General features: G+C 71.0%; 109 protein-coding genes and 4 pseudogenes (2 of these 113 cut by a window edge). 51 read left to right on the forward strand and 62 right to left on the reverse strand.

Going from position 1 to position 110,939, the window contains the following annotated elements; all coding sequences use genetic code 11:
* The 4 genes from ACQCO7_RS02320 to ACQCO7_RS02335 form a co-directional block, all read right to left on the reverse strand.
* Positions 1-395 carry the 5' portion of an HAD family hydrolase gene (locus ACQCO7_RS02320; RefSeq protein WP_464070188.1) on the reverse strand. The gene continues 262 nt to the left of window position 1, outside the view, so 395 of the gene's 657 nt are visible here — the first part of the coding sequence; its start codon is at positions 393-395; the stop codon falls past the left edge of the window.
* Between the two features lies 1 nt (position 396).
* Positions 397-1,317, reverse strand: coding sequence for a pseudouridine-5'-phosphate glycosidase (locus ACQCO7_RS02325; RefSeq protein WP_010356084.1), 921 nt, complete (start codon positions 1,315-1,317; stop codon positions 397-399).
* 115 nt (positions 1,318-1,432) lie between these two features.
* Positions 1,433-1,672, reverse strand: a complete 240-nt coding sequence (locus tag ACQCO7_RS02330; RefSeq protein WP_010356085.1) for a response regulator transcription factor — start codon at positions 1,670-1,672, stop codon at positions 1,433-1,435.
* A 33-nt stretch (positions 1,673-1,705) separates the two neighbouring features.
* Entirely contained in the window at positions 1,706-2,950 is a 1,245-nt protein-coding gene (locus ACQCO7_RS02335; RefSeq protein WP_464070189.1) for a multidrug effflux MFS transporter, read from the reverse strand.
* Positions 2,951-3,044: 94 nt separating this feature from the next.
* Between ACQCO7_RS02335 and ACQCO7_RS02340 the strand changes: the two genes are divergently transcribed.
* Positions 3,045-3,524 (forward strand): MarR family winged helix-turn-helix transcriptional regulator, encoded by a 480-nt coding sequence (locus tag ACQCO7_RS02340; protein ID WP_464070190.1) that lies wholly within the window; start codon positions 3,045-3,047, stop codon positions 3,522-3,524.
* Between the two features lie 168 nt (positions 3,525-3,692).
* Here ACQCO7_RS02340 and asnB (ACQCO7_RS02345) read toward each other — a convergent pair whose 3' ends face one another.
* From asnB (ACQCO7_RS02345) to ACQCO7_RS02355, 3 genes are all read right to left on the reverse strand, one after another.
* Positions 3,693-5,522 carry an asparagine synthase (glutamine-hydrolyzing) gene (gene asnB, locus ACQCO7_RS02345; protein ID WP_464070191.1) on the reverse strand — a complete coding sequence of 610 codons (1,830 nt, stop codon included), beginning with the start codon at positions 5,520-5,522 and terminating at the stop codon, positions 3,693-3,695.
* A 98-nt stretch (positions 5,523-5,620) separates the two neighbouring features.
* Positions 5,621-6,814, reverse strand: coding sequence for a cytochrome P450 (locus ACQCO7_RS02350; protein WP_464070192.1), 1,194 nt, complete (start codon positions 6,812-6,814; stop codon positions 5,621-5,623).
* Between the two features lie 214 nt (positions 6,815-7,028).
* On the reverse strand, positions 7,029-7,910 hold the full coding sequence (locus tag ACQCO7_RS02355) for an NAD(P)-dependent oxidoreductase (RefSeq protein WP_464070193.1): 882 nt from the start codon (positions 7,908-7,910) through the stop codon (positions 7,029-7,031).
* Between the two features lie 96 nt (positions 7,911-8,006).
* Here ACQCO7_RS02355 and ACQCO7_RS02360 point away from each other — a divergent pair, with 96 nt between their 5' ends.
* Complete coding sequence (locus tag ACQCO7_RS02360; protein WP_464077127.1) at positions 8,007-8,351, forward strand: winged helix-turn-helix transcriptional regulator; 345 nt, start codon at positions 8,007-8,009, stop codon at positions 8,349-8,351.
* Positions 8,352-8,387: 36 nt separating this feature from the next.
* Here the strand turns inward: ACQCO7_RS02360 and ACQCO7_RS02365 are convergent.
* Positions 8,388-8,552: pseudogene (locus tag ACQCO7_RS02365) on the reverse strand (MFS transporter); the annotation flags it as partial.
* A 98-nt stretch (positions 8,553-8,650) separates the two neighbouring features.
* Positions 8,651-9,046: a MerR family transcriptional regulator gene (locus tag ACQCO7_RS02370; protein WP_464070194.1), complete on the reverse strand. Its 396-nt coding sequence runs from the start codon at positions 9,044-9,046 to the stop codon at positions 8,651-8,653.
* Between the two features lie 325 nt (positions 9,047-9,371).
* Between ACQCO7_RS02370 and ACQCO7_RS02375 the strand changes: the two genes are divergently transcribed.
* The 9 genes from ACQCO7_RS02375 (at position 9,372) to ACQCO7_RS02415 (ending at position 16,196) form a co-directional block, all read left to right on the forward strand.
* Positions 9,372-10,259, forward strand: coding sequence for a transporter substrate-binding domain-containing protein (locus ACQCO7_RS02375; protein WP_464070195.1), 888 nt, complete (start codon positions 9,372-9,374; stop codon positions 10,257-10,259).
* A gap of 15 nt (positions 10,260-10,274) precedes the next feature.
* Complete coding sequence (gene ehuC, locus ACQCO7_RS02380) at positions 10,275-10,970, forward strand: ectoine/hydroxyectoine ABC transporter permease subunit EhuC (protein WP_464070196.1); 696 nt, start codon at positions 10,275-10,277, stop codon at positions 10,968-10,970.
* Positions 10,967-11,611 (forward strand): ectoine/hydroxyectoine ABC transporter permease subunit EhuD, encoded by a 645-nt coding sequence (gene ehuD, locus ACQCO7_RS02385; protein WP_464070197.1) that lies wholly within the window; start codon positions 10,967-10,969, stop codon positions 11,609-11,611. The genes ehuC and ehuD overlap by 4 nt, the downstream gene beginning before the upstream one ends.
* A gap of 43 nt (positions 11,612-11,654) precedes the next feature.
* Positions 11,655-12,413 carry an ectoine/hydroxyectoine ABC transporter ATP-binding protein EhuA gene (ehuA, locus tag ACQCO7_RS02390; protein ID WP_464070198.1) on the forward strand — a complete coding sequence of 253 codons (759 nt, stop codon included), beginning with the start codon at positions 11,655-11,657 and terminating at the stop codon, positions 12,411-12,413.
* Between the two features lie 73 nt (positions 12,414-12,486).
* Positions 12,487-12,972 carry a diaminobutyrate acetyltransferase gene (ectA, locus tag ACQCO7_RS02395; protein ID WP_464070199.1) on the forward strand — a complete coding sequence of 162 codons (486 nt, stop codon included), beginning with the start codon at positions 12,487-12,489 and terminating at the stop codon, positions 12,970-12,972.
* A 32-nt stretch (positions 12,973-13,004) separates the two neighbouring features.
* A complete protein-coding gene (gene ectB, locus ACQCO7_RS02400; protein WP_464070200.1) occupies positions 13,005-14,267 on the forward strand; it encodes a diaminobutyrate--2-oxoglutarate transaminase in 1,263 nt (420 codons plus the stop codon).
* 92 nt (positions 14,268-14,359) lie between these two features.
* Positions 14,360-14,755, forward strand: a complete 396-nt coding sequence (locus ACQCO7_RS02405) for an ectoine synthase (RefSeq protein ID WP_464070201.1) — start codon at positions 14,360-14,362, stop codon at positions 14,753-14,755.
* Positions 14,756-14,759: 4 nt separating this feature from the next.
* Positions 14,760-15,647: an ectoine hydroxylase gene (gene thpD, locus ACQCO7_RS02410; RefSeq protein ID WP_464070202.1), complete on the forward strand. Its 888-nt coding sequence runs from the start codon at positions 14,760-14,762 to the stop codon at positions 15,645-15,647.
* 285 nt (positions 15,648-15,932) lie between these two features.
* The gene (locus ACQCO7_RS02415) at positions 15,933-16,196 is read left to right on the forward strand and encodes a response regulator transcription factor (protein WP_464070203.1); all 264 of its coding nucleotides are present in this window, start codon (positions 15,933-15,935) and stop codon (positions 16,194-16,196) included.
* A 24-nt stretch (positions 16,197-16,220) separates the two neighbouring features.
* Here ACQCO7_RS02415 and ACQCO7_RS02420 read toward each other — a convergent pair whose 3' ends face one another.
* A complete protein-coding gene (locus ACQCO7_RS02420; protein WP_464070204.1) occupies positions 16,221-17,519 on the reverse strand; it encodes a cytochrome P450 in 1,299 nt (432 codons plus the stop codon).
* A 20-nt stretch (positions 17,520-17,539) separates the two neighbouring features.
* Positions 17,540-18,895, reverse strand: coding sequence for a glutamine synthetase family protein (locus tag ACQCO7_RS02425; protein WP_464070205.1), 1,356 nt, complete (start codon positions 18,893-18,895; stop codon positions 17,540-17,542).
* Positions 18,896-19,128: 233 nt separating this feature from the next.
* On the opposite strand from ACQCO7_RS02425, the gene ACQCO7_RS02430 reads away from it, so the two are divergent.
* The 10 genes from ACQCO7_RS02430 to ACQCO7_RS02475 all read left to right on the forward strand — a co-directional run bounded on the left by ACQCO7_RS02430 (position 19,129) and on the right by ACQCO7_RS02475 (position 29,393).
* A complete protein-coding gene (locus ACQCO7_RS02430; RefSeq protein ID WP_464070206.1) occupies positions 19,129-19,317 on the forward strand; it encodes a ferredoxin in 189 nt (62 codons plus the stop codon).
* Between the two features lie 4 nt (positions 19,318-19,321).
* The gene (locus tag ACQCO7_RS02435) at positions 19,322-20,530 is read left to right on the forward strand and encodes an NAD(P)/FAD-dependent oxidoreductase (protein ID WP_464070207.1); all 1,209 of its coding nucleotides are present in this window, start codon (positions 19,322-19,324) and stop codon (positions 20,528-20,530) included.
* A gap of 12 nt (positions 20,531-20,542) precedes the next feature.
* A complete protein-coding gene (locus ACQCO7_RS02440) occupies positions 20,543-21,349 on the forward strand; it encodes an acetoacetate decarboxylase family protein (protein ID WP_464070208.1) in 807 nt (268 codons plus the stop codon).
* Positions 21,350-21,384: 35 nt separating this feature from the next.
* Positions 21,385-22,848 (forward strand): aldehyde dehydrogenase, encoded by a 1,464-nt coding sequence (locus tag ACQCO7_RS02445; protein WP_464070209.1) that lies wholly within the window; start codon positions 21,385-21,387, stop codon positions 22,846-22,848.
* Positions 22,841-23,743, forward strand: a complete 903-nt coding sequence (locus ACQCO7_RS02450; RefSeq protein WP_464070210.1) for a 3,4-dihydroxyphenylacetate 2,3-dioxygenase — start codon at positions 22,841-22,843, stop codon at positions 23,741-23,743. Before ACQCO7_RS02445 ends, ACQCO7_RS02450 begins: the two co-directional genes overlap by 8 nt.
* Before the next feature lie 15 nt (positions 23,744-23,758).
* Entirely contained in the window at positions 23,759-24,604 is an 846-nt protein-coding gene (locus ACQCO7_RS02455; RefSeq protein ID WP_464070211.1) for a fumarylacetoacetate hydrolase family protein, read from the forward strand.
* Between the two features lie 61 nt (positions 24,605-24,665).
* Complete coding sequence (locus tag ACQCO7_RS02460; RefSeq protein ID WP_464070212.1) at positions 24,666-25,280, forward strand: TetR/AcrR family transcriptional regulator; 615 nt, start codon at positions 24,666-24,668, stop codon at positions 25,278-25,280.
* A gap of 332 nt (positions 25,281-25,612) precedes the next feature.
* Positions 25,613-27,070, forward strand: coding sequence for an APC family permease (locus ACQCO7_RS02465; RefSeq protein ID WP_464070213.1), 1,458 nt, complete (start codon positions 25,613-25,615; stop codon positions 27,068-27,070).
* 101 nt (positions 27,071-27,171) lie between these two features.
* A complete protein-coding gene (locus ACQCO7_RS02470) occupies positions 27,172-28,662 on the forward strand; it encodes an aldehyde dehydrogenase (protein WP_464070214.1) in 1,491 nt (496 codons plus the stop codon).
* The gene (locus ACQCO7_RS02475; RefSeq protein WP_464070215.1) at positions 28,659-29,393 is read left to right on the forward strand and encodes a gamma-glutamyl-gamma-aminobutyrate hydrolase family protein; all 735 of its coding nucleotides are present in this window, start codon (positions 28,659-28,661) and stop codon (positions 29,391-29,393) included. The genes ACQCO7_RS02470 and ACQCO7_RS02475 overlap by 4 nt, the downstream gene beginning before the upstream one ends.
* Positions 29,394-29,522: 129 nt before the next feature.
* On the opposite strand, the gene ACQCO7_RS02480 is transcribed toward ACQCO7_RS02475, so the two are convergent.
* From ACQCO7_RS02480 to ACQCO7_RS02490, 3 genes are all read right to left on the reverse strand, one after another.
* Positions 29,523-30,095 (reverse strand): MarR family winged helix-turn-helix transcriptional regulator, encoded by a 573-nt coding sequence (locus ACQCO7_RS02480; protein WP_464070216.1) that lies wholly within the window; start codon positions 30,093-30,095, stop codon positions 29,523-29,525.
* A gap of 127 nt (positions 30,096-30,222) precedes the next feature.
* A complete protein-coding gene (locus ACQCO7_RS02485) occupies positions 30,223-31,479 on the reverse strand; it encodes a cation:proton antiporter domain-containing protein (RefSeq protein WP_464070217.1) in 1,257 nt (418 codons plus the stop codon).
* 148 nt (positions 31,480-31,627) lie between these two features.
* A complete protein-coding gene (locus ACQCO7_RS02490) occupies positions 31,628-31,795 on the reverse strand; it encodes a hypothetical protein (protein WP_464070218.1) in 168 nt (55 codons plus the stop codon).
* Between the two features lie 169 nt (positions 31,796-31,964).
* On the opposite strand from ACQCO7_RS02490, the gene ACQCO7_RS02495 reads away from it, so the two are divergent.
* The 4 genes from ACQCO7_RS02495 to ACQCO7_RS02510 all read left to right on the forward strand — a co-directional run bounded on the left by ACQCO7_RS02495 (position 31,965) and on the right by ACQCO7_RS02510 (position 36,236).
* Positions 31,965-33,260 carry an aminotransferase class I/II-fold pyridoxal phosphate-dependent enzyme gene (locus ACQCO7_RS02495; RefSeq protein WP_464070219.1) on the forward strand — a complete coding sequence of 432 codons (1,296 nt, stop codon included), beginning with the start codon at positions 31,965-31,967 and terminating at the stop codon, positions 33,258-33,260.
* Between the two features lie 19 nt (positions 33,261-33,279).
* Positions 33,280-34,137 carry a dihydrodipicolinate synthase family protein gene (locus ACQCO7_RS02500; protein WP_464070220.1) on the forward strand — a complete coding sequence of 286 codons (858 nt, stop codon included), beginning with the start codon at positions 33,280-33,282 and terminating at the stop codon, positions 34,135-34,137.
* A 20-nt stretch (positions 34,138-34,157) separates the two neighbouring features.
* Positions 34,158-35,105, forward strand: a complete 948-nt coding sequence (locus ACQCO7_RS02505) for a hypothetical protein (protein WP_464070221.1) — start codon at positions 34,158-34,160, stop codon at positions 35,103-35,105.
* A gap of 441 nt (positions 35,106-35,546) precedes the next feature.
* Positions 35,547-36,236, forward strand: coding sequence for a B3/B4 domain-containing protein (locus ACQCO7_RS02510; protein ID WP_464070222.1), 690 nt, complete (start codon positions 35,547-35,549; stop codon positions 36,234-36,236).
* Here ACQCO7_RS02510 and ACQCO7_RS02515 read toward each other — a convergent pair.
* Both ACQCO7_RS02515 and ACQCO7_RS02520 read right to left on the reverse strand, forming a co-directional pair.
* Positions 36,223-36,816 carry a helix-turn-helix domain-containing protein gene (locus ACQCO7_RS02515; protein ID WP_464077128.1) on the reverse strand — a complete coding sequence of 198 codons (594 nt, stop codon included), beginning with the start codon at positions 36,814-36,816 and terminating at the stop codon, positions 36,223-36,225. The two genes, ACQCO7_RS02510 and ACQCO7_RS02515, sit on opposite strands and share 14 nt — an antisense overlap.
* A 92-nt stretch (positions 36,817-36,908) precedes the next feature.
* Complete coding sequence (locus ACQCO7_RS02520) at positions 36,909-38,687, reverse strand: WD40 repeat domain-containing protein (RefSeq protein WP_464070223.1); 1,779 nt, start codon at positions 38,685-38,687, stop codon at positions 36,909-36,911.
* Positions 38,688-38,881: 194 nt separating this feature from the next.
* On the opposite strand from ACQCO7_RS02520, the gene ACQCO7_RS02525 reads away from it, so the two are divergent.
* Entirely contained in the window at positions 38,882-39,754 is an 873-nt protein-coding gene (locus ACQCO7_RS02525) for a hypothetical protein (protein WP_464070224.1), read from the forward strand.
* 30 nt (positions 39,755-39,784) lie between these two features.
* On the opposite strand, the gene eno is transcribed toward ACQCO7_RS02525, so the two are convergent.
* Positions 39,785-41,068 carry a phosphopyruvate hydratase gene (gene eno, locus ACQCO7_RS02530; RefSeq protein ID WP_464070225.1) on the reverse strand — a complete coding sequence of 428 codons (1,284 nt, stop codon included), beginning with the start codon at positions 41,066-41,068 and terminating at the stop codon, positions 39,785-39,787.
* A 127-nt stretch (positions 41,069-41,195) separates the two neighbouring features.
* Between eno and ACQCO7_RS02535 the strand changes: the two genes are divergently transcribed.
* Positions 41,196-42,008, forward strand: coding sequence for a winged helix-turn-helix transcriptional regulator (locus tag ACQCO7_RS02535; protein WP_464070226.1), 813 nt, complete (start codon positions 41,196-41,198; stop codon positions 42,006-42,008).
* Between the two features lie 131 nt (positions 42,009-42,139).
* On the opposite strand, the pseudogene ACQCO7_RS02540 reads toward ACQCO7_RS02535, so the two are convergent.
* The 4 genes and pseudogenes from ACQCO7_RS02540 to ACQCO7_RS02555 form a co-directional block, all read right to left on the reverse strand.
* Positions 42,140-42,331 (reverse strand): annotated as a pseudogene (locus tag ACQCO7_RS02540) (hydrolase); the annotation flags it as partial.
* A 164-nt stretch (positions 42,332-42,495) separates the two neighbouring features.
* Positions 42,496-42,705, reverse strand: a complete 210-nt coding sequence (locus ACQCO7_RS02545) for a hypothetical protein (RefSeq protein ID WP_464070227.1) — start codon at positions 42,703-42,705, stop codon at positions 42,496-42,498.
* A gap of 433 nt (positions 42,706-43,138) precedes the next feature.
* A complete protein-coding gene (locus ACQCO7_RS02550) occupies positions 43,139-43,825 on the reverse strand; it encodes a haloacid dehalogenase type II (protein ID WP_464070228.1) in 687 nt (228 codons plus the stop codon).
* 101 nt (positions 43,826-43,926) lie between these two features.
* On the reverse strand, positions 43,927-45,414 hold the full coding sequence (locus ACQCO7_RS02555) for an NB-ARC domain-containing protein (RefSeq protein WP_464070229.1): 1,488 nt from the start codon (positions 45,412-45,414) through the stop codon (positions 43,927-43,929).
* A gap of 569 nt (positions 45,415-45,983) precedes the next feature.
* Here ACQCO7_RS02555 and ACQCO7_RS02560 point away from each other — a divergent pair.
* The 4 genes from ACQCO7_RS02560 (at position 45,984) to mctP (ending at position 52,804) form a co-directional block, all read left to right on the forward strand.
* Positions 45,984-48,056, forward strand: a complete 2,073-nt coding sequence (locus tag ACQCO7_RS02560) for an FAD/NAD(P)-binding protein (RefSeq protein ID WP_464070230.1) — start codon at positions 45,984-45,986, stop codon at positions 48,054-48,056.
* Entirely contained in the window at positions 48,056-49,708 is a 1,653-nt protein-coding gene (locus tag ACQCO7_RS02565) for a histidine phosphatase family protein (protein WP_464070231.1), read from the forward strand. Before ACQCO7_RS02560 ends, ACQCO7_RS02565 begins: the two co-directional genes overlap by 1 nt.
* 17 nt (positions 49,709-49,725) lie before the next feature.
* Positions 49,726-51,075 carry a cation:proton antiporter gene (locus ACQCO7_RS02570; protein WP_464070232.1) on the forward strand — a complete coding sequence of 450 codons (1,350 nt, stop codon included), beginning with the start codon at positions 49,726-49,728 and terminating at the stop codon, positions 51,073-51,075.
* 88 nt (positions 51,076-51,163) lie between these two features.
* On the forward strand, positions 51,164-52,804 hold the full coding sequence (mctP, locus tag ACQCO7_RS02575) for a monocarboxylate uptake permease MctP (protein ID WP_464070233.1): 1,641 nt from the start codon (positions 51,164-51,166) through the stop codon (positions 52,802-52,804).
* A gap of 69 nt (positions 52,805-52,873) precedes the next feature.
* On the opposite strand, the gene ACQCO7_RS02580 is transcribed toward mctP, so the two are convergent.
* Complete coding sequence (locus ACQCO7_RS02580; protein WP_464070234.1) at positions 52,874-53,479, reverse strand: TetR/AcrR family transcriptional regulator; 606 nt, start codon at positions 53,477-53,479, stop codon at positions 52,874-52,876.
* 165 nt (positions 53,480-53,644) lie between these two features.
* On the opposite strand from ACQCO7_RS02580, the gene ACQCO7_RS02585 reads away from it, so the two are divergent.
* A complete protein-coding gene (locus tag ACQCO7_RS02585; protein ID WP_464070235.1) occupies positions 53,645-53,791 on the forward strand; it encodes a hypothetical protein in 147 nt (48 codons plus the stop codon).
* A gap of 144 nt (positions 53,792-53,935) precedes the next feature.
* Positions 53,936-54,586, forward strand: coding sequence for a peroxiredoxin-like family protein (locus ACQCO7_RS02590; protein ID WP_464070236.1), 651 nt, complete (start codon positions 53,936-53,938; stop codon positions 54,584-54,586).
* 4 nt (positions 54,587-54,590) lie between these two features.
* On the opposite strand, the pseudogene ACQCO7_RS02595 reads toward ACQCO7_RS02590, so the two are convergent.
* Together ACQCO7_RS02595 and ACQCO7_RS02600 are read right to left on the reverse strand one after the other, a co-directional pair.
* Positions 54,591-54,740, reverse strand: a pseudogene (locus ACQCO7_RS02595) (DM13 domain-containing protein); the annotation flags it as partial.
* 57 nt (positions 54,741-54,797) lie between these two features.
* Complete coding sequence (locus tag ACQCO7_RS02600) at positions 54,798-55,427, reverse strand: TetR/AcrR family transcriptional regulator (RefSeq protein WP_464070237.1); 630 nt, start codon at positions 55,425-55,427, stop codon at positions 54,798-54,800.
* Between the two features lie 106 nt (positions 55,428-55,533).
* Here ACQCO7_RS02600 and ACQCO7_RS02605 point away from each other — a divergent pair, with 106 nt between their 5' ends.
* Positions 55,534-56,712 (forward strand): family 1 glycosylhydrolase, encoded by a 1,179-nt coding sequence (locus tag ACQCO7_RS02605; protein ID WP_464070238.1) that lies wholly within the window; start codon positions 55,534-55,536, stop codon positions 56,710-56,712.
* 64 nt (positions 56,713-56,776) lie between these two features.
* On the opposite strand, the gene ACQCO7_RS02610 is transcribed toward ACQCO7_RS02605, so the two are convergent.
* From ACQCO7_RS02610 to glyA, 8 genes are all read right to left on the reverse strand, one after another.
* Positions 56,777-57,181, reverse strand: coding sequence for a hypothetical protein (locus tag ACQCO7_RS02610; RefSeq protein WP_464070239.1), 405 nt, complete (start codon positions 57,179-57,181; stop codon positions 56,777-56,779).
* A 63-nt stretch (positions 57,182-57,244) separates the two neighbouring features.
* Complete coding sequence (locus ACQCO7_RS02615) at positions 57,245-57,979, reverse strand: hypothetical protein (protein ID WP_464070240.1); 735 nt, start codon at positions 57,977-57,979, stop codon at positions 57,245-57,247.
* Between the two features lie 204 nt (positions 57,980-58,183).
* The gene (locus tag ACQCO7_RS02620; protein ID WP_464070241.1) at positions 58,184-58,486 is read right to left on the reverse strand and encodes a pyridoxal-phosphate dependent enzyme; all 303 of its coding nucleotides are present in this window, start codon (positions 58,484-58,486) and stop codon (positions 58,184-58,186) included.
* 304 nt (positions 58,487-58,790) lie between these two features.
* On the reverse strand, positions 58,791-59,390 hold the full coding sequence (locus ACQCO7_RS02625; RefSeq protein ID WP_464070242.1) for a sarcosine oxidase subunit gamma: 600 nt from the start codon (positions 59,388-59,390) through the stop codon (positions 58,791-58,793).
* Complete coding sequence (locus ACQCO7_RS02630) at positions 59,383-62,181, reverse strand: sarcosine oxidase subunit alpha family protein (protein WP_464070243.1); 2,799 nt, start codon at positions 62,179-62,181, stop codon at positions 59,383-59,385. Before ACQCO7_RS02630 ends, ACQCO7_RS02625 begins: the two co-directional genes overlap by 8 nt.
* Positions 62,178-62,459, reverse strand: a complete 282-nt coding sequence (locus ACQCO7_RS02635) for a sarcosine oxidase subunit delta (RefSeq protein ID WP_464070244.1) — start codon at positions 62,457-62,459, stop codon at positions 62,178-62,180. The genes ACQCO7_RS02630 and ACQCO7_RS02635 overlap by 4 nt, the downstream gene beginning before the upstream one ends.
* Before the next feature lie 9 nt (positions 62,460-62,468).
* Complete coding sequence (locus tag ACQCO7_RS02640; protein ID WP_464070245.1) at positions 62,469-63,689, reverse strand: sarcosine oxidase subunit beta family protein; 1,221 nt, start codon at positions 63,687-63,689, stop codon at positions 62,469-62,471.
* On the reverse strand, positions 63,686-64,945 hold the full coding sequence (gene glyA, locus ACQCO7_RS02645) for a serine hydroxymethyltransferase (RefSeq protein WP_464070246.1): 1,260 nt from the start codon (positions 64,943-64,945) through the stop codon (positions 63,686-63,688). Before glyA ends, ACQCO7_RS02640 begins: the two co-directional genes overlap by 4 nt.
* Positions 64,946-65,040: 95 nt before the next feature.
* On the opposite strand from glyA, the gene ACQCO7_RS02650 reads away from it, so the two are divergent.
* Entirely contained in the window at positions 65,041-65,694 is a 654-nt protein-coding gene (locus ACQCO7_RS02650) for a GntR family transcriptional regulator (RefSeq protein ID WP_464070247.1), read from the forward strand.
* A 429-nt stretch (positions 65,695-66,123) separates the two neighbouring features.
* On the opposite strand, the gene ACQCO7_RS02655 is transcribed toward ACQCO7_RS02650, so the two are convergent.
* Complete coding sequence (locus ACQCO7_RS02655) at positions 66,124-67,431, reverse strand: OFA family MFS transporter (protein ID WP_464070248.1); 1,308 nt, start codon at positions 67,429-67,431, stop codon at positions 66,124-66,126.
* A 260-nt stretch (positions 67,432-67,691) separates the two neighbouring features.
* Here ACQCO7_RS02655 and ACQCO7_RS02660 point away from each other — a divergent pair, with 260 nt between their 5' ends.
* Complete coding sequence (locus tag ACQCO7_RS02660) at positions 67,692-68,846, forward strand: MalY/PatB family protein (RefSeq protein WP_464070249.1); 1,155 nt, start codon at positions 67,692-67,694, stop codon at positions 68,844-68,846.
* A gap of 150 nt (positions 68,847-68,996) precedes the next feature.
* Positions 68,997-69,548: an AMIN-like domain-containing (lipo)protein gene (locus ACQCO7_RS02665; RefSeq protein WP_464070250.1), complete on the forward strand. Its 552-nt coding sequence runs from the start codon at positions 68,997-68,999 to the stop codon at positions 69,546-69,548.
* Between the two features lie 119 nt (positions 69,549-69,667).
* Here the strand turns inward: ACQCO7_RS02665 and ACQCO7_RS02670 are convergent, their stop codons facing one another.
* Together ACQCO7_RS02670 and ACQCO7_RS02675 are read right to left on the reverse strand one after the other, a co-directional pair.
* Positions 69,668-70,615 carry an NmrA/HSCARG family protein gene (locus tag ACQCO7_RS02670; protein ID WP_464070251.1) on the reverse strand — a complete coding sequence of 316 codons (948 nt, stop codon included), beginning with the start codon at positions 70,613-70,615 and terminating at the stop codon, positions 69,668-69,670.
* 116 nt (positions 70,616-70,731) lie between these two features.
* Positions 70,732-71,082, reverse strand: a complete 351-nt coding sequence (locus tag ACQCO7_RS02675; protein WP_409112024.1) for an ArsR/SmtB family transcription factor — start codon at positions 71,080-71,082, stop codon at positions 70,732-70,734.
* Between the two features lie 104 nt (positions 71,083-71,186).
* On the opposite strand from ACQCO7_RS02675, the gene ACQCO7_RS02680 reads away from it, so the two are divergent.
* The 3 genes from ACQCO7_RS02680 to ACQCO7_RS02690 all read left to right on the forward strand — a co-directional run bounded on the left by ACQCO7_RS02680 (position 71,187) and on the right by ACQCO7_RS02690 (position 73,273).
* The gene (locus tag ACQCO7_RS02680; protein ID WP_464070252.1) at positions 71,187-71,618 is read left to right on the forward strand and encodes an ASCH domain-containing protein; all 432 of its coding nucleotides are present in this window, start codon (positions 71,187-71,189) and stop codon (positions 71,616-71,618) included.
* 88 nt (positions 71,619-71,706) lie between these two features.
* The gene (locus ACQCO7_RS02685; protein WP_010356153.1) at positions 71,707-72,129 is read left to right on the forward strand and encodes a YciI family protein; all 423 of its coding nucleotides are present in this window, start codon (positions 71,707-71,709) and stop codon (positions 72,127-72,129) included.
* Positions 72,122-73,273 carry an RNA polymerase sigma factor gene (locus tag ACQCO7_RS02690; RefSeq protein WP_464070253.1) on the forward strand — a complete coding sequence of 384 codons (1,152 nt, stop codon included), beginning with the start codon at positions 72,122-72,124 and terminating at the stop codon, positions 73,271-73,273. Before ACQCO7_RS02685 ends, ACQCO7_RS02690 begins: the two co-directional genes overlap by 8 nt.
* An 18-nt stretch (positions 73,274-73,291) precedes the next feature.
* Here ACQCO7_RS02690 and ACQCO7_RS02695 read toward each other — a convergent pair whose 3' ends face one another.
* Positions 73,292-73,624 (reverse strand): ArsR/SmtB family transcription factor, encoded by a 333-nt coding sequence (locus ACQCO7_RS02695; protein ID WP_059045261.1) that lies wholly within the window; start codon positions 73,622-73,624, stop codon positions 73,292-73,294.
* 132 nt (positions 73,625-73,756) lie between these two features.
* On the opposite strand from ACQCO7_RS02695, the gene ACQCO7_RS02700 reads away from it, so the two are divergent.
* Both ACQCO7_RS02700 and ACQCO7_RS02705 read left to right on the forward strand, forming a co-directional pair.
* Complete coding sequence (locus tag ACQCO7_RS02700) at positions 73,757-74,734, forward strand: quinone oxidoreductase family protein (protein ID WP_464070254.1); 978 nt, start codon at positions 73,757-73,759, stop codon at positions 74,732-74,734.
* Between the two features lie 132 nt (positions 74,735-74,866).
* A complete protein-coding gene (locus tag ACQCO7_RS02705; RefSeq protein ID WP_464070255.1) occupies positions 74,867-75,217 on the forward strand; it encodes an SH3 domain-containing protein in 351 nt (116 codons plus the stop codon).
* Between the two features lie 15 nt (positions 75,218-75,232).
* Here the strand turns inward: ACQCO7_RS02705 and ACQCO7_RS02710 are convergent, their stop codons facing one another.
* The 3 genes from ACQCO7_RS02710 to ACQCO7_RS02720 are packed head-to-tail and all read right to left on the reverse strand — an operon-like array spanning position 75,233 to position 77,563.
* Entirely contained in the window at positions 75,233-76,261 is a 1,029-nt protein-coding gene (locus ACQCO7_RS02710; RefSeq protein ID WP_464070256.1) for a threonine aldolase family protein, read from the reverse strand.
* Positions 76,258-76,896 (reverse strand): TetR/AcrR family transcriptional regulator, encoded by a 639-nt coding sequence (locus ACQCO7_RS02715; protein WP_464070257.1) that lies wholly within the window; start codon positions 76,894-76,896, stop codon positions 76,258-76,260. Before ACQCO7_RS02715 ends, ACQCO7_RS02710 begins: the two co-directional genes overlap by 4 nt.
* A 58-nt stretch (positions 76,897-76,954) precedes the next feature.
* Positions 76,955-77,563, reverse strand: coding sequence for a TetR/AcrR family transcriptional regulator (locus ACQCO7_RS02720; RefSeq protein ID WP_464070258.1), 609 nt, complete (start codon positions 77,561-77,563; stop codon positions 76,955-76,957).
* A gap of 128 nt (positions 77,564-77,691) precedes the next feature.
* Here ACQCO7_RS02720 and ACQCO7_RS02725 point away from each other — a divergent pair, with 128 nt between their 5' ends.
* Positions 77,692-78,297 carry a TetR/AcrR family transcriptional regulator gene (locus ACQCO7_RS02725; protein ID WP_464070259.1) on the forward strand — a complete coding sequence of 202 codons (606 nt, stop codon included), beginning with the start codon at positions 77,692-77,694 and terminating at the stop codon, positions 78,295-78,297.
* A gap of 16 nt (positions 78,298-78,313) precedes the next feature.
* Here the strand turns inward: ACQCO7_RS02725 and ACQCO7_RS02730 are convergent, their stop codons facing one another.
* From ACQCO7_RS02730 to asnB (ACQCO7_RS02740), 3 genes are all read right to left on the reverse strand, one after another.
* On the reverse strand, positions 78,314-78,982 hold the full coding sequence (locus tag ACQCO7_RS02730; protein WP_464070260.1) for a type 1 glutamine amidotransferase domain-containing protein: 669 nt from the start codon (positions 78,980-78,982) through the stop codon (positions 78,314-78,316).
* An 83-nt stretch (positions 78,983-79,065) separates the two neighbouring features.
* Complete coding sequence (locus tag ACQCO7_RS02735; protein ID WP_464070261.1) at positions 79,066-79,692, reverse strand: hypothetical protein; 627 nt, start codon at positions 79,690-79,692, stop codon at positions 79,066-79,068.
* Positions 79,693-80,018: 326 nt separating this feature from the next.
* Positions 80,019-81,860 carry an asparagine synthase (glutamine-hydrolyzing) gene (asnB, locus tag ACQCO7_RS02740; protein ID WP_464070262.1) on the reverse strand — a complete coding sequence of 614 codons (1,842 nt, stop codon included), beginning with the start codon at positions 81,858-81,860 and terminating at the stop codon, positions 80,019-80,021.
* 355 nt (positions 81,861-82,215) lie between these two features.
* Here asnB (ACQCO7_RS02740) and ACQCO7_RS02745 point away from each other — a divergent pair, with 355 nt between their 5' ends.
* Both ACQCO7_RS02745 and ACQCO7_RS02750 read left to right on the forward strand, forming a co-directional pair.
* Positions 82,216-82,902, forward strand: coding sequence for a hypothetical protein (locus tag ACQCO7_RS02745; protein ID WP_464070263.1), 687 nt, complete (start codon positions 82,216-82,218; stop codon positions 82,900-82,902).
* A 123-nt stretch (positions 82,903-83,025) separates the two neighbouring features.
* Positions 83,026-83,433: a nuclear transport factor 2 family protein gene (locus tag ACQCO7_RS02750; RefSeq protein WP_464070264.1), complete on the forward strand. Its 408-nt coding sequence runs from the start codon at positions 83,026-83,028 to the stop codon at positions 83,431-83,433.
* A gap of 55 nt (positions 83,434-83,488) precedes the next feature.
* Here ACQCO7_RS02750 and ACQCO7_RS02755 read toward each other — a convergent pair.
* The 6 genes and pseudogenes from ACQCO7_RS02755 to ACQCO7_RS02780 form a co-directional block, all read right to left on the reverse strand.
* Positions 83,489-83,941 (reverse strand): annotated as a pseudogene (locus ACQCO7_RS02755) (tetrahydrofolate dehydrogenase/cyclohydrolase catalytic domain-containing protein); the annotation flags it as partial.
* 11 nt (positions 83,942-83,952) lie between these two features.
* Complete coding sequence (locus ACQCO7_RS02760; protein ID WP_464070265.1) at positions 83,953-86,391, reverse strand: GcvT family protein; 2,439 nt, start codon at positions 86,389-86,391, stop codon at positions 83,953-83,955.
* A gap of 192 nt (positions 86,392-86,583) precedes the next feature.
* Positions 86,584-87,543, reverse strand: coding sequence for an ABC transporter substrate-binding protein (locus tag ACQCO7_RS02765; protein WP_464070266.1), 960 nt, complete (start codon positions 87,541-87,543; stop codon positions 86,584-86,586).
* Positions 87,540-89,516, reverse strand: a complete 1,977-nt coding sequence (locus tag ACQCO7_RS02770; RefSeq protein WP_464070267.1) for an ABC transporter permease — start codon at positions 89,514-89,516, stop codon at positions 87,540-87,542. The genes ACQCO7_RS02765 and ACQCO7_RS02770 overlap by 4 nt, the downstream gene beginning before the upstream one ends.
* Positions 89,513-90,589, reverse strand: a complete 1,077-nt coding sequence (locus tag ACQCO7_RS02775; RefSeq protein WP_010356173.1) for a quaternary amine ABC transporter ATP-binding protein — start codon at positions 90,587-90,589, stop codon at positions 89,513-89,515. Before ACQCO7_RS02775 ends, ACQCO7_RS02770 begins: the two co-directional genes overlap by 4 nt.
* Positions 90,590-90,618: 29 nt before the next feature.
* Positions 90,619-92,088: an aldehyde dehydrogenase family protein gene (locus tag ACQCO7_RS02780; protein WP_464070268.1), complete on the reverse strand. Its 1,470-nt coding sequence runs from the start codon at positions 92,086-92,088 to the stop codon at positions 90,619-90,621.
* Positions 92,089-92,321: 233 nt separating this feature from the next.
* On the opposite strand from ACQCO7_RS02780, the gene purU reads away from it, so the two are divergent.
* Entirely contained in the window at positions 92,322-93,194 is an 873-nt protein-coding gene (gene purU, locus ACQCO7_RS02785) for a formyltetrahydrofolate deformylase (protein WP_464070269.1), read from the forward strand.
* A 324-nt stretch (positions 93,195-93,518) separates the two neighbouring features.
* Here purU and betA read toward each other — a convergent pair whose 3' ends face one another.
* Positions 93,519-95,189, reverse strand: a complete 1,671-nt coding sequence (gene betA, locus ACQCO7_RS02790) for a choline dehydrogenase (RefSeq protein WP_464070270.1) — start codon at positions 95,187-95,189, stop codon at positions 93,519-93,521.
* Between the two features lie 151 nt (positions 95,190-95,340).
* On the opposite strand from betA, the gene ACQCO7_RS02795 reads away from it, so the two are divergent.
* The gene (locus ACQCO7_RS02795; RefSeq protein ID WP_464070271.1) at positions 95,341-96,138 is read left to right on the forward strand and encodes an IclR family transcriptional regulator; all 798 of its coding nucleotides are present in this window, start codon (positions 95,341-95,343) and stop codon (positions 96,136-96,138) included.
* A gap of 19 nt (positions 96,139-96,157) precedes the next feature.
* Here the strand turns inward: ACQCO7_RS02795 and ACQCO7_RS02800 are convergent, their stop codons facing one another.
* The 5 genes from ACQCO7_RS02800 to ACQCO7_RS02820 all read right to left on the reverse strand — a co-directional run bounded on the left by ACQCO7_RS02800 (position 96,158) and on the right by ACQCO7_RS02820 (position 101,118).
* Positions 96,158-97,285, reverse strand: a complete 1,128-nt coding sequence (locus ACQCO7_RS02800) for an aromatic ring-hydroxylating oxygenase subunit alpha (RefSeq protein ID WP_464070272.1) — start codon at positions 97,283-97,285, stop codon at positions 96,158-96,160.
* Between the two features lie 34 nt (positions 97,286-97,319).
* Positions 97,320-98,480, reverse strand: a complete 1,161-nt coding sequence (locus ACQCO7_RS02805; protein ID WP_464070273.1) for an NAD(P)/FAD-dependent oxidoreductase — start codon at positions 98,478-98,480, stop codon at positions 97,320-97,322.
* A complete protein-coding gene (locus tag ACQCO7_RS02810; RefSeq protein ID WP_055718138.1) occupies positions 98,477-98,839 on the reverse strand; it encodes a bifunctional 3-phenylpropionate/cinnamic acid dioxygenase ferredoxin subunit in 363 nt (120 codons plus the stop codon). Before ACQCO7_RS02810 ends, ACQCO7_RS02805 begins: the two co-directional genes overlap by 4 nt.
* Positions 98,840-99,013: 174 nt before the next feature.
* Positions 99,014-100,099 carry an S-(hydroxymethyl)mycothiol dehydrogenase gene (locus ACQCO7_RS02815; protein WP_464070274.1) on the reverse strand — a complete coding sequence of 362 codons (1,086 nt, stop codon included), beginning with the start codon at positions 100,097-100,099 and terminating at the stop codon, positions 99,014-99,016.
* A gap of 110 nt (positions 100,100-100,209) precedes the next feature.
* A complete protein-coding gene (locus tag ACQCO7_RS02820) occupies positions 100,210-101,118 on the reverse strand; it encodes a LysR family transcriptional regulator (protein ID WP_464070275.1) in 909 nt (302 codons plus the stop codon).
* A gap of 161 nt (positions 101,119-101,279) precedes the next feature.
* On the opposite strand from ACQCO7_RS02820, the gene ACQCO7_RS02825 reads away from it, so the two are divergent.
* Together ACQCO7_RS02825 and ACQCO7_RS02830 are read left to right on the forward strand one after the other, a co-directional pair.
* Positions 101,280-101,738 carry a hypothetical protein gene (locus tag ACQCO7_RS02825; RefSeq protein ID WP_464070276.1) on the forward strand — a complete coding sequence of 153 codons (459 nt, stop codon included), beginning with the start codon at positions 101,280-101,282 and terminating at the stop codon, positions 101,736-101,738.
* Positions 101,723-101,929: an antitoxin gene (locus ACQCO7_RS02830; protein ID WP_464070277.1), complete on the forward strand. Its 207-nt coding sequence runs from the start codon at positions 101,723-101,725 to the stop codon at positions 101,927-101,929. Before ACQCO7_RS02825 ends, ACQCO7_RS02830 begins: the two co-directional genes overlap by 16 nt.
* A gap of 86 nt (positions 101,930-102,015) precedes the next feature.
* Here ACQCO7_RS02830 and ACQCO7_RS02835 read toward each other — a convergent pair whose 3' ends face one another.
* The 4 genes from ACQCO7_RS02835 to ACQCO7_RS02850 are packed head-to-tail and all read right to left on the reverse strand — an operon-like array spanning position 102,016 to position 103,814.
* Positions 102,016-102,405, reverse strand: a complete 390-nt coding sequence (locus ACQCO7_RS02835; RefSeq protein ID WP_464070278.1) for a roadblock/LC7 domain-containing protein — start codon at positions 102,403-102,405, stop codon at positions 102,016-102,018.
* A gap of 46 nt (positions 102,406-102,451) precedes the next feature.
* Complete coding sequence (locus tag ACQCO7_RS02840; RefSeq protein ID WP_464070279.1) at positions 102,452-102,664, reverse strand: hypothetical protein; 213 nt, start codon at positions 102,662-102,664, stop codon at positions 102,452-102,454.
* On the reverse strand, positions 102,661-103,464 hold the full coding sequence (locus ACQCO7_RS02845) for a hypothetical protein (protein WP_464070280.1): 804 nt from the start codon (positions 103,462-103,464) through the stop codon (positions 102,661-102,663). The genes ACQCO7_RS02840 and ACQCO7_RS02845 overlap by 4 nt, the downstream gene beginning before the upstream one ends.
* Positions 103,461-103,814, reverse strand: a complete 354-nt coding sequence (locus ACQCO7_RS02850) for a hypothetical protein (protein ID WP_464070281.1) — start codon at positions 103,812-103,814, stop codon at positions 103,461-103,463. Before ACQCO7_RS02850 ends, ACQCO7_RS02845 begins: the two co-directional genes overlap by 4 nt.
* A gap of 148 nt (positions 103,815-103,962) precedes the next feature.
* Between ACQCO7_RS02850 and ACQCO7_RS02855 the strand changes: the two genes are divergently transcribed.
* Entirely contained in the window at positions 103,963-104,328 is a 366-nt protein-coding gene (locus ACQCO7_RS02855; protein WP_464070282.1) for a hypothetical protein, read from the forward strand.
* A 118-nt stretch (positions 104,329-104,446) separates the two neighbouring features.
* Here ACQCO7_RS02855 and ACQCO7_RS02860 read toward each other — a convergent pair whose 3' ends face one another.
* The 4 genes from ACQCO7_RS02860 to ACQCO7_RS02875 all read right to left on the reverse strand — a co-directional run bounded on the left by ACQCO7_RS02860 (position 104,447) and on the right by ACQCO7_RS02875 (position 109,837).
* Entirely contained in the window at positions 104,447-105,493 is a 1,047-nt protein-coding gene (locus tag ACQCO7_RS02860; RefSeq protein ID WP_464070283.1) for a glycoside hydrolase family 5 protein, read from the reverse strand.
* Between the two features lie 564 nt (positions 105,494-106,057).
* On the reverse strand, positions 106,058-106,249 hold the full coding sequence (locus tag ACQCO7_RS02865) for a hypothetical protein (protein ID WP_010356198.1): 192 nt from the start codon (positions 106,247-106,249) through the stop codon (positions 106,058-106,060).
* A gap of 79 nt (positions 106,250-106,328) precedes the next feature.
* Positions 106,329-108,233: a zinc ribbon domain-containing protein gene (locus ACQCO7_RS02870; protein WP_464070284.1), complete on the reverse strand. Its 1,905-nt coding sequence runs from the start codon at positions 108,231-108,233 to the stop codon at positions 106,329-106,331.
* Between the two features lie 302 nt (positions 108,234-108,535).
* Positions 108,536-109,837: an ROK family transcriptional regulator gene (locus ACQCO7_RS02875; protein WP_464070285.1), complete on the reverse strand. Its 1,302-nt coding sequence runs from the start codon at positions 109,835-109,837 to the stop codon at positions 108,536-108,538.
* Between the two features lie 252 nt (positions 109,838-110,089).
* Here ACQCO7_RS02875 and ACQCO7_RS02880 point away from each other — a divergent pair, with 252 nt between their 5' ends.
* Positions 110,090-110,939, forward strand: partial view of an extracellular solute-binding protein gene (locus tag ACQCO7_RS02880; RefSeq protein WP_464070286.1) — the 5' portion only. The gene runs 530 nt beyond the window's last position; the window shows 850 of its 1,380 coding nt (coding positions 1-850); it begins with the start codon at positions 110,090-110,092; its stop codon lies off the right edge, out of view.

Here is a 110,939-nt window from a genome sequence, read left to right on the forward strand (position 1 = left end):
AACCGATCGAGAATCCCCGTAGCCCGCAGCGTCCGCACAGCCGCCTCATGCGTCTTGGACGTGGCAATGGCCAACGTATGCCCGAGATCCAGCAACTTGCTGAGCCCCTCGGCAACCCCGGGATACAGCATCCGCTCCCGCTGCTCCTCAAGATGCTCCCCGAACCCGGCCCGATAAGCGGCCATGGCCTCGGCCACCTGGGGATGATCCACCGGCAGTTCGAGCAACCCGGCGAAGTTCTGGTCGAGCGGCTTCCCCACGGTGGCCCGCACGGCGGCCTCGTCCACCGAGCGACCCAACTCCCGCAGCACCTTCACGGTGATGGAAACGATCGCCCCGGGAGTATCCGCGAGCGTCCCGTCGAGGTCGAAGACGATCCCCTGGTATCGCACCACGTCAGCGCTCCTCTCGCGTAGCCGCCAGCGCGACGGCGAACTCGCCCGCGACCCGGGCCGTGGACAACAACACCGCACGGGTGGCGGCGGCGCTGCGCCCGGCCGTGACGGACGTGAGCGCCCGCATCAGGAACGGGCTGATCGCGTTTCCCCGCACGCCGGCCGCATCGGCCTCGGCCAGCGCGGCGGCGATCGCGGCCTCGATCTCGTCCCCGTCAAGAGCGTCCTGCTCGTCGATGGGAGCCGTCAACAACACGGACCGGTCCCCGTTGACCTCCCAGTGCAGCCAGGTGGCCCGAGCCGCGACCGCGAGATCGTCGACCCGGCTCACCGGAACGTCGGACTCGCGGACGTAGAACGCGGGCAGGGTCCCGGTCCGGTACCCGAGAACAGGTACCCCCGCGGTCTCCAAGTACTCGGCGGTGAGCCCGAGATCGAGGATGGACTTGGCCCCGGCGCACACCACGGCGACCCGGCTCCGGGTGAACTGCTGAAGGTCCGCGGACACGTCGAACGTCTCCTGGGCCCGCCGGTGCACCCCGCCGATCCCGGCGGTGGAGAACACCCCGATCCCGGCGCGGGCGGCGGGAACGACCGTACCGGCAACGGTGGTTGCGCCGAGCCCGCCACCGGCGAGGACGGCCCCGAGGTCCCGGGCGCTGACCTTCGGCACCCCCTTGCTGGAGGCGAACCGCTCGATGAGGTCGGCGTCCATGCCGACGACGAACTTCCCGTCGACGATCCCGATGGTCGCGGGAACGGCCCCCCGGTCCCGCACCGCCTTCTCGATCTCCAGCCCGAGTTCCGTATTGGCGGGATAGGCAGGCCCGTTGACGATGAGCGAGGACTCCAGCGCGACGACGGGACGGTGCTCGTCGAGGGCGGCACGCACCTCTTCACTGACGGCGAGAAGCGAATCCATGGGGCCGGCTGCCTTTCCGTGGGCGTCGATACGCCGCACACCCTGCCGGTCGGCGCGAGGAGTCCGCATCACGTGAAGACGTGATGTCCGCAGGGCGCGCGGCGGGGAGGATGGGTCAGGAGTCGGACTCGTGCTGGAGGGCGTGCCGCACGAGCTGGACCCGGCTGCGGATGGCCAGCTTCGCGTAGACGTGCCGCAGATGCGTGTCCACGGTGTGCGGCGAGACGACGAGCCGCTCGGCGACGGCGCGATTGCTGAGGCCGGTGGCGACGAGCCGGGCCACCCGCAGCTCCGCACAGGTGAGGCTGTGCCAGCCGGTGACCGGACGCGTCCGGGAGGTTTCGGTCGGTGACATGCGAGCGAGCCTCACGCAGTCCGGCTGGACGGGTCAACGCCGGTCGCCAGAGATCGTCAGGTGCCCGGGAAGTGTGTCAGGTCGAGGCTCGCCGGGATCACGCGTGAGCAGCAGCGCGAGCAGCGCGACGAGGCAGCACCCGGTCATGCCGGTGAAGAGCGGTACGGCGGTGTCGTCGCCGCCCAGCCCGATGAGCGGCGCGGCGACCGCCCCGAGGACGCCCTGGAGGGTGCCGAGGACGGCGGAGCCGGTACCGGCGGCGTACGGAACGCGTTCGATCGCCAGCGCCGTCGCCGTACCGAAGACCTGCCCGAGGCCGAGGAACGTGACGGCGATCAGCCCGAGGGCGAGGACGCGGTCGAGGTGGCCGCTGAGGGTGACCAGGAGCGCGGCGGCGCTGGCGGCGAACATGGTGAACAGGCCGATTTTCAGGAGCAGTCGGGGTGGGTAGTGGCCGACGAGTCTCGTGTTGGCGGTGCTGGAGAGGGTCGCGGTGAGGGCGCCGAGAGAGAAGGCGACGGACGCCTGTCCGACGGTGAGGCCGAGGACGTTCTGGAGAAGGAACGCCGAGCCGGAGATGTACGAGAAGAGGGCGCCGCAGGCGAAGACGAAGGCCAGCGTGTAGCCGACGTACACGCGGTCGGCGAGGACGGAGCGCGCGGTCTGGAGGGTGGCCGCGACCCCGCCCGCGCGGCGGCGCTCCGCCGGGAGGCTCTCGGGGATGAAGAACAGCGCGGCGATCAGCATCAGCAGGGTGATCGCGGCGAGGGCCCAGAAGACGCCGCGCCAGCCTCCGGCGTGGGTGACGACGGCGCCGCCGGCGAGGGGGGCGACGATCGGGGCGATGCCGCCGAGGGCGATCAGGACGCCGAACAGCTTCGCCGCGACGGCGCCGGTCGCGACGTCGGAGACGACCGCGCGGCCCACGACGAGCCCGGCGGCGCCGCTGAAGCCGGTGACGAAGCGCAGGGCGATGAGGGTGGCGAGGTTCGGGGAGAGTGCGCACAGGGCGGTGGCGAGCGCGCACACCGCCGCGCCGACGAGGATGGGTCGGCGGCGGCCGTGCCGGTCGGAGAGGGGGCCGAAGACGAGTTGGCCCGCCGCCTGGCCCAGCAGGAAGGCGGTGAGGGTGAGTTGGACGCCGGAGGCGTCGGTGCCGAGGTCGTCGGCCATCTTCGGGAAGGCCGGGAGGTACATGTCCGTGGCGAGCGGCATACCGAAGGAGAGGAGGGCGAGGGTCGCGGTGAGGAGGGCGGCGGGCCGGGGTGGCGAGGACATCTCGGGCTCCAGGCAGGTTCGTGAGGAGTGGCGTACGTCGTGAACAGCTCGTCGTGGATAGCTATAGATATATAAGCATTGTTAGAGTGGGCGCATGGACGCGAAGGCCGACGCCGAACTCCTGCGCGAGGCGCGGGACTTGGCCCCTGTGCTGCACACCCTGGGGCGCGTCCTGCGCCTGCGCGGCACCGCCGAGGCCGGGCTCCCCGCACTGCCCCCGGCCGAACTGGACGTGCTCCGCCAGCTCCTGGACTCCCCCGGCAGCGGAGTCGGCGTGCTCGCGCAGGAGTTGGGGATGCACGCGAGCAACGTCAGTACGACCGTGCGCGGACTGGTCGCGCGGGGGCTGGTGCGCCGGGAGCCGGACCCGGCGGACCGGCGTGCCGTACGGCTCTTCCCGACCATGGCGGCTGTCCAGGGCATGGCGATGATCGAGCAGGAGTGGGCGCGGCTGTTCGCGGAGTCCCTGGGGGCGCTGACGCCCGGCGAGCGGGCGGCGCTGTCGGGGGCGGCCCCCGCGCTGCGCTCGCTCGCCGGGTCGTTGAGGGCCTGTGTCACATCCCCGGCCGGATAGCGCGCGTCGTCTGGTGCGTGCGATCGCAAGGCGCCGGAGCGCCCGCGTGGCGGAGTCACGTGGGCGGTTCGGCAACGCGGCGAGCGTGCGTGCCAGGCGGCGGGCGCCCGGCCGGGGATGTGACACAGGCCCTCAGGGCCCGCCGTACGGACGACGGGCCCCGGCCGGTCACAGCTCGACGCGTACCCCGTACGACCTGACCCAGCGGTCGAACTCGACGAGCCGTTCCAGGACCGCCCGTGCGCTCCAGGGGCCGCCCATCGCGTAGCTGCCGTCGGGGGCGTCCAGCAGGCGGCGGATCTCCTCGCGGGAGGCGAGGAGCAGGACGGGTGCGCCGTCGTCGGCGATGACCGTCTCCAGGCGCTCGCGCAGCGCCTGTTCGTAGCCCTTGTCCTGGGTGGACGGGTAGGGGGTCTTCTTGCGGTCGAGGACCGACTCCGGGAGGACTCCGCGCATCGCGGCGCGCAGGAGGCTCTTCTCGCGGCCGTCGAAACTCTTCATCGCCCAGGGGACGTTGTAGACGTACTCGACGAGCCGGTGGTCGGTGAAGGGGACGCGTACTTCGAGGGCGGTGGCCATCGAGATGCGGTCCTTGCGGTCGAGGAGGAAGTTCTCCCAGCGGGTGAGGTTGAGGTACGTCAACTCCCGCATACGCGCCTCGTGTCCGCTCTCCCCGGCGAGCCGGGGCACCTCCTCCAGGGCCTCGGTGTAGCGCTGTTTGACGTACTCGGTCAGCCCGAGCCTGCTCCACAGGCCCAGCGTGCGCAGCGCCCCCATGCCGCCCGCCTTCTCGAAGGGGTGGTGCCAGGGGAAGGTGTCGGCCTCGACGGCGGCCGGGTCGTGGAACCAGGTGTAGCCGCCGAAGAGTTCGTCCGCCGCCTCACCGGACAGGGCGACGGTCATGCGCTCCTTCAGCGCCCGGCACAGCAGCAGGAGGGAGTACTCCATGTCGCCGGTGGAGACGGGCAGGTCCTGGGCGCGCAGGACCTGTTCGCGTACGTCGTCGTCGAGGACGTCGGCGTTGTCGAGTTCGACGATGACGTGCTCGGCGCCGACGTGCCGGGCGACCTCGACGGCGAACGGGGTGTCGGGGTCGGTCCATTGGACGTTCGCCTCGAACTGTTCGCCGAGTCCCTTGTAGTCGACGGAGAACGCGAGGACGGGCTTGTCACTGGAGCGGGTCGCGAGCGCGGTGACGGCGCTGGAGTCGAGGCCGCCGGACAGGAGCGTGCCCACGGGGACGTCGGCGACGAGCTGGCTCGCGACGATCTCCTCAAGGAGCGCACGGACGTGGGCGATGGTCGTGTCGAGGTCGTCGGTGTGCTCGTGCGCGGCGAGGCGCCAGTAGCGGACCTCCTCGCTCCCGGAGCGCGTGAACCGCAGCACCGTACCCGGCAGGACCTCCCGCATCCCCTTGAACACGGCGTGGCCCGGCGTCTTCACGATGCCGAAGACCTCCCGCAGGCCCTCGGCGTCCACGACGGCCTCGGTGTCGGGGTGCGCGAGGATCGCCTTGGGTTCGGAGCCGAAGATCACACCGTCCGCAGTGGGCCAGTAGTAGAGGGGTTTGACGCCCATCCGGTCGCGGACCAGGAGGAGTTCCTCGGTGCGCGGGTCCCACAGGGCGAGGGCGTAGATGCCGGTCAGGCGCTCGGCGAAGCCGACTCCCCACTCCTCGTAGGCCCGTAGGACCACCTCGGTGTCGGAGTCGGTCCGGAAGGCGTGCCCGAGCGCCCTCAACTCCTCGCGCAGTTCTTGGTAGTTGTACGTCTCGCCGGTGTACGTGAGGACCGGTCCGGCCTCCGCCTCCATCGGCTGCCGGCCGCCTTCGAGGTCGATGACGGCCAGCCTCCGGTGGGCCAGCAGCGCACGGGGTGAGGTCCACACCCCGTGCGAGTCCGGCCCCCGGCACTCCAGTGTGCCGTTCATGGCCTCGGCGACAGCTGTGTCCCCGCTCAGATCACGCTCGTACCCGATCCAACCGGCAAGTCCGCACACGGCGAACCCCTCTCCTCGTCAGGACATCCGCCCGAGCCTGCCGAGGCGGGAGGGGAAGGGGCAATGCGGTGATCACGACTCCGTCAGGTGGACAGGGTTCACCAGGTCACGGGCAGCTGCTCCACGCCGTGCACCGCGCGTCCGGCGAACGCGAACTCCTCCGGTTCCTTAGCCAGTTTCAGACCCGGCAGGCGCTCGAACAGCATCGGCAGCGCGATCTGGAGTTCCGCGCGGGCCAGGGACTGGCCGAGGCAGTGGTGCAGGCCGTGACCGAAGGCGAGGTGTCGGTCCAGTTCGCGGGTGAGGTCGAAGGTGTCGGGGTTCTCGAAGACCGCGGGGTCGCGGTTGGCCGCCTGGAGGGCCACGACGACGCCCTCACCGGCGCGGATGGTGACCCCGGCGATCTCGACGTCCTCGGTGGCGATCCGCCGCATGCCGATGTGGACGATCGTCAGGTAGCGCAGGAGTTCCTCGATCGCGCCGGGTACGAGGCTGTCGTCGGCCCGCAGCGCGGCGAGCTGGTCGGGGTGGCGCAGGAGGGCGATCGTCCCCAGCGAGAGCATGCTGGCCGTCGTCTCGTGCCCGGCGATGAGGACCTGTACGAGGAGCCCGGCGGCTTCGGCCGCGGTGGCCTCGCCGGTGGCGACGCGCTCGGTGGCGAGGCGGCTCATCAGGTCGTCGGCGGGGTCGCCGGCCTTCACCGCGAGGAGTTCCTGGAGGTAGCCGAAGAGGGCGCCCCAGCCGGCGCGCATCGCCTCGGGGCCGGCCGAGACCGTGGCGAACGCGGCGGCCTGGCGGTGGATGAACTCCCGGTCGGAGTACGGGACTCCGAGGAGTTCGCAGATCACCAGGAGCGGCAGCGGGAGGGTGAAGTGTTCGACGAGGTCCGCCGAACGCCCTTGTGCCTCAAGGCCGTCGACGAGTTCGGCGGTGATCCGCCCGATCGCCGGGCGGAGTTGCTCCACCCGGCGGAACGTGAACTCGGGTATCAGCATGCGGCGCAGCCGGGTGTGGTCCGGCGGGTCCATCGCGAACAGCTGGCCCGGGGTGCGCGGGGGCGTCGTCGGCTGGAGCCCCGGGAAACCGGGCCGGAAGTTCTCGGAGCTGAACCGGGCGTCGCTGAGGACGGCTCGCGCGTCGTCGTACCGGGTGACCAGCCACGGGTTCAGGTCGCCCCAGAGGGTGATGCGGTCCAGGGGGCGTTCGGTGATCCAGCTCCGGTACTCGGCGGCGGGGTCGAGGAGGGGGCGTTCGGCGGGGAGCGAGGGCGGAGTGGGGGGGCATGTGAGCACTCTTTCCGTCGTTCGTTCAGGACGTCTCCGGCGCGCCCGGCTCTGCCGCGAAGCGGACGAGTTTCACCAGGTCAGACAGGGAAACCGTGATCGAGCCGGGCCTGCTGGGATCGTAGGCGAGTTACTTCACCTTTCACACACTTCTCGACCACCACGCACGTGAAGAAATCATGTGGGTCGGTCACTTCACGGTTTGTCGCTGTTTGTACGTGCTTCAGTGCACCAGGAGGTCGATCACCCCCGTCAGGCTTTCCTCCCCGCCGCCCTCCGCGAGCCGGCGGCGCATCAACGCGAAGTACGGGGCGAGCAGTTCGGTGCTGACGCCTTGCTGTTCGGCGGTGTTCAGGAAGGTCGGCGTACCGGCCGTCTGCATGGCGAGGGACGAGACGACGCCCTCGGTGTAGTCGCCGGTCCGCAGCTGGTCGGCGGTCTGGTGCACCGACGGGGCCATCGCCGTGAGCCAGTCGGCGAGCAGCGGGGCGAGCGACGTGGGGTCGATGCCCTCCTTGCGGATCAGGGCGAAGGCGTGCGCGGCCCCGGCGAACATGCCGTACATCGCGCTGAGCAGCGCCACGTCGTACAGGGCCGCGAAACCCGCGTCGTCGCCGACGTACGTGGTGGCGACCGGGGCGGCCAGGGTCTCCCGGTGCTGCTCGAACAGCTCCCGCGAGCCGCTGTAGAAGACGTATCCGCCGGCTTCGGGTACGCCGATCATCGGGGGGACGGCCATGATCCCGCCGTCCAGGTAGCGGGCGCCGCGCTCGCGGGCCCACTGCGCGCGGGCGCGGGCCTGGGCGGGGGTGCCGGTGGTCAGGTTCACCAGGTCGCGGCCCGTCAAGTCGGTGTCGGACAGCGCCTTTTCGACCGTGGCGTCGTCCAACAGGCAGACGACGACCAGGGAGTTCGCGGCGACCGCCTCGGCGGCGGTGTCGGCGACCCGTGCGCCGTCGGCCGCGAGGGCGGTGGTGCGGGACGGGGTGCGGTTCCAGACGGTGAGCGGGTGACCAGCGGCGAGCCAGGCGCGGGCCAGTTCGGTACCCATCGCGCCGAGGCCGAGCAGGGTCACGGGCGTCTTCTCAACTGCGTTGCTTGTCATGCCGATTAGGCTCGTCGCGGGCCCGGTGGTGATCAAGTACGCACTTCGGAGTGGGTGGTTACCCCGGGGTGAGTGAGCACGTCGGAAGGGTACGGAATGACGACGGTGAACCGGCCGGGCGGACCGGACGGACACGCCTGCGGCATCGACACGGCCATGGAGGTGATCGGCGGCAAGTGGAAGGTGCTGATCCTGTGGGCCCTCCACGAACACCCCTGCCGCCGCTTCGGTGAGCTGCGGCGTCTGCTGCCGGGGGTCACCGAGAAGGTCCTCGCCTCCCATCTGCGGGAGATGGAGACGGACGGGGTGGTGCTGCGCGTCTCGTACGACGAGGTGCCGCCTCGGGTCGAGTACTCGTTGACCGAGGACGGGGTACGGCTGAACGAGGCGCTGGCACCGCTGGCCGCGTGGGGGCGGGGGCGGGCCGAGGTGGGGGGCTGATCGCCCGGCCGCCGTTCAGCCTCGCGCTTCCCGGCGTCACTTCCTCAGCGCCGACAGCGGCCTGGCGATGTCCTCCAACGACCGGCGTTCGGCCGCGATCGCCAGCGCCACGGCCACCAGGCCCGCCGCGCACATCAGGCCCGCGCCGATCGAGAAGGCCGGCACCGTGTCGGCCACGCGGACCGTTTCCGTGAGGTCCGCGAGCCCTCAAGCCCGTCGAGCACCCACACGGTCCCGAGCCCGATCACGACGGTCCGGTGCCACCGCGACCAGGGCAGCCGGCTCCTCCGGGCCGGAACTCATCTGCGGGCGAGCCGGCCCGCGAGGGTGTCGGCGAACTCCTGTGCCCGGTCCAGCTGCGTGCGCAGGTCCGCGACCCGGTGCTGCGCGGCCCGTTCGACGCCCCGGATGCGGTCGAGGAGGCGGGCGCGTTCGCGGGGCAGGAGGTGGACGCCGGAGTCCAGGCGGTCCATGGCCTCCAGGAGGGCCCGCGTCTCGTCCAGGGTGAAGCCGAGGGGTGCCATGCGGCGGATGACCATGAGGCGGGCCACGTCGGACTCGGTGTAGAGGCAAAAGCCGCCCTGGGAGCGGGCGGAGGGGGTGACGAGACCGGCGTCCTCGTAGGTGCGGATCGTGCGCAGCGACAGTTCGGTGCGTGCGGCGACCTCGCCGATCTGCATGTGCTCGCTGCTCACGCGGGGTGTGCCCCTCTCTCTGTCCGTGCCGTACGGCGCTCTTTCATAGCGCGTCGCCGAATCCGCCCGCACATTTCCCGCCACCACGGGCACCCGGCGCCGTACGCGTTCCCGGCCGGCCGAAAGGTTCACCCCATCTCCCCGCTTCGACCTGCCGATTCACACATGGACCGAGCTGCGACACCCTAAACCCGATCTTCGCTAAGGATCTCGAAACAGTTCGGACACGAGCCCATAACACTGGCAGGTCGGCGGACATACAACTCCGAGTCCGGGCAGGCGCCCCGGCACGACGAAAACGTTTGCTCGATCAGAGGACCACTTGATGCTCAGCCAGACCGTCCTGACCCGCCGCCGGCTCCTCGGCCTTGCCTCGGCCGGTGCCCTCGCGGGGGTCGCCGCGTGCAGCAAGACCGAGAGCGGGGGCGCGAGCGACGCGGATCTGCTCGCGAGCCTCAGGAAGCGGGGGTACGTCAAAGTCGCATACGCGAACGAGGCGCCGTACGGATTCGAGGAGGGCGGCGACCTCAAGGGGGAGGCGCCCGCGCTGCACGCCGAGGTGTTCAAGGCGCTCGGCGTACCGGAGCTGCGGCCGGTGTTCTCGGAGTGGGACGGGCTGATCCCGGGTCTGCTGGCGGGGAAGTACGAGGTGATCAGCGCCGGCATGGCGATCCTCCCCGACCGCTGCGAGAAGGCCGCCTTCTCGGAGCCGGAGTTCATCTCGCCGACCGCGATGATGGTCCCGGCGGGGAACCCGAAGAAGCTCACCGACCTGGAGTCGGCGAAGCGGGCCGGGGTCACCCTCGGGGTGATGTCGGGAGCCGCCGAGAAGGGGTACGTGGAGGCGGCCGGGATCTCGTCCGGCAAGGTCAAGACGCTCACGAAGCCGCAGGACGGCGCGGACGCCGTGAAGAACGGGCGGATCGACGCCTTCGTCCTCACCGGCATCTCGCTGCGCTGGCTGGCGAGGACGAACAAGGGCCTGTCGGTCACCGAGCCGTTCGTGCCGATGGTCGGCGGGGTCAAGCAGTACAGCCCGGGCGGCGCCGTCTTCCGCAAGAGCGCGACCTCCCTGCGGAACGCCTTCGACACCGAGCTGAAGAAGGTCACTTCGGACCGCGCCCGGTACGTGAAGCTGCTCTCCCCGTACGGATTCACCGCCGCCGAACTCCCGCCCGCGAACCTGACGACCGCGCAGTTGTGCGCCGCGTGACGCGGAGGCACGGCCATGGGTGACTTCCTGTCCGTCTTCTTCTCCGAACTCCCCTCTGTCGGCTCGGGGTTGTGGGTGACCGTCGAGGCGACCGCGCTGGGCGCGCTGCTCGCCGTCGCCGTCGCGTTCGCGTGCGGCCTGGCCGCCGAGGCCCGCCCGCGCGCCCTGCGCTGGACGTCGCGGATCGTCGTCGAGTTCTTCCGGGGCACGTCCCTGTACATCCAGCTCTTCTGGCTGTACTACGCGTTCCCGCTGCTGACGGGGTACGAGTTCGGCCCGCTGGTCTGCGGGGTCCTCGCGTTCGGCCTGAACTACGGGGCGTACGGCTCCGAGGTCGTCCGGGGCGCGCTCGCCGCCGTGCCCGGCCCGCAGCGTGAGGCCGCCGTGGCGCTCAACTTCACTCCCTTGCAACGGCTTTACCGCATCGTGCTGCCGCAGGCGTGGCCGCAGATGATCCCGCCGTTCACGAACCTCCTCATCCAGATGCTGAAGGCGACGCCGCTGCTGTGGCTGATCTCGGTGGCGGATCTGACGACGGTGGTCCAGACGCTGCGTGACCGTACCGGCGAGACGGTGCCCGCGTATCTGACGCTGCTGGTCCTGTACTTCGCGCTGGCGTGGCTGCTGACGGCCGGGATGCGGGTGCTGGAGCGGCACGCCGCCGCGCGCCTCGGACGGACCTCGATGGTCATGACCGGAGGCCGCCCGTGAACTACCCATGGAACTGGGAAGCCGCCCGCGAGGCGCTCCCCCTGCTGCTCGAAGGCTTCAGGACCACTGTCCTGGCAACGGTGTTGGGCACTCTCGTCGCCGCCGTCCTCGGCCTCGCGCCGGCGATCGGCGGGCGTGCGCCGAGCCGCCTGGTGACCTTTCCCTTGAAGGCGGTGCTGGAGTTCGTGCGCTCCACCCCGCTGCTGGTCCAACTCGTGGGCGCGTACGCGGTGTTCACCTCCGTCCCGCCGCTGACGATCGGTGTCGCGGTGCTCGGCGTCCACTACTCCGCGTACCTCGCCGAGGTGTACCGCGCCGGCATCGACGCCGTACCGAAGGGCCAGTGGGAGGCCGCGCGGGCCCTGTCGCTGTCGCCGTCGCGGACCTGGCGGGACGTCGTCCTGCCGCAGGCGGTCCGTACGGTGCTGCCCGCGCTCGGCAACTACGCGATCGCCATGTTCAAGGAGACCCCGTTCCTCGCCGTGATCACGGTGTCGGAGATGGTCGCGCGGGCCCGCGAGTACGGCGCCGACCACTTCGCCTACCCCGAAGCCTTCACCCTCGCCGGACTGGTCTTCCTGCTGGCGAGCTACCCCACCTCGCTCGCCCTGCGGAAACTGGAGCAACGCCTTGGCCACTGACATCGCACCCCATCCCCAGAACAGTCCTGTGACCGTGCCGCCGATGATCCGCTTCGAACGGGTCGTCAAGCGCTACGGCGAGCACACCGTCCTCGACGAGCTGGACTTCCGTGTCGAACGCGGCCGGCACATCACGCTGATCGGCCCGTCCGGCTCCGGCAAGACCACCATCCTGCGGCTGCTGATGACGCTGGAGCGGGTGTCGGACGGCGTGATCTGGGTGGACGGCGAACCGCTGTCGCACCGGCGCGCGGACGACGGCTCCCTGAAGCCCGCCGACGAGAAGCACCTGCGGCAGGTCCGGCGCCGGATCGGCATGGTGTTCCAGCACTTCAACCTGTTCCCGCACATGAACGTCCTGCGCAACATCACCGAGGCCCCCGTACGCGCTCTCGGCCGGCCCAAGGAGGAGGCCGAGGCGCGGGCGCGGGAACTCCTCGACATGGTCGGCCTCGCGGACAAGGCGCTGGAGCATCCGACGCGGCTGTCCGGCGGGCAGCAGCAGCGCGTCGCCATCGCGCGGGCGCTCGCGATGGAGCCGGAGATCCTCCTGCTCGACGAGGTGACCTCGGCGCTGGACCCCGAACTCGTCTCCGGCGTCCTCGACCTGCTGCGGGAGATCGCGGCCACGACCGACATCACGCTGCTGTGCGTCACCCACGAGATGGGGTTCGCGCGGGACGTCTCCGACGAGGTCCTGATGTTCGACGCGGGGCAGGTCGTGGAGGCGGGAAGCCCCGAGCAGCTCTTCAACGCGCCGAGTCACCGCCGCACGCGGGAATTCCTGAGCGCCGTGCTGTGAACTCCCGTACTTCGGCGCGCGGTCCGCCGGACCGCTCCCCCGCACGTGCCCCCGTTCCCGACCCTAGGGACTCATGCCCTTCCAGCCTGCCCTGACCATCGACCGACCGACCGTGGACGACGGTGCCGCGCTGTGGCGCATCGCCCGTGACTCCCGGGTTCTCGACCTCAACTCCCCCTACAGTTACCTCCTTTGGTGCCGTGACTTCGCGGACACCTCGGCCGTCGCGCGGCACGAGGGCGAACCGGTCGCGTTCGTCACCGGCTATCTGCGGCCCGACCGGCCCGGCACCCTCTTCGTCTGGCAGATCGCCGTGGACGACACCCATCAGGGCCGGGGCCTCGCCGGTGCCCTGCTCGACGCGCTGACCGTACGGGTCGCCGCGTCCCGCGTGGAGACCACCATCACGCCGGACAACTCTGCCTCGCGCGCGCTCTTCGCGTCGTACGCGGCGCGCCACGGGGCCGGTGTCGAGGAGACCGTCCTCTTCGACGACGAGCTGTTTCCCGGCGACGGGCACGAGCCCGAGGTGCTGCACCGCATCGGCCCCCTTCGCTGAACCACCCCCCCACCTTTGTCTGGAGTACCCGCATGACCACCATCGAGACGCCCATGAGCACGTTCGAACTGCTGGAGTCCGAGGTCCGCAGCTACTGCCGGGGCTGGCCCGTCGTCTTCGACCAGGCCCGGGGCAGCCGGCTGTGGTCCGAGGACGGCCGCCGCTACCTGGACTTCTTCGCCGGTGCCGGTTCCCTCAACTACGGCCACAACAACCCCGTACTCAAACGCGCGCTGCTCGACTACCTGGAGAACGACGGCATCACGCACGGCCTGGACATGGCGACCACCGCCAAACGGGCCTTTCTCGAAAGCTTCCACGACCTCGTCCTCAAGCCGCGCGGCCTGCCGTACAAGGTGATGTTCCCGGGGCCGACGGGGACCAACGCGGTCGAGTCCGCGCTGAAGCTGGCGCGCAAGGCGAAGGGGCGGGAGTCCGTCGTCTCGTTCACCAACGCCTTCCACGGGATGACGCTGGGGTCGCTCGCGGTCACCGGGAACGCGTTCAAGCGGGCCGGGGCCGGGATTCCGCTGGTCCACGGCACACCGATGCCGTTCGACGACTACCTCGACGGGCAGGTCCCGGACTTCCTGTGGTTCGAGCGGCTCCTCGCGGACACCGGGTCCGGGCTGAACCATCCGGCGGCCGTCATCGTCGAGACCGTGCAGGGGGAGGGCGGGATCAACGTCGCCCGGCCCGAGTGGCTGCGCGGGCTCGCGACGCTGTGCGAGCGGCACGACATGCTGCTCATCGTCGACGACATCCAGATGGGGTGCGGTCGTACGGGGTCCTTCTTCTCCTTCGAGGAGGCGGGGATCACGCCGGACATCGTCACCGTGTCGAAGTCCATCAGCGGGTACGGGCTGCCGATGGCGCTCACCCTGTTCAAGCCCGAACTCGACCTGTGGGAGCCGGGTGAGCACAACGGGACGTTCCGGGGGAACAACCCGGCGTTCGTGACGGCGACCGCCGCGCTGCACGCGTACTGGGCCGACAAGGAGACGGAGTTGCGTACGGCGCTCCTCGGTGAACAGGTCGAGCAGCGGCTGCTCGCGCTGTGCGCGGAGAACGCCGGGGCGTCCTGCCGGGGGCGGGGGCTGGTGTGGGGGGTCGAGTTCGAGGACCCGGAGCGGGCGTCCGAGGTGTGTGCGCGGGCCTTCGAGCGGGGGCTGCTGCTGGAGACGTCGGGGCCGCAGGGGGAGGTCGTGAAGCTGCTGCCGGCGTTGACGGTGAGTGAGGCGGAGCTGGACGAGGGGCTGGACATTCTCGAACGGGCTGTGCGGGCGTCGGGCTGAGCGGAGGCGCGGGCGCGGGGCAGGCGCCCCGGCGCCCCAGCACACCGGCACACCGGCACACCGGCACGGCATACAAAAAGATTGGCGTAAAAATGATCATCAGATCTCTCGCGGAGATCGAGAACACCGACCGTCACGTCCGGTCCGCGTCGGGCACCTGGGAGAGCAAACGCATCGTCCTCGCCCGCGAGAAGGTCGGGTTCTCGCTGCACGAGACGGTGCTGTACGCCGGGACCGAGACCAGCATGTGGTACGCGAACCACGTCGAGGCGGTCCTGTGCGTCGAGGGCGAGGCGGAACTCACCGACGACGAGACCGGCCTCACCCACCTCATCTCCCCCGGCACGATGTACCTCCTCGACGGCCACGAGCGGCACACCCTGCGGCCCAAGACCGACTTCCGGTGCGTGTGCGTGTTCAACCCGCCCGTCACCGGCCGTGAGGACCACGACGAGAACGGCGTCTATCCCCTGCTCCTGGAGGACTGATCCCATGACCACGCTCACCGACCTCTACCCGAGCCGTGGCCCCCGCGAAGTCACGACCCCCCGTCAGGACCCGGTCGTCTGGTCGGCCCCCGGCACCCCCGGGCCCATCGCCCCGGCCGGCCTCGCCTCCTACGACACGGACGGCTTCCTCGCGGTCGACCGGCTCATCGAACCGGCCGAAGTGACCCGCTACCGCGCCGAGTTGGACCGCCTCCTGACCGATCCCTCGGTCCGCGCCGACGAGCGCGCCATCGTCGAACCCCGCTCCGGCGAGGTCCGTTCCGTCTTCGAGGTGCACCGGATCAGCGAGGTCTTCGCCGGCCTCGTCCGTGACGAACGCGTCGCGGGCCGGGCCCGGCAGATCCTCGGCTCCGACGTGTACGTCCACCAGTCCCGCATCAACGTCAAGCCCGGTTTCGGCGCGTCCGGCTTCTACTGGCACTCCGACTTCGAGACGTGGCACGCGGAGGACGGCCTGCCTCGTATGCGCACGGTCTCGGTCTCCATCGCGCTCACCCCCAACCTGGACACCAACGGCGGCCTCATGATCATGCCGGGCTCGCACCGGACGTTCCTGGGGTGTGCCGGGGAGACTCCGCGCGACAACTACAAACGCTCTCTCCAGATGCAGGACGCGGGCACCCCGTCCCACCAGGCCCTGACCGAACTGGCCGACGCCCACGGCATCCGCCTCTTCACCGGTCCCGCCGGATCGGCGGTCTGGTTCGACTGCAACGCGATGCACGGCTCCGGCGACAACATCACCCCCTACCCCCGCTCCAACCTGTTCGTCGTCTTCAACAGCGTCGACAACGAGGCGGTGGAACCCTTCGCCGCACCGGTCCGACGCCCCGAGTTCATCGGGGCGCGGGACTTCACACCCGTACGGTAGGCGGGACAGCGGCGGATTCCTGGCGATCGGGGATATCCGAGATACCGGGGATGGTCGTGGCGCCGCTGCCGAAGCCGCGGACGCGGTGGCTGGCGCCGGCGGCGGGGGTGGCCGACGGGTTCCATCTGTTCATGCGGGTCCGGGGTTCCGGCCCGCCCCGACGCGCCGGCCGTCCTCGCGCTGACGACCTTCGACCTGGACGAGTACCTCTTCGGCGTCCTGCGCGCGGCCGGTTTCGTCCTCACGCACGACCCGGCGACGACGCTCCTGGAGGGCATCCGCGCGGTGGCCCGGGGCGAGGGCTTCGTCTCCCCCGGCCCCACGCTCCGCCTGATCACCCGCGTCGCCCACGAGGACCCCGCCGGCCTGACGCCCCGCGAGCGCGACGTCCTCGCGCTCCTCGGCCGCGCGATGACCAACACGCAGATCGCCCGGCACCTGCACATCGAGGAGAGCACGGTCAAGACACATGTCCAGAGGGTGCTGTCCAAACTGGGCGTGCACACCCGGGTGGAGGCCGCGCTCGTGGCGAGCCGCGCGGGGCTGTGACACCGGCGGTTCGTTCGGCCGGTCTCAGGCGAGGGTGACCTCGACCGGCAGCCGTTTGATGCCGTTGACGAAGTTGGAGCGGACGCGGGGCACGTCGCCCGCGAGGCGGATGCCGGCGATCCTCGGGATCAGCTCCTCGAACATGATGCGGATCTCGGTGCGGGCCAGCAGGTTGCCGAGGCAGAGGTGGGGGCTGCCCTTGCCGAAGGTGACATGGTCGTTGTCGGCGCGGGCGACGTCGAAGTCGTAGGGGTTGCCGAAGACGTCCTCGTCGCGGTTGCCGGAGGCGTACCACATGACGACCTTGTCGCCCTCCTTGATCCGCTTGCCGCCGAGTTCGACGTCCCGGGTCGCGGTGCGGCGGAAGTGGTAGACGGGGGAGGCCCAGCGCAGGAACTCCTCGACCGCGGTGGGGATCAGCGACGGATCGTCCTGGAGGCGGGTGAGCTGCTCGGGGTGCTGGAGGAGGGCCAGCATGGAGTGGGTGATGGTGTGGCGGGTGGTCTCGTTGCCGGCCACGACCAGGAGCAGGAAGTAGTTGTCGAAGTCCTGGTCGGAGAGCGGGATCCCGTCGCGGGGCGCGGAGTTGACGAGCCGGGAGACCAGGTCGGTGCCGTCGCCGCCGCGTCGCTGCCGGGCCAGCTCGCGGCCGTACGCGAAGACTTCGAGGGAGGCGGGGGAACGGAACGGCAGATCGCGGTACTTCTCGCTCTCCGCGCTGTTCAGCAGGACGTCCGCGTAGTCGGGGTCGGTGTTGCCGATGATGCGGTTGCCCCAGTCGATGAGCTGCTGGTTGTCCTCGGGGGGCACGTCGAGGAGGCGGGCCAGGACGTTGATGGGGAAGTCGGCGGAGACCTCCTTGACGAAGTCGAACGTGCCCTTGGCGAGGGCCGCGTCGAGTGTCTTCGCGGTCAGGCCGCGCAGGAAGTCGCCGTAGCTGTTGATGACGCTCGCACCGAACTGGCGTTGCATCAGGCTGCGCAGCGCCCGGTGGCGCACGCCGTCCAGCTCCAGGATCGAGGCACGCTTCTTGATCTGGTCCTCGTCGACCTCCTCCAGGTTGACGAACCTCGTGGAGGTGAAGGTCTCCGCGTCACGGTCGACGCGGGCGATGTCGGCGTGCCGGGTGACCGCCCAGAAGCCGGAGTTGGGGGCGTCCTCGGGCTGCCAGTGGACGGGGTCCTCGTGGCGCAGGGTGTGGAACATCCGCCACGGGGTCACTCCGTCGGTGAAGTTGTCGAGGTCGGCGAGGTCGACCCGGTCCAGGGGCAGGGGCTCGCGCATGGCGTCGGTCGCGGTGGGGGCGGGCGGCACAGTGGTCATGGGGTGTGGGCTCCTCGGTGTCACAGGTGGTAGGCGTACTCGGTGAACTCCCAGTCGGTGACGTGCCGTTGGAAGCGTTCGACCTCGTTGCGCTTGTAGGCGAGGAACGAGGTGGTGAAGTCCTTGCCGAGCACTTCGGTCAGCGCGGTGTCCGCCTCCAGGGCGTCGAGGGCGGCGGACAGGCTCGTGGGCAGGATCGCGGCTTTGGCGGTGTCGTAGCCGTAGCCCTCCAGCGGGGCCGGGGGCTCCTCGCCGGCCTGGATGCCCAGCAGGGCGGCGGCGAGGGTGGCGGCGATCAGCAGGTAGGGGTTGGCGGTGGCGTCGCCGAGGCGCAGTTCCAGGCGTGAGCCGGGGCCGCGCTCAGGGGGGATGCGGACCATCGCGCTGCGGTTGTCCAGCCCCCAGTCGATCAGCCAGGGGGCGAGGGTGTCCGGCCCGAAGCGTTTGTACGAGTTCACGGTCGGGTTGGCCAGCGCGGCGAGCGCGGGGGCGTGGGCGAGGACGCCGGCGAGGGCGTGCCGGGCGGCGGCGGACAGGCCGTACGCGCCCGCGGGGTCGTCGAAGGCGTTCTGGCCCTCCGCGTCCTCGCAGGACAGGTGGAGGTGGAAGCCGGAGCCGCCGGCGTCGTTGAACGGCTTGGCCATGAAGGTGGCCAGTCGGCCCTCCTGACGGGCCAGTTCCTTGACGGCGGCCTTGAAGCGGAAGGCCCGGTCGGCGGCGTCGAGGGCGGCGGAGTGCGTCAGGTTGATCTCGTACTGGCCGCCGTCGAACTCGTGGTTGCCCGCGAGGACGCCGATTCCCAGCTCGCGCAACTGCCGCAGGGTGCGCAGGAGGTGGTTGTGGGGGTCGGCGCGCAGGCCGGCGGTGTAGATGGCGCCGGTGGTCTCCGGCACGCGCCGCCAGCCCGGGGCGGCGCCGGGGGCGGACTCCAGCAGGAAGTACTCCAGCTCGGGACCCACGACGGGGCGCAGCCCGTGCTCCGCGCACCGGTCCAGGACGGAGCGCAGCAGGTCACGGGGCGATTCGGGGGCGCTCATGCCGGTCGCCGGGTCGGTGACCTCGCCCAGGCAGGTCGCCACGCCGGGTTCCCAGGGCAGCGCGGTCAGGGTGGACAGGTCCGGCCGTACGCAGATGTCCGGCAGTCCCGCGTCCAGGATGCCGCCGGCCGCGACGACGTCGCCCTGCGGGCTGGTGTGGTACACGGCCCGGCAGAAGGCGAGCCCGTGGGCGCAGGCGGCCGGCAGGCTGTCGAGCAGGACGTCGCGGGCACGGTCGGTCCCGATGAGGTCGGGATAGACGACCCGGACCACGTCGATGCCCTGGGCGGTGAGCCGTTCCATGTGCTGACGGACGTCTGGGGTGTCGGATGCGCTCACCGATGTCTCCTCGGGCGGATGGGGATGGGTGGCGGCGGAGCGGCGGGCAGGACCCGGCCTGTTGTTTGAGGCCAAACGGTATGGGCGGCTCCTTGGAGCCGCAAGAGGCGGACCCGAAAAAATTATCCACCTGGACAGGTATTGACCAGGGGTGGACGGCTTCCTATGTTGTTTGAAGCCAAACGAGATGACACTCCGACGCTCCGACGCTCTCACTCCCAGGAGGACCGGCCATGCAGGTCGTCGTCGACATGAACAAGTGCCAGGACCACGGCCAGTGCGTCTTCGCGGCACCCGACGTCTTCCGGCTCGACGACAACGGGCGTCTGGCCTACGTCAGCGACCCCGGCGACGCGCTGCGCGACGAGGTCGAGGAAGCCGCCGACGTGTGTCCCCTCCAGGCCATCCGGATCGAGGACTGAGCCCATGACCGGACACATCGTCGTCGCCGGCGCCTCCATGGCCGGCCTGCGCGCCGCCGAGCAGCTGCGCGCGGCGGGCTGGACCGGGGCCGTCACGCTCGTCGGCGACGAACCCCACATGCCCTACAACCGGCCGCCGCTGTCCAAGGAGGTCCTCGCGGGCAGGGCCCCGTTCGAGTCGCTGGCCTTCCGCCCCCGCGCGAGCGTCTCCGACGTGCGGTGGCGCCTGGGCACGAAGGTCGTCGCGGCCGACTTCGGCCGGCGGCTCGTCGAAGTCGACGACGGCGAAGCACTGCCGTACGACGGACTGGTCGTCGCCACCGGCATGCGGCCCCGGCGCCTGTCCTGCCCCGGCCCGCTCGCGGGACGGCACACCGTACGCACCCTCGCCGACGCCCGGGGTCTCCGGGACGGGCTGACCCGGCCGGGCGTGCGGGTCGTCGTGGTGGGCGCCGGTTTCATCGGCTGCGAGGTGGCCGCGACCGCCGTCGGACTCGGCGTCGCCGAGGTGACCGTCGTCGACCCGCTGCCGCTGCCCATGGTGGGCCCGCTCGGCGATCTCCTCGCCAGGGCGCTGCTCAAGCGGCACGAGGACCGGGGGGTGCGTTTCGCGCTCGGCACCGGTGTCGCCGGGTTCGAGGGCGAGGACCGCGTCACCGGCGTCGTGCTGAGCGACGGCACCGTGCTGCCCGCCGACATCGTGGTCGAGTCGGTGGGCTCGGTCGCCAACACCGAATGGCTGGAGGGCAACGGGCTCGACCTGACCGACGGGGTCCTCACCGACGAGGGGTTGCGGGTCGGCGGACACCCCGAGGTGGTCGCGGTCGGCGACGTGGCGCGCTTCCCCAACGCCCGCTACGACGGCGTCCCCCGCCGGGTCGAGCACTGGTGCATTCCCACCGACACCGCCAAACACGCCGCGAGGACACTGGTCGCCCATCTCACCGGCCAGGAAGCCGGGTTGACGCCCTTCGCACCGCTGCCCACCTTCTGGAGCGACCAGCACGACTTCCGGTTGCAGTCCTTCGGAGCGCCGGTCCTCGGCAAGGACGACGTACGTGTGCTGGAGGGCGACCCCGATGGTGACGTCGTCGTCGGCCACCACGCCGGCGACCGGCTGATCGGTGTCGTCGCCCTCGGCGGCCGGGCCGTCGTGGCCGCCGCGACCCGCTACCGCGCCGAACTGCTCCAGCAACCTGCCTTCACCGCCTAAGGAACCCTGCCCATGACCACCGTCCGTGGATACCTCCACCCCAAGACGGCGACCGGCGCCTCGTCGCTGATTCCCGCCCCGCCCTGGCGCTACTCCGGCGACCTGCTCACCGTCGAGTACCGCACCGACCCCGCCCGGGTGCGCGAGCTGCTGCCCGAGCCCCTGGAACTCGCCGACGAGGACCCCGGCGCCGTCGCGCTGATCTGGGCCGACTGGCAGTCCTGCTCGGCGTCGGGCCAGGAACTGCTCGACCCCGTGCTCTCCCAGTACAAGGAGGCATTCGCGGTCGTCCGCTGCAAGTACCACGGGCAGACCTACTCGCGCTGCGTGTACATCTGGGTCGACAAGGACTTCGCCATCGCCCGCGGGCTGCACCAGGGCTACCCGAAGAAGCTCGGCTCCATCCACCAGACCCGCCCCCACCCCTACGGTCCGGCGCCGCGCATCGAGGCCGGCGCCCGCTTCGGTGCCACGCTCGCCGCCGCCGACCGGCGGCTCGCCCAGACCGTGGTCACCCTGCGGGAACCGGCCGAGAGCAACGGCTTCGTCAACAGCCACCCCATGGCCCACCACCGCTGGCTGCCCTCGGTCGAGAAGGGCAAGGGCCTCGCCCTCGACGAACTGATCGAGACCGGCGCCGCATCCTTCGAGGCCGGGCAGGCCTGGCGCGGCGACGCGGAGCTGGAGCTGTTCGAGGCGCCCACCGAGGAACTGGCCCGGCTGGAGATCCGGGAGCCGATCGCCGCGTACTACCGGCAGGTCGGCGTGGTGTGGGACGGCGGACGGCTGCTGGAGTCCGGCACGTCCGGCGCCGAGTGACGCCCCCTCATGCGGATACGACTGGGAGACCGGACATGACCGACCACATCACCACCGTCGCCGGGGTCGCCGTCGACACACGGCACTGGATCGGCGGCGAACGCGTCGCCTCCACCGAGACGTTCACCGACGTCTCGCCGATCGACGGCAGCACCCTCGGCGAGATCGCCCGAGGTGGCCCCGCCGAGGCCGAGGCCGCCGTCACCGCGGCGAAGGCCGCCTTCCCCGGCTGGGCCGCCACCCCCCGCGCCGAACGCGCCCGCATCCTGCACGCCATCGCCGACGGCGTGGAGAAGCGGATCGAAGAGCTCGCGATCGTCGAGACGCACGACAACGGCGCCCTGCTGCGCTCGCACCGACGGGGCGTGATGCCCCGGGTGGCGCACAACTTCCGTTTCTTCGCGGACTGGCTGCTGCGGCTGGAGCACGAGGACTTCGAGACGCGCGGGCACACCAACCACGTCAGCTGGGACCCGGCCGGCCCCTGCGTGCTGATCACCCCGTGGAACGCGCCGCTCATGCTGGCCACCTGGAAGGTCGCCCCCGCGCTCGCCGCCGGGAACACGGTCGTCCTCAAGCCCGCCGAGTGGACCCCGCTGACCGCCTCGCTGCTCGCCGACATCGCCGCCGAGGCCGGGTTGCCCGCCGGCGTCCTCAACGTCGTCCAGGGCTACGGCTCCGAGATCGGCGACGCCCTCACCTCGCACCCGGACGTACGGCGGATCAGCTTCACCGGGTCCGTGCCGACGGCGCAGCGCATCGCCGCGTCGGCCGCCGCGAACCTGACGCCGCTCAGCCTCGAACTCGGCGGCAAGTCACCGCTGCTGGTGTTCGCGGACGCCGACCTGGACCTGGCCGTCGACCTCGCGGTGGAGCAGTACGACAACGCCGGGCAGGTGTGTCTGGCGGCCACCCGGTTCCTGGTCGAGGAGTCGGTCGCGGAGGAGTTCACGCGGCGCTTCACCGACAAGGCGAGCCTCCTGAAGCAGGGCGACCCGCGCGACGAGGCCACCGACGTCGGGCCCACCATCCACCCCCGCCAGTTGGAGAAGATCGACGGGTTCGTGCAGCGGGCCGTGGCGGCCGGGGCGCGGGCGGTCGTCGGCGGCCACCGCGAGGACGGCCAGTACTACGCGCCCACCCTGCTCACCGGCGTCGCCCAGAACTCGGAGATCGTGCAGGAGGAGGTCTTCGGCCCGGTCCTGACCCTCCAGACCTTCACCACGGAGGACGAGGCCGTCCGCCTCGCCAACGACACCCGCTTCGGCCTGGCCGCCACCCTCGCCACCGGCGACCGCGAGCGCGCCGAGCGCGTCACCGCCCGGCTCGTCGCGGGCACTGTCTGGGTCAACTGCTTCTTCGTCCGCGACCTCCAGGCGCCCTTCGGCGGCTCCCGCCACTCCGGCGTCGGCCGCGAGGGCGGCACGTGGAGCTTCGACTTCTACTGCGACGTCAAGAACACCGTCACCGCACCGAACGGATGGAACAGCCATGGGTGAGATCGTCGGCGCGGGCCTGCTCGCCCACGTCCCCACCATCGTCCTGCCCGAGGCCACCCGGCTGGAACTCAACGAGGGCAAGGAGATCACCCTCGTCACCGGCCTCCAGCAGCTCCGCGAGGACGTCTTCGAGTCCGACGACTACGACACCGTCGTCGTCCTGGACTCCCACTGGGCGACCACCGTCGAGTTCGTCGTCACCGCCCAGCGGCGCCGGGCCGGCCTGTTCACCTCCGAGGAGCTGCCGCGCGGCATGTGCCGGATGCCGTACGACTTCCCGGGCGACCAGGAACTTGCCCAGAACATCGAGAAGTTCGCCGACAAGCACGGCACCTGGATCACCGCGATCGAGGACGAGTACCTGCCGATCTACTACGCCACCATCAACCTGTGGAAGTTCCTGGGCGAGGGGCTGCCGGACAAGCGGTGGGTGACCATCGGCGTCTGCCAGACCGGCGACATGGAGGACCACCTGCGGCTGGGCCGGGCGCTGGCCGACGGCATCGCCGCCACCCCGGGCCGCCGGGTCCTGCTCATCGCGTCCGGTGCGCTGTCGCACACCTTCTGGCCGCTGCGCGAGCTGCGCGAGCACGAGTCGAGCGACCCGGTGCACATCTTCACGCCCGAGGCCCGCGAGGCGGACCACGAACGCATCGCCTGGTTCAAGGAGGGCCGCCACGACAAGGTCCTCGACACCATGGACGAGTTCTGGAAGGTCAAGCCCGAGGCGAAGTTCTTCCACTACCTGATGATGGCCGGCGCACTGGGCGAGCGAGCCTGTGCCGCCAAGGCCCGCCAGTACGGCGAGTACGAGAACTCCATCGGCACCGGACAGGTCCACCTCTGGTTCGACCGCCCCGCCGACGGCTGGACCGCCGCCCCCGCACAACCGTAGTCAGGAGACCCCGCCATGCCCGAGTACCGCCGCATCATCCTGGACGGTTCCGCCGTCCAGGTCACCGTCGACGGGGACGAACTCGTCGCCGGTGACGGCCGCCGCGTCAAGACCGACGAGGCCCAGCACCTGCCCCCGGTCGTCCCGTCCAAGGTGATCGCCGTCCACCTCAACCACCGCAGCCGCGTCGACGAGTTCCGGATCGACCTGCCCGATACGCCCACCTACTTCCACAAGCCGACTTCCGCCCTCAACTCCCACCGGGGCGCGATCGTCCGCCCCGAGGGCTGTAAGTGGCTCAACTACGAGGGCGAGGTCGCCATCGTCATCGGCAGGACCGCACGGAACATCTCCCCGGCCGAGGCGGGCGAGTACATCGCCGGATACACCGTCGCCAACGACTACGGCCTGCACGACTTCCGCGACACCGACGCCGGGTCCATGCTCCGCGTCAAGGGCTCCGACACCCTCTGCCCGCTCGGCCCCGGCCTGGTCACCGACTGGGACTTCCACGGCAAGTACCTGCGGACGTACGTCAACGGCCAGGTGGTGCAGGACGGTTCGACCGACGAGATGCAGTGGGACATGCACTACCTCGTCGCCGACATCGCCCGCACCATCACCCTCCACCCCGGCGACGTGCTGCTGTCCGGCACCCCGGCCAACTCCCGCCCCGTACGGCCCGGCGACGTGGTCGAGGTCGAGGTCGAGGGCCTCGGCAAGCTCACCAACCACATCGTCACCGGCCCCACCGCCATCCGCACCGACGTCGGCGCCCAGCCCACCGAGTCCGAGGAGGTGCTGTCGACCGCGCTCGGCGGCGACTGGGAGTTCCGCGGCATCCGCCCGCCCCGGCGCTGACCGCCGGCTCCCTCCCGGCCTGCGACGCTGCCGCGCCGGAGCGCTGGGTAGGGTCACAGCCATGACCGATTCCGCGGACGCCCCCCAGAGCCGGGGGACGCGCAGACGCCTGAACTACGGGGAGGGGCGCGAGGCCCTGCTCAACGCCGCCGTGCGCGTGGTGGCGCGCGGCGGGCTGCGCAAGCTGACCTACCGGGCCGTAGCGCAGGAGGCGGGCGTCACCCACGGACTCGTCGTCCACCACTTCGGCTCGCGCGACGCGCTGATCGAGGAGGCACTCGCCCACACGATCCGCACCTCGCTGAGCACCAGCGCCCTCGAACCGGGCACCGGCGAGGTCGCGGACTTCTCCACCGGGCTGTCCGGCATGGTCACGGCGGCTCCGGGCACCCAGTTGTTCCAGTACGAGCTGCTGCTGGAGTCGACGCGCAGGCCGGAGCTGCTGCCGCAGATCCGCGCCCTGTACGACCAGTACTTCGACGCCAGCGAGCGCGAGTTGTCCCGCATGGTGCCCGGCGGTGCGAACCGGGCGCTGGCGCGGCTGGTCTTCGCCGCGCTGGACGGCCTCGTCCTGCACCAGCTCGTCCTCGGCGAACCGGACGTCACGGACGCGGCGCTGGACGAGCTGCGCTCCCTGCTGAGGCTCCTCGGCAACGAGGGCTCCGACCGGGCCTGACCGTCCGAAAGCCCCCTGCACTGAATAGTTCTCGCCGCACGGCATCGGCGGACCCGGCCCGGACGAGGACGACTGGCGGGTCAGCGGCGCGGCCTTCGAGTGGCACATCCGTGGCCCGATCACCCACAAGCCCGCCCACCCCGGCGACGGCCTGACCGACGCCTTCCGCACCGCTCAGGATGAGCGAGGACGAGCAGATGACCGCCCGGTCGGCGGCGGCCGAAAATCCTCCCCAAACCCCTTGCCAAACGGATAGCTCCGGCCCACCATGAGGCAAATCATTTGGACCGAAACGAAAATCACCCTCCCCCGTCCCCAGCAGGTGATCTCCAGTGGACAGTCAGACAGCGGTCGCATCGCAGACCGCGCAGGATTCCTCCATGGCAAGCAGGCTCAAGCCCAACTCACTCGGCGTTCTGGGCATCCTCTTCTTCGTCCTGTCGGCGCAGGCCCCGCTGACCGGCATCGCCGGCGCCGGGCCCATCGCCGTCGCCATCGGCAACGGAGCCGGTGTTCCCGCCGCGTACCTGGCGGCCGGTGTCGTCATCCTGCTGTTCTCCGTCGGCTTCGTCGCCATGGGCCGCCACGTCGTGGACGCCGGCGCCTTCTACACCTACATCGGCAAGGGGCTCGGCCGCCCGACCGGCTCCGGCAGCGCGGGCGTCGCCCTCTTCGCCTACTGCGCCGTCCAGGCCTCCATGTACGGGCTGTACGGCGCCACCGTGACCAGCCTGGTCGAGCACTACACCGGCGCCCACGTGGCGTGGTGGCTGTGGGCCCTGGTCACGATGGTGATCGTCCAGGTCCTGGGCGCCTCCGGCATCGAGATGGGCGCCAGGATCCTCGCCGTGTTCGTGCTGGCGGAGTTCAGCATCCTGATCGTCTTCGCCCTCGTCACCTTCGTCCGGGGCGGCGGGCCCGAGGGGCTCGGCTTTGGTGACAGCTTCTCGCCGTCGGCCATGCTCCAGGGTGCTCCGGGCGTGGCGCTCATGTTCGCCGTCGCGTCGATGTTCGGCTTCGAGGCCACCGCCATCTACGGCGAGGAGGCCCGCGAACCGCGCAGGACCGTCCCCCGGGCCACCTATCTGTCGGTCGCCGTGATCACCGGCTTCTTCGCCTTCACCTCATGGATGCTGATCTCCGCGCACGGCGCGTCCCGGGCCACCGCCGAGGCGGGCGAGGCGGTGGCGAGCGGCGACGCCGCGGCCTTCGTCTTCGCGCCGATCGCCGACCGGTTCGGCAGTTGGACGGGCGACGTGCTGCCGGTCCTGCTGGCCACCTCCCTCTTCGCCGGGATCCTGGCCTTCCACAACTCCGCCAACCGCTACCTGTTCTCCCTCGGCCGCGAAGGGCTCCTGCCGCACAAGCTGACCGCCCTCAACCGCCGCCACTCGCCCTGGGCGGCCGGCATCGTCCAGACCGCGATCTCGATCGCGCTCGTCATGCCGTTCGCCGCCCTGGGCAAGGACCCGGTGCTGACGCTCTTCTCCTGGTTCAGCGGCGTCGCGGTGCTGGGCATCATGCTGCTGTACTTCCTGACCTCCGTCTCCGTGGTGGTCTACTTCCGCCGGTCGCGCGCCGACACCCGCCTCTGGAACACCCTGATCGCCCCCGCGCTGGGCGCGCTCGGCATCGCGGGCGCCATCTGGCTCATCATCGAGAACTTCACCACGCTCATCGGCGGCGACGGGGCCACCGCGGTCTGGCTCCAGCTCAGCGTCCCCGCGGTGCTGGTCCTCGGGGTGGTCGCCGCCCGGCTGACCCGCGGCAGGGCGGCGGCGCGGAGCTGACGCGGCCCGCCCGGTGCGGCCCGGTTCCGGCCGGGCCGCACCGCGGTTCAAACCGCCGACCATATCGTTCGATATCAAACACCCTTGCTGGAGGCTCTCCCATGACGGACGTCACGCACGAGGAGTGGACGCGCCGTGCCAAGTGCCTGGACCTGTCCGGCGCCCATCACATCGACGGGGCCGACGACCCCGGCGGGGGCTCGGGTTACTCGGTCGTCTCGCCCCGTGACGGCCAGGTGCTGGCGCAGGTCGCCGACGGGGGCGCCGCGGAGGTGGACGCGGCCGTGGCCGCCGCCCGGCGGGCCTTCGACCGGGGCCCCTGGCCCCGTCTGGCGCCCGCCGAGCGGGGCCGGGTCCTGCTGCGGATCGCCGAACTCCTCGAAGAGCGGCGCGAGTCGCTCGCCCTGACCGTCACCCTGGAGATGGGCAAGCCCATCACGGACGCGTACGGCATCGAACTGCGCGCCGCCATCAACACCTTCCGCTGGTACGGGCAGCTGGCCGACAAGCTCACCGACGAGTCGCCGCACACCGCTCCGGACGCCCTCGCCCTGGTCACCCGGGAACCGGCCGGTGTCGTCGGCGCCGTCGTGCCGTGGAACTTCCCCCTCACGCTGGCCTCCTGGAAGGTGGCCCCGGCGCTGGCGGCCGGCTGCGCGGTCGTGCTCAAGCCGTCCGAGAACTCGCCGCTGTCCGCGCTGCTGCTCGGCCGGATCGCCACCGAGGCCGGGCTGCCGCCGGGCGTGCTGAACGTGGTCAACGGCAACGGGCCGGTGGCCGGGCGCGCCCTCGGCATGCACCCCGACGTCGACGTGCTGGCCTTCACCGGCTCCACCGCCGTCGGCCGCCACTTCCTGCGCTACGCCGCCGACTCCAACCTCAAACGGGTCTGGCTCGAACTCGGCGGCAAGTCCCCCAACATCGTCCTTCCCGACGCCCCCGACCTGGAGAAGGCCGCCGCCACCGCGGCCTGGGGCATCTTCTTCAACCAGGGCGAGATGTGCACCGCCCCGTCCCGGCTGCTGGTGCACTCCTCCGTCGCCGAACGCGTCACCGAGGCGATCGTGGCCCGGGCCCGGGACCTGCGCGTCGGCGACCCCCTCGACCCCGCGACCGAGATGGGCGCCCTGGTCGGCGAGAGCCACCTGGAGCGCGTGCGGGACCACATCGCCACCGGCCTCGACGAAGGCGCCCGGCTGCGTACCGGCGGCTCCCGCATCCTCACCGACACCGGCGGCAGCTTCCTGGAGCCGACCGTCTTCGACCAGGTGGACCCCGGTATGCGGCTGGCCCGCGAGGAGATCTTCGGGCCCGTCCTGTCGGTGCTCGCCTTCGACGACCTGGACGAGGCCGTACGCCTGGCCAACGCGACCGAGTACGGCCTCGCCGCCGGTCTGTGGACCTCCGACCTGTCCACCGCCCACCAGGTCTCCCGCGCGCTCAAGGCCGGCACCGTCTGGGTCAACTGCTACGAGGAGGGCGACCTGACCGTCCCCTTCGGCGGCATGAAGCAGTCCGGCAACGGCCGCGACAAGTCCGCCCACGCCCTGGAGAAGTACACCGAGCTCAAGACCACCTGGATCCAGCTGTGACCCGCCCCCTGATCGCCCTTCCCGCCCGCTTCTCGGCCACCGCCTCGGCACTGAGACACGCCGCCGAGGTCAACGCCCGCGCCCTGATCGAGGCGGTCTGGCGGGCCGGCGGCGAACCGGCGACCGTCCACCCGGCCGACCCGGCCGGCCATGACGTGGCCGCACGGCTGGCCCGCTTCGACGGGGTCCTGCTCCCCGGCGGCGGTGACCTGGCCCCCCAGCGCTACGGCGCGGCCGACACCCACGAGAGCGTCTACGACGTCGACGCCGTCCAGGACGCCTTCGACCTCGAAGTCGCCCGCCACGCACTGGAGTCGGGCCTGCCGCTGCTCGCGGTCTGCCGCGGTCTCCAGGTCGTGAACGTCGCCCTCGGCGGCACCCTGGAGCAGGACATGGGCGGACCGGAGCGCGAGCACCGCCACGTCGTGCACGCGGTGACGATCCGCCGTGGCACCCTGCTCGAACAGGCGGCCGGCACCGAGAAGGCGGACGCCTCCTGCTACCACCACCAGCGGGTGGACCGCATCGGCGCCGGACTGGCCGTCACCGCGAGGGCCGACGACGGCACGGTGGAAGGACTCGAACTCCCCGGCTCGCGGGCATGGTTCACCGCCGTCCAGTGGCACCCCGAGGACACGGCCCGCCAGGACCCCGCCCAGCAGGGACTCTTCGACGCCCTCGTCCGCGCCGCGGTGGGTGGAGTCCGTCGGCGTCCTCGGCGGGGTCGATGAGCTTCAGCACGGCGTGGGTGCCGATGAGGGCCGGCGGGGGCGGTTGCGGCGGATCGGACGAGCGTGCTCCCTCCCGGCGGTTCGACGTCGATGCTCCCGAACGGCACCGCCCGGAACCTCGGCGCCGGTTCAGGCCCTCGGGCGGCGTCCGCTGCGGCGCGGTGCCGGTGCCGCGCCGTCGAGGAGGGCGAGGCGGCGTTCCTCGCCGTGCTCCTCGACCTGGCGCACCACCTGCCGCAGCCCCTCGGCGACGCCGCGGCACTCCGTGACGCTGAGCCGCCCGGCCACGAATGCCTCCTCCTCGTTGAACGCCGGGAACACCCGCCGCATCAGCGCCTCGCCCTCCTCGGTGAGGCTGAGCAGCACCAGCCTTCCGTCGGAGGGGTGGCCTGCGCGCCGGACGAGCCCACGCTTCTCCAGCGTCCGCGAGACCCCGGTCAGCGTCCCCTTGGAGATGCCCGCCTCCTCCGCCACGTGCCGGGTCTCCGACTCGCCCCAGATCCAGACGACCCACAGGACGACGAATGCCGTCCACGTCAGGTCGGCACCGCGCAGCACGGAGTTCTCCAGGTGCTGCCGAACGGCCGAGGCGGCGCGGTAGATGTTGGCGACGACGGCCATCTGCTCGCGGTGGACGTGTGTGCCGCCGAGCTTGGCGTCGGCCAGCTTCTCGGTTTCGGTGACGGATCGATGACCGGGCACGGGCACACTCCTTCGGGACCACGCGGGCGCGGTCGGACAGCGGACATTGTTCGGGCTCAAATTGTAGAAGCGCTCAAGTCGGCCGAGGTCGACGCGGCGCGGACCCGTCCGCCGCTCGCCACCGCGCTCAGGGGCCGGAGCTGACGGACGCGGGTGTCCGGTCGGCCGTCGACCGTCTGATCAGCGCCTCCGAGCCCATGCCGTGCAGCAGCACGCTGCCCAGGACGGACAGGACGGTCGCCTGGAGGACGGTGTCGGCGGGGGTGCCGTCGGGGAGGCTGTTGTAGGCGATCAGGCCGAAGACGATCGTGGTGGTGCCCCGGGGGCCGAGGAGGCCGAGGAGCACGCGGTCCTTGCGGCCGAGGGGTGACCCGGCGAGGGCGACCAGGACGGGGACAACGCGTACGACGGTGAGGGCGGCCAGGCAGAACAGGACCGCCCGCCAGGTCACGCCGAGTTCGAAGGTCACGACCGCCGCGAGGCCGACGACGAACCACATGGTCATCGTCATGAGGGCGGTGACGTCCTCCAGGAGGACGACCTCGTGGCTGCCGAGGGAGGAGCGGTGGGCCTGGCGGCGGGCGACGAGGACGCGGTGGACGTACCGGAAGGCGATCCCGCAGACGAACGAGGTGACGAAGCCGTTGCCGCCGATCTCGACGCCGACCGTGTAGGCGATCAGCGGCGTGACCAGGATGGCGATCCGGCGTGACTGGGCGGTCGTCCAGCCGGCGTGGCCGGCCCGGTGCAGGAGCCAGGCGACGAGGCCGCCGATGAGGAGCCCGGCGATGACGGCCTTCACGGCCTGCCCGGCGGCGCTGGTCAGCGCCTCGGTGGGCGTGTGCAGGGTGCTGCTCCCGCCGGCCAGCAGCAGCGCGAACAGGAAGAGCGGCGAGACGATGCCGTCGTTGTAGCCGCCCTCGACGTTCAGCACGCTCCGTACGCGGGACGACAGCCGCCCGTCCCGTACGACGCCTTCGCTGGGCGCGAAGTCGATGGGGACGACGACGCAGGCGATGACCAGCATCAGCGCCCAGGACAGGCCGGGGAAGGCGAGTTTGCCGAGCAGCATCGCGGCGCCGAGGCTCAGCGGGAGCGCGATGAGCAGGACGCGGGCGACGAGGCGGGGCGAGTTGCCCCAGAGGCGTCCGCCGCGGATCTCGGTGGCGTCGACGAACAGCAGGAACGCGAGGATGATCTCGGCGGCGTGCTGGGCGACCTCGGTGTTGAGCGCGGCGGCGACGGAGTCCTCGACGCTGAGCCCGATCAGGACACCGGCCAGGACCATGGTCGCGGGTGCGCCGAGGTGCCAGCGCTGGAGGCGGAGCGCGGCGAGGGAGCGGATCAGGGCCATCAGCGCGGCGGCGAGGACGGTGGGGATCACTGGGGGCGGGCTTCCAGGGGGTGGGTGGGGGCGGGGCGTTCGGGGACAGAAGGGGACGTGTCGACAGTGAGCGTAACTGTCGGGCGGGAATCGGGCAGACGGGAGGCGTCACACCGGCCCGGCGGACTGCGGATCGGCCCGGACGGGCTCAGTGCGCCAGCCCCGTCACCGCCGTCGCGGCCCCCTCCACCAGCCCTCCGTACAGATCCGGCCGGATCACCGCCAGCACCGCGAACGTCGCCGCGAGGCTCAGCACGATGCCCTCCCACCGGCCCGCGAGCGAGCGGCGCTTCTTCTGCTGTCCGTGTCGTTCCATGTCTCCAGCTTCGGCGCCGGGCGGGCGGTGGGACATCCGGCAGATGTCCGGGGCACCCCCGCCGGTCGGCGGGGTGGCATCCGCCGGGAGGAGGACGGCACATGCGGCGAAAGAGGGCAGCTTTTTGGCATAGGACAAAGCTGTTAGGGTCGGCGGCGGAGGTGATCGTGTGCCCATCACGGGGACGACGGCGGCGGAGATCGCCAGAAGCGTGCGCGACCAGGTCGCGTCGGGAGCACTCCAGCCGGGGACGCTGCTGCCGCCGGTGCGGGCGCTCGGCGCGGAGCTGGGGGTCAACCGGAACACGGTGGCGCTCGCGTACCGGCGGCTCGTCGAAGCGGGGGTCGCGGAGACCCGGGGGCGGGGCGGGACCGTAGTCGCCGCCGTACCGCAGCTCGCGCGCGAGGGCGTCGGGGTCGGCGGGGAGGCCGTCGACCTGGCGAGCGGGAACCCGGACCCGGAGCTGCTGCCGGACATCCTGACGGCGGCGCGCAGGGGGCAGTACCTGTACGGGGTACCCGCCGTCGACCCGGCGCTCGCGGCCTGGGCGGACGCCGACTTCGGCGAGGACGTCGACCAGCCGTTCCGGACGCTGGTGACACACGGCGCGGTCGACGCGACCGAGCGCCTCCTGGGCGCGCACCTCACGCGCGGCGACCTGGTCGCGATCGAGGACCCCTGCTTCCTCGCGAGCATCGGCACGCTCCAGCTGAACGGCTACCGCAGCGCGCCGGTCCCGGTCGACGCGGCCGGGATGCTCCCCGAGGCTCTGCGGGCCGCCCTCGACGGCGGGGCCCGCGCGGTGGTGAACACGCCCCGCGCGCACAACCCGACCGGCGCGAGCCTGACTCCGGAGCGGGCGGCCGAGTTGCGTGCGGTTCTCGCCGACCACCCCCAGGTGCTGGTCATCGAGGACGACCACTTCTCGGCGGTGTCGGCGCGGCCGTACCTGCGCATCACCCCGCCGGGTACGGCGCGTTGGGCGCTCGTGCGGTCCGTGTCCAAGTTCCTCGGCCCGGATCTGCGGGTCGCGCTGGTCGCGGCCGACACCGAGAGCGCGGCGCGGCTGGAGGCGCGGCTCAGCGCGGGGATGACGTGGGTGAGCCGGCTGCTCCAGTACACGGTCCACGAGTTGCTGCTCGACCCGGCCGTCCACGACCTCAACGAGCGGGCCCGCGAGAGCTACGCCCGACGCGCCGACCTCCTCGTACGGCACCTGCGCGGGCACGGCACCGACGTCCCGTCCGGGGCCGACGGGCTGAATGTGTGGATCGAACTCGGCGTGGACGACCGGTCGGTGGCCGACGCCCTCGCGCGGCGGGGCTGGGCGGTGCGCCCCGGTCACCTCTTCCGCCACGACACCTCCCGGCGCGGCGCGATCCGCGTCACCACCTCCACGCTCACCGCACCGCAGGCCGAGGCGTTCGCCGCCGAACTGGCCGCTGTCGTCACCGAGTTGAGCTGACCTTCCGAGGAGTCCCGTCATGTTCCATGGCCTCAGCGCCTTCCCTCTCACCCCGACCGACGAGCACGGCGTCGACACCACCGCGTACGCCGCGCTGGTCGCCCGGCTCGCCGACGCCCGGGTCGACTCCATCGGCGCGCTCGGCTCGACCGGCGGGTACGCCTACCTCACGCGCGAACAGCGCGCCCACGCCGCGAGGACCGCCGTCGAGTCGGCGGACGGCGTCCCCGTCATGGTCGGCATCGGCGCCCTGCGCACCGCGCACGTCCTCGCGCTGGCCGAGGACGCGCAGAACGCCGGCGCCTCGGCGGTACTGCTCGCGCCGATGACGTACCACCCCCTCACCGACGACGAGGTGTTCGGGCTGTACGAGGACGTCACGCGCGAACTGTCCGTGCCGCTGTGCGTGTACGACAACCTGGCGACCACGCACGTCCGGTTCAGCGACGAACTCCTCGGGCGGATCGGGCAGTTGCCCAACGTCGGGTCGGTGAAGATCCCCGGCGAGGGGGCCGGGGCGCGGATCGGGACGCTGCGGGCGCTGCTGCCCTCGTCGGTCACGGTCGGGGTGAGTGGGGACTGGACGGCCGCCGAGGGGCTGAACTCCGGTGCGGACGTGTGGTATTCGGTGCTCGGGGGGCTGTTCCCGCGTACGGCGCTGGCGATCGCGCGGGATCCGGCGGGTGGGCTGTCCGATCGGCTGGAGCCGTTGTGGGCGTTGTTCCGGCGGCACGGGAGTCTGCGGGTGGTGTCGGCCGCCGCGTCCCGTCTGGGGCTCGTGCGGGAGCCCAACCTTCCTCGTCCGCTGCGGGAGTTGGGCGCGGTGGACCGGCGTGAGGTCGTCGCCGTGCTGGACTCGCTCGGGCTCGACGGCTGATGGGTCGGCAGCGGGATGCCGTGCGGCCGGGAGGTGCCGGGCGGTCGGGGGACATAGCCAACTCCCCTTCCGTCAAAGGTTCTTCCGGAGGCGGCCTCGCGCGGTACGTCCTCGCCGCCGCGCTCGCCCGGACCGCCGACGGGGGTGCCGTCGTCGCCGTCGTACTGCTCGTCGACGCGTCGGGGGGTTCGGGGGCGCTCGCGGGGGTGCTCGCCGCGTGTCTGACGGCGCCGCATCTCCTCGGGCCGTTCGTGGCCCGGCCGTTGGACGTCGTGCGGGACGGGCGGCGGGGGCTCGCGGTGGCGTGTCTGGTGTACGCCGCCGCGCTGGGCGTGGGGGTGGTGACGTACGGGCGGGTGCCCGCCGTCGCGACCGGGGTGCTGCTCGTCGTCGCCGGGACCTGCGGTCCGCTGCTCACCGGGGGGATCAGCAGCCGGCTCGCCGCGATCGTGGGGCCCGAGCTGCGGTCCCAACGCCGGGCGCAGGGCTGGGACGTGGCGACGTACGGCATCGGCAACACCGTCGGGCCCTCGCTGGTGGCGGCGCTGTCGGGCGAGACGTCGCCGTCGGTGGCCGCGTTGGCGCCGGCGGGTGGGGCGGGGGTCGCGGCGGGGTGCGTACTGCTGCTGCCTCACGCGCCGACCGGCCTGCGGGGGACGGCCGTTCTCCGGCCCGGGCCGACGCTGCTGCTCATCGCGCGGGACCCGCGACTGCGGCCCACCCTCTGTCTGACGATGGTCGTGGCGGTCAGCGTGTCGGCGTTGCCGGTCGTCGCCGTGGAGATGACGGGGGTTCTCGGGGTCGGGGCGTCCACGGCGGCGGCCCTGACGGCGGCGTACGGACTCGGCAAACCTCCTCGGCTCCGTCACGGTCATGATCGCCCCGCCGACCGGCGACCCGGGACGCCTCATGCGGCGGCTCGCGCTGGGCGTCGTCGCCGGGCTGTGCGTGGTCGCGGCGAGCCGTGACATCGGCCTCTCGGTCACCGCGTTCGCCCTGACCAGAGTCCTCAACGCCCTCTTCTTCACCGCGACACTGGCCGCCCGCACGGAGTACGCGCCCGCCGGTGCCCGAGGGCAGGTGTTCATCTGGGTGGCGGCACTGAAAATCACGGCGGGCTCGGCGGGGACGGCTCTCGCGGGGGGGTCTGTCGGGGGTGGACGTACGGCTGCCGCTGGTGCTGGGCGTTGCCGGGATCGCGGGGGCGGTGGGGGTGGCGACGCTGGAGCAGAGAAATCGACCGCCTCACGCCCACAAGCGGTGCTGAGCGGGTCTGGCGAAGTCGGCCGCGCCCCGGCGGCAGCCGGTCGGTGAGACGGATTCGCTCGCGCCGGTCGGTTCACTGTACAGTTCAGTCGTTCCATTGGACCATCGAGGCTGGCTCCAGCCCACCGGATCGGACCCCGCGCATGACTGCCCTCCACATCAGCCCCGCCGTCGCCGAGGCGTTCCCCGGCGCGCTCATCGCCGTCGTCACCGCCTCCGGTCTGCGCGGTCACGAGGGCTGGCCCGACACGGTCGCCGCCCTCGCGGAGTTGGAGCGGCAGCTCGCGGACGGGGCCTGGGCGCCGGCCGACGAGGCCGACCCCCGTATCGAGGCGTGGCACACGGCGTACCGCTCCTTCGGCACGAACCCGCGCCGCATCCGCCCCAGCGTGGACGCGCTCGGGCGACGCATGGCGAAGAAGGGTTCGCTGCCCCGGATCAACCCGGCGGTGGACTCGTACAACGCGGTGTCCGTACGGCACGGGCTGCCGGCCGGCGCCTTCGACCTCGACCACGTCACCGGCGACATCGAGATCCGGTACGCGGAGGGCACCGAGACGTTCACGCCCCTCGGCGAGCCGGACGTCGTCGAGACCCCCAAGGCGGGCGAGGTGATCTACGTCGACACCACGGACGTCCTGACGCGGCACTGGAACCACCGGGACGCCCACCGCACGCGGGTCACGGAGGACTCGGCGCGGGTGGCGTTCGTGCTGGAGACCCTGCACGCCGACCGGGACGGCCACCTGGTGAAACTCGCGGCGGAGGAACTCCAGGGCCTGCTGGCGCCGCACGCCGGGCAGACGGCCGTGGAGTACCTCAGCGCCGGCTGAGAGCGCCGGGGGCTTCGGGCGGCAGCTGCACGGTCATGAGCAGCCGGCACGTCTGCGCCCCCGCCCCCCGATACGCGTGCGGCACATCCCCGTCGAACGTCGCCGTCCGCCCCGCCTCGACCGCATGCTCCGTACCGTCCACCACCAGTACCATCCGCCCCGCCAGCACACTGACCGTCTCCACCACCCCCGTCTGATGCGGGTTGCTGGCGTACTCCTCCCCCGGCTCCAGCCGCCACCGCCACACCTCGACCGGCGCGGCCCCGGCCGTGGTCAGCATCAGCCGCGCCTCACCGCCCCGCTCCCCCTCCCACAGCGGGCTGACGTCCTCGGCGGCGACGATGCGGACGCGCCCCTCGGCCGGCCCCTGCATCAGCGCGGACACGGAGATGCCGAGCGTGTCGGCGAGCCGGACGAGGGTCGCCAGGTTCGGGTTCCCCTGCGCCTTCTCCAGCGCCACGAGCGCACCCTTGCTGACCTGCGCGCGCCGGCTCAACTCGTCCAGGGAGAGCCCGGCACGCGTCCGGGCGGCCCGCACATTGCCCGCGACCGCCCGCAACGCCGTGACCGCCTCGGCCATCAGGTCCACATCCCCACGGTCGTTCCATTACGCGATCCGGTCGTTCGACCCCATCCTAGGCGACGCGCCCCGGCACGTGCCGTCCGGCCGCCTCACCGGCGGGAACACGCCGGGCCCGCGCCGTACTTCGCCCGCTCCTCCGTGCTGAAGTCACGCCCCACGGCCCGGCAGACCTGCGCCACGGCCGCGTCCGGCGCGGGCATGCCGATGCCCCACAGCCGCACGGTCCCGTCGGCGCCCGCCGTAGCGGCCGTCCGCCCGTCTCGGCTCGCGGCGATCGCGGTGAGCGGCCCGTCGTGTCCGGCGAGCACGGCACGCAGCCGCCCGGTCGCGACGTCCCAGACCCGCGCGGCCCGGTCGTCGCTCGCGGTGAGCAGCGTGTGCCCGTCGGGCGTGAAGGCGAGCGCGGTGATGTTCCCCTCCTGCCCGGCGATGGTCCCCAGCCCGTCGTTGCGGCTGAGCTGCTTCTCGCCGGTGTCCGTGTCCCACATCCACACGACCCCGCCGTCGTTCACGGCGACCGTGCGGCTGTCGGGGCTGAACACCGGGTGCGCGTCGTCGGGGAGCGCCATCACCGCGACCAGCTCGTACGTCCGCCCGCCGCTCGCCAGCCGCACCACCCCGTCCCGCACCACGGCCCGGGCCCGCCCGTCCGGACTGACCACGGTCCCCGTCCGCCTCGCGACCCGCGTCCCGCCCAGCCGCTCCCCCGTCACGACATCCCAGTTCCGTACGACACCGTCGTCACCCGTCACCGCGAGCTCCCGCCCGCCGGAGCCGAACTCCAGCGCGGTCACCGGCACTTGGGCGCCACCGAGACTCCGCCCGACCGGCACCTCCCACAGCCGTACGGTCCCGTCGTCGCCGCCGGTCGCGAGGGTCCGGCCGTCCGGACCGAACGCCGGCGCGGAGACGGGGCCCGCGTGGCCGGGGTACGCGGCGCGCACGGTGCGGCTCGCGACGTCCCAGAGCCGTACGACATGGTCGTGGCCGCCGGTCGCGAGCGTGCGGCCGTCCGGACCGAACGCCACGGCGTCGGCCTGATCGCCGGCCAGGGTGGCGCGCAGGCGTCCGGTGGCGGTGTCCCACAGGCCGACGCTCCTGAGCCCGCCGCCGACGGCGAGGGTGCGGCCGTCGGGGCTGAACGCCGTTGTCGTGGCGGCGTTCTCGGCCGCGGTGAGGGTCGTCCGGAGGCGGCCGTCGCTCCACAGGCGGACGGTGCGGAAGTCGTTGCTCGTGGTGGCGAGGGTGCGGCCGTCGGGGCTGAAGCGGAGTTCCTGGACGAGGTCGTCGGTGGGGTGGGTGAGGGTCGTCCGGAGGCGGCCGGTCATGGTGTCCCAGAGGCGGATGGTCCGGTCCTCGCCCGCGGCGGCGTAGGTGCGCGCGTCGGGGGTGAAGGCCGCTGCGGTGGGGTGGGCGACGTGGAAAGCCCAGGTCGCGCCCGGACGGCCGGTCGCCGTGTCCCACCGGCGCAGGGTGCCGTCGGCATAGCCGGTCACCAGGGTGCGGCCGTCGGGGGCGAACCGCAGGGCGCGTACGAGGTTCTCGGGCTGGTGCGGCAGACTCCTGCGCAGGCGTCCGGTCCGGGTGTCCCAGACCTTCACCGCGCGCGTGTCGTCGGCGGAACCCCCGGCGGTGGCGAGGGTGGTGCCGTCGGGGCTGAACGCCAGGGTCAGCACGGCGTCGTGGTGTCCGGCGAGGCGGCGCCTGAGCGGGAGGGCCGCCGCGTTGCGCAGGACGGTGTCCGCCTCGTCGGTGGCGGCGGTCCGGTACGCCCGTACGGCGAGGAGGGCGGCCAGATCGGGGTCCGTGTCCATCAGGTCACGGGACTCGACGGACAGCAGCCGGGACACATTCTGTTTCTGGGACATCAATGCGTTCCGGGTCTCCCGCAATTCCCTCTCGCGCTGCCAGAAGATCGATCCGCCCGCGATCAACACGGTGATGAGAACACCGATCAGGAATACGATTCTCCGCCCACCAGGCTTCATCAGGTGAATGTACTGCGAGTATTTTGGGCGGGGAACGGCCTGTGCGACGCCACGTCGACCGACAGGAGTCCCTCGTGTCAGAGAACCCCTCTCCGCCCACAGGCTGGCGGCGTTATCTGCGGGACAGTCATTTCGTCGCCACGGCGATCGTCGCGCCGGTCGTCGTCTCGCTGATCGTGCTCGGGCTGACCGGTGGTTTCTCGTGGATCGGGGACCGGTTCGAGGAGAAGAAACCTCCCTTGTACGTTTCCGGCTCCCGTCCCCCGAGAGTCGCCGAGTCCCCCAGGCCGGCCGGCCAGCCGGAGGCGGAGACACAGGGCATCCGATCCCTGTCGAGCGCATATCTGTGCCCGTGGGAGGCGTGGGTGGTGACGAGGCCACCCGGCGACTTCGGTACCGTACCCGTGCTCGGGGACGGCAGTCCCGACCCGGCGTTCATCAGCGCCGACACCGCCGGGGACCCCTCCTCCACCCACGTCGTCATCGACCTCCAGCCCGTCGACGACCGGCCGCTCCAGATCAAGGAGCTGAGGATCAGGGTGCTCGAACGGCGACCGGCTCCGACCGCCGGGCAGGCGACCTTGGTGGGGCTCAAGACCTGGGGGTGCGGAGCCGGTCCGACCCCCCTGGTCGCCCGCGCCGACCTCGACGGCGGCGCCGATTTCGCGACCGTCTCGCTCGCGGGAGCCACGAAACTCCCTCAAGAACTCGTCGACGGAAAGTCCTTGCTGATCGACCTCGTAGTAAAGACCCGGACCTGTGACTGCGTCTGGATTCCCGAGATCGTGTGGAACAAGGACGGAAAGACGAGGACGACGGAATTCCGTTTGAACGGAAAGAACTTCCGCACCATTCCGGCCGAGGGGCTGGAGCGCCGCGCATGGGAAAGGGACCAGAACACTCAGGAATGGTCGAAGACGGTCTTCGACGAGTCGATCCTGGACTGACACCGGCTTCTTTCCGTCAACTTCTTTCCGTCAGCGGCGCAGCCCCAGCACCGATGCCCCCGCGTACCGCGCCTGCGCCCCCAACTCCTCCTCGATCCGGACGAGTTGGTTGTACTTCGCGGTCCGGTCCGCCCGGGAGAGGGAGCCGGTCTTGATCTGGCCGCAGCCCGTCGCGACGGCGAGGTCGGCGATCGTGGTGTCCTCGGTCTCGCCGGAGCGGTGGGACATGACGACGGTGTAGCCGGCGCGGTGAGCCGTGGACACCGTGGCGAGGGTCTCCGTGAGGGTGCCGATCTGGTTGACCTTCACGAGGATCGAGTTGGCGATGCCGTCGCGGATACCGGCGCTCAGGAGGGTCTCGTTCGTACAGAAGACGTCGTCGCCGGTGAGCTGGCAGCGGTCGCCGAGGCTCGCGGTCAGTTCGCGCCAGCCCTCGTGGTCGTCCTCGCCCATCGGGTCCTCGATGGAGGCGACGGGGTAGCGCTCGACGAGCCCGGCGAGGTACGCGGCGTGCTCACCGGGCGTCCGTCGCACGCCTTCACCGGCGTAGTCGTACACCCCGTCCCGGAAGAACTCCGAGGCGGCCGGGTCCATGACGAGGGTGATGTCGGTGCCCGGCTTGTAGCCGCTGCGCTCGATCGCCTGGACGACGAAGTCGAGCGCCTCGTCGGCCGTACGCAGATCCGGCGCGAACCCGCCCTCGTCCCCGACGTTGACGCTGTGTCCGGCGGCGAGGAGGCTCCCGCGCAGGGTGTGGAAGACCTCGGAGCCCATGCGTACGGCCTCGGCGAAGGTCGCCGCGCCGATGGGGGCGATCATGAACTCCTGGAAGTCGAGCGGGTTGTCGGCGTGGGCGCCGCCGTTGACGATGTTCATCATCGGCACGGGCAGGAGCCGCGCGTCGACGCCGCCGACGTAGCGGTAGAGCGGCAGCCGGTGGGCGGCGGCAGCGGCCTTCGCGGTGGCGAGCGAGACGCCGAGCAGGGCGTTGGCGCCGAGGCGTGACTTGGTGGGCGTGCCGTCCAGCTCGATCATCGTGCGGTCGACGGTCGCCTGGTCCTCGGCGTCGAGGCCGACGACCGCGTCCGCGACGGACTCGTTCACGGCGTCGACCGCGCGGCGCACTCCCTTGCCGTGGAAGCGGTCCGGGTCGCCGTCCCGCAGCTCGACCGCCTCCCGGGCGCCGATCGAGGCACCCGACGGGACGGCGGCGCGGCCGAGGGAGCCGTCCTTCAGTTCCACGTCCACCTCGACGGTGGGGTTGCCCCGGCTGTCGATGATCTCCCGGGCGACGACCCTGCTGATCGCGGTCACGACACGTCTCCTCACGCTGGGCCCGCGTGGCACCGGAAGGGTACGGAAGGGTGCCGACGGATGCGGGTGGACTTTAAGTTCCGACTGGAAACAAAGTGAGTCCCGAAAGGGAACTTACTATGGGTCCATGAGGATGCACAACGCCGACGAGACCTGCGGCATCGCGCGGGCCGCCCTCGTCCTGGGCGACTGGTGGAACGTACTCGTGCTGCGCGAAGTCGCCGGTGGCCATGTCCGCTTCGACGCGCTCGCCGCGGAGATCGGCATGTCCCGCAAGGTCCTCACGGAGCGGCTCGGGCGGCTGGTCGCGCAGGGGGTGCTGCGGCGGAGCCTGTACCAACGGCGGCCCGTGCGGTACGAGTACGTGTTCACCGACGCCGGTGCGGCGCTGTTGCCGGTGCTGGTCGCGATGCAGGACTGGGGGGACCGGTGGGTGCTGGGGGACGGGGAGTTGACCGCGTCCACCTCGCAGGACGGCGCCGAGCGGGCTCGCGTACGGGGGTTGGTGGGGGCGCGGCTTCCCTCGGCGCTGGTGTCGCCGGGGGCCGTCGCGACCGTGGTGTTCGCGTATCCCGGTACGGGTGTCGAGTGGGGGGAGATTCCGGGTGCGGCGGGGTGCACGCTGGAGCACCGGCTCTTCCGGGAGGCTTGGCCGTCGTTCCGGCGTGCGGGGGTGGCGGTGTGCGGCCTCAGCACACAACTCCCCGAGGAACAGGCCGAGTTCGCGCGGGCCGAGGGGATTCCGTATCCGCTGGTGTCGGACGCGGACCACGAGGTGACCGCCGCCCTGCGCCTCCCGACGTTCCGGGGAGCCGGACGGCTGCGGCACAAGCGGCTGATCCTCGTCGCGGATACGGAGGGGACGGTGCGGCACACACTGTTTCCGGTGGCGGACATTCCACACGCGGTGAAGGAGAGCTTGCGGCTGGCCGGGGGGTGACGGGGCGGGGCGCGGGCGCGGCTTCGGGGATCCAGATGCCACGAACTGTCCCGAATGCCAGACACCGCCCCGAGCACCGGGCACCGCCCCGGATGCCGGGCACCGTACGCCGCTTCAGGTGCCGCGCCCCCTCAGCCCCGCATCGCCACCCTGCACAACTCCCCCAACGCCCCGTCGATGGCGTGCGGTTGCGGTCTGCCGGAGACGTCGAGCCGGTTCCACCTCTGGAGGTTGACCGCGACCGCCAGTTGCCGTTCGCCGTCCGCGCGGGCCATGGCCAGCGTTCCGCCACCCCAGACCGTGCCGCCGTGTCCCCAGTAGGTGGCGTCCCATCATCACCGCCCATAGCCTGATCCGCCGAGCCTGGACCACCCATCGCGGGGAGGGACGCCCCCGCCGCCGACCGTGAACGACCATGCGCCGTCCCCCCGAAGTCCGGATCGCGCTGCTGAGTGGTCTCAGCGCAGTCCGCTCCGCTTGATCTCCTTCACACTGCGCCCGGGGCGGCTTGCCGCTCCTGGTTGTCTGCCAGGAAGTCGGTGACCCGGTGGTTCGTCCGGGCGGGCACGGCGGTGGGCATGGCGAAGTGGGTGAGTTCGGCGAGGATCTCGATCCGGGCGTCCGGCACGGCCTTGCGGGTCCGGGCGGCGGCCGACGACCGGTTTCCGGTGCGTGAAGCCCGAGGCCGCCAAGGCATAGAGCCGCTTCCGGCCCAGGCCGGTGTCGGTCCCCGCGGTCTCGCGGTCCAGGTAGGCGCGCGCACGGGCTTCCGTCGGGCGCAGCAGGAAACCGGGGCGGAAGCCGGCGAAGCACTGGGCCGGGTCGAGCAGTACCAGCCGATCGACCCGCCGTACAGCGTGCAGCGCGTCCAACCAGGCCACCAGGTCGGTGGTTGTGCGCAGCGGGCGCCCGCCGAGGATGTCGACGGCCGGCACCCGGTGGTGCGTGCCGAGTACCGGGGCATTGGCGAACCAGACCGCGCCGGTGGAGCCGCCGTGCGAGCGGGATGGCGGCGAGGTCGTCCCAGGTGATGGTGCCGGCCTCGCACGCCGACGAGGTGCGCGCTGTCGACGTGAAGATACGCAGACGGGTTCACGGAATCCCGGTGTGGTCGGCCGAGCGGCACCTCCTCAGCCAGACACGGACATCATGTCGGCGAGCTCCCGCAGGTCCTGTGCGCGGTGGGTGGGCTCGGACATCGTCTGCGGGTAGACGGAGGCTCCGCGCCGCAGCCAGGCGCCGCCGAGCCCGGCTCGCCGCGCTCCGTCGATGTCCCAGGGATGTACGGCGACGAGCAGGGTCTGGTCCGGCCGGACTCCGGCCTGCTCGACGCAGTACCGATAGGCGGCGGGTGCGGGCTTCCAGCAGCGCGGACCGCGCACGTCCAGCAGGGCCTCGAAGCGGTCCAGAAGCCCCGCCTCGGCCAGTAGCCGTTCGGTCAGGGCGGCGCTGCCGTTGGTCATGGCCACCAGCCGATACCCGGCGTCGCTCAACTTCCGTACGCCGTCCGGCACATCGGGGTGCACGTCCAGGTGGGCGAAGCCGTCCAGGACGTGCTGGGCTGCGGCTTCCGCGTCCCCCGCCCAGTCCTCCAGCCCGGACAGCACCGCCCGCACACCGTCGCGGGCGACAGACGTGAAGTCCGCATACGCCCCGGCGGCCGTCAGCGCGAATCCGTCCCTCAGTACTCCGGCGAACCAGGTCGGCATCACATGCCCGGGGGCGCCGACGTCCTCGAAGCGGACGCGCAGCGGGGTGAGGTCACTGAGCGTCTCGTTGACGTCGAAGACGAGGACCTGGTGACCGTCGGCGGGCATTGATCTCCTCCACTCCACTCTGCTCACACGCGCCGCGTCAGGCTCAAGAGCGGCGCGGTGAAGCTGTCCAGCCGCGTTCCCAACCTCACAGGGCGATACATCTAGGCTGCGAGCACACGCCGCCCTCCCAGCGCCCGCGGGAGCGACAGCTCTCCACTTGCTTCCGCGTGCTCCAGGTGCATCGACGGCTGGAGCACGCGGGCGGTCCGGGACTCGTCGCATACGGCGGCTTCCTGGCCGTGCGCGAGCATGCGCCCCAGGGCCTGCCGGATACGGGTCGCCGGCTCGTCGATGCAGATACGTTCCTCCGCGTAGGCGTGGGCCAGACTGTGCAGTCGGAAGCGGCCAGGTGCCGTGCGCCGGATCAGGTGCGTCGCCACGAGGGTGTCGAGGTGGTGCTCGACGGCGGAGACCGGTTCGTCCATGAGCGCGGCAGCCGTGGCGGCGTCCACATCCTGCGGTGGATGGAGCGCCAGGAGGCGCAGCAGCAGCCGCGCGCCCCTGGGCAGTCGCGCGTCGGAGGCGGCGAGCGCGGCCCGTACTCCGTCCTCCAGGGCCAGGGTGGTCAGGGGCTCCCGGTAGTAGTCACCCAGCGCCCACGCGGGATGGTCTCGCATGTGGCGGCCGATGATCGACAGTGCCATCGGCAGGTGCTCCAGGACGTGGGCGATCCGCCGGACGGCCGGGAGGTCCGGGTCTACGCGGGCGGCTCCCGCCGTCTCCCGCAGCAGTTCCAGGGAGTCGTCCGGGTCGAGCACCGGTACCGGCAGGCGGGCTACGGCGTCCAGGCCGGTCAGGGTGTGACGGCTGGTGATCAGAGTGCGGCAGTCACGGACCCCGGGCAGAAGCGTCCGTAGCTGTTCCGCATCCGCCGCGTCGTCCAGGACGACCAGGGCGCCCGTGCCCGCCAGCAGTTGACGGCAGAGGACGGCCCGGCCGTCGAGCCCGTACGGAATACGGTCCCCGGTGACACCCAGCAGGCGCAGGAAGGTCTCCAGTACCGCTGCCGAGTCGGCGGGCGGGCCCTGCGGTGCGCTGCCTCGCAGGTTCGCGAAGAGGACGGGCACGTCGGGACGTTCCTCGGCGAGCAGCCGGTGGGCGACGTGCAGGGCCAGTGACGTCTTGCCTGCGCCCGCCATGCCCTCCAGTACCAGCGCGGGCGCGTCTGCGCCGACGTTCAGCAGGGCTTCCGCCCGAGCCACCAGATCGGTCCTGCCGACGAACGAGGGGAGTCCGGCGGGCAGTCGGTCGTAGACGCTGACCCGTGCGGCGGCCTCGGCCTCGCCGAGTACCGCGCGCAGTGACTGCCGCCAGGCGGAGACGACGGCTTCGTCGGCGCCGACGAGGGCATGCACCACGGCCAGCAGCAGATCGGAGTTGGGCCGGCGGCGGCCGACCTGGAAGCAGTTGCCCACGGTCGAGCGGGCCGGCCATTCGCCGCGCGGCCGTCCGGTCCGCTGCCATTCCCGGTGGATGCGCCGCGTGATCTCGGTGATCGACGGGTTGCCCACCCACGACTTCAGCAGTCTCAGTTCGGCGATGAATTCGTCCATCGTGCGGGCTTTCCCCGGATCCAGCACTTGCGGCACGAACATCCTCCCCCATGGGACACCTGGGCCACGAAAAACTTGGAACGACTGTTTCAAGTTAGACGGAGGGGGGCCGCGACTGTCAAGCGGCTTCTGTCTGTCGAGATCCAGCCACGCAGTGCATCCAGGATCATCCACGATCTGTCCGGAAGCCCTTGTTCCGTCCTGATGCTGAGGGCCGTCTCGACCACTGGCACCGCGGGAATCCCGGCCAGGCCCTACGTGCCCCGTTCCAGGACAGGAGTCCGTGTACAGCCATGTCCGACATCGCTCCTGGCTCTCGGCGGCTGCTACGCGAGCACCTTCCTGGCGGCCCTGAGGGCCGAGAACCCGGAGGCCGACGCCTCCGGGGCCGGCTTCCGGGTCGACGCGACCCCCGTGAGCGCGCCGACCCGGTTCTCCGAGATCACCGTGCGGGTGTCCGCTCCCGCCGCCCTCCGGGACCTGATCCCCAAGCCCCTGCTCAAGGCCGAGCGGGGCCGCATCGTCCACAACTCGATCCGCGACGCGGTGACGGTCCACTTCACCCACGAGTGGCGCCGGCTCCCCCCACTGAAGGAGACAAGACCGTGGAAACGCAAGCCAGCACGATGCAGGACAGCCTCAGCCAGGAGCGCGGCAGGGCGGACAGAGCGATGCACGAGAGCGCCACGCAGCACGGTTCCACGGACAGTGCGGCCAGTGCGCCGCCCGGCACGCGGCGCGTCACGATCATCGGTGCCGGGTTCTCCGGCACGCTCACCGCCATCCGGCTGCTCCACTTCGCCGATTCTCCCCTGGAGATATGCCTCATGGAGCGTGAGGAGGGATATCGGTACGGGGGCCTCGCCTTCGGTCCGGCGGCCACCAACTGGGAGCACATGCTCAACATCCAGGCCGGCCGCATCACCCTGCGCCGCGAGCGGCCCGAGGACTTCCTGGAGTGGGCCAACGAGGAGGCGGACCGCTCCACCTGGCCGCAGAAGTGGCAGTACCACAGTTTCGGCGTCGCTTGCGTCGTACCGCGGCGGATCTTCAGCCAGTACCTGGCAGAGCGATTGCGGACGGCCGTCGCGGACGCCCACCCCGGGGTCACCCTGTGCGAGATGACCGGCGAGACCATCGACGTGCGCGCCGAGGGCGACGGGTATGTGGTCAAGTACGTCGACGCCGGCCCGCAGGGCGGGGTGCACGACCTGCCTTCCGACCAGGTGATTCTGACGACCGGTCACCTTTCACCGGTGCAGGCGCCGTTCTACCACCGCGTCAAGGGCTGCGACCGCTTCCTCGCGGACCCGTACGCCCCTGATGCCCAGGAGCGGTTCCGGGCCGTCGGCCCCGACGAGACGGTACTGGTCACGGGATCCGCGCTCTCCGCCTTCGACGCCGTCGTCTCCCTCGTCCACACGGGGCACCGGGGACAGATCCTGATCTGCTCACGGGGCGGCCACATGCACGGCACCTACCCGGTCGACCACGAGCACGACATCTGGCAGGCCCGCCGCCCGCCCTTCCTCGACGCCGAGAAGCTCACCCCGGAGACGGTCGTGGAGGGCATCAAGGCCGAGTACGCCCAGCTGCGCGACGAGCACGGCGTGGAGCCGGGCAGCGCGCTCGACGCCGTCTTCCCCGAGCGCGTCATGAAGGCGTGGGAGCCGTACGTCATCGAGCTGATCTCCCGCATGGACCCGCGCGATGTGCAGATGCTGCTCGACCGGTACAAGAGCCTGATCGTCACCAACCGCACCAGCACGGTCCGGGAGATCGGCGGCGTCGTCCGCAGCCGGATGCGCGGATTCAGCGGTGCCCCGAAGACCGTCAGCACCCTGTCCGCCGCCATCCAGGACATGCGCCCCGTCGAGGACGGCACGAAGATCCGGGTGGTCTTCGCCGACCAGCCGGACATCGTCGTCGACCGGGTCGTCAACTGCCTGGGCAACAACACCGATTACGAACGCACCGACCACCCCCTGTGGAACGGCCTGGTCAACGGGCACGGGTACGCACAGCCGCAGACGAAGACCCACCGCGGCATCGAGGTCGGTGCGCACGGACAGCTTGTCGGCGCCGACGGCGAGATCGTACGGAACCTCTTCTGCGTCGGCCCGATGCGCCAGGGCGACGAGACCACCCGCCGCGGCCGGCTCGGCGCGTTCGTCTTCAGCATCGGCACCCTGCGCAACCAGTGCTTCGACACGGCGATGGAGGTTCTGCGCGGCGTCAGGTCCACGGACTCCGCAGACGACAAGGAGCGGATGGACATCCCCGACGGCATCCACCACTGCCTGGTGCGCAGCTGCGACTGGATCGTCGACGACCTCGCCCTCCCGGCCGGAAAGCCGGACGCGACCCGGCTGCGGGAACGGATGCTCGGCTACGCCCGCGAGACCGCGTACCCCAACGCCGTCAACTACCTACAGGCCCAGGACCGCACGGAGCGCCGTAAGTACCGGGGCATCCTCGACGACGACCTGGCGGAGTTCGGTGCCGCCATGTCCCGTGAGTTCGGGTTCACCGCGCAGCGGGCCCGGCGCACCGTCTCCATGCTGACCACGCTGGTGGAGAAGCACGCCGTCCACAACCTGTGCGACATCACCAGGCTGGCGGGCTGGGACTCGCAGTACAGCGACCAGGTCAAGCACGCCCCGAAGAAGGACGCGTGATGACCGACCAGGACGACCAGCGACTGCTCGGCCGGCTGTTCATGGTCCGCCACGGCGAGTCCACCTGCAATTCCGTGCACCGCATCGCCGGACAGCGCGACGCCCCGCTGACGTTCCTCGGCCGGATCCAGGCAGAGAAGGTCGCGGGGGGCCACCGCGACCAGCACTTCGACCGCGTCTACGTCTCCCCGCTGACCCGCGCCTACGAGACCGCCGACACCATCTTCGGCATCGACGCCCCCGCCGCGGACGCTCCCGAGGCAGTGGTCGACGAGCGCCTGATGGAACGCGACTTCGGCAGCTACACGCTGGAGAGCAAGTCCATCCTCCAGCGCCGCCACGGCATCGCCGAGTACGAGCGGGCCATGAACGCCGACAGCCCCACCATGCACGGCGGTGAGACGTTCGCACAGTTCAGGGACCGCGTGCACGCCTTCTACGAGGAGGAGCTGCTGCCCGCGCTGCGGCGCGGCGAAGTGGTCTGCGTGGTCTCACACAAATACGTCGTCGAACTGATCTGCCGGTTCGTCCTGGACCGGCCCGCCGACGAATCGTACGACCTGCGCCTGCCCAACTCACAGATGCTTCAGGGCGACCGGATCCACAGCTATGTGAAGAACGAGAACAAGACCATGAACATGGTCTACGACTGGGTCGTCGTCAACCATCCCATGGTCTTCTGCGCCGGCCTGGCCGCCGGTCTCCTCGCCAATCTGGCGGGGCTGCGGGTGTCCAGCTCGCCGTATCTGCTGCTCCTGCTGCTGGTGCTGGCCAGCGTCATCACCATGTGCCGCATCGAGTTGGAGAACGCGCGCACGTTCGTGACCGACCGCGGCACGCTCCGGTCCGTAGCCCTGCGGTATCTCGCTCTGCCGATCGCCTTCGCCGCCCTGGTGCGCTGGTCGGACGCGGGCAGTACGAGTACGGCGGCGATCGTCGCGGTGTTCCTCGCGACACCGAGTTCCGTGGTGGCGATGACCGTCAGTCGCTGCCTCGGTGGAATGATCATGCCGACGTTCGCGCAGGTCCTGCTCTCCTCCCTGGCCGCCACCGTCTCGTTCTCAGCCGTCCTCGCCCTGACCCTGCGTGAGGACGTCGCCCCGGCCGTCGCCATCAGTGCCGCCACCTCGACCGGCATCGTCACGGCGGCCTACGTCCTGGTCAAACGGCTGCGGGAGCGCTCTCCCATCCGTACGGCCAAGTACGGCGAGCGCAACGGATACGTGGCGGTGCTCCTGCTCACCGCCTTCATCGTGCTGGTCTGCCTCAAGCTCGACCTGGACGGCTTCACCACCTACGCGCCGACCGCCGCGGGCATCGCCGTCGGCCTGCGACTCGTCGCCGCCCTCCTCAAACGACGCCGCCACGTCCAGACGCTCGACGACTACACCGCCATGACCTACCCGAACGTGTTCGTGGTGGTCATCATCGCCGCGCTCACCGGCAACGGGCCGTTGGAACAGGTGGCGATCTGGACGCTGCTGCCGATGTTCGTCCTGTCGTTCTTCGACAGCTGGTACGCCCGCTTCCTCGTCGTCGCGCCCGACGACGCACGCTGGCCCGCGGTCCTCGGGCTTCCCCCGCACGGTCCGGTACAGGGCCGCCCATCGGCCGAAGGCCCGCACGAGCCCTCCGTCCCCGCGCATTCCTGACGCCCACGGGAGTTGTTGTGCACCACACGACCTTTCTGGCCGCCACCACCGACAGGAACCTCGAACTCGTCCTACGGGTCCTGCCCGCGATCGTGGTCATCCTGGCCGCCTCAGCCCTCTGCGGACGCCTCGCCATGCTGGTGAAGCAGCCTCGGGTCCTCGGGGAGATGGTCGCCGGCGTCCTGCTCGGCCCCACCCTGTTCGGCGCCCTCTTCCCCGCGGCCCAGAAGGCGGTCTTCACCCCCGAGGTGAAGCCCATCCTGTACGTCCTGAGCACCATCGGCCTGACCGTCTTCATGTTCCTCGTCGGCGCCGGCCTCGACCACGGCGGCGGCAACGGCAAGAGGGACACCAAGAACGCCGCCGTCCTGGCCGTCTCCGGCATCCTGCCGTCCCTGCTGCTCGGCGCCGGAGCCGCGTACCTCCTCCACGACCGGCTCTCCCGCCCCGACGTCAGCACCTTCGAGTTCGCCCTCTTCATGGGCGGCGCCCTGTCGATCACGGCCTTCCCGATGCTCGCCCGCATCCTCTACGAGCGGCGGCTGCAGAACTCGCCGCTCGGCCGCATGACCCTGCTGGGCGCGGCCATCGACGACGCCGCCGCATGGTGCTTCCTCGCCGTGCTCTCGGCGATGCACACCGGAGCAGGCGCCCTGCACGTCCTGCGCACCATCGGGCTCACAGCGCTGTTCGCCCTCGTCATGCTCACCGTCGTGGCCCGCCTGCTGCGCCCGATGGGCGCACGGGTCGAGCGCACCGGCCACTTCGGCTTCGACCAGATGTACCTCGTCGTCGGCATCGTCCTGCTGTCCGGACTGTTCACCGACTACATCGGCATCTACTCCGTCTTCGGCGGCTTCATCGCCGGACTCGCGATGCCGAGGAACCCCGCCTTCCGCGAGGCCCTGCACAGCCGCATGATGGATCTCGTCTGCGTCCTGCTCCTGCCGATCTTCTTCGCCTTCTCCGGCCTCAACACCGAACTCGGCGGAATCGCCGGATGGGCCATGATCGGCCCGTTCCTGCTGATCCTGGCGGCTGGCTTCATCGGCAAGTACGTCGGCTGCGCGACCGCCATGCGCACGATCGGATTCTCGTGGCGCGAGTCCTGGGCGGTCGGCGGCCTGATGAACGCCCGCGGTCTGATGATCCTCATCTTCATCAACATCGGCCTCGCCCAGGGAATGATCACCAAGGACGTCTTCTCCATGCTGGTCCTGGTCGCGGTCATCACCACCGCCGGCGCCATGCCTCTGTACCGCTGGGCGCTGCCCGAGCGGTTCGAACAGCAGATGTCCCCGCCGACGCCGGAGCCCGAGGCTGCCGCCGGAGCGGCCTCGCCCGAGGCAGAACCCGCTCACGCCTGACCCACCGGCCGGCCGGACGCGGACGCGTCCGGCCGGCCCTCACGTGACATCCCCGCCTGAAGTCCTTCGTCCCCGCACGGGAGCAGCCATGCCCAACGGCGTGAACCGCGTCGCACTCGCCGTCTTCCTCCTCTTCTTCCTCGCCGTCACGGTCATGGGCTTCCTGGCCTCGCGCTGGCGCAGGGCGGAGAACGAACACAGCCTCGACGAATGGGGCCTGGGCGGCCGGTCGTTCGGCACCTGGGTCACCTGGTTCCTGCTCGGCGGCGACGTCTACACGGCCTACACGTTCGTCGCCGTCCCGGCGGCGATCTACGCGGCGGGCGCGGCCGGCTTCTTCGCGGTGCCGTACACGATCCTCGTCTACCCCCTGGTCTTCACCTTCCTGCCCCGGCTGTGGTCGGTGTGCCACCGGCACGGGTACGTCACCACGGCGGACTTCGTGCGCGGGCGCTTCGGCTCCAAGGGCCTGTCGCTGGCCGTGGCCTTCACCGGCATCCTCGCGACCATGCCCTACATCGCGCTCCAACTGGTCGGCATCCAGGCGGTGCTGGACGTGATGGGCATCGGCGGCGGTGAGGACACCCACTGGTTCGTGAAGGACCTCCCGCTGCTCATCGCGTTCGGTGTGCTGGCCGCGTACACGTACTCGTCAGGTCTGCGAGCGCCCGCGATGATCGCCTTCGTGAAGGACACGCTGATCTACATCGTCATCGTGGTCGCGATCATCTGCATCCCGATCAAGCTGGGCGGCTTCGACGACATCTTCGCCAGGGCGAGCGAGGCGTACAGCCAGACGAACCCCGCGACCGGCAAGCCACGCGGCGCACTGGTCAGCGGCCCGGACGCGCAGTGGACGTACGCGACTCTGGCGCTCGGCTCCGCGATGGCGATGTTCATGTATCCGCACTCGATCACGGCGACGCTGTCGTCCCGCAGTCGTGAGGTGATCCGCCGCAGCACGACGGTGATGCCCCTCTACACCCTGATGCTGGGCCTGCTCGCCCTGCTGGGCTTCATGGCGATCGCGGCCGGAGTCAAGGTCACCAACGGGCAGTTGGCGATCCCGCAGCTCTTCGAGGACATGTTCCCGGCCTGGTTCGCGGGCATCGCTTTCGCGGCGATCGGCATCGGCGCCCTCGTTCCCGCGGCCATCATGTCGATCGCGGCAGCGAACCTCTTCACCCGCAACATCTACAAGGACTTCATCAAGCCGGACGCGACTCCGGCGCAGGAGACCAAGGTCTCCAAGCTGGTCTCGCTGCTGGTGAAGGTCGGCGCGCTGGTCTTCGTCCTCACCATGGACAAGACGGTCGCCATCAACTTCCAGCTCCTGGGCGGGATCTGGATCCTGCAAACCTTCCCGGCGCTGGTCGGCGGCCTGTTCACCCGCTGGTTCCATCGCTGGGCCCTGCTCGCGGGCTGGGCGGTCGGCATGGTCTACGGCACCCTCGCCGCGTGGGGTGTCGCCTCGCCGGCCCAGAAGCACTTCGGTGGCTCGGCGAAGGAGATCCCGGGGATCGGCGAGATCGGGTACATCGGCCTCACGGCGTTCGTGGTCAATGGGGTGGTGACCGTCGTCCTCACCTTCATCCTGAAGGCGGTCAAGGCTCCCGAGGGCATCGACGCCACGTCCCCGGAGGACTACACGGCGGACGCGGCAGGCGCGAAACCGAAGGCGGCGCCTGCTCCTCGTCCGGGCACTTCGCCCGCCCCCAACCCCAGTTGAGAGCCGAATCCACCATGGGGTGACCTGCGGTCCGGCCTGGCGTCGGACCGCAGGTCACCCCATGTCACCTCACGTCAGTGCGGCTGCTCGGCCGGCGATCGAGTCCAGGGCGGCGGTCACCGCCTTCCGCAGCGTCGCGGCATCGGCGCTTGCGCGGGAACGCAGGTTGACCCCGTAGGCGAGCAGCGCCAGCAGGTCGGCGGACGCATCGGGATCGGCGCCGGGGGCGAGCTGCCCCTGGGCCTCGGCGATGACGAGTGCCGCGTACATCGCGTCCCGCAGCTCCTGGTGGTGCTGGTCCAGGACGGCGCGCACCTCCGGATCACTGTTCTCGGCCCCGGCGTGCGCGTTGGAGACCATGCAGCCCCAGCGGGCGTACTCGCCCGAGCAGCGCGCCTCGATCAGACCGCCGAAGAACTCGGAGATGGCGGGCAGCCCCCGCTCGTCCTCCGCCAGGCGCTGGAACATCGGCTGAGAGCGCCGCACCAGGTAGCGGCGCAGCGCGGCGAGGTAGAGCTCCTGCTTGCCACCGAAGGTGGCGTACAGGCTGGAGCGGTTGAGCCCGGTCGCGGCCACGACGTCCTGGATCCCCGTCGAGGCCACGCCCTGCCGCCAGAACAGCCGTACCACGGTCTCCAGGGTCGCGTCCGGATCGAAGTGCTTGATGTCCGGCATGTTTCACCCCGCCATCTTGAAATAAGGATTCCAAGATACTCCCCGTTCGCGTAGCGGCAAAGACACCGGCGGGTACAGAGCGGGACAGGCCGCCCACCTGCGCAACGGCGTCCAGCTTCGTCCACGATCCGCCGGAGGGCCGCCTCGCGCCGCGACCATGCCCCTATGAATCGCATACCGGCCCTATGGACGGCCGCCTACGGGTCCCACGCGTCCCCGCTCCGCCGTTTCCTGGCACGTCGCGCAGTCCACCTCGCCGCCTTCATCCGGGCTCTCGCCCTGGCCGACCACCGCCCGTTCACCAGCCTCTGACCCACCGACACCTCCGCGCGGCTGGCGCAGGGTCGCACATGCACTTATCTTGGAACAGTCATTTCAAGATTTGTCGTCGACGTCGGGCCAGGTCCGACTCGTGTTTGGCCCCGCCCCAGTCACCAGCCAGGAGGACCGAGCGCCATGACCACCCTCAACGCCGAACTGCGTACCTTCTACGAAGCCCGCCAGCAGCAGATCCCCGCCGAGATCCGGGAGGTCATGCAACGGGCCGGCCGGGAACTCGCCGACTCCGGCCAGGCCGACCAGGCTCTCGCCGTCGGCGCGCAAGCTCCGCGCTTCGACCTCCCCACCGCGGCGGGACGGACTCTGGCGCTGGACGACCTGCTCGCCGAGGGCCCGGTCGTCCTGACCTTCTACCGCGGCGCCTGGTGCCCGTACTGCAACATCGCCCTGCGCTCCCTCCAGCAGCACCACGACGCCATCACCGCACGCGGCGCCCGCCTGGTGGCCGTCTCCCCGCAGATCCCCGACGAGTCCCTCTCCCTGACCGAGAAGCACGACCTCGCCTTCGACGTCCTCAGCGACATCGGCTCCGACACCGCCAAGCAGTACGGCCTCGCCTTCGACCTCCCCGACGACCTCGCCGCCGTCTACGACAAGCTCGGCTTCGATCTCCAGCACGTCAACGACGGCCACCCGCGCACACTCCCGCTGCCCGCCACGTACGTGATCGACCGCGACGGCACCATCCGCTGGGCGTTCGTCGACACCGACTACACCACCCGCGCCGAACCGGCCGACATCCTCGCAGCCGTCGACGCACTGGGCTGACTCGTCAGGCGCGGGCCAGTTCGGCCGCGCCGAACGAGACGTCGAAGCGGTCGCACCAGATGCTTGCGCTTGTCGACGCGGCCGGGTCGACGTCGGCGCGCAGGCGGTAGTTCTGGTCGCCTTTGTTCCCCTTGAGCCTGCCGAGGCTGACGTACGCGCGTCCCCTCGCCGAGCAGCTGATCCGACCGGCCGGTGCGCGCGGCAAGAGCGGCTACGCGTCGCCGGCCCCGCGCGCGAGCCGGTCCTCCCCGCCCACCGGCGTGATCACCGTCCGCATGAACACCTCCAGCAGCCGCAGCGGATCGACGGACGGGTCGAGGAGCACCTGGACGCGCAGGCCGTCGAGCATGGCGAGGACGAGGACGGCCTTCTCCTCGACGGAGAGTTCCGGGCCGGGGTGAGCCGTCCGCAGGGCGCCGCTGCGGAGGCGGTTGCGCAGGCGTTCGCCGCGGTGTGTGAAGTACTCGTGGGCCGGATGCGCGGGGTTGGTCGCGGCGACGGCGAGGGCGAGCCAGTTGCGCAGGTGGTCGGGGTCGGCGAACTCGTCGGCGAGGAGTTCGCCGAGGACGGCGGCGCCCTCGGTGCCGGAGGCGAGGATACGGTCGGCCTGCTCCTCGTCGTACGCGTCGCGCTGGGCCAGCGCCGCGACGAGGAGGTCCTCCTTGCCGGAGAAGTGGTGCAGCAGCGCGGCGTGGGTGACGCCCGCGCGAGCGGCGATGTCGCGCAGGGAGGCCCGTTCGAAGCCGTGCTCGGCGAAGCTCGCGAGGGCGGCGCGGACGATCTGCGTCCGGCGGGCCGGGGTGGTGGCGTACGGCCCTCGGGGGCCGGTCTTCTCGCGCAACGTGCTTCCTCCGTACGACCGCTTGCCTCAAGCTCCGGCCGGGAGTTTAATCGCGTCGAACTCTAACCATCATGGTTAGATTCTGTCGCGTTCTACAGGAGTGCCCATGCCGGACAGCACACCGTTCCTGTGGGGAGCCGCCAGTTCCCCGCACCAGACCGAGGGCAACAACGTCAACAGCGACTGGTGGGTCCGGGAGGGGCGGATCCCCGGCCTGGAGCGCAGCGGCGACGCGACCGACAGCTACCACCGGTACGGCGAGGACATGCGCCTCCTCGCGGACGCCGGCCTCAACGCGTACCGCTTCGGCGTCGAGTGGGCCCGCGTCGAACCCGTACCCGGACACTTCTCCCGCGCCGCGCTCGCCCACTACCGGCGGATGATCGACACCGCGCTCTCCCTCGGCCTGACCCCCGTCATCACCCTCCACCACTTCTCCAGCCCGCGCTGGTTCACGGAGGAGGGCGGGTGGCTCGGCGAGCGGGCGGTCGCCCGGTTCACCCGGTACGTCGAGGCCGTCGCCCCCATCCTGGACGGCGTTCCCTGGGTCGCCACCCTCAACGAGCCCAACATGCTCGCGATGATGATGACGGTGGAGCGCCGGCACCTCACCGCCCAGGGCCTGGCCGGCGCCGACACGACCCGCCCCCGGCTCCCGGCCCCCGACCCGAAGATCGGCGCCGCCCTCATCGAGGCCCACCAGGCGGCCCGCGCGGTCCTGCACGCCCACACCGACGCGGGCGTCGGCTGGACCATCGCGAACCGGGCCTTCACCGCCCGCCCCGGAGCGGAGGCGAAGCTCCACGAGATCGAGTACATCTGGGAGAACCTCTACCTGGAAGCCTCCCGCGACGACGACTTCGTAGGCGTCCAGTCCTACTCCAGCGAATGGGTCGCCCCCACCGGTCTCGAACCCCACATCCCCCACCCCGACGACACCATGACCGGCAAGCCCTACCGCCCCGACGCCCTGGCCCTGGCCGTCCGCCACACCGCGCAGATCACCGACAACACCCCCATCCTCGTCACGGAGAACGGCATAGCCACCCCGGACGACACCCGCCGCATCGCCTACACGAAGTCAGCCCTGGACGGCCTCTTCTCCGCGATCGACGACGGCACGGACGTCCGCGCCTACCTCCACTGGAGCGCCCTCGACAACTACCGCTGGGGCGACTGGACCCCCACCCTCGGCCTCATCTCGGTAGACCGCGAAACCTTCACCCGCCACCCGAAACCAAGCCTGCGCTGGCTGGGCGAGGTGGCACGACGGGGGCGTCCGTGACCCGTCGCTCCGACGCCGCGACGGCCATCGGGACGGAACGGCCGGGATGCCGCCGACGCCCGGTTCACGCGAGCCTCACCGGTTGGCGGGTCGAGCTGTGGCGGATGATCAACCCCCGTGTCCACACAGCCCTCGTCCGGGCGCGGAATCGTGGGCCTGCGGCGACGCGGGTGGCGCGGGCGAAGGTGTCGCCGTAAGGTTCGCGCAGTCGGTTTGCGGCCTCGGAGCTGTACCAGTACCAGTCCGATGAGAGCACCCCGCTCCCACCCGTGGGTTGAGGCGCCGGACGGCTCTGCCGGGCGTGCAGCCCGACGGAGTCCGCGCCCTCCCTCGGCTTCACGGCGTACAGGTCTGCCTCCAGAAGCGCGGGCAGGTCGACGGTTGGGGTGACGGGATGGCCGTCGGCGGTCAGCTCCAGCAGGTACCGCTTTCCGGGCACGTCCCCCGCCCGGTCAACGGGGTTGTACACCCGCACTCCACTCACCGACGGCGTCGGACGCGTCCATCAGCGCGGCGGCGTCCGGGTATCGCCTCACGCGTCGGCCTTGTCCTCCGCTTCACGCCAGGCGTCAGGGCTGCGGTAATGGTTCCGGTGCCCGGCGGAGAGCACGGCCCGCAGCTGCGCGAAGTGCGGAGTCCCCGCCGGAATGCGCAGGCGCGCGAGCAGGCCGAGTGCCGCGTCCGGCTCCAGGTCGCCGTAGACGTCGTGGTAGCTGGCCAACAGGCCCTCGTACAGCGGCGCGTGGAGTTCGGAGAGGCGTACGGCCGTGGTGTACGTCCGCTCCTTGACCCCCCACAGCGCCGGGCCCGAGCAAGCCAGGACCCGGCCCGCGCGGCGCAGCAGCGGGGCGGACGGGTGTTTCACGATGTGGTCGATGTCGTTGCCGAGCACCTCCGCGAAGGCCGTCCCGACGGTCGCGCGGTTCTCGAACCAGTCGACCCACAGCGAGTACGTGACGGGCTGGGCGTCCCGTACCGCCTCCAGGCGCCGCCGGTAGCCGCGCCAGAGCGCGCCGGCGGGGAGGGAGTCGAGGGCGGCACCGATCTCGTGGGTCACCCAGTAGTCGTCGAGGAGGTCGAGGAGTCCGAAGGCCAGCCGCTCGCGGCCGGCCGCGTCCAGGGTCTCGTCGGTGAGGACGGCGTCGGCCCAGGAGTGGGCGATCTCATTGGCGGTGCACGGCCGTTCGGACTCGGTCCAGCCCTCGTCGGTCCGAACGACCCCGCGCGCGGCGAGCCAGTGCCGGGCTTCCTCAACGGCTTGTTCCATCCGGGAAGTATGCCGGGCAGCGAGTCAGGAACAGAACTCGATAACCGTGCCGGTCAGGATGCGGTCGAGCGACGCGAGATCGACGTACTCGGTGTCCGCGTGGGTGCCCTCGCCGTCGGCTCCGAAGTCGAGCGGCGCACAGGCCGCGTCCGGAAGGGGTCGGCGTCGGTCACCGGTGGGAGCCTTCCGTGTCGAGCAGGACGGTCACGGAGTCCGGCCCGAGGTTCGGGAGCAGGTGTCGGGCCGCGCGCAGGCCGGCGAGTGGGGCCGCGCCGCAGGGCCCCGAGTCGACGCCCTGGGGATGAGCACATGGGCCCGCTTGCCGAGTTGGCGTGCGGTGCGGGCGACCGCGCGGCCGTGGTTGCCGTCGGTGGCGGTGACCAGGGTCGTGGTGTGCGGGGCGTCGGCGAGGGCGCGGTGGATGGCCCAGGTGGCGCCGAGTGCTTTGAACGCGGGGAGACCGAGGCGGGAGGACTCGTCCTTGACGAAGACGCGCCCCAGGTTCAACTCTCTTGCCAGAGTGGGGAGTTCGATGAGGGGGGTGGGGTGTAATCGGGGAGGGTGCGGTGGAAGGCGCGTACGGCGGTGGGGGGTGGAGGGCAGCGCCAGGTGCGGGCCGCGGGGCGGGTCAGCCAGGGGGTTCCGGCCACGCTCTCAGGGTCCATCGGGGCGGCATCATCGGTCCAGCGGACGTTTCCGACCCGCACTCGTCGGAAACCCGGCAGGAACACCCGGCGATCGTGGCGTGCCGGGACGCCTCGCGGGCGGCGGTGGCCGACCAGCGCAGGTGACGTCCCGGCCACGACACCCCTCAGGGCACCTCCGGCCCCCCGAACTCCTCCATCGCGTCGATCAGCCACCGCCCCAGATAGTCCGCGAACGACGCGCGCGGGAACAGACGGTACGTCGGAGCGTCGTCCACCTGCCACAGCAGAACCGGTATCGGGCCCATCGTCGTCAACAGCGCGCGGCCGGGGCCGAATTCGCGGGGGTGGAGGTCGAGGGGGCAGCCCTTTTCCAGGACCGCGCGGGCGCTCGGGCCGGCGAGCTGGAGGGTCGTGCGGTTGGCGGAGAGGTCGACGACCGAACCGGGGTCCGTGCCCAGGGATTCCTTCAAGTCGGCGGTGAGCGGCGCCGGTTCGCCGCTGGAGATGATGAGCCATTCGTCCGGACCCGACCAAGTGGCCGTATGGGGACCGGATGTTGTCGTACGGCCGGATTCCCTGGGGAGGGAGACGCCCAGCGTCTTCTCCATGCGCACCGCCGCCTCCGAGGCCGGGTTCACGCGGACGTTCACCATCGTGAGGAACGGGAGTTCTGTCAGGGAGACGCCTCGGGGGCCCGTCACCGTCGCCGCCGACAGGGCTTCCTTCAGGTGGGCCAGCGGGCTGACCGCGAGTTGTTCAGCCATCTCGGCGGGTCCCTTCGGGGTCGTAGAGGACGAAGTCGGTGACCTCGACGGGGATCAGGTCGTCGCCGACGGGGGCGAGGAGGGTTTCGCCGTGGCGGTCCCGGCCGCCGGACACCAGCGCGAGGGCGAAGGGGCGGCCGAGGGCCGGGCTGTGGTAGCTGGAGGTGACGTGGCCGAGCATGGGGACCGGGATCGTGTCCAGGTCGACGCCCGGGGAGAGGAGTTGGGTGCCCTCGGGGAGCCGGGTCGTACGGTCCGTCGGCAGCAGGCCGACCAGGTGCTTGCGGTCGGCGCGGACCGTGTCGGGCCGGGAGTACGACCGCTTGCCGACGAAGTCCTTCTGCTTCGACACCACCCACGCCATCCCCGCGTCCTGCGGAGTGACCGTCCCGTCCGTGTCCTGCCCGACGATGATGTACCCCTTCTCGGCGCGCAGGACGTGCATGGTCTCGGTGCCGTAGGGGGTGATCCCGTACGGCTGCCCGGCGACGTGCACCTGCTCCCAGACCGAACGCCCGTACCACGCGGCCACGTTGATCTCGTAGGCGAGTTCACCGGAGAAGGAGATCCGGCAGATCCGGGCCGGTGTCCCGGAGGCGAGCGTGGTCTCGCGGAACGCCATGAAGGGGAACGCCTCGTTGGAGAGGTCGACGTCCGGCGCCAACCGCCCCACGACGTCACGGGACTTGGGCCCGACGACCGCGATGGTCGACCACTGCTCGGTCACCGACGTGCAGTACACGTCGAGTTCGGGCCACTCCGTCTGGAGCCACTCCTCCAGCCAGTCGAGGACTTTGGCGGCGCCACCGGTCGTGGTGGTCATGAAGTACCGCCCGTCGTCGAGGCGCAGGGTCACCCCGTCGTCGAAGATCATGCCGTCGGGCTTGCACATCACGCCGTAACGGGCGTTGCCGGGCTTCAGTTTCTTGAACGCGTTGGTGTAGATCCGGTTGAGGAACTCCCCCGCGTCGGCGCCACGGATCTCGATCTTCCCGAGGGTCGAGGCGTCCATGAACCCGACCCCTTCCCGCGCGGCCCGGCACTCGCGGGCGACGGCGGCGTCCATGTCCTCCCCGTCCAACGGGTAGTACCGGGGCCGCCTCCACTGCCCGACGTCCTCGAACACGGCACCGTGCTCGACATGCCAGTGATGCACGGACGTCATCCGCTCCGGGTCGAACAACTCCCCCCGCTCACGCCCCGCGAGAGCCGCGAACGCGACCGGCGTGTACGGCGCCCGGTAGGCCGTCGTCCCGATCTCCCCCGGCTCACCCCCGAGCACCGACGCGATCACCCCGATCGCGTTGACCCCGGACGTCTTCCCCTGATCGTTGGCGGTCCCGAGCGAGGTGTACCGCTTGACGTGCTCAACTCCCCGCATCCCGGCCCCGGTTGAGCGCAGCACATCGGCGACGGACACATCCCGCTGGAGATCAACGAAGTGGTCGTCGTACGACTCGGCGGGCACCGTCCACAACGCCCGTACCGCAGACGGTTCCTGACGAGAGGGAACCTTCGGCACCGGCACCGCGAACCCCGCCTCGGTGGCGGCCACCGCCCCGGCCCGAGCCCCCTCCGCGACACAGTCGTCCGTGTCGTACGTCCCCCGGGCCGCCCCCACCACCTGCTGCCCCCGCACCACCCCGTCCGGCACGAAAGCGGCCGACTCCTCGTCCCAGCGCACCTTTCCCTGCCGCTGGCTGTGCAGATGGACGACGGGACTCCAGCCCCCGGAGACGGCGAGCAGATCACACGCGAAAGTCTCCGAGCCCTCCTGCCCCTCAAGCCCTTGGACCGTGACCCCGGTCAACCGCCCTTCCCCAGAAGCCGCTACGACCGCGCTCCCCGTCAACACCCGCACGGCATCAGCCAGAACGGCGGCCCGAGCCGACACCTCCGCACGCGCGTCCACAACGGCCACCACCTCGACCCCCGCAGCCCGCAACGCGTCCACGGTGTCGTAAGCACTGTCATTGGTCGTACTCACCACAACCCGCGAACCCGGCGTCACCCCATACCTGTCGAGGTACGTCCGCACAGCCCCGGCAAGCATCACCCCGGGCCGGTCGTTCCCGGCGAAGACCAGCGGACGTTCATGCGCACCGGTGGCCAGCACGACCTGCCGAGCCCGGATGTGCCACAGCCGCTGCCGCGAGACCCCCTTCAACGACAGGTCCTCGGTGCGCCGTTGGAGCGCGAGGACGTAGTTGTCGTCGTAGGACCCGAACGCGGTCGTCCGGTGGAGTACGACGGTCTCGGGCGCGGCGTCGAGGCGCGCGCGCAGGTCCGTGACCCACTCGGAGCGGTCGAGGAGCGAGCCGCCCGGCTCCGGCTGGTCGTCGATGAGGAGGACGCGGGCGCCGGAGTCACCGGCGGCGGCAGCTGCGGCGAGCCCGGCGGGGCCGGCGCCGACGACCAGGACGTCCGTGTGGACGTACTTCTTGTCGTAGGCGGCCGGGTCGGCGGACGGGTCGAGGCGGCCCTTGCCGGAGAGGGTGTGGGCGCGCAGGCCGTCGTACAGCTCGATCGTCGTGGCGGGGAGCATGCCCTCCGAGTAGGAACTGTCCAGCTGTACCAGGGCGTTGGGCTCTTCGACGCCCGCCGAGACGATGCCTCGGGGGCGGCCCCGGTAGAGGGACGGGGCGACCTCGATGACGCCGTTCGCGAGCATCGCGGAGGCGAGGGTGTCGCCGGGGTGGCCGGTCAACTCCCGTCCGTCGACGGTGAATCGGAGGACGGTGTCGCGGTCGATACGGCCGCCGTGCGGGAGCCGGAAGGGCTGGTCGGTCATCGGGTTCCTTCCGGGCGGGGCTCGTCGAGGCGGTAGACGGCGAGAACCTGGTGGCTGGCGGTGTCGCGCAGGACGTTGAACCAGCGGCGACAGCCGATGCTGTGCACCCAGCGCTCGGCGAAGGGGCCCTTGGGGTTGTCGCGGTAGAAGACGTACTCGGCCCACTGCTCGTCGGTCAGGTCGCCGGCGTTCTCGGGGTAGGGGACGTGGGCCTGGCCGCCGTAGTGGTACTCGGTCTCGTCGCGCGGGCCGCAGTAGGGGCAGTCGATCAGCAGCACGGTGCCTCCTCAGTGGGCCACGGCCGCGGCGCCGTGTTCGTCGATCAGGGCGCCCGTCGTGAAGCGGTCGAGCGCGAACGGGGCGTTGAGGGCGTGGGGTTCGCCGGTGGCGATGGTGTGCGCGAAGGTCCAGCCGGCCGCCGGGGTGGCCTTGAAACCGCCGGTTCCCCAGCCGCAGTTGACGTACAGGTTCTCGACCGGGGTGGTGCCGATGACCGGGGAGGCGTCGGGGGTGACGTCGACGATGCCGCCCCAGGTGCGCAGGACGTGCGCGCGGGCGAAGACGGGGAACAGCTCGACGGCGGCGGCCATTTGATGCTCGATCACATGGAACGAGCCGCGCTGGCCGTATCCGTTGTAGGAGTCGACGCCCGCGCCCATCACCAACTCGCCCTTGTGGGCCTGGGACACGTACACGTGGACGTGGTTCGACATGACCACGGTCGGGTGGACCGTCTCGTGCAGCTCGGAGACGAGGGCCTGGAGCGGGTGCGACTGGACGGGGAGGCGGACCCCGGCGAGTTCCGCCAGGACGCTGCTGTGTCCGGCCGCCGCGAGCCCGACGCGCCCGGCGAGGATGCGGCCCCGATTGGTCTCGACGCCGACGACCCGGTTCCCGTCCTTGACGAAGCCGGTGACCTCGCAGCCCTGGATCAGGTCGATGCCGTACGCGTCGGCGCTGCGGGCCAACGCCCAGGCCACGTGGTCGTGTTTGGCGATCCCGGCGCGGGGCTGGAAGGTCGCGCCGAGCACCGGGTAGCGGGTGTTCGAGGAGACGTTGACGATCGGGCAGACCTCGGCGACCTCGTCCGGCTCCAGCCATTCCGCGTCAACACCGTTGAGGCGGTTGGCGTTTACGCGCCGGACGCCCTCGCGGACGTCCTGGAGGGTGTGCGCGAGGTTGAGGACGCCGCGCTGGCTGAACAGGAAGTCGTAGTCCAGCTCCTCGGGGAGCCGCTCCCACAGTTTGAGGGCGTGCTCGTAGATCGCCGCGCTCTCGTCCCACAGGTAGTTGGAGCGGATGATCGTCGTGTTGCGGGCCATGTTGCCGCCCGCCAGCCAGCCCTTCTCCAGGACGGCGACGTTCGTGATGCCGTGGTTGACGGCGAGGTAGTGGGCGGTCGCCAGGCCGTGCCCGCCGCCGCCGACGATGACGACGTCGTACGAACGCTTCGGGTCGGGGTTGCGCCAGAGGAAGTCGGGGTGCTCGGGGAGGGGGGCTTCGGTCATGCGAGGTCTCCGTACAGGGGGAAGGCGTTCGCCAACTTGGTCACCCGGTCCCGGAGTTCACCCTCGGGCACCTCGCCCTTGAGCGTCTCCGCCACGATGTCGGCGACCTCCCGGAACTCCGGCCTGCCGAAGCCGCGCGTCGCGAGCGCCGGGGTCCCGATGCGCAGCCCGGACGACACCATCGGCGGACGGGGGTCGAAGGGCACGGCGTTGCGGTTGACGGTGATGCCGACCCGGTGGAGCCGGTCCTCGGCCTGCTTGCCGTCCAACTCCGAGTCGCGCAGGTCGACCAGGACGAGGTGGACCTCGGTACCGCCGGTCAGGACGGTGATCCCGGCCTCGGCGACGTCGTCGGACAGCAGCCGCCCGGCGAGCACCCGGGCCCCCTCCAGCGTCCGCCGCTGCCGGTCCTTGAAGTCCTCGCTCGCGGCGACCTTGAAGGCAACCGCCTTGGCGGCTATGACGTGTTCGAGCGGGCCGCCCTGCTGGCCGGGGAAGACCGCCGAGTCGATCTTCTTCGCGAGACCGGCCCGCGTGAGGATCACGCCGCCGCGCGGTCCCCCGAGCGTCTTGTGCGTGGTCGTCGTGACGACATCCGCGTACGGCACCGGATTCGGGTGCAGCCCCGCCGCGACCAGCCCCGCGAAGTGCGCCATGTCGACCATCAGGTACGCGCCGACCGCGTCGGCGATCCGCCGGAACTCCGCGAAGTCGAGCTGGCGCGAGTACGCCGACCACCCCGCGACGATCAGCTTCGGCCGGTGTTCAAGGGCGAGTTGCTCAACCTCGGCCATGTCGATCCGCAGGTCGGACGCGCGGACGTGGTACGGCACGACGTCGTACAGCTTGCCCGAGTAGTTGAGGCGCATGCCGTGCGTCAAGTGGCCGCCGTGCGCGAGGTCGAGGCCGAGGATCGTGTCGCCGGGCTTCAACAGGGCGAACATCGCCGCCGCGTTGGCCTGGGCGCCCGAGTGGGGCTGGACGTTGGCGTGTTCGGCGCCGAACAGGGCCTTGACCCGGTCGATCGCCAACTGCTCGATGACGTCGGTGTGTTCACAGCCGCCGTAGTAGCGGCGGCCGGGGTAGCCCTCGGCGTACTTGTTCGTGAGCACCGAGCCCTGGGCCTCCAGGACGGCGACAGGGGCGAAGTTCTCGGAGGCGATCATCTCCAGCGTCGACTGCTGGCGGTGCAGTTCGGCCGCGACGGCGGCGGACACGTCCGGGTCGAGTGCGGCGAGCGGGAGGGACAGGGTCATCTGTTCACCATCCTGGGAACCGGCTGATACGCGACTGATATATCAAGCTGTGCGGTAACCTATGGGAGCTCACCGCACGCGTCAAGGGGGCGTCCATGCAGCAGACGGCGGCCGAGGAGCTGTCCCTCGCCGAACAGGCGTACCGCGCCGTACGCGACCAGCTCGTCCTGCTCGCGATCCGGCCCGGCGCGCCCATCAACGAGGAGCAGTTGGCGCAGTCCCTCGGGGTCGGCCGCACGCCGCTGCGCGAGGCGCTCAAGCGGCTCCAGTACGAGCGGCTCATCACGACGTACCCCCGGCGCGGGACCTTCGCCACGGACGTCAACATCACCGACCTCGCGCACGTCTCCGAGGTTCGCCAGGAACTGGAGCCCCTGGCCGCCGCGCGGGCCGCCCGCCGGGCCACCCCCGCCGACCGGGCCGTACTCACCGGGCTGCGGGGCGAGTTGGAGAGCGCGGACACCCGCCGCCGGGGCGCGACCGACCTCCTGCGCCTCGACCTCCAGGTGCACCGCGCCGTCTACGCCGCGACCGGCAACCCCTACCTGGAGGACACCCTCGTCCAGTACGACAACCTCGCCACCCGCATCTGGTGCCTCTTCATCGACCGGCTCCCCGACATGGCGGGCCACGTCGGCGAACACGGACCACTGATCGAGGCGATCGTGACGGGCGAGGCGGACCGGGCGCGGGAGCTGGCGCGCAGGCATGTGGAGGGGTTCGAGAAGGCGGTGCGGGGGGTGATCTGAGCGCGGACGGCGGACGCGGGGGCGAGGTTCGTACGACCCGGCATCGCCACCCGGCGCAGCCGGAGCGCACCGAGGCTCGCGCGGACGCCCCGGCGGGACACGCCGAGTCGCGTCGCGCGGGGCGCTTCCCTGACGTGGTCGCCGGAGCGCGGACCGCCCGCGAGGACGGCTTCGCGCAGGGCGTCCACGGCAGGGCCGACCGGCGTCGCCGGGTGCGCGCTGCGCTTCGGGGGTGGGGCCTGGTGCCAGCCGGGGGTGTCCGTCCGAGCCGGCAGCGACCACGGACGCCCGCCTCGCCCGGACCATGGGGCGGGTTCACGGGGACCGGGTACGGGCGGGACCTCTCGCGGACGAAGCACGTGACGCACAACAGGGGGCACTGACACCCTGGTTGGGGGTGACCGCTGGGCGGATCACCCCCGTACAGGGTCACGTCGTCCGTGGCGCCGGCGGTCTCGTGATCGCCGTCAGGGTCACCGCCGCGAGCGTCACCGCGCCGACCGTGACGAACGCCGTGGTGTAGCCGTCACTCGCGAGGTGAGCGGTCGTGAGGGGACCGATGACACCGGCCAGGCTCCAGGAGACGAGCATCGGACCGTAGACGGCGCCGATGTGGGCGACGCCGAAGAAGTCACCGGCAGTCGCGGGCATCGTCCCGAACCCGCCCCCGTTCGCGAGGCTGACCGCGCAGACGAGGACGGCGAAGAGCGCGGGGTCGTGGGCCCAGGGCAGGGCGAGGAGCGCGAGGCCCTGGATGACGAGGAGGACGGCGAACGTCCGCATGCGGCCCGCCCGTTCGGAGATCGCACCGGCCAGCGGACGGCCCACGCCGTTGAAGACCCCGGCCGCCGCGGTGAGCGCCGCCGCGGACCCGGCGTCGTACCCGGAGATGGCGTGCGCGGCCGGAGCGAGCACGCTGACGAGGCTGGTGCCCGCGAGAGAGCTGGCCAGCAGGATCGTCGCGAGGAGGTACCACTCGCGGCTGCGCAGCGCCTCGCGCGCGGTGAAGGAGGGCCGTACGCCGCGGCCGACCACGACGGACGCGGACGCGGGCGGGTTCACGAACAGCCACGCCGCCGGCAGGGTCATCGCCGCGCAGAGCAGGCCCATCGGCAGGAACGCCTGGGTGGGCACGGTCTCGTAGCGGTGGACGAGGGCCGCGAGCACCGGCGCGCTGAGCACCGGCCCGAGGCCGAAGCCGCCGACGCTGATGCCGGTGATCAGCCCCCGCTTGTCGGGGAACCAGCGCTGGAGCAGGGCGGTCGGGACGATGTACCCGATGCCGAGCCCGACGCCGGAGACGACGCCGTAACAGAGGATCAGGACCCACAGGTCGGCCGCGTCCCGGGCCGCCGAGCAGGCGATGATCCCGGCCGAGTAGATCCCCGCCCCGATCATCGCCGTGACCCGCGAACCGTGCCGCTCCTGGAGCCGTCCGCCGCACCAGGTCCCGACGAACACCATCCCGACGGCGACGCTGAACGGCAGTGTGGCCCGCGTCGCGTCGAACGCGAACGTCGAGCCGGGTTCCCTCAGCGCCCGCGCGAACACGCTCCACGAATAGACGGACCCCAGGGCGAGTTGGAACACCACCGCCGCCACGGCGACCCAGATCCGGTGCCTCTTGCGGGTACGGCGCATCAGCACCGGCATCGACACGGAGACCACCACACGCCGGGCGGCGTCCGGCCGTACGTACCTCTGTCCCTCACGGGACCTGTCGATCACAGACTTCACAACCAGCCACCTCGGCATAGCGGACGAACGTTTCGGCTCCGCAGTGGATCACCGGCGGTGGCGCGTGTTCCGCACGGCACACGGGGAGTTCACTCAACGGGGTCGCGGTCCGGGCATCCGGCAGGAGGGGTCGTAACCGACGGGCCGGAGCATCGTTCAGGACAAGCCGCAGCCCTCAAGGAGCCACCTGCACGCTCACGCACCCGCACCGACCGGCTGGAGAACCGGCCGCGGCCCCGAGCCTCGCCTAGCTTGGCCCCATGGAGAACGCGAACCCGCTGCGCCGGGTCCCCCTCGACCGGCTTCGGCGTCGTACGAGCATGAAGTGGCGGACGTATCCGCAAGATGTCCTGCCCTTGTGGGTCGCCGAGATGGACGTCGATCTCGCGGAGCCGGTCGCGCGGGCCCTCGTGGACGCGGTCGCGCTCGGGGACACCGGGTACCCGGCGGGGACGGCGTACGCCGAGGCGCTGGCCGGGTTCGCGGGGAAGCGGTGGGGGTGGGAGGGGCTCGCGGTGGAACGTACGGCGATCGTGCCGGACGTGATGCTGGGGGTCGTCGAGATGCTGAAGCTGGTGTCGGGCCCGGGGGACCGAGTCGTCGTCAACTCCCCTGTGTACACGCCGTTCTACCAGTTCGTCAGCAACATGGACCGGGTGGTCGTCGAGGCCCCGCTCGGCGCGAACGGCCGGATGGACCTCGCCGTGCTGGAGGAGACGTTCGGCCGGGTCGCGGCGCAGGGCGGCCGGCCCGCGTACCTGCTGTGCAGCCCGCACAACCCGACGGGTACGTTGCACACGGCCGAGGAGCTGGCCGCGGTGGCGGCGCTGGCGTCGCGGTACGGCGTGCGGGTCGTGGCGGACGAGATCCACGCGCCGGTCGTCGCGGCGGGGGCGGCGTTCGTGCCGTATCTCAGTGTCCCCGGCGCGCAGAGCGGGCTGTCGCTGATGTCCGCGTCGAAGGCGTGGAACCTCGCCGGACTCAAGGCGGCCGTCGCCGTCGCCGGACCTGACGCGGGGGACGATCTCGCGCGGCTGCCCGAGGAGGTCAGCCACGGTCCCAGCCACCTCGGCGTCATCGCGCACACCGCCGCGCTGCGGGACGGCGGGGACTGGCTCGACGCGGTCCTCGCGGGGCTCGACGAGAACCGGCGCCTCCTCGCCGGGCTCCTGGCACGGCACCTTCCCGCCGTGCGGTACACCCCGGCGCAGGCGACGTACCTGGCCTGGCTGGACTGCCGCGCGCTGAACCTCGGCGACGACCCGGCGGACGTCTTCCTCCGACGCGGACGGGTGGCCCTCAACTCCGGCCCCACCTTCGGCACCGGCGGCGCTGGCTTCGTCCGGATGAACCTGGCGACGTCCCCGGAGAACGTGGCGGAGGGGGTACGGAGGATGGCGGCGGCACTCGACTGACCGCCGGGACCGGCGTTCCCCGTCCACCGCGACCGACAACACCGACACCCCGGGAAATGTCCGGAAACCGACGGCCCCACGCCCCAACCTTTCCCCCACCCCCGTGGTCCCACCTGGCACGGACACCCGCCCGAGAGGAGCCACCCACCCATGAAACGCTGGGCCACCGCACTGGCCACGACCACGCTGGTGCTCACGGGAACCGGCCTCGCCCCGGCCGCCGTCGCCGCTCCACGCTCCGCTGCCGTCTGCGAGACGGGCTGGGGCAGCGACACGAAGGCCGCGCCGGGCTCGATCGCGACGGTCGGCGCCCTCACGGACGTACGGACGGGCCGCCACGACTGCTACGACCGGATCGTTCTCGACATCCCCGGGATGACGACCGCCGATCCCGCCGCGTACTGGGTCCAGTACGTCCCGAGCTTCTCCCATCCCCCGTCCCAGACCGGCATTCCGGTCACCGGCGGGGCCATCATCGAGGTCGAGTTCACGGCTCCGGTGGACACGGCCCGCTATCCCGTACGCCTCGCGGCCCCGCTCCCCGGTCTCGACCTCACCTCTTACCGGACCTTCCGCGACGCCAAGTTCGGCGGCACCTACGACAACGGGACCCATATCGGCCTCGGGGTCCGCGCCCGGCTGCCGTTCAGAGTGCTGGTCCTGCCCGACCGGCTCGTGGTGGATGTCGCTCATACCTGGTGATCGTTCCGAGTGCCGGAAACGGTTCACACCGATTTCGGATCACACCTTTTCCGGCACCCGCCACGCCCCCAGCCCCCGCCACGACCCCGGCCCCCACCACGCCCAGCAAGGTTGACACGTCACCCGCTGAACTTGCCCGCGTTCTCCGCCAGCCACGCGTCGAAGCTCCGCAGCTCCGGGTTGATCTCCCGCAGCCGGGCCAGATCCCGCGCGCCCGTGAACTCGCGGTCGAAGTCGCCGTAGTACTGGAACATGTTGCCGATCTCGTCCCCGGCGGGGATCCCGAGGGAGCGGAACACGTCGTACGGCACCGACTGGAACCGCACCGGCTCGCCGTACACGCCGGACAGCTTCTCGGCGTACTGCGCGCCCGTGAGGTGGTCGCCCGCGAGGCCGACGGTCTCGCCGATGTACCGCTCGCCGCCCTTGATCAGGGCGAACCCGGTGCGGCCGATGTCCTCGACGTCGACGCCGGCCAGGAGTTTGCCGTCCTCCAGCGGGAGGGTCAGGGTCAGGACGCCGTCGTCACCGCGCTGGGGGGCGAACGAGCCGAGGAAGCCCTGGAAGTAGTACGTGGTGTTGAGGAAGGTCGTCGGCACGCCCGCCTCGGTGAAGAGCCGGTTGCCCGCCCCCTTCGCGTCGAAGTGCGGGACGTTGTAGGAACCCTGGAGGACCGGCATCCGCCCGTCCGTCAGCGGCAGCAGCTCGCGAGTGTCCTCCAGCGTCGACCAGACGACGTGCCGCAGCCCCGCGGCCCGCGCGGACCGGACCAGCACCTCGATCTCGGCGGTCTCCTTCTCCGCCGACATGTGCGCCCAGAAGTTGGTGACGAGGAACGCGCCGTACGCGCCCTCGAACGCCGCGCGGACGCTCGCCTCGTCGGTGAAGTCCGCCCGTACGACCTCGGCGCCCAGTCCGGCGAGTTCCCTGGCGGCGGGCGCTTCGGGGTCACGGGTGAGCGCGCGGACGGTGAAGCCGGACTCCGGGTCCGCGAGGACCGCGCGGGCGAACCCGCCGCCCTGCGCACCCGTGGCTCCGGCGACCGCGATGACCTTCTTGCCGTTCATGGTGCTCCTCCGAAAGGCCGTGGTTGACGCTTCAACCAGAACCCTAGAACCATCAAGGTGACGCGTCAACCAGATCGAGGACATGAGGGAACCCCCGACACCTGATCGGGTTGCCTTCAGCGGTTGCGGGACGCCCCCGGAAGCGGCGCCTGAAGATCCGCGAGAAGCTCCGCCTGCCCCGCGAGAACACCGGAGAGAATCGCGCGGGCGACCCGCAGCAGCTCGGCGATACGCGGGTCCGTCAGCGAGTAATGGACGGTCGACCCCTCTTTACGGGTCACCACGAGATTCGCCCGCCGCAACACGGCGAGCTGCTGGGACAGATGCGCGGGCTCGATCCCGACCTCGGGCAGCATCTCCGCGACAGAGTGCTCACGCTCGCTGAGGAGTTCGAGCACACGGATACGGGCGGGATGCCCGAGCGTCTTGAAGAACTCGGCCTTCAGCTGGTACAGCGGCGTACTCACCGTCCCGCCACCTCTCGCATCCGCCCGTTCGCCACGAACCTGCATGGTAACAACCTCGAAGGCCGCCGAATCCGGCGAACGCCGACGACGAGAGGAGATCACCGATGACATGGCCACGGGTCGACGGGATGCGGACGCTGGAGCTGGGCACCCCGGGCGACATGCGGGTACGGCTCAACTCCCTGGCCCTGTCCGGCCGCAAGACCACGACGACGGGCCTGTTCGACGACTACGGCAAGGAGGGCGAGTCCTTGGAGACCGTCGGCGAGCGCCTCGCTCTCGTGGACACCGACGGCCACCGGGTCGGCACCGTCGAGATCACCGCCGTGGCCGTCATGCCCTTCGCCGAGGTCTCCTGGGACCACGCCGCCGCCGAGGGCGAGGGGGACGCGGACCTGGCGGAGTGGCGGGCGGGGCACCACGGCTACTGGGAGCGGGCGGGTACACCGGTCGACGACGGGACGCACGTCGTGTGCCTGGCCTTCCGGCTGGTGGACGCCCCGCAGGACACCCCTCCGGCATCGGCCGCAAAATAATTCCGGCACCGATGTCGAGAACCCGTACCCCGCTCCGTCCCAGTAGTGAACGCGGCCACGATGGGCCGCACAAGTCGAGGAGAACGTCATGGCCAAGTACCTGTTGCTCAAGCACTACCGGGGCGCGCCTGCGGCGGTCAACGATGTGCCGATGGAGCGGTGGACGCCCGAGGAGGTCTCGGCGCACATGCAGTACATGCGGGACTTCGCGGAGCGGCTGGTGGAGAGCGGGGAGTACGTCGACGGGCAGGCGCTGGCGCCCGAGGGGACGTGGGTGCAGTACGGCGGGGAGGGGCAGGCGCCCGTGACGGACGGGCCGTTCGCCGAGACCAAGGATCTGATCGCCGGGTGGATGGTGATCGACGTGGACACGTACGAGCGGGCCGTCGAGCTCGCCGGGGAACTGTCCGCGGCACCCGGCGCCGGCGGGAAGCCGATCCACGAGTGGCTGGAGCTGCGGCCCTTCCTCTCCGCGGCGCCGAACGTCACGGACTGCCACGCCGGTGGATGACGCACTGCTCAGGGGCCTCACCCCGGGTGTCTTGACGGTCCTCGTCCGCCGCGGAGCAGACTTCGCGGCGGCCGAGGACGCCGTCCAGGACGCCCTCGTGGAGGCGGTCCGCGTATGGCCCGGGGAGCCGCCGAGGGACCCGAAGGGCTGGCTGGTCACCGTGGCCTGGCGGAAGTTCCTCGACCAGTCCCGCGCGGACACGGCACGCCGCCGCCGCGAGGACCGGGTGGAGGAGGAGCCTCCGCCCGGCCCCGCCCCGGCCGTGGACGACACGCTCCAGCTGTACTTCCTGTGCGCGCACCCCTCGCTGACCCCGTCCTCGGCGGTCGCGCTCACCCTGCGCGCGGTCGGCGGGCTGACCACCCGGCAGATCGCCCGGGCGTACCTCGTCCCCGAGGCGACGATGGCGCAGCGGATCAGCCGGGCCAAGCGGACGGTCTCGGACGTCCGGTTCGACCGGCCCGGCGACGTCGCGACGGTCCTGCGCGTCCTGTACCTGGTCTTCAACGAGGGCTACACCGGCGAAGGCGACGTCGACCTCGCCGCCGAGGCGATCCGCCTCACCCGGCAGCTCGCCACCGCGATCGACCACCCCGAGGTCGCGGGCCTGCTCGCCCTGATGCTGCTGCACCACGCCCGCCGTACGGCCCGTACGGCCCCGGACGGCAGCCTGGTCCCGCTCGCCGAACAGGACCGGACGCGCTGGGACACCGTCCTCATCACCGAGGGCGTGGACATCCTCCAAAAGGCCCTCGCCCGCGACAAGTTGGGGGAGTTCCAGGCACAGGCGGCCATCGCGGCGCTGCACGCCGACGCGCCCACCGCCGGGGAGACGGACTGGGTGCAGATCGTGGAGTGGTACGACGAACTCGCGGGCCTCACGGACAGTCCCGTCGTCCGTCTCAACCGCGCGGTGGCGGTCGGCGAGGCGGACGGGCCCCGCGCGGGTCTGGCCGCCCTCGCGGCCGTGGACGCCTCGCTCCCCCGTCACACGGCGGTGGCGGCCCACCTGCACGAACGCGCGGGCGACCTGACGACGGCGGCCCGCCTGTACGCGGAGGCCGCCCACCAGGCCCCGAACCTCGCGGAGCGTGACCACCTGACCCGCCAGGCGGCCCGCCTCAACACGCGCGGCGCGAACTGAGCGCTCACAAAAGGGAGTTCAGTCCCGCAGCACCAGGTCGAGCAGCCCCGGGAAGCTCGCGTCGAACTCCTCCCTGCGCAGCCGGTTGACCCGCCGGGGCCCCTCGTCCCGCTGCTCGACCAGCCCCGCCGCGCGCAACACGGAGAAGTGGTGGCTGAGCGCGGCCTTGCCGACGGGTACGTCGAAGCTGCCGCAACTGCGCGTCCAGACAGGGGAACCGGCGAGTTCGCGCAGGAGCCGGATGCGGACGGGGTCGGCCACGGCGGACAGGGCCGTGAGCACGGGGACGTCCTCGGGGTGCGTGTGGACGGGCGCGGCGCGGTGGCTCGCGCCCGGGGGCTGGTCGGGCATGTGCCTCCTGTCGGCGGGGTCCCGGCCGGTTGCCGAGTGTTCGATGGATATCTTACAGTCCGAGTGTTCGCTTCTGATTGAACACTCGCCCGGACCGAGCCCCGTCAGCCTGCCCCGAAGGACGTGTCACCCATGCGCGCAATCGAGTTCCACGAGACCGGCGCCCCCGAGGTCCTGAAGCTCGTCGACGCCGAGACCCCCGAACCGGCCCCCGGCCAGGTCACCATCGACGTCGCCTACGCCGGTGTGAACTTCGCCGACGTCAAGGCCCGCGCCGAGGGCTACCGCGTCGAGACGCTGCCCTTCCGCCCGGGTCTCGACGTCTCCGGCCGCATCCGGGCGGTCGGCGAGGGCGTCACCGGCCTCACCCCGGGCCAGGAGGTCGCCGCGTTCCTCCCGGGCGGCGGCTACGCCGAGGTCGTCCGCGCCGAGGCCGGCGCCACGGTCCCGCTCCCCGAGGGCCTCGACCTGCGCACAGCGGCGACGCTCCCCACCGTCCTGCCCACCGCGCACGCCCTCCTCCACGAGGTCGGCCGCCTGCGCACCGGCGAGACGGTCCTCGTGCACGGCGCGGCGGGCGGCGTCGGCACGGTCGTGGGCCGGCTCGCGCGGGCGGCGGGCGCGGGCGCGGTGTACGGCGTGGCCTCCACCCCGGCGAAGGCGGAGTACGCGCTGAAGCACGGGTACGACGAGGTGTTCACGCCGGACACGTTCGCGACGGACGTCCGCCGCGCCACCGACGGCAAGGGCGTCGACCTGATCCTCGACCCGGTCGGCGGCGAGACCCTCCGGCGCGGCCTCGACGCCCTCGCGCTGTACGGCCGCCTGGTCTCCTACGGCAACGCGTCCGGCGCCGCGCCGTGGCAGGCCGGCGTGCCCGAGCTGGGCGCGCAGGGGCGTTCCGTGTCGGCGTTCACGCTCCTCGGCCTGGCCCAGTCCGCGCCGGCCGAGCTGCGCGCGCTCACGGAACGGGCGTACGCGAAGGTGCTCGACGGCACGGTGTCCCTGCCGGTGACCGGGGAGTTCCCGCTGGCGGAGGCGGCCGAGGCACACCGGCTGCTGGGCGGACGGACGTCGACGGGGAAGCTGCTGCTGCGGGTCGCCGGATAGCGGCACGCCAGGTCAGGACTCGCCCGAACTCCCGGCGGTGGCGGCACATTTCAAAGAAGATCGAAGCTTTTCCCGCTCAGGTCGACCCATGTCACAGTGCTCCTCGAAACGACCGCCGCCACCGGAGGAACGATGAAGAACGTCGTCAAGGCCCTGACCCTGACCGCCGCCACCGCCGCCTGCCTCACGCTCGCCGCCGGACCGGCCTCGGCCGCCGCCATGGTCACCACCTACGAGGCCGTCAACGTCCGTGACCAACCCGACTCCCACAGCCACAAGGAGGACGTCTACCCGGCCAACTTCACCGTCCTCGGCCTCTGCTGGCAGTGGGGCGAGTCGATCACGGACAACGGCTACACCAATGACGTCTGGATCAGCACCGGCAGGAAGGGCGAGCGCTACTCGTACTGGATCAGCGCCGTCTACCTCAAGGGCGACAAGTACGCCGACATGGTCTGGGAGGACAACTGCGGCAACCGCTGACTCCGGGGGTGACCGTCAGGCCGCGAGCCGGGTCGCCGCCCCGAGCAGCGCGTCGACCTCCCCCTCCGTCGTGGCGAAGGACGTGACGAGCCGTACGACCCCCTGTCCCCACCGGTCGCGGTAGAAGACGAACCCTTCCGCGAGGAGTCCGTCGATCACCTCTTGGGGCAGCCGGGCGAAGAGGATGTTCGCGTCGGCCGCCCCGAGCAGCTCGACTCCCGGGATCGCCTTGAGCCCCTCCTGGAGGCGGGCGGCCATCGCGTTGGCGTGGGCCGCGTTGCGCAGCCAGAGTCCGTCGGCGAGGTAGGCGTCCAACTGGGCGGCCTGGAAGCGCATCTTGGCGGTGAGCTGCCCGGCGCGCTTGCCCCGGAAGGAGAGTTCGGCGGTGAGGGAGCGGTCGAACACCACGATCGCGTCGGCCGTCATCGTGCCGTTCTTGGTCGCGCCGAAGGACAGGACGTCGACCCCGGCGCGCCACGTCAGCTCGGCGGGCGTGCAGTTGAGGGAGGCGACGGCGCCGGCGAATCTCGCGCCGTCCATGTGCACCCGCAGCCCGGCGTCCTTGGCGATCGCCCCCAACTCCCGTACCTCGTCGAGGGTGTAGACCGCCCCGGACTCGGTGGCCTGCGTGACGCTGACGACGGACGGCTCGACGCTGTGCACGTCACCCGTCTTGTGGCGGACGGCCGTTCGCAGTTCGGCGGGGTCGATCTTGGCGTCGGCGCCGCCGAGGGAAACAAGTTTGGCGCCCGCCGTGTAGAACTCGGGCGCCCCGCACTCGTCGTTGTTGATGTGGCTCTCGCGGTGGCACAGGACGCTGCCCCAGGGCGGGGTGAGGGTGGCGAGGCTCAGCGCGTTGGCGGCGGTGCCGGTGGAGACGAACAGAACGTCGACGTCGTGCTCGAAGAGATCGGCGAGCCGGCGCCGTACGGAGGCGGAGTGGTCGTCGGCGCCGTACGGGAGAGCGGAGCCGGAGGCGGCTCGGGTCATCGCCTCGACTATCTCGGGCGGGGCGGCGGCGGTGTTGTCGCTGCTGAAGATCATGGGCGGGGCTCCTTGACGGCGTGGATCAGACGGCGGAGGGCGTCGTGGTAGACGTCGTGGTCGGTGACGGCGGGGACGATCTCGGCCAGGTGGGCGGTGAGGACGGGGAACGCGTCGGGGTCGAGCGCGGCCAGCGCGCGGCGGGTGGTGGCGCGGGCGGCGGCGGGGTCGCGGTGGTCGACGAAGCCGGCGCTGCCGAGGGTGAGGAGGTACAGGGACCGGTACGCCGTGATCGCCTCGGTGGGGGTCATCCCGGCGGCGAGGCTGTCGGCGAGCTGGGGTTCGGTGAGGCGGGCCAGCAGGTTCGGGCCGAGCCAGGGGCGGGTGCCGCGCAGGGCGAGGAGGCCGGGGTGGGCGACGAGGAGCCGGTAGAGGGCGGTGAACCGGGTCTCGGTCACGCTCTCCCAGTCGCCGGCCGCCTCCGGGAGCTGGGCCGCGAGGTGGTCGAGGCACAGGTCGAGGAGTCCGGCGAGGTCGGTGCAGCGGCGCTGGAGGGAGGCGAGCGAGATGTCGAGCCGGGCGGCGAGGGCCCGGAAGGTGAGCGACTCGGGTCCGCCCTCGTCGACCAGCCGGAGGGCGGTCTCGGCGATGCGGGCCGGGGTCGCGCGGTCCAGGGAGGGCGAGGTCCGAGGCATACGGGTCAGCGTACGGTACGGCGTATCGGTGGAACAAGCACGCCCCGCGCCGGGAAGTTCAGCCCTCCGTGGACCGCACCCCGTTCAGGAACAGGTCCAGGAACCGGTCCCGCGTCCCCGTCGCGCTCACCCCCCGCTTGTGCGAGATGTGCGAGCTGAAGTTGGTCAGCGCGGCGGCGAAGGACTCCGCGGCGACCGAGCGGTCGAGCCCCGGCCGCAGCTCCCCGCGCCGCTCGGCGTCGTACAGCGCGTCCTCGATGACCGCGAGCGGCTGGTCCACGCAGTCGCGCAGGAAGGTGGCGTACAGCTCGGGGAAGTCGGGGAACTCGAAGGAGCACCGGAAGACGATGAGCCACTGGGGGCTCTCCAGGGTCTCGGCCATCTTGTCGTACAGGATGCCGAGGTCCTGTTCGAGGCTGCCGGTGCGGGGCGGGCGGATGCGGCCGGAGAGGCTGCTGAGCGCCGCGAGGACCAGTTCGTCGCGTTCCGGCCAGCGGGAGTAGAGCGTGCGCTTGGCGACCTTGGCGCGGGCGGCCACGGAGTTGGTGCGGAAGCCCGCGACGCCGGCCTCGGCGAGTTCGTCGACGGCCGCTTGCAGGATGCGTTCGTCGGCGCCGGGGTCACGGGGCCGGCCCGGTCTCGCGGCGGGCGGTGACGTGGTGGCCATGGGTGCCCCTTCCGGCGGTGCTCGGTTCCAGTCTTACAGGTGGCATGTTTCATGACCGAAACGGTTTCGTATTCATCAATGTCCGCGATAGCGTGGAGTCCGGGACACCAAGTGAGGGGACGGTGGCCATGACCGGACACCCGACGACCGCAGCGCCGCGCTCACGCCGCAGCCGGATCAGCCCGCAGCGCGAGGCCGAGTTGTACGACACCGTCCTGGACCTCCTGCGCGAGGTCGGGTACGAGGGGCTCACGATGGAGGCGGTCGCCACCCGCACCCGGTGCAGCAAGGCGACCCTCTACCGCCAGTGGGCGGGCAAGCCGGAACTGGTCGCGAAGGCGCTGCGCCACCAGAAGCCGGTCACGCTGGCCGACATCGACACCGGCTCCCTGCGCGGCGACTTCATGACCCTGATCGACCAGATCGACGACCACCGCATGGCCGAGGACACCGCGCTGATCCGGGGTCTGGCCTACGCGGTGCACGCACACCCGGAACTCCTGGCGGCGCTGCGCCGTCTGCTGGTCGACCCCGAGGTGTCCGGCCTCGACACGCTGCTCGGCAGGGCGGTCGAGCGCGGGGAGGTCCACCCGGACACCCCCGCGCTCGCCTTCGTCGCGCATCTGATGGTGGGCGCGCTGGTCACCCGCCCCCTGATCGAGGGGACCCCGGCGGACGCGGACTTCCTGCGCCGGTACATCGACTCGGCGCTGTTCCCCGCGCTGGGACTGTGAGCGCCGGGGCCGTGACTCAGCCGAGCCTCTCGTTGAGCAGCGCGGCGAGCGGCGCGGAGGACGCCGGGTTCTGCCCGGTCAGGACGTTGCGGTCGGTCACGGTGTACGGCGCCCACGGCGCACCGGACTCGACCCGCAGCCCCGCCTCGATGAGCCGGTCCACCAGCAGCCACTTCGCCTTGTCGGCGAACCCGCCGATGCGCTCCTCCTCGTTGGTGAAGGCGGCGACCCGGTACCCGGCGAACGCGTTGGTGCCGTCGTCCTTCACGGCCGCGAGCAGCGCCGCCGGACCGTGGCAGACGACGGCGACCGGCATCCCGCTGCCGACCGCGCTGGTGAGCAGCGCGCCGGAGTCGGTGTCGACGGCGAGGTCCTCCATCGGACCGTGCCCGCCGGGGACGTACACGGCGTCGTAGTCCTGAAGGCGTACGTCGGTGAGGGCGATGGGCTCGCGCAGGCCGGTCGCCTTCTCCAGGGCCTCCTTGATCTCGTCGGAGTCGAGGCTGCTCCGGTCGACCGGGGAGAGGGCGCCGCCGGGGGTGGCGACGGTGACCTCGTGGCCGGCGGCCTGGAACGCCTCGTAGGGGACGACCGCTTCCTCGGCCCAGAAGCCGGTGGGGTGGGTCGTGCCGTCGGCCAGGGTCCACTGGTCGGCGGCGGTCATCAGGAACAGGATCTTCGCCATGGTGCGCTCCTCGGCGTGGGGAATGTACCGACGAGACTAGTTGCAATCACCACCGATGCACCAACGGAGCCGTGTCCGTGAGGTCACCCCTGCGCGTTGCGGCACATGTCCTCGGTGAGCGGGCGCCCGGTGGGCCAGGCGACCGCCTGGAACGCGAGGGTGCCCTTGCCGGTCCTCCCGGCGGCGGGCGGGACGAGGCGGACGACGGCGACCGCCTTGTCGTACGGCGTCCCGTCGCTCTTCAGGCAGATCCAGCCGCTCGCGCCCTCCACCTTGGACTGGCCGCGCAGCCGCCGCCAGGTCTCCTTGATGTCGGCGAGCGTGTCCCACAGGGGGCGTTCGCCGCCCGGCAGGGCCTCCTCCAGTGCGCGCAGGCGGTGTTCGAGGCGCTGGAGGTCCGCCAGCGCGGGGCCGTCCGTGTGGCCGGTGCCGAGGGGGTCGTACAGGGTGGTGGCCGCCATCAGGCCGTACGTGAAGCGGGGGAAGTCGACGCGGTCGAAGTTCGGTACGTCCACGCCGAGTTCGCGCACCAGCCCGCCGAGCGCCGCGAGCGGGCGGGAGGTCAGGGGGGTGGCCTGGTCGGGGGGCGGGGCCATGCCGATCGGCTGGGCGCCGGGCATCGGCCACTTCGCGACGTGCAGGCGGCCCGCATGGGCGTCGTGCAGCTGTTCGCAGACGGCCGTCCTGCCCGTGCCGCGTCCGCCGTACACGGTGATCACCGGGCGCCGCGCGGCTGTCCGGACGCGGCTCCCGTACCGCGCGGCCCCAGGCCCACGGTCTCGGGGACGAACGTGTCGACGAGTTGCTCGTACCCGTGGAGTACACGGTGCGCCATCCATACCCCCGTGAGATGTGCGCACCGTGGGGCGACCCCTGAGTTCGCGTCAATTCTCCCTCCATACGGGGATGTTGGCGCCGTTGTCGCTTCACCGGGGTGGAAGAGCGGCGTGCACGCCTGTCTGGGGCCGCGCGGTGGGGGCGCCGGTGTATCCGGGGATCGGGTTCCGGGCGAACTCGCCGATCTCGTTCTGGGCGCTCAGCTCAGGCTGAGTTCCGGGCGGTACATCTCCAGCCAGAGGGCCAGGTCGAGGGCGCGTTCCAGGCCGCGTCGCTCGGCCTGGCCGCTCACGGAGTCGGTGCGGTGCGCGATCTCGTGGAGGCGGGACCTGTCGACGAGGCCGAAGACCGGGTGGGAGGTGTTCGCGAGGAGGTCCTTGGCCTGGGCGCGCAGGGCGGTCGCGTACGCCGGGTCCTGGGTGGAGGGGTAGGGGCTCTTGACCCTGTCGTACACGGACTTGGGCAGGAGGTCGGCGGTCGCCTCGCGCAGGAGGCTCTTCTCGCGGCCGTCGAAGGACTTGAGGGACCAGGGGGTGTTGTAGACGTACTCGACGAGGCGGTGGTCGCAGAACGGGACGCGGACTTCGAGGCCGACGGCCATGCTCGCGCGGTCCTTGCGGTCGAGGAGGATGCGGACGAAGCGGGTGAGGTGGAGGTGGGACATGCGGCGCATGCCGTACTCGAAGTCGCTCTCGCCGTCGAGGCGTTGGATGCCCTTGACCGCGCCCCGGTGGCTGTCGGCCACGTAGCTGTCGAGGTCCAGGGCGGTGAGCAGGGCGGGGTCCAGGGTCTCGGCGTCCTGGCCGAAGTGGCGGCCGAAGCTGACCAGCCAGGGGAAGGTGGTGCCCTTGCGGGCCTCCTCGTCGAAGAACTGGAGGTAGCCGCCGAAGACCTCGTCCGCCGACTCGCCGGAGAGGGCCACCGTGGACTCGCGGCGGATCGCCTTGAACAGCAGGTACAGGGAGGCGTCCATGTCGCCGAACCCCGCGGGCAGGTCGCGGGCCCTGATGACCTTCGCGCGGATCTCCGGGTCGGCGAGGGACTGCGGGTCCAGGACGATGTCCTGGTGTTCGGTGTGCGCGGTGCGGGCCACGTCGTGCACGAACGGGGTGTCGGGGGTGCCGCGCAGGTCGTCCGCGACGAAGTGGTCCGCCTGGCCGACGAAGTCGACGGCGAAACTGCGCACCTTCTCGCCGTGCTCGCCGAGTTGGCGTGCGGCCAGCGCCGTCATCGCGGAGGAGTCCAGGCCGCCGGAGAGGAGCGTGCAGCGGGGGACGTCGGCGACGAGCTGGCGGCGGACGATGTCGTCGAGGAGTTCCCTGACCGTCGCGATCGTGGTGGCCTTGTCGTCGGTGTGCTCCTCCGTCTCCAGCTCCCAGTACACACGCCGGCGCAGGCCCTCACGGTCCACGGTGACGACCGTTCCCGGCTCCACCTCCGCCATGCCGTCCCACACCGCGTGGCCCGGCGTCTTCACCATCGTCAGCAGTTCCCGCATGCCGTCGAGCGTGACGCGGCGGCGGGCCAGGGGGTTCGCGAGGATCGCCTTGGGTTCCGAGCCGAAGAGGACGCCGTCCGGGGTGGGGTAGTAGTAGAAGGGCTTGATGCCCATGCGGTCCCTGATCATCACGAGCTTGCTGCGGCGGCCGTCCCAGACGGCGAACGCGTACATGCCGTTGAGGCGTTCGGCGACCTCGTCGCCCCACTCCAGGTAGCCGTGCAGGACGACTTCGGTGTCCGAGTCGGTCGTGAACCGGTGTCCCCTGGCCTCCAGTTCGCGGCGCAGCTCGGTGAAGTTGTACGCCTCGCCGGAGTACACCATCGCGACGGTCCCGTGCGCCGTCGGGAAGGTCATCGGCTGCCGTCCACCGGGCAGGTCGATGATGGCGAGCCTGCGGTGCCCCAGCCCCGCGGGCCCCTCCGCCCACACTCCCCGGTCGTCCGGTCCCCGGCACTCCATCGTCTCCGTCATCGCATCCAATACAGCGCCCTCGTCCCGCAGTTCACGGTCGAAGGAGACCCAGCCGGCGATGCCACACATAACGTCCTCCACTCCACGCCCCTTTCCGGGCACCCCGTCTCACCAGCGCGGAAGCACGCCGGAAGCACACCCGTCGAGGGAACAAGTTGTAACCACCACTCACTTCCGAGCCTGCGCCGCGCGTGACCTCCGGTCAACATCACCGTAATAAAGATGCCTTGGGTAACCATCTGCTTTCGGACGGACTTTGCCGGGGCCAGACCTACGACTGAGCACACCGCCTTGACCACACCCACCGGGAACCGGCCACAGGCAAAAACTTCCCCACCGAAAGTGGAATCCGCCGTGGATCGAGGAGGAAACCGGGCGAACATCATCAAGGCCCAGCATCTTGGAACACATGGGAGTGGATCCGATGTCCGACCAGTTCGACAGATCGCCAGAAAGCGCCGGTGAGGGTTCTGGTACGCCGGGGACATCAGGCCGCTGGGGAAAGACGATCGCCTCTGTTGCCGCGCTCGGAGGGTTCGGCGGTCTCGCTCTGTTCCTGCCCGTACTGGGAGACACGTTCGGCTGGGGTGCCGATGGCGGGCAGTCCAAAGAGGCGGTCGTGACGTCGGGGCCGAGTGGTTCATCCGCCACCACGCGCGGTGGGCTGCCGGAATCCTCCGTCACGATCAGATATCCCGCGGTCCGTGGGGACGAACAGGTCGAGATCGGCCTCTGCCAGGAGTTCAGGGGAAGCTCACAACTGGCTGACGGCTACCGGCTGTGGATCGCCGGACAAGCCGTGGGCGAAGACGACTACGTCCTCTTCGGCGAGGCAACCGTGTCCGCCACCACCGGCAACTGGACCCACACCGTTCAGGTGGGCAACGAAGAGCAGAAGGGCCTGGTCTTCGAGATTCTCGCGGTCCCGGTACCGAAAACCGTCTCCGACTATCTGCTCAACGCCACCGACTATCAGGGCCGCCATCTGGCCCCCCACGGTGACGAATCTCCGGAAATCGGGCTGCGCGACACGGCTCTCCCACCGGACTCCGACACACGTCACAGCGACAGCATCAAGGTACGGCGGAGCAGCGCATCGCGGCCGTGCTGAACCGCAGTCGGCTCGCGTGACCGGCTCCCCGGCGTACGCTCGGTCCGCCGTCTGCCCGGCGGCGCGATCGGCGTCTCGGCCACACCCGAAGCCGGTCCCCCAGCCCCGAATCCCCGGAGTCCCGTGCCCCTCCCCCTCGAAGACCGCCTCGCCATCCACGAGTTGATCGCGCTGCACGGCCACCTGGTCGACGACGGTGACCTCCACCGTCTCGACGAGCTGCTCACCCCCGACGCCGTGTACGACCTCAGCGACTTCGGCCGTCCTGCGCTGACCGGTATCGACGCCTTCCGCGAAGCCGCTCTCGCGCTGGGACCGGCCAATCCGGTCGCCCATCACGTCACCAACGTCGTCATCGTCGCCTCGGACGCCGACAGCGCCCAGGTCCGTTCGAAGGGCCTGGGCGTGATGACCGACGGGTCCTGTGGGTCGGTGAGTTATGACGACACGGTGGTTCGTACGCCGGGTGGCTGGCGGATCAGCCGGCGGCGCATGGCGGTTCGCCGGGTTCCTCTGAACGGTGCCGGCTGACAGCTCACGCCGCGTTCCTCTCCACCGCCTCCACCACGTTCGCCAGCAGCATCGCCCGCGTCATCGGCCCCGCTCCCCGTGGGGTGCAGGGAAGCGGTGCCACGGCGCCCAGGACCAGGCCGCCGAGGTTAACGGGGTGGAGGCCGTCCGCGTCCTTCGACGGGGCCATGCGTTCCAGTACGGCGTTCGCGTCCAGGTGCGCGGGCAGCGGGAGTTGGACGATGTACCCCGTGCACGCGGGGTCGGCGTCGAGCCGGTCCACCGCCTCCTCCACCTGCGCTTGCGTCGCGTCCGCCGGAAGGTCGACCCGGATCGACGCGATGCCGACCTGGGCGCAGTCCCGGTGCTTGCCGGCGACGTACGCCCGGCTGCCGGGATCGTCGCCGACGAGGACCGTACCGAGGCCGGGCGGCGGGGCGCCGGTGGCGGTCGGCTTGGCCACCCGGTCGGCGAGTTCGCTGCGGAGTGCGGCGGCGGTCGCCTTGCCGTCGAGCAGGCGCGCCGCCATCGCGTTCCCCCTCAGCCCCGCAGCCGGGACATGGTCGGATCGAACAACGGCTCCTCGGCGACCACGGCCTCCACCCGCCGGTCGAAGTAGCCGATGCGCAACTCCGTGCCGGGCACGGCGAGTTCGGCGGGGAGCCAGGCGTACGCGATGCCCTTGCCGATCGTGTAGCCGTACGCGGCGCTGGTCACGTACCCGACGGCGCGCTCCCCGTCGTACACGGGCTCCTTGCCGAGGACGACGTCGTACGGATCGTCGATGGTCAGGCAGGTCAGCTTCCGTCGCACAGAGGTCTTTCGGCGTTCCAGCGCCGCCTTGCCGATGAAGTCGCCCTTGTCGAGCTTGACGGCGAAGCCGACGCCCGCCTCGTAGGGGTCGTGCTCGTAGGTCATGTCGGTGCCGAAGGAGCGGTAACCCTTCTCCAGGCGGAGGCTGTTGAAGGCGCCACGGCCCGCGATGACGCCGCCGAGGGGTTCGGCCGCGCGGCGCAGCGTGTCCCAGAGTTTCAGGCCGAGGTCGGCGGTCGTGTAGATCTCCCAGCCGAGTTCACCGACGTAGGACAGGCGCATGGCGGTCACCGGGACGCTGCCGATGTGGGCCTGCTTCGCGCGGAAGTACTTGAGGCCGTCGTTGCTGAAGTCGTCGTCGGTGAGGGGCTGGAGGACCTTGCGGGCGAGGGGTCCCCACAGGCCGACGCAGCAGGTCCCGGCGGTGATGTCGCGGACCTGGACGGTGCCGTCGGCGGGGAGGTGGCGGGTGAGCCAGTCGAGGTCGAGGTTGCCGTTGGCGCCGATCTGGAAGCGGTCCTGGGCGAGGCGGGCCACGGTGACGTCGCTGCGGATGCCGCCGTCGTGGTCGAGGAGCAGCGTGTAGGTCACCGAGCCGACCGACTTGGCGACCTTGCTGGTGGTCAGCGTCTCCAGGAACGCGCCCGCGCCGGGGCCGGTGACCTCCAGGCGCTTGAGCGCGGTCATGTCGTACATGGCGACGGTCTCGCGCGTGGCCTGCGCCTCGGCGCCGACGATCGGGGACCAGTACCGGGCCGCCCAGTCGTTGGGGACGGGGATGGAACGGCCTTCCAGGAGCGCGGAGTTGGCCTCGTACCAGTGCGGGCGTTCCCAGCCGTTCGCCTCCAGGAAGAACGCGCCGTGTTCCTCCTGCCTTTTATAAAACGGGCTGGTCCGGATCGGGCGCGGGTCGCCGGAGGGCTGGAGCGGGTGGAGGATGTCGTACACCTCGACGAAGTTCTGGCAGTCGCGGGCGAGGACGTACTCCGGGGTGAGCTGGTGCGGCTCGAAGCGGTTGACGTCGCACTCGTGGAGGTCGAACGAGGAGCAGTACCCGTCGACGAGCCACTCGGCCATCGCGCGGCCGACGCCCGCCGAGTGTGTCACCCACACCGCCTCGGCGACCCAGAACCCCTTGACGTCCCGCGACTCGCCCAACAACGGGAAGTTGTCGGTGGTGAAGGAGAACAGGCCGTTGATGCCCTCGTCGATCTTGGCGTCCTGCGTCGCGGGCAGCAGCGACCGTGTCTCGGTCCAGGCGTCGGCGAAGTCGTCCTCGGTGAACTCCAGGACGGACGGCATCGGTTGGTCGTCGTCGAAGGTGAGGATGTCGTCGGCGGAGACCGGCATGGGGCGGTGGCCGTAGTAGCCGATGCCGATGCCGTCGTACCGGTCGCGGTAGTAGAGGTCGGCGTCCTGGTGGCGCAGGATCGGCCGGACGGCCTCCTCGGTCTGCCCGGCGAGCGCGGGGACCGGGCCGGTCCAGGCGAGCTGGTGGGCGAGCGGGGTGAGGGGGAGGTTCATGCCCGCCATGCGGGCGATCTTCGGGCCCCAGATACCGGCGCAGCACACGACGATGTCGGCGTCGAGGTCGCCGTGGTCGGTGCGGACGCCGGTGACGCGGCCGGCGTCCTGGAGGATGTCGAGCACCTCGTGGCGGGGCAGGAAGCGCACGCCCTTCTCGGTGGCCCGGCGGATCTGGGCCTCGACGGCGAGGACGGCCTTGGCGAGGCCGTCGGTGGGGACGAGGAGGCCGCCGAGGACCCGGGAGCGGTCCAGCAGGGGGTGCTTGGCGACGCACGCGTCCGCGTCGATCAGCTCGGCGTCGACGCCCCACGCGGTGATCCAGCCGTGCCGGCGCTCCAGTTCGGTGAGGCGCTCGGGGGTGGTGGCGACTTCGAGGCCGCCGACCTGGAGGAAGCAGGGCTCGCCGTCCACGTCGAGGGAGCAGAACTTCTCCACCGTGTAGCGCGCCAGTTCGGTCATCGTTTTGGAGGAGTTGGTCTGGAAGACCAGCCCCGGGGCGTGCGAGCTGGAGCCCCCGGTGGCCGGCAGCGGACCCTGGTCGACCACCGTCACCTCGGTCCAGCCGCGCTGCGCGATCTCGTCCGCGAGCGCGGCGCCGACGACGCCTGCTCCGATGATGACCACTCGGGGTCCCGTCATCGCCGCACCTCCGCTTGAGTTGCTTCGTACGCAACGCACTTCAGGTTGCGCAACTCAATGTGCCCGGCGTGCAGGGGGGTGTCAAGAGGGCCGGAGGCGCCGGAGAACACCCCTTTTCCGCAACCAGAAAACGCCAATGCCCGGCAGGCGGAGCGCACTTGGGCACTCCGCCTGCCGGGCCTCACCGCAACGTCACTTGAGCCAGGCGTCGACCTTCCCCCGGTTCGCCTCGACCCACTTCTGCGCCGCCGCCTCCGGTGTCATCCGGTCCACCGCGATGTACTTGGCGACGATGTTCTGGTCGTCGTTGGTCCAGTTGAAGTTCTTCACCAGGTCGTAGGCGGGAGACCCGGACTTCGCGAACCGCGCGCTGACGATCTTGTCGAGGTCGTACACGGGATAGTCGCAGGCGATCTTCTCGGCGTTCGCGTCGCAACCGGTCTTGTACGCGGGGAGGCTGACCTTCACCAAGGGGACTTCCGTCATGAACCACTGCGGCTCGTAGAAGTAGCCGATCACCCATTCCTTGTTCTTCTCGGCCTTGCGGTACGCCTGGATGAGCGCGGTCTCGCTGCCCGCGTACACCACCTTGAAGTCCAGCTTGAGGTTCTTCACGAGCGCCTCGTCGTTGGTGACGTACGACGGGTCCCCGTCGAGGAGTTGGCCCTTGCCGCCCGACTCCGAGGTCTTGAAGTTGGCCGCGTACTTGTTGAGGTTCTCCCAGTTCGTGATGTCGGGGTGGGCCTTGGCGAGCCACGGCGGGACGTACCAGCCGATGACGCCCTTGTTGCCGGTGGAGCCCGCCGGGACGGCCGTCTTCTGGCCGCCGATGTACTTCGCCTTGAGGTCGTCGTGCCCCCAGTTCTCCAGGACGGCGTCCACCTCGCCGGTCCCGAAGCCCTGCCAGGCGATCTCCTCCTTGAGGTCCTTCTGGACGACCTTGCAGCCGAGGTCGTTGGCCGCAACGTACGCGACCACCGCCGCGTCGGCCTGGTAGCCGACCCAGGGGTTGACCGCGAGGTTGAAGGTGCCGCACGTGCCGTGGGTGCCCGCGGCGGGCGCCATGTCGCTGACCTTCGCCCAGCCGCACCCGGTGGTGAGGGTGAGGGAGAGCGCCAGGGCGCCGAGGCCGGCTCGCCTGTGAAGTGTCATCGGGTCGTCCTTTGCGCGGCGGCCTGCGTGATCCGGTCGAACATGACGCCGAGCAGCACGATCGCGAGCCCGGCGGCGAGCCCCTTGCCGTACAGCTGGCCCTGCGAGAACCCGGCGACGACGTCGTACCCGAGCGCGCCCGCGCCGACCAGGCCGCCGACGACGACCATCGACAGGACGTAGATCAGCCCCTGGTTGGTCGCGAGGGTCAACGCGCCGCGCGCCATGGGGAGCTGGACCTTGGTGACGAGCTGCCAGGTGCCCGCGCCGGCCGAGGTGGCCGCCTCCACGGTGGTCTCCGGGACGTTCCGTACGCCGTCCGCGATGATCTTGATGGCGACGGGGGCGGCGTACACCACGGCGGCGACGATCGCCGTGAACCGGGTCGCGCCGAACAGGGCGAGGAACGGCACCAGGTAGACGAACGGGGGCATGACCTGCGCCGCGTCCAGGGTCGGCCGCAGGACGCGGTCGGCCGTGCGGCTGCGGCCCATCCACACGCCGAAGACGATGCCGAGGAGCATCACCATGACGGTGGCGACGGCCGTCGAGGCGAGCGTCGTCATCGCGTCGGACCAAAGGCCCGTACCGATCAGGAGTCCGACGCAGACCGCCGCCGTGATCCCGGCGCGTACGCCGCCGAGGACCGTGCCGATCCCGGCGAGGGCGAGGCCGACGAGCCACCACGGGGAGTCGGTGAGGAGGGTCTGGAAGGGGTTGAGGAGACCGGTGGTGACGGCGTCGCGCAGGCCGTTGGTGAGGCCGGAGAGGTGGTCCTGCGCCCAGGTCGTCGCGGAGTCGGCGGCGCTCGCGATCTTCTCGCCGGTCTGTCCGCTGCCGGGGAACTGTGCGGCCCAGACATAGGTGTGGGAGAGGTAGATCATGAAGGCGACGCCCGCCGCGCCGGCCGCGAGGAGGTGGCGGCGCCATCTGAAGGAGGAGCGTCCCCGTTCGGCGGCGGCCGTGGTGACGCGGTCCAGGACGATCGCGAGGACGACGATCGCCAGGCCCGCGTTGAACGCCGTGCCGACGTCGAGGGATTGCAGTGCCTGGACGACGGTCTTGCCGAGGCCGGGCGCGTCGATGAGGGCGGCGATGGTGACCATGGCGAGCGCGGCCATGATGGTCTGGTTGACGCCCATCACGACCGTGCGGCGTGACATGGGGAGCAGGACCTTGCGCAGCGCCTGTCCCCTGGTCGCGCCGAGGGACTCGGCGGCCTCGACGGTCGTCGGGGGGACCGCGCGGATGGCGTGGGCGGTGATGCGGATCGCGGGCGGGGCCGCGTAGATGAGGGTGGCGATGGTCGCGGAGGCCGGGCCGATCAGGAAGAACAGGGTCAGCGGGGCCAGGTAGACGAAGGTCGGCATCGTCTGCATGAAGTCGAGGAACGGGGTCAGGATCCGGTTCACCCGGTCGGAGACCCCCGCCCACACGCCCAGCGGGATGCCGACCAGCAGGGCGAGGAGGACCGCCGAGAGGGTGAGCGCGAAGGTGTCCATGCTCTCCTGCCACAGACCTTGCAGTCCGAGGAAGGTGAAGCCGGCCGCCGCGAGGAGCGCGACGCGCCAGTTCCCGAAGGCCCAGGAGACGAGGGCGACGATCCCGACGACCCCGAACCAGCCGATCTGCGGGACGGGCCGGCCGTCCGTCGGCTGGGAGATCAACTCCTGGACGAACACGACGAGATGGTCGATCGCCGTGCGGATGTCGTTGAAGAAGTACTCGAACAGCGGGTTGGAGTCGCGGTTCGCGCCGATCGAGTCGTTGACGTCGTTGAACCAGCGGTGCAGGTCGGTGAGATCGGCCGCCGCGAGCGACAGGGTCTGCTCGCCCTTGAGGACGGCGAACAGGAGCAGCCACGCCGCGAGAATGGCCGCCACCAGCCGGGGCCGGGTGATCCTGCTTGCTGACGGTGCGTCAACTTCCGGTGGTCCGGCGGACTCTGTGGGTTTCTCCAGGACTGTCGTCATCGCCCGGCCACCACCGCGAGGATCTCCTCGTCCCCGACGATCCCGAGCAACTGCCCGTTCTCGACGACCTTCACGGGTTTCTCGGCGGCGAGCACGGCCCGCGTGGCCTCGCGTACGACGACGTCGGGGCCGAGTTCGGGGCCGTCGAGGGCGTCGTCGTCCCGCGCGGGGCGCATGATCCAGCGCAGGGTGAGGACGTCCCCGCGCGGCACGTCCCGCACGAACTCCTTGACGTAGTCGTCGGCCGGGGCGCCCACGAGTTCGTCGCCGGTGCCGCACTGGACCATCTTGCCGTCGCGCATGATGAGGATGCGGTCGCCCAGTTTGAGGGCCTCGGAGAGGTCGTGGGTGATGAACACCATGGTCTTGCCGACCTCGTGGTGCAGGCGGACGACCTCGCTCTGCATGTCGCGGCGGATCAGGGGGTCGAGCGCGGAGAACGGTTCGTCGAAGAAGAGGACCTCCGGGTCGCCCGCCAACGCCCGCGCGAGGCCCACGCGTTGCTGCATGCCGCCGGACAACTGGTCGGGATAGGAGTTCTCGTAGCCGGAGAGGCCGACCAACTCGACGACCTCCAGCGCCCGTTTCATCCGCTCGGCGCGGCCGGCTCCCCGGATCTCCAGGCCGAAGGCGACGTTGTCGACGACCTTGCGGTGCGGGAGGAGGCCGAAGTGCTGGAAGACCATGGAGAACTTGCGGCGGCGCAGCTCGCGCAGCCGGGCGGGGTCGGCGTCGCGGATGTTCTCGCCCTCGAAGACGATCTCGCCCGAGGTGGGTTCGATCAGCCGGGTGAGACAGCGCACCAGGGTGGACTTGCCGGAGCCGGACAGGCCCATGACGACGAAGACCTCGCCGGGGGCCACCTCGAAGCCGACGTCGCGCACGGCGGCCGTACAGCCGGTGCGGTCCATGAGTTCACGGCGGCCGAGGCCGCTCAGTTCCTCGGAGCCGGGGACCTTGTCGGCCTTCGGTCCGAACACCTTCCACAGGTCACGCACGGAGATGACCGGCGTACCGTCCGAGTCCTTGGGTGTGCCGCGCCGCTGGGGCACCTCGGTCTGTGTGGGGAGCACAGTCGGACCTCTTTTCAGGTGTCCCGGCCTCAGCCGCTGAACCAGCGCTGCGGCCGGGGTCGGATGTTCTGCCAGATGTGTTTGGGCTCCCGGTATTCGTCCAGGCCGGTCGGTCCCAACTCCCGGCCCACTCCCGAGCGCCCGAAGCCACCCCATTCCGCTTGCGGCACATAGGGGTGGTAGTCGTTGATCCACACGGTGCCGTGCCGCAGCCGCCGGGCGACCCGCTGGGCCTTCCCCGCGTCCTCGGTCCACACGGCTCCCGCGAGGCCGTACTCCGTGTCGTTCGCGATGCGTACGGCGTCGTCCTCGTCCGTGAACCGCTCCACGGTCAGGACGGGCCCGAAGGACTCCTCGTGCACGACGCGCATGTCCTGCGTGCAGGCGTCCAGGACGGTCGGCGGGTAGTAGAAGCCGTCCGCGAGCGCGGGGCCGGTCGGCCGCTCGCCGCCGCAGCGCAGGACGGCGCCCTCGGCGATGCCCGCCGCGACGTACGCCTCGACCTTCGCGAGGTGCGCCGCGGAGATCAGCGGGCCGGTCTCGGCGTCGGCGTCGAACGGGCCGCCGAGGCGGATGAGCCGCGCCCTGCGGACGACCTCGTCGACGAAGCGGTCGTGCAAGGAGTCCTCGACGACGAGGCGGGCTCCTGCCGAGCAGACCTGGCCGGAGTGCAGGAAGACGGCGGTGAGCGCGAAGTCGACGGCCGTCTCGAAGTCGGCGTCCGCGAAGACCACGTTGGGGTTCTTGCCGCCGAGTTCCAGGGCCGTCTTCTTGACAGTGGCGGCGGCGCTCGCCATCACGCGCTTGCCGGTCTCCACGCCGCCGGTGAAGGAGACGAGGTCGACGTCGGGGTGGTCGGCGAGGGGGGCGCCCGCCTCGGCTCCGGCGCCCAGGACGAGGTTCGCGACGCCCGGCGGGAGGCCGGCCTCTTCGAGGGCCCGCATGAGGAGGATCGCGGTGGAGGGGGTGAGTTCGCTGGGCTTCAGGACGAACGTGTTGCCCGCGACGAGCGCCGGGGCGACCTTCCAACTCGCCTGGAGCAGCGGGTAGTTCCACGGGGTGATCAGTCCGCAGACCCCTACCGGGGCGTACTCGACGCGGCTGATCGCGTCGTCGCGGCCGGTGTCGATGACGCGGCCGGCAGAGGTGCCGGCGAGGCCGCCGTAGTAGCGCAGGCAGGAGACGACGTCGGCGATGTCGTACTCGCTCTCCACGAGGCGCTTGCCCGTGTCGAGGGACTCGGCGCGGGCGAATTCCTTCGTGTCGCGCTCGATCAGGTCCGCCGTGCGCAGCAGGACCGCGCCCCGGTCGCGTTCGGGGGTGCGGGGCCAGGGGCCGGTGTCGAAGGCTCGGCGGGCCGCCGCTATCGCCGCTTCCGTGTCCTCGCGGGCCGCCTCCGCGACCGTCGCGACGGGGGTGCCGTCGGCGGGACATCGGATCTCGCGGCGTCCTCCGGCGGCCGAATCCCGCCACTCGCCGTCCACGTACAGGTCTGCCACGCGCCGTGCCCTTCCGGAAGAAAATGCCCCGTATCGAGATTCGTTGCGCATAGTGCATCTGATTGCTTGTGGTGGAACACAGTGACGAACCGACAGAGCGTCGTCAAGGGGTTCGCCGGTGACGATTTGCCAACCGGGCAGTTGACCCGGTGGCCTTGACCTCCCCTCAGCATCGCCCGACCATGTTGCGTATCGCTCACCGCGTTGTGTCATGCGCATCAACGGAGGCCAGCATGTCCCCTCGTACACGATCCGGCCGTGAGTTCGTGCTCACCCTCTCCTGCCCCGACAGCGCCGGGCTGGTGCACTCCGTGAGCGGGTTCCTCGTCCGCAACTCCGGGAACATCCTGGAGAGTCAGCAGTTCGACGACCGGCTGACCGGGCGGTTCTTCATGCGGGTCCACTTCGATGTGACCGACCCCGCCTGCGAGCTGGAGCCGCTGCGGCTGCGGTTCGGGCCCGTCGCCCAGGCGTACAACATCACCTGGACGCTGCGGGACGCCGCCACGCCGACGCGGACCCTCATCATGGTCTCCAAGTTCGGGCACTGCCTCAACGACCTGCTGTTCAGGGGGCGTTCGGGCGCGCTCAACATCGAGATCCCGGCGATCGTCTCCAATCACCGGGACTTCGAGGGGCTCGCCGAGAGTTACGGGGTGCCGTTCCACCACATCCCGGTCACCAAGGAGACGAAGCCCGAGGCCGAGGCCCGGTTGCTGGAGCTGGTGCGTGATCTCGACGTCGATCTCGTGGTACTCGCGCGTTACATGCAGGTCCTGTCGGACGACCTGTGCAAGCAGCTCGAAGGACGGGCCATCAACATCCACCACTCCTTCCTGCCGAGCTTCAAGGGGGCCCGGCCTTACGACCAGGCGCACCTGCGGGGGGTGAAGCTGGTGGGGGCCACCGCGCACTACGTGACGCCCGACCTCGACGAGGGACAGATCATCGAGCAGGACGTGACACGGGTGGACCACTCACTGGCGCCGGGGGATCTGGTGACGGTGGGGCGGGACGTGGAGGCACAGGTACTGGCCCATGCGGTGAAGTGGCACAGCGAGAGCCGGGTGATGGTGGACGGGAACCGGACGGTGGTGTTCCGGTGAACCGTCGCCCACTACCGCCGAGTTGACGGCTCTCGTATGGTGGAGGGGAAACGCATCGGCGCCCGCCTGATCTGACGCGCGGGCCGGACGGGGGAAGAAGGGTGCGTGCCCGGTGTCGGTCGGGCTCCTCTCCAGCATCGCTGCCACGTTCTACGGCTGCACCGTCTCACTCATCGCCCTCACCGCTACGTTCTCCCGTAGCCGTGCTCTGCGGCGTGAAGCGCGCAGCACACTCGCCGTGTTGGTGCCGGGGAGGCGGGAGGGTGCCGATAGCTGAAGCGGTGGGTGGAGCCGGACTCCGGCTCCACCTACCGTCGTGTACGGCTAACCCACCTGCTTGTGTGCGTCCCGGTGGCGGTAGTACTCCGCCTCCGACGCCGGCAGCGGGGTCTTGCCCAGGATCAGGTCCGCCGCCTTTTCCGCGATCATCATGACCGGGGCGTAGATGTTGCCGTTGGTGACGTAGGGCATCACCGAGGCGTCGACCACGCGCAGGCCCTCCACGCCGTGGACCTTCATCGACCCGGGGTCGACCACCGACATCTCGTCCGTGCCCATCTTGCAGGTGCAGGACGGGTGGAGGGCCGTCTCGCCCTCCTTGGCGACCCACGCGAGGATCTCCTCGTCGGAGGCCACGGACGGGCCCGGGGAGATCTCGCCGTCGTTGTAGGGGGCCATCGCCGGCTGGCTCAGGAGGTCGCGGGCCACCCGGATCGCCTCCACCCACTCGCGGCGGTCCTGCTCCGTGGAGAGGTAGTTGAAGCGCAGGGCCGGGTGGACCCGGGGGTCCTTGGTCGTGATCTTCACCGAGCCGATCGCGTCGGAGTACATGGGGCCCACATGGACCTGGTAGCCGTGCCCCCCGGCCGGTGACGAGCCGTCGTAGCGGACCGCGATCGGGAGGAAGTGGAACATCAGGTTGGGGTAGTCGACGTCGTCGTTGCTGCGCGCGAAGCCCCCCGCCTCGAAGTGGTTCGTGGCGGCGGGACCCTTGCGGAAGAGCCACTGGAGGCCGATGAAGGGGGCCCGCCACTTCGCCATGTACGGCTGCATGGAGACGGGTTGTTTGCAGGCGTACTGGACGTACACCTCCAGGTGGTCCTGGAGGTTCTCGCCGACGCCGGGCAGGTCGTGGACGACGTCGATGCCGAGGGCGCTCAGTTCCTCGGCGTTGCCTATGCCCGAGACCTGGAGGAGCTGCGGGGAGTTGATGGCGCCGCCGCACAGGATGACCTCGCCGGCGCGGACCTGCTGGGCGGCTCCGGGGCCGCGTTCGTACTCGACGCCGACCGCGCGTTTGCCCTCGAAAAGGACCCGGGTGACGAACGCCCGTGTCTTCACGGTGAGGTTGGGGCGTTTGCGGACGGGCTTGAGGTACGCCTTGGACGCGGACAGGCGCCGCCCGCGGTGGACGTTGCGGTCGAACGCGGCGAAGCCTTCCTGCCGGAAGCCGTTGACGTCGGACGTGGGCGCGTACCCGGCCTCCTCGGTCGCCTTGAGGAACGCGCCGAACAACGGGTTGGAGGCGGGCCCGCGTTCGAGGACGAGGGGCCCGTCGTGCCCCCGGAAGGGGTCGTCGGGGTCGGCGGCGAGACAGTTCTCCATCCGCCGGAAGTAGGGCAGGCAGTGCGCGTAGTCCCAGCTCTCCATGCCGGGATCGGCGGCCCAGCGCTCGTAGTCCATGGGGTTGCCGCGCTGGAAGATCATGCCGTTGATGCTGGAGGAGCCGCCGAGGACCTTGCCGCGCGCGTGGTAGACGCGCCGCCCGCCCATGTGGGGCTCGGGCTCGGACTCGTACTTCCAGTCGTAGAAGCGGCTGCCGATGGGGTAGGTGAGTGCGGCGGGCATGTGGATGAAGACGTCCCAGGGGTGGTCGCTGCGCCCCGCCTCCAGGACCAGGACCCGGTTCGCCGGGTTCGCGGAGAGGCGGTTCGCCAGTGCGCTGCCTGCCGAGCCGCCGCCGACGATGACGAAGTCGTAGTGGGGTGTTGCCATGGTGCCTCGTCTCCCTCGCGCCATTGGTACGCCGGGAATGCTAGTGCTGAGCGCGCCATGCGCACCAGGTTGCGGTAAGCGCAACTTGGAACGAGTTTGCTACGACCGTGTTGCTTGCAGCCGCGTTGTTTACCGCGCGTATAGTTTCACTGTGAGCAACTACACGCCTGATACCGAGACGTCCACTTCCCAGGCCGGCGGGGTCCAGTCGGTCGATCGTGCGATCAGCGTCATGGAGATCCTCGCCCAGCGCGGCGAAGCGGGAGTCAGCGAGGTGGCGGCGGAGATCGACGTTCACAAGTCCACCGCGTTCCGCCTGCTCGGCGCGCTGGAGTCGCGCGGACTCGTCGAACAGGCCGGTGAACGCGGCAAGTACCGGCTGGGCTTCGGCATCGTCCGGCTCGCGGGCGCGGTGACCGGGCGCATAGACATCACCCAGCAGGCGCGGCCCATCTGCGAGCGGCTCGCCGAGGACATCGGCGAGACCGTCAACATCGCGGTGCTCCAGGAGCATTACGCGATCAACCTGTACCAGGTACGGGGTCCCGGAGCCGTCGCCGTACACAACTGGGTCGGCCAGCTCACGCCGTTGCACGCGACGTCCAGCGGCAAGGTGCTGCTCGCGGCGCTCCCGGCGACCGACCGGGCCGCGCTGCTGGCCGAGGCCGGGCTCAAGAAGCTCACGCCGCGCACGATCACCGCGAAGACGAGGCTGGAGAAGAACCTCGCCGAGTCGCTGGAGCGCGGCTACGCCTACACGCTGGAGGAGCTGGAGGTCGGGCTGCACGCGATGGCGGCGCCGGTCCGGGGCCGGGACGGCGAGGTGATCGCGGCGCTGAGCGCGTCGGGACCGGCGTACCGCTTCACGGAGGACCGGCTGCACGAGTTCGCGCCGGTGCTGCTGAAGGGGGCGGAGGAGATCAGCCGCCGGATGGGGCACCTGGGCTGACCCCCTGGGCTGGTCGGGTTCACCTGGGCTCCCCCAGCCGCTCCAGCACCCAGTCGTGGAACTCCCCGATGTGGTGCTCGCTCGGCACCAGCACGCCCCCCTTCGCGTACATCCGCGAGTGCATGCCGGGCTGGGTCCGCTCGCACGCGTCGAAGTCCTGCTGGTTGACGCGGTGGAACAGCTCCACGGACCGGCTGACGTCCTTGCCGGACTCGACGACGTGCGGCAGGTACAGCCAGTCGCACTCGACGACCGTGCGGTCGGCGGCCATCGGGTACATCCGGTGGAGGATCACGTGGTCGGGCACCAGGTTGATGAACACCTGCGGCTTGACGGTGATCGCGTAGTACCGCCGGTCCTGGTCCTCGGCGACCCCGGGGATGCGGTCGAGCCCCTCGGAGCCGTCGACGGTGAACCCCTGGACGTCGTCACCGAACTCGGCGCCATGCCCGACGTAGTACTGGGCGGCGTACCCGTCGGCGAACTCCGGGAGCACCTCGGTCAGTTCGGGGTGGATCGTCGCGCAGTGGTAGCACTCCATGAAGTTCTCGATGATGAGCTTCCAGTTGGCCTTGACGTCGTACACGATCCGCTTGCCGAGCGACAGGTTCGCCATGTCGTAGTGGTCGATGGACTCGGTGTCCCCGAGCCGCTCGACGACCGCGCCCATCACGTCGTCCTCGAAGGACGGCGGGTTCTCGGCGAGGCACACCCACACATAGCCGAGCCACTCGCGCACGTGCACGCTCACGAGGCCGTACTCGGTCCGCCCGACGTCGGGCATCTTCGTCAGGTTGGGCGCGGCGACGAGCTTGCCGGTGAGGTCGTACGTCCAGGCGTGGTACGGGCATTGGAACGCGCGCTTGACCTCGCCGGTCTCCTCCGTGCACAGCTTGGCGCCGCGGTGCCGGCAGACGTTGAAGTAGGCGCGGACCGAGTTGTCGCGGGCGCGGGTGACGAGGATGGACTCGCGTCCCACGTCGACGGTGCGGAACGCCCCCGGTTTCGGGAGGTCCGCCGCGCGCGCGACGCAGAACCACATGGTCTCGAAGATGCGCTCCTGCTCCCGCGCGAAGATCCCGGGATCGGTGTAGGAGGAGCCGGGGAGGGTGGCGATGAGGCTGTCCGGCAGGCCGGTCGAGGTCACGGGGCACTCCTCGGGTTGCGTCGGGGAAAGTCGTTCAGGCGGCGGCGAGTTGCTTGCGCCAGCGGGTGAACAGGCGGGGCTGGTTCATCCCGAGGACGGCGACGGGTGTCTCCCCGCGCCGGTAGACGGCGAGGACGTCGCGCGCGTCGGCGCTGCCCGCCTCGACGGTGACACGGTCGGCACCGGCCGCGTGTCCGGCGAACTGGATGCGTACGCCGTACTGGTCGGACCAGAAGTACGGGGGCCGCGGGGTCCCCGGCGTCACGGCGCCGTCCCCCGCGAGCAGCGCGGCGACAGCGGCGGCCGGGCGTTCCAGTGCGCCGGTCCAGTGCTCCACCCGCCGGTGGCCGCCCGTACGCGGGTCGTACCAGTTCGCGCAGTCGCCGGCCGCGACCACGCCGGGTACGCCGGTCCGGCCGTCCGCGCCGCACTTGACGCCGTTGTCGAGCGGGACGCCCGAGCCGGCGAGCCACTCCACGCAGGGCCGGGCGCCCACGCCGACGACGACGATGTCGGCGGGGAGGCTGCGCCCGTCCTCCAGCAGCACGGCGTCCACACGCCGTTCGCCGCCGAGCCCCTTGACGCCGACCCCGCACAGGAGCCGTACGCCGTGGTCGGTGTGGAGGCCGGAGACGACCGCGCCCATGTCGGCGCCGAGAGGTCCGGCGAGCGGCGTGGGGGCGGCCTCGACGACGGTCGCCTCCAGGCCGAGGGCCTGCGCGGTGGAGGCGACCTCGGCGCCGATGAAGCCGCCGCCGATCACCACGAGCCGTCCACCGGCGGCGAGTTCGGCCTTGAGGGCGCGGGCGTCGTCCAGTGTGCGCAGGGTGTGCACCCCGGCAAGGTTCTCGGCGCCGGGGAGGGTGCGGGCGGCGGCGCCGGTGGCGACGACGAAGCCGTCCGCGATGATCCGCCGGCCGTCCGCGAGCCTCAACTCTCGTGCGCCCGCGTCGAGTCCGGTGGCGCGGGCCCCGAGCAGCCATTCGGCGTCGAGGTCCTCGTCGGCCGTCTCCAGGGCGAGTTCGGCCTCGCCGTACGTGCCGGCGAGGAACTCCTTGGAGAGCGGGGGCCGGTCGTAGGGGCGGTGGATCTCGTCGCCCACGACGATCAGCCGGCCGTCGTACCCCTGGGCCCGCAGGGCGCGGGCCGCCGAGAGGCCGGCCAGCGACGCGCCGACCACGGCGACCGTTCTCACGCGGTCCCCTGGGCGAGCCGGGACGCCATGCAGGGCGGCAGGTTGGGGGCCTCGGTGGACACCTTCACGTGGATCATGCCGTCCTCGACGACCACCTCGTGGGTGCGGACCGGGAGTTTGGCGGGCGGGGAGTCCACCGCGCCGGTCCTCAGGTCGAACTTCGAGGCGTGCAGCGGGCATTCCACCTCGCAGCCCTCCAGCCAGCCGTCCGCGAGTGAGGCGTCCTGGTGGGTGCAGGTGTCGTCGATGGCGAAGACCTCGCCGTCGTCGGTGTGGAACACCGAGACGGGCGGGTCGATGTCGAGCCGGTATGCCTCGCCTCGCGGCAGGTCCGCGAGACGGCACGCGGGAATCATCATGACACCTCGGTGCGTATAGCGAAACGGATTGCGGTAAGCGCAACGCCAGTGTGGAGCCGCCCCGAACCGTTGTCAAGAAGTCCAAAGGCGGGGTTTCCCGGACAGCCGGACGCGCCCGCCCCACCCGCGTGAGCAGGCGGAACAGGCGCGTCCGGCAATGAATGTGACAGATCGTCAGAACACGACGACCGACCTCAGGACATCCCCCTGACGCATCCGGTCGAACGCCTTCTCCACCTCGTCGAGCTGAATCGTCTCGGTGACGAACGCGTCGAGCGGCAGCCGCCCCTGGAGATAGAGGTCGATCAGCATCGGGAAGTCCCGGGACGGCAGGCAGTCCCCGTACCAGGACGACTTGAGCGAGCCGCCCCGCCCGAAGACGTCCAGCAAGGGGAGTTCGAGCTTCATCTCGGGCGTGGGCACACCGACGAGGACGACCGTCCCGGCCAAGTCCCGTCCGTAGAAAGCCTGCTTGTACGTCTCCGGCCTGCCGACCGCCTCGATCACCACGTCCGCGCCGAAGCCGCCGGTCAGCTCCTGGATCGCCGTGACGGCGTCCGCACCACGGGAGTTGACCGTGTGGGTGGCGCCCAGTTTCGCCGCCGTCTCCAGCTTGGCGTCGTCGATGTCGACGGCGATGACCTTCGCCGCGCCCGCCAGCGAGGCCCCGACGACGGCCGCCGCGCCGACGCCGCCGCAGCCGATGACGGCGACCGTGTCACCGCGTCCGACGTTCCCGGTGTTGATGGCGGCGCCGATCCCGGCCATCACGCCGCAGCCCAGGAGCCCGGCGACGGCCGGGGAGGCGGCCCGGTCGACCTTGGTGCACTGGCCGGCGGCGACGAGGGTCTTCTCGGCGAAGGCGCCGATACCGAGGGCCGGGGCGAGTTCGGTGCCGTCGAGAAGGGTCATCTTCTGCCGGGCGTTGTGGGTGTCGAAGCAGTACTGCGGGCGCCCGCGCAGACAGGCCCGGCAGTTCCCGCACACCGCGCGCCAATTGAGGATCACGAAGTCGCCGGGAGCGACGTCCGCGACTCCCTCCCCGACCGCCTCGACGACGCCCGCCGCCTCGTGCCCGAGGAGGAAGGGGAACTCGTCGTTGATGCCGCCCTCGCGGTAGTGCAGGTCGGTGTGGCAGACCCCGCACGCCTCGACCTTCACCAGGGCCTCCCCCGGACCCGGGTCCGGCACGACGATCGTCTCCAGGGAGACGGGGGCGCCCTTTCCTCGCGCGACGACAGCACGGACCTGGTGAGCCATGGCCACTCCCGAGTTCGATGTTGCTCATTGCGGTACGCATCTCAAGTTGCGCAACACAGCATCGGGGAGTGGCGGGGCGCGGTCAAGAAGCGGGACCCGGCCCGTGGCCGTCATCTCCAGAGCCGGGAAACGCGGGCGCCCGCCTCGACGGCGGTCCGGCGCAGCCACATGTGCGCGGGGTCGCGCTCGTACCGGGAGTGCCACCACAGGGACTCCACCAGGCGGCCGGGGCCGAAGGGGAGGTCGACGGTGGTCAGGCCGTGACCGGGCGGGAAGAGGGCGATCGCGCGGCCGGGGAGCACGGCGAGGCGGTCCGTGCCGGTGATCAGGTGGGGGACGGGGAGGAAGTTCTCCACGGCGATCTCGACGCGGGGCTCGATGCCGTGGACGCGCAGCCGGTGGACCACGGAGAAACTCCGCCACGGGAAGTGGAACGGGACCACCCAGGGGCGGGCGGACAGCTCCTCGACCGTCGGGGGTCCGGCGGCGACGGAGTGCGCGGAGGCGACGCACGCCCACTCGTCCTCGTACAGATCGGTCGCCGGGGTGTCCGCGAGCAGGCCCTGCGGCAGGATCACGCCGTCGACCTCGCCGAGGCGGTCCGCCAGGTGGTTGACCAGGTCGGGAGTGTGCGCCTGGAACCGCAGCCGTACGCCGGGGGCCCGCTCGCTCACCAGCGCGGCCAGCTCCCGGCCCAGCGTCGCCACGTCCACGTCGGTGACGGCCAGCGTGAACTCGCGCCGCGTGTGGATGGGGTCGAAGCCGGAGCGGGGCTGGAAGACGCGGTCCGCCGAGCACAGGGCCGTCGTCACCTGTTCCGCGAGCCGTTCCGCCAGCGGGGTCAGCTCGTAGGTGTTGCCCACCCGGGTGAGCAGTTCGTCGCCGAAGTGCCGCCGCAGGCGCGCGAGCGAGGCGCTCACCGTCGGCTGACCGAGGCCCAGCCGCGCCGCCGCCTTCGTCACGCTGCGCTCTTGCAGGAGTGCGTCCAGCGGCACGAGAAGGTTCAGGTCCAGGACCACGAGGTCGTGCCTCCGCAGGGTGTCGTGCCGGGTCCCGGGCGAGCCTAGATCACCTGGGTAAAGCGGAGTTCCGGTCCTGGGCACGCCGCGTCAAACCTCGGCAAAACCGGTTGCCACCGGAACCGGCGGCCACCGGCCTTCCCCGCCAGTGGAGTTCGGGCATGCCCGCGCGAGACGAACTCCTCATCGACCTGATCGACCGCGCCGAGAGGGAGGGCGCCGGCCCGAGACTCACCGTGATCACCCACGGCGCCGTCCTCACCGGCCGTCTCACCACCCACCGCACCTGGGCCGTCTCCGTCGCCGACCTCCTCGACGACGACAGCGCACCGGACGAACACTTCGGCGAGGCGTTCCGCCGCGAGACGTCACGCCGTCCCCTGCCACGCCTCCACCCCGAACGCCTCTTTCACGTCCGGGGCGATGGCTCCCGCGTAGGCCGTCGTCCTCGGCCCGCGCGTGCTGGACGAGTTGGTGGGCGGCCGGGAGGAACAGCACCTCCGGGCGGCGCCGGTCGGGGACGTGCGGGTGGCTGGCTGGGCGAGACGCCCGGGGGTGGGATCATGAACGGGTCGGTACTACATGACTGTAGAGGAGATGTCGGGTGTTCGAGGGGCTGAAGAACCTCAAGGAGCTCAAGGACAAGGTCGAGGACCTCGCCGGGGAGCACGGGGACAAGATCTCCGCCGGGCTGGAGAAGGCGGGGGACTTCATCGACGACAGGACCGGCGGCAAGCACGGCGACAAGATCGACACGGCGGTCGACAAGGCGCAGGAGTACATCGGGAAGCTGGGCGAGAAGAAGGACTGACGGTCCGCCAGGGCGACGCACTGTCAAGTGACGGCACGTCAGCAGGGCGCCCCCACCGGGCAGTTGGCGGTGGGGGCGTTCCGCGTTCAGGCGGGCGTGTCGCTGTCCAGGATCTTCGCGAGGCTCTCCAGTGTGGGGTGGATCTCGCGCTGGAGGCGGGGCACGTCGAGGCCGTCGTCGCCGACCACCGTGAGCAGCGCGCGGTCGTTGACCGCGAGGACGACGATGTGCCGGTCGGCGCTGCGGGTGGTGACGTCCCGCAGGCCGGTGCCGCCCGCCTCGTGGGCCATGCGGCGGGCCAGGCTGTAGCTCGCGGCGGTGAGCGCGGCCACGGACTCCGCGTGCACGGCGTCGACGTCGGCGGCGACCAGGAGGCCGTCGACGGTGGAGATCACCGTCTCGCTGACACCCATCACCCCTTCACGCAGCGCGGCGAGCACCTCGACGAGCGGTTCGGACTGGTGGACTTCGGACATCGGCGATCCCTGCTGGTGAGCGGACGAGCGGGCATGCGTGGGGAGGTCAGGGCAAGGCCGCGAGACGGTCGCGTACCCGGTGCAGGAGGGACGTCTCAGGCTGGTGCTCCTCAAGGTCCGTGGGGACGGGGCGGCCGGCCGACGTGCCGGGGCGGCGTACGGGGAGCGGCGGCGGGATGTCGGCGGGCGGGTCGAGTCTGCGTCGCCGGGCGAGCGTGAGGTAGCGCTGTCGGGACTTCCTGCGCCGGCGCGGGTTCACACGGTATCCGATCGGTGGGGGTGGTGCGTCCCCGGCGTGCGCGTCGGGAGCGGGGTGCTCCGGCCCGGGGGGCGGGGTGCGTCGGCGCGCGGCCCCGGGACGCGAAGTGCCGTGCTGGGGCGGCCCGTTGGCGTCACGTCGGGGTGGATCAGGCCCAGCGTGCGCAGGTGGGCGAGGTCCACCATCACGGCGTACGTGCCCCGGCCGAGGGTGAAGGCGAGGTCGCGCGGGGTGCGGCGGCCGTTCACCGCGTCCAGGAGTGCCGTGTGGCGGGCGCCGAGGGCTTCGGGGCGGGGCGTGTCCGTCGTACGGAGTCTGGTGCGGGCCAACTCGCTGGGGGAGCCCCAGAGTTCGGTGAGGACCGTGAGGCGGCGGGTGGTCTCGGCGGCGACGAGGTGCGGGGCGAAGGCGCGGGCGGCGACGACTCCGGGGGCGGGGTCGCGGACCTCCCAGACGGCGCCGGGGCCCAGGGCCAGCGCGAAGGCGCCGTCGAACAGGGCTGCCGTGCACACGACTTCGAACTCCTGCGGGGTCAACACGCCGCGTTCCTGGAGCTGTTGGGCGAGGTCGCCGCGCGCCGCGCGGGCCGCCACCCAGGAACTGTCGTCCACACGGCCCGACTTGAGGAGGATCGACTCCGCGCTCGGGGCGCCGGGGGTGTCGACGGCGACGACCAGTCCGGCGCGTACGTGAATCGTGCCACCAGGGGTGCCCGAGACGGTGACCGCCGCGTCGCGGCCCTCGTCGTGCAACGCGGCCAGCAGGGCGGGGAGGTTGCGCGGGGCCGCCGCGGAGGTCATGCGGTCACCTCTGCCGCGTACAGGCCCAAGTGGTGCAGGACCAGGGCGAGATTGGCCTGACCGCGCTCCAGCGCGGCCGTCAGGAGCAGGGGGTCACCCTGTCGCGGTACGGTCGCCACGACCAGCTGGCGGCTGGCGCCCGTGATGACGATGCTCTCCAACTCGCCTTGCGCGCCAGCCGCGTTGAGGCCGCTCTCGACGGATGCGGCGAGGCGGCTGCACTCGACGGGGTCCGAGCCGCTCTCCCCCGCGTCGCCGTACGTCAGTCCCGTGACCGCGTCGATGAGCGAGACACCTGTGACGCCCGGTAGATCCAGGAGGCGACTCAGGGAGGCTTCGACTGATGACAACGGGACTCCCCTTCACTTTTGCTTCACATCACAACTGAAGGCACAGTAGTTTAATCCGAAAGGTTCAGGACAGGGCGTCCGTCGCTCATTTTCTGACCCGTCGTCACATCGCGGTACCGCACAGAGTGAACAGAGCGAAGGGCAGCACATGAACATCGAGACAGCGCTCAAGGAAGCGATGACGATCGACGGCGCCCTGGGTGTCGCCCTCGTGGACTACGAGAGCGGAATGTCACTCGGCGTCCTCGGCGGCGGCCCCGGTCTCGACCTGGAGGTCGCCGCCGCCGGCAACACGGAGGTCGTCCGCGCCAAGACCCGCACCCTCGAACTCCTCGGCATGGAGGACTCGGTCGAGGACATCCTCATCACCCTCGGCGCCCAGTACCACCTGATCCGCCCCCTCGGCAGCAGCAGCGGCACCCTGTTCCTGTACCTGGCGCTGGACCGGAGCCGGGGCAATCTGGCGCTGGCGCGGCACACGCTGAAGCGCATCGAGGGCGATCTGGAGGTCTAGCACCGCCGGGATCGTCGGAGCCGACGTAGGAGTACCCGGCCTCGACCGTGCGCGCGTCGGCGAACAGCGAGGGCGGAGCCGTCACCGGCCCCGCCCTCAGCGTCGTACGAAATCCGGGTCAGCGGCCCCACGCCCACTTCAGGCGGTCCGCGCCCGACGTGTTCGTCGTGGCCAGCCAGGGGTTCGTGGCCGGGCCCGTCAGGGTCTGGAGGGAGTACGTGTCGCCCGTGCGCAGGCCCGGCCAGTAGACCGAGCCCATGTGGAGCTGGCGGAAGACGTCCGTGTCGGCCTGGATGAAGGAGATCTCGTTGTTGCCGACGTTGGAGCCGTTGTAGTCGAGGCCGCTCGTCATCGTCGCGCCGAACTCGTCCGCCACCGTGCGGTACGCGCAGTCACCGAGGCGGGTCTTGAGGTCGGTGACCCACTCGTCGTAGGTGCGGTTGCCCCAGAAGCCGTAGTGGTGGAGGGAGAGGTACGTGCCCTTGAGGCGGGGGTCCGCGCAGACGGAGACGACGCTGTCGTTGTAGCCCGAGCCGCTGACGAAGATCCGGTTCTTCGGGATCTTCGGGAACGTGCCGATCCACTTCGCGGCGAGGTCGGCCCACTCGGTCGGCGTGTAGCCGTGCGGCTCGTTCATCGGCTCGAAGTACACGAGGCCGTTGTGCCGGAACGCGCTGGTGACCGTCTTCCACATCGGCCAGTACGTCGCCGTGTCGTCGATGAACCCGTCCTTCTGGGTGCCGGAGCCCTCCCAGTAGGAGACGATCACCTTGAAGCCCTGGCGGGTCGCCGCGTCGATGACCGCGCGGTACGAGTGCCAGTAACCGCCGTTCACCGTGTACGGGTTGATCGGGATGCGTACGGTGTTGGCGCCCAGGTTGGCCCGGAACGCGGAGATGATGCGAGTCGCCTTGTGGTACGTCTGCGCGTACGTGTCCGACAGTGAGAGACCCGACAGCACGACCTCGTCGTTGGCGTAGTTGTCGCGCGGGTCCGCCCAGTTGACGCCCTTGAACTGGCTGGTGTTCGGCGCGGGCGCGGCGTGCCGGTCGGCGGCGGACGCCGGGACACCGGCACCGAGCGCGGCGACACCGGCGAGGGCCACGGCGGTGGCGATCAGCGAACGCGTGCGGGGGCGCCGGGAGTTACGGGAGCGCAGGGGCACGGCAGTACCTTCTTACGGGATGAACGCGGCTCGGCGTCAGGCTTGACCTGGGGTGATCAACGCGGTGTGAGTCTGGGGCGGGGCGCGCGAGGTTGTCAAGGATGGTGCGGGGAGATTTCGGAAAGCGCTTACCCTCCCGTGGTGGAGCCGTCGTCGGTGGTCGCTGCCGGCGTCCGCGGCGTGACGGAAAGGGAGCGGCGGATCGCCGCGGAACTCGCGTGCGGCCACAAGACCGTGGAGCAGCGGCCTGGCGCGGCTGTTCCAGCGCACGGGCCGCCGTGCTCCCGGACGGAGCCAGCCGCCTTCTGGCTGACCGAGAACCTCACGCAGCCCCGGACGGCCGCTGACCCGACGGACACCGGCCGGGCGGGCGCCGATCGCGCCGGTGACTCACCTCGGCCGACGGGGCCCTGATCCGCTCGCCAGGCCCCCGCCCGGTGCTGCCGTCAGCTACCGGTGCGGCTTCTCCGCGATCCGGTCGACGGCGTACGCGTACTGGTCATCGGGTACGGGCAGGTCACGTACCCGGCACACCCCGTTCCCCCGCGAAACCCCCGTTCCCCCTCACAAGAACGCCGATCCGGACCCCCCGTCGGGAGAATACGGCCGACGCCCGAGCGGACCCGCGCCGATCGGTGGGGCCTGGATGATGCGGGCCAGATCGCGCTGTATCCCCTCCGCCTCGGCACGGACCTGGGCCGGTATGTCCCCGCGCTCGGCGACGAGGCGGTCGAAGATGGGGGTGTAACTGAACACGTCGAGTCTGTTTTCCTGCCTGGTAGGCCCAGAGCACACAGCTGGGCGGTGTGGCGCATACGGTGCTGAGCGTCTCTGGTCAGCTTAGTGATCCTATGCCGGACAGGGTGTCTGGCATGGGTTTCGTCCACCGTGGAGGGGAAGCGTGGGCATGGAAGTGGAATCCTGCACCCAGTGCTGCCCCTCGTGGCCGGTGGTGGCCGGTGGTGGATGTGCTGATCGTCGTCACGTCCTGGTGCCGGTGGGCTGCGCGAGGCAGCGTTCTCCGGTCCGTGTGAGCGTGTCCCTCCGGACGCTTGCCCGCCGGACCTCGCGGTGCGGTGGGGGAGGGTGCCCTGCGTCGCCTGGGCGCGGGGCGTGTGTATCGGTGCCGGGTGGGTCCGGTCTTCGACCGGTCCTTCCGGCTGGTCGGAGGTGTGACCGGGGTGACCACGGCCAGCGTTTCGAGGCTGTCGACCACGCTGCGGATGACGAGGGTGTTGCTGCCCCGGTCGGTGAGGGTTTTGGTCTGGTGGGTGAGGCCGCGTGCGGCGATGCGGCGCCAGGCTCCGTGGTCGCGGTCGCCCTGCCAGCCGCACTCCCGGCGGGGGCACAGGGCCCACTTCCACCCGGGTGTGGTGAGCCGGTCGGGAGCTTTGCGGTGCCGCAGCGGGGTCAGGCATCGCGGGCACAGTCGGGAGGTGTCGCGGGCGGGGACGGTGACGACGGCGATCCCGGCCTCGGCGGCCACGTGCCGCATCCGGTCCATGATCCGGCCGCGTATCTGCTGGGAAAGGCGGGTGTTCATGGTCCGGCCCATCCCCCGGGCCTCCATGGACCGCAGGTCCTCGACGTAGATGACGCTCGCCCCGGCGGCGATCGCCTGGTCCACCGTCCAGCGGGCCGCCGACCACGCCAGGGCGTCGTTGAGGTTCGATCGGCGTGCGGACACACGCCGGATCTCCTCGGCCAGAACGGCGTGCCGGGCGGCCAGCGGGTGATCTTCACGGCCGCCGGTGAGGCGCTGGTACTGATCGGCCTTGGTGTGCAGGTGCTCGGACAGGCGGCGCAGCCGGTGCTGCTTCGCGAGGACTCCGGCGGCCCGGAACTGGCCCCCCGCACCGAGTTCGGTGATGGTGCCGTCGGGATGGAGGCGTACGGCGCCCGCACTGAGCAGGGTGTTGAGTCCCCAGTCCACGCCGAGCGCGATGGTGTGTCCGGTGCGGGCGGCCTTCGGCACGGCGTGGGTGTAGGCGAGGTCGGCGCGTACCCGGCCCTGGTGGACGCGGAGGGCGGGCAGGTGCAGGACCGCACCGGCCGGGACCGTCGGCGGCAGGCTGATGGGGCAGGCCACCCACGTCCAGTCCCGGTACGACTGCGGGTCGGGGCGGGTGGGGAGTTGCAGGCGCAGCAGGGCACGGCCGGGGTGGTCGGCGCGTTCGACGGTGGCCTGCTGCCCGTCACACGCTGACAGCAACAGCATCCGCGCGGCGTGGGGCGGAGGTTCCAGTGCGAACACGTCCGCCGGGAGCCGCCCGTTCTTCGCCGTGAACGCCTGGATCTGCCGGGTACGGGAGGTGATCACGCTGGAGGGCAGGGACCGGCCGCCGGGCACCACCTCACGCACCGCGTCCCACTCGACGGCCGTACGCCGGGCCGGATCGGCGGGCCACGTAGCCAGGACACCGGCGGTCAGCTCCACGCGCCACGCCGCCGACCTCAGCATCCGTCCGGCCTGCTCCTGCGCCATCCGCACGATCCGGTCATTGACCCTGACACCGTCGGGCGCGGAGGCGGTCCAGCCCAGACGGCGCAACGCCATCCACGCGTTCGACGGCAACGCCCGGCCCCCACCGTCCACCCCGGACGCCAACGCACCCACATCGGCGGCGTTCCAGTGCCCGGCCAGCAGCCCGGCGGCCATCCCGGACACCAGCCCGGCACACCACCCCACCCGCTCCGCCAGCACCGAGGACGCCAGGACTTCACCGGTCCGCTCATCCACCCCGCCACGCAACACCCCACGCGCACACGCGGTACGAGACGCCTCACCCTCACCCACCGGCAACTTCCGGCCCATCCTGTACCCCCTTCCCGCGTGATGCTGTCATCCGATCAACGACACTCCCGCGAAAAGGTCACGCGTTCGATCCACGAACTTTTATGCGCACTCGGTTGTGCGGGTACCAGCCGCAGACGCGGCACCACCAGACAACAGACCACTACGGACCCTTAAGGAAACTGCTGCACCCCCACACGCCGGGAGAGCCTGTGACACCCCGTCACCCGGCGGGAACCGCGGGCCCCTCACGCCTCCCGCAACAGCCTCCACCCCGGCGCGTAGTTCCCGTGCAGCACCAGCGACGCCGCCCCCACCGCCCCCACCGTCTCCCCGATCACGCTCGGCTCGACCGTGATCCCCCGGATCGTCCGCGCGACGGACGTCCGGTTGACCGCCGCCTCGATCTCCTCCCGCAACAGCCCCTCGATCCCCCGCAACGCCTCGCCCCCGAGGACGATCCGCCCCACGTCCAGCAGACTCGTCGCCCCCCGCGCCGCCTGGCCGATACGCCGCGCCGCGCGCCGTACGACGTCGAGGGCCGCGTCGTCGCCGGAGCGGGCGGCCTTGCGGAGGGCCTTCCAGTCGAGGTGGACGGAGTCGGGGCCGCCGATGAGGCCGAGGCCGGCGGCGGTGTCGGGGCCGTGGCGGTCGAAGAGGTCCTCGATGATCGCGGCGGGGCTGCAATAGGGGCCCAGGCAGTCGTTCGCGCCGCACTGGCAGACCCGGTCCCCCGGCTCGACCGGCATGTGCCCGAACTCCCCCGCGTTCCCCGAGTCGCCGTGCAGCACGGTGTTGTCGAGGACGATCCCGGCCCCGACGCCGGTCCCGAGGTAGACGAAGAGGAAGCTCCCGGCCCGCCGGGCGCCCCCGATCCACCGCTCTCCTATGGCCGCGGCGGTCGCGTCGTTGTCGAGGGCGACCGGCAGCCCGGTGGCCGCCGCGAACATCTCGGTGAGCGGCACCCGCCCCCACCCGGGAAAGTTGGGCGGCGAGACGACGGCCCCGGTGGTCCCGTCGAGGGGTCCGGGCGCCGCGATGCCGAGCCCGAGGAGCCGCTCGCGGTCGACGCCGGAGCGCTCGACGAGCCGTAGGGCGGCGCGGGACACCCGGTCCACGATGCCGGCCGGGTCCGAGGGGTCGGTGAGTCTGAGCCGCCGGCTCCCCACGACCTGCCCCGCGAGATCGACGACGACGATGACGGCGACGTCCGGATCGAGGTGCACACCGACCGCGTACGCCCCGTCCGCCCGCAGCGACAGCAACGTACGCCGTTTGCCCCCGTTGGACGGCGCCTGCCCGGACTCGACGACGAGCCCGGCGTCGAGAAGCTTGCGGACGACGTTGGAGACGGTCTGGTTGGTGAGGCCGGTCAGCGCGGCGAGCTCGACGCGGCTGATCTCCCCGCCCGTACGGACGGCGTCGAGGACCACCGCCTGGTTGTAGCCACCGACGCGCGGCAGGTTCGTCCCGCTCGGCGTCGACACCGGACTCCCCTGGGGCACACCCGCCTCGTCCGTCACACTCTGTGCCCGCGTCTGCTGCGTCACCCGTACCACCTGGACCCCTCACCTCGGCCGGCCGCTCCCCCAGAGCGCGCCGCAGGCCGAAAGTTTACACGCCGGAAGCATTGACTTAATCCATCAATTGGATTTAGCTGACGCCCATCAAATCCGGTCGCATGGTCCGGGTGATGTGGCGCCGAGGCCAGGTCAGAGCGGCGCACCCACTCGCCCCTGTGGCTGGAAAGAGCCGTAGAACATCTCGTCATTTCCCAGGTTTCGCGCTCCGGAGGAACCACTGTGCGCACGAGAATCGTCACCGCCGCGGCGTTCACCGCCGCCACCGCACTGGCTGTCACCGCCTGTGGTTCGGGTTCGTCAGGCAGCTCGTCCAAGACCGTCAAGGTCGTCTACTGGCAGAACCTGAACAGCACGGTCAAGCTCCAGGCGAACTTCCTCGCGTCCGCCGTGAAGGAGTTCCAGGCCGCCAACCCCGGCACCAAGGTCCAGCTGGTCCCGGTCACCGCCTCCGAGAACGACTACTACACGAAGATCCAGCTCATGATGCGGTCCCCCTCGACCGCTCCGGACCTCGTCTACGAGGACACCGCGCTGATCAACTCCGACATCGCGGGCGGCTACCTCAAACCCCTCGACTCCTACACCGCGCAGTGGGCCGACTGGTCCCAGTACGCGGCGGCGGCGAAGGGCGCGGTCACGGGCGCCGCCGACGGCAAGGTGTACGGCGTCCCGGACAACACCGACACGCGCGGCATCTGGTACAACAAGCAGCTCTTCCAGAAGGCCGGCATCGCCGTCCCGTGGCAGCCGAAGACCTGGGCGGACGTCCTGACGGCCGCGCGGACCATCAAGGCGAAGCTCCCCGGCGTCACCCCGCTGAACCTCTACACCGGCCAGGCGGGCGGCGAGGCGTCCTCGATGCAGGGCTTCGAGATGCTCCTGTACGGCACGCAGGCCGCGGGCAACTCGCTGTACGACTCCTCGCAGAAGAAGTGGGTCGTCGGCAGCCAGGGCTTCAAGGACTCCCTCGACTTCGTGCACACCGTCTACAACGACGGCCTCGGCCCGGCCAAGGAGCAGGCGCTCGGCGCCAACTTCGGCACCACGGTCGGCACGGAACTCATCCCCC

It is taken from the genome of Streptomyces saintjeani (assembly GCF_055409605.1).

What these genes read in the sequence shown, in the direction of transcription:
- ACQCO7_RS02325 (WP_010356084.1), bottom strand. Translation starts at nt 1,317, where the DNA reads ATGGATTCGCTTCTCGCCGTCAGTGAAGAGGTGCGTGCCGCCCTCGAC.
- ACQCO7_RS02330 (WP_010356085.1), bottom strand. Translation starts at nt 1,672, where the DNA reads ATGTCACCGACCGAAACCTCCCGGACGCGTCCGGTCACCGGCTGGCAC.
- ACQCO7_RS02335 (WP_464070189.1), bottom strand. Translation starts at nt 2,950, where the DNA reads ATGTCCTCGCCACCCCGGCCCGCCGCCCTCCTCACCGCGACCCTCGCC.
- ACQCO7_RS02340 (WP_464070190.1), top strand. Translation starts at nt 3,045, where the DNA reads ATGGACGCGAAGGCCGACGCCGAACTCCTGCGCGAGGCGCGGGACTTG.
- ACQCO7_RS02355 (WP_464070193.1), bottom strand. Translation starts at nt 7,910, where the DNA reads ATGACAAGCAACGCAGTTGAGAAGACGCCCGTGACCCTGCTCGGCCTC.
- ACQCO7_RS02360 (WP_464077127.1), top strand. Translation starts at nt 8,007, where the DNA reads ATGACGACGGTGAACCGGCCGGGCGGACCGGACGGACACGCCTGCGGC.
- ACQCO7_RS02375 (WP_464070195.1), top strand. Translation starts at nt 9,372, where the DNA reads ATGCTCAGCCAGACCGTCCTGACCCGCCGCCGGCTCCTCGGCCTTGCC.
- ehuC (WP_464070196.1), top strand. Translation starts at nt 10,275, where the DNA reads ATGGGTGACTTCCTGTCCGTCTTCTTCTCCGAACTCCCCTCTGTCGGC.
- ehuA (WP_464070198.1), top strand. Translation starts at nt 11,655, where the DNA reads ATGATCCGCTTCGAACGGGTCGTCAAGCGCTACGGCGAGCACACCGTC.
- ectA (WP_464070199.1), top strand. Translation starts at nt 12,487, where the DNA reads ATGCCCTTCCAGCCTGCCCTGACCATCGACCGACCGACCGTGGACGAC.
- ectB (WP_464070200.1), top strand. Translation starts at nt 13,005, where the DNA reads ATGACCACCATCGAGACGCCCATGAGCACGTTCGAACTGCTGGAGTCC.
- ACQCO7_RS02405 (WP_464070201.1), top strand. Translation starts at nt 14,360, where the DNA reads ATGATCATCAGATCTCTCGCGGAGATCGAGAACACCGACCGTCACGTC.
- thpD (WP_464070202.1), top strand. Translation starts at nt 14,760, where the DNA reads ATGACCACGCTCACCGACCTCTACCCGAGCCGTGGCCCCCGCGAAGTC.
- ACQCO7_RS02420 (WP_464070204.1), bottom strand. Translation starts at nt 17,519, where the DNA reads ATGACCACTGTGCCGCCCGCCCCCACCGCGACCGACGCCATGCGCGAG.
- ACQCO7_RS02430 (WP_464070206.1), top strand. Translation starts at nt 19,129, where the DNA reads ATGCAGGTCGTCGTCGACATGAACAAGTGCCAGGACCACGGCCAGTGC.
- ACQCO7_RS02435 (WP_464070207.1), top strand. Translation starts at nt 19,322, where the DNA reads ATGACCGGACACATCGTCGTCGCCGGCGCCTCCATGGCCGGCCTGCGC.
- ACQCO7_RS02440 (WP_464070208.1), top strand. Translation starts at nt 20,543, where the DNA reads ATGACCACCGTCCGTGGATACCTCCACCCCAAGACGGCGACCGGCGCC.
- ACQCO7_RS02445 (WP_464070209.1), top strand. Translation starts at nt 21,385, where the DNA reads ATGACCGACCACATCACCACCGTCGCCGGGGTCGCCGTCGACACACGG.
- ACQCO7_RS02450 (WP_464070210.1), top strand. Translation starts at nt 22,841, where the DNA reads ATGGGTGAGATCGTCGGCGCGGGCCTGCTCGCCCACGTCCCCACCATC.
- ACQCO7_RS02455 (WP_464070211.1), top strand. Translation starts at nt 23,759, where the DNA reads ATGCCCGAGTACCGCCGCATCATCCTGGACGGTTCCGCCGTCCAGGTC.
- ACQCO7_RS02460 (WP_464070212.1), top strand. Translation starts at nt 24,666, where the DNA reads ATGACCGATTCCGCGGACGCCCCCCAGAGCCGGGGGACGCGCAGACGC.
- ACQCO7_RS02470 (WP_464070214.1), top strand. Translation starts at nt 27,172, where the DNA reads ATGACGGACGTCACGCACGAGGAGTGGACGCGCCGTGCCAAGTGCCTG.
- ACQCO7_RS02490 (WP_464070218.1), bottom strand. Translation starts at nt 31,795, where the DNA reads ATGGAACGACACGGACAGCAGAAGAAGCGCCGCTCGCTCGCGGGCCGG.
- ACQCO7_RS02500 (WP_464070220.1), top strand. Translation starts at nt 33,280, where the DNA reads ATGTTCCATGGCCTCAGCGCCTTCCCTCTCACCCCGACCGACGAGCAC.
- ACQCO7_RS02510 (WP_464070222.1), top strand. Translation starts at nt 35,547, where the DNA reads ATGACTGCCCTCCACATCAGCCCCGCCGTCGCCGAGGCGTTCCCCGGC.
- ACQCO7_RS02515 (WP_464077128.1), bottom strand. Translation starts at nt 36,816, where the DNA reads ATGGCCGAGGCGGTCACGGCGTTGCGGGCGGTCGCGGGCAATGTGCGG.
- ACQCO7_RS02520 (WP_464070223.1), bottom strand. Translation starts at nt 38,687, where the DNA reads ATGTCCCAGAAACAGAATGTGTCCCGGCTGCTGTCCGTCGAGTCCCGT.
- ACQCO7_RS02535 (WP_464070226.1), top strand. Translation starts at nt 41,196, where the DNA reads ATGAGGATGCACAACGCCGACGAGACCTGCGGCATCGCGCGGGCCGCC.
- ACQCO7_RS02545 (WP_464070227.1), bottom strand. Translation starts at nt 42,705, where the DNA reads ATGCCTTGGCGGCCTCGGGCTTCACGCACCGGAAACCGGTCGTCGGCC.
- ACQCO7_RS02550 (WP_464070228.1), bottom strand. Translation starts at nt 43,825, where the DNA reads ATGCCCGCCGACGGTCACCAGGTCCTCGTCTTCGACGTCAACGAGACG.
- ACQCO7_RS02565 (WP_464070231.1), top strand. Translation starts at nt 48,056, where the DNA reads ATGACCGACCAGGACGACCAGCGACTGCTCGGCCGGCTGTTCATGGTC.
- mctP (WP_464070233.1), top strand. Translation starts at nt 51,164, where the DNA reads ATGCCCAACGGCGTGAACCGCGTCGCACTCGCCGTCTTCCTCCTCTTC.
- ACQCO7_RS02580 (WP_464070234.1), bottom strand. Translation starts at nt 53,479, where the DNA reads ATGCCGGACATCAAGCACTTCGATCCGGACGCGACCCTGGAGACCGTG.
- ACQCO7_RS02585 (WP_464070235.1), top strand. Translation starts at nt 53,645, where the DNA reads ATGAATCGCATACCGGCCCTATGGACGGCCGCCTACGGGTCCCACGCG.
- ACQCO7_RS02590 (WP_464070236.1), top strand. Translation starts at nt 53,936, where the DNA reads ATGACCACCCTCAACGCCGAACTGCGTACCTTCTACGAAGCCCGCCAG.
- ACQCO7_RS02605 (WP_464070238.1), top strand. Translation starts at nt 55,534, where the DNA reads ATGCCGGACAGCACACCGTTCCTGTGGGGAGCCGCCAGTTCCCCGCAC.
- ACQCO7_RS02615 (WP_464070240.1), bottom strand. Translation starts at nt 57,979, where the DNA reads ATGGAACAAGCCGTTGAGGAAGCCCGGCACTGGCTCGCCGCGCGCGGG.
- ACQCO7_RS02625 (WP_464070242.1), bottom strand. Translation starts at nt 59,390, where the DNA reads ATGGCTGAACAACTCGCGGTCAGCCCGCTGGCCCACCTGAAGGAAGCC.
- ACQCO7_RS02630 (WP_464070243.1), bottom strand. Translation starts at nt 62,181, where the DNA reads ATGACCGACCAGCCCTTCCGGCTCCCGCACGGCGGCCGTATCGACCGC.
- ACQCO7_RS02640 (WP_464070245.1), bottom strand. Translation starts at nt 63,689, where the DNA reads ATGACCGAAGCCCCCCTCCCCGAGCACCCCGACTTCCTCTGGCGCAAC.
- glyA (WP_464070246.1), bottom strand. Translation starts at nt 64,945, where the DNA reads ATGACCCTGTCCCTCCCGCTCGCCGCACTCGACCCGGACGTGTCCGCC.
- ACQCO7_RS02650 (WP_464070247.1), top strand. Translation starts at nt 65,041, where the DNA reads ATGCAGCAGACGGCGGCCGAGGAGCTGTCCCTCGCCGAACAGGCGTAC.
- ACQCO7_RS02660 (WP_464070249.1), top strand. Translation starts at nt 67,692, where the DNA reads ATGGAGAACGCGAACCCGCTGCGCCGGGTCCCCCTCGACCGGCTTCGG.
- ACQCO7_RS02665 (WP_464070250.1), top strand. Translation starts at nt 68,997, where the DNA reads ATGAAACGCTGGGCCACCGCACTGGCCACGACCACGCTGGTGCTCACG.
- ACQCO7_RS02670 (WP_464070251.1), bottom strand. Translation starts at nt 70,615, where the DNA reads ATGAACGGCAAGAAGGTCATCGCGGTCGCCGGAGCCACGGGTGCGCAG.
- ACQCO7_RS02680 (WP_464070252.1), top strand. Translation starts at nt 71,187, where the DNA reads ATGACATGGCCACGGGTCGACGGGATGCGGACGCTGGAGCTGGGCACC.
- ACQCO7_RS02685 (WP_010356153.1), top strand. Translation starts at nt 71,707, where the DNA reads ATGGCCAAGTACCTGTTGCTCAAGCACTACCGGGGCGCGCCTGCGGCG.
- ACQCO7_RS02695 (WP_059045261.1), bottom strand. Translation starts at nt 73,624, where the DNA reads ATGCCCGACCAGCCCCCGGGCGCGAGCCACCGCGCCGCGCCCGTCCAC.
- ACQCO7_RS02700 (WP_464070254.1), top strand. Translation starts at nt 73,757, where the DNA reads ATGCGCGCAATCGAGTTCCACGAGACCGGCGCCCCCGAGGTCCTGAAG.
- ACQCO7_RS02705 (WP_464070255.1), top strand. Translation starts at nt 74,867, where the DNA reads ATGAAGAACGTCGTCAAGGCCCTGACCCTGACCGCCGCCACCGCCGCC.
- ACQCO7_RS02710 (WP_464070256.1), bottom strand. Translation starts at nt 76,261, where the DNA reads ATGATCTTCAGCAGCGACAACACCGCCGCCGCCCCGCCCGAGATAGTC.
- ACQCO7_RS02715 (WP_464070257.1), bottom strand. Translation starts at nt 76,896, where the DNA reads ATGCCTCGGACCTCGCCCTCCCTGGACCGCGCGACCCCGGCCCGCATC.
- ACQCO7_RS02720 (WP_464070258.1), bottom strand. Translation starts at nt 77,563, where the DNA reads ATGGCCACCACGTCACCGCCCGCCGCGAGACCGGGCCGGCCCCGTGAC.
- ACQCO7_RS02725 (WP_464070259.1), top strand. Translation starts at nt 77,692, where the DNA reads ATGACCGGACACCCGACGACCGCAGCGCCGCGCTCACGCCGCAGCCGG.
- ACQCO7_RS02730 (WP_464070260.1), bottom strand. Translation starts at nt 78,982, where the DNA reads ATGGCGAAGATCCTGTTCCTGATGACCGCCGCCGACCAGTGGACCCTG.
- asnB (WP_464070262.1), bottom strand. Translation starts at nt 81,860, where the DNA reads ATGTGTGGCATCGCCGGCTGGGTCTCCTTCGACCGTGAACTGCGGGAC.
- ACQCO7_RS02745 (WP_464070263.1), top strand. Translation starts at nt 82,216, where the DNA reads ATGTCCGACCAGTTCGACAGATCGCCAGAAAGCGCCGGTGAGGGTTCT.
- ACQCO7_RS02760 (WP_464070265.1), bottom strand. Translation starts at nt 86,391, where the DNA reads ATGACGGGACCCCGAGTGGTCATCATCGGAGCAGGCGTCGTCGGCGCC.
- ACQCO7_RS02765 (WP_464070266.1), bottom strand. Translation starts at nt 87,543, where the DNA reads ATGACACTTCACAGGCGAGCCGGCCTCGGCGCCCTGGCGCTCTCCCTC.
- ACQCO7_RS02770 (WP_464070267.1), bottom strand. Translation starts at nt 89,516, where the DNA reads ATGACGACAGTCCTGGAGAAACCCACAGAGTCCGCCGGACCACCGGAA.
- purU (WP_464070269.1), top strand. Translation starts at nt 92,322, where the DNA reads ATGTCCCCTCGTACACGATCCGGCCGTGAGTTCGTGCTCACCCTCTCC.
- betA (WP_464070270.1), bottom strand. Translation starts at nt 95,189, where the DNA reads ATGGCAACACCCCACTACGACTTCGTCATCGTCGGCGGCGGCTCGGCA.
- ACQCO7_RS02810 (WP_055718138.1), bottom strand. Translation starts at nt 98,839, where the DNA reads ATGATGATTCCCGCGTGCCGTCTCGCGGACCTGCCGCGAGGCGAGGCA.
- ACQCO7_RS02815 (WP_464070274.1), bottom strand. Translation starts at nt 100,099, where the DNA reads ATGGCTCACCAGGTCCGTGCTGTCGTCGCGCGAGGAAAGGGCGCCCCC.
- ACQCO7_RS02825 (WP_464070276.1), top strand. Translation starts at nt 101,280, where the DNA reads ATGCCCGCGCGAGACGAACTCCTCATCGACCTGATCGACCGCGCCGAG.
- ACQCO7_RS02835 (WP_464070278.1), bottom strand. Translation starts at nt 102,405, where the DNA reads ATGTCCGAAGTCCACCAGTCCGAACCGCTCGTCGAGGTGCTCGCCGCG.
- ACQCO7_RS02845 (WP_464070280.1), bottom strand. Translation starts at nt 103,464, where the DNA reads ATGACCTCCGCGGCGGCCCCGCGCAACCTCCCCGCCCTGCTGGCCGCG.
- ACQCO7_RS02855 (WP_464070282.1), top strand. Translation starts at nt 103,963, where the DNA reads ATGAACATCGAGACAGCGCTCAAGGAAGCGATGACGATCGACGGCGCC.